At 64.9% G+C, this 112,862-nt stretch carries 115 protein-coding genes, 2 tRNA genes and 1 pseudogene (2 of these 118 running past the window's edge); 56 read left to right on the top strand and 62 right to left on the bottom strand.

The features are described from left to right. The 8 genes from ACN0RC_RS05600 to ACN0RC_RS05565 form a co-directional block, all read right to left on the bottom strand. Positions 1-646: the 5' portion of a branched-chain amino acid ABC transporter permease gene (locus tag ACN0RC_RS05600; RefSeq protein WP_417509597.1), read on the bottom strand. 470 nt of this gene lie to the left of the window's left edge; only the first 646 of its 1,116 coding nucleotides appear in the window; it begins with the start codon at positions 644-646; its stop codon lies off the left edge, out of view. Further along, positions 643-1,521: a branched-chain amino acid ABC transporter permease gene (locus ACN0RC_RS05595; RefSeq protein ID WP_417509593.1), complete on the bottom strand. Its 879-nt coding sequence runs from the start codon at positions 1,519-1,521 to the stop codon at positions 643-645. The genes ACN0RC_RS05600 and ACN0RC_RS05595 overlap by 4 nt, the downstream gene beginning before the upstream one ends. 1 nt (position 1,522) lies before the next feature. Beyond that, positions 1,523-2,221: an ABC transporter ATP-binding protein gene (locus ACN0RC_RS05590; protein WP_417509591.1), complete on the bottom strand. Its 699-nt coding sequence runs from the start codon at positions 2,219-2,221 to the stop codon at positions 1,523-1,525. 49 nt (positions 2,222-2,270) lie between these two features. Continuing rightward, the gene (locus ACN0RC_RS05585) at positions 2,271-3,032 is read right to left on the bottom strand and encodes an ABC transporter ATP-binding protein (RefSeq protein ID WP_417509589.1); all 762 of its coding nucleotides are present in this window, start codon (positions 3,030-3,032) and stop codon (positions 2,271-2,273) included. A 7-nt stretch (positions 3,033-3,039) separates the two neighbouring features. After that, on the bottom strand, positions 3,040-4,269 hold the full coding sequence (locus ACN0RC_RS05580) for an ABC transporter substrate-binding protein (protein WP_417509587.1): 1,230 nt from the start codon (positions 4,267-4,269) through the stop codon (positions 3,040-3,042). A gap of 194 nt (positions 4,270-4,463) precedes the next feature. Continuing rightward, positions 4,464-5,798, bottom strand: a complete 1,335-nt coding sequence (locus ACN0RC_RS05575) for an MmgE/PrpD family protein (protein ID WP_417509585.1) — start codon at positions 5,796-5,798, stop codon at positions 4,464-4,466. 10 nt (positions 5,799-5,808) lie between these two features. After that, entirely contained in the window at positions 5,809-7,260 is a 1,452-nt protein-coding gene (locus ACN0RC_RS05570; protein ID WP_417509584.1) for an aldehyde dehydrogenase family protein, read from the bottom strand. Continuing rightward, positions 7,257-8,015, bottom strand: a complete 759-nt coding sequence (locus ACN0RC_RS05565; RefSeq protein ID WP_417509669.1) for an SDR family NAD(P)-dependent oxidoreductase — start codon at positions 8,013-8,015, stop codon at positions 7,257-7,259. Before ACN0RC_RS05565 ends, ACN0RC_RS05570 begins: the two co-directional genes overlap by 4 nt. A 338-nt stretch (positions 8,016-8,353) precedes the next feature. Here ACN0RC_RS05565 and ACN0RC_RS05560 point away from each other — a divergent pair, with 338 nt between their 5' ends. Beyond that, positions 8,354-8,713: a hypothetical protein gene (locus ACN0RC_RS05560; RefSeq protein ID WP_417509583.1), complete on the top strand. Its 360-nt coding sequence runs from the start codon at positions 8,354-8,356 to the stop codon at positions 8,711-8,713. 316 nt (positions 8,714-9,029) lie between these two features. Here ACN0RC_RS05560 and ACN0RC_RS05555 read toward each other — a convergent pair. The 5 genes from ACN0RC_RS05555 to ACN0RC_RS05535 form a co-directional block, all read right to left on the bottom strand. Further along, positions 9,030-9,102: transfer RNA gene (locus ACN0RC_RS05555), tRNA-Ala, on the bottom strand. A gap of 28 nt (positions 9,103-9,130) precedes the next feature. After that, positions 9,131-9,204, bottom strand: a tRNA-Ile gene (locus ACN0RC_RS05550). 53 nt (positions 9,205-9,257) lie between these two features. Then, complete coding sequence (locus tag ACN0RC_RS05545; RefSeq protein ID WP_417509581.1) at positions 9,258-10,157, bottom strand: hypothetical protein; 900 nt, start codon at positions 10,155-10,157, stop codon at positions 9,258-9,260. Continuing rightward, entirely contained in the window at positions 10,154-10,849 is a 696-nt protein-coding gene (locus tag ACN0RC_RS05540; RefSeq protein WP_417509579.1) for a response regulator, read from the bottom strand. Before ACN0RC_RS05540 ends, ACN0RC_RS05545 begins: the two co-directional genes overlap by 4 nt. Next, positions 10,837-12,129, bottom strand: a complete 1,293-nt coding sequence (locus ACN0RC_RS05535) for a histidine kinase (RefSeq protein WP_417509577.1) — start codon at positions 12,127-12,129, stop codon at positions 10,837-10,839. The genes ACN0RC_RS05540 and ACN0RC_RS05535 overlap by 13 nt, the downstream gene beginning before the upstream one ends. A gap of 145 nt (positions 12,130-12,274) precedes the next feature. Here ACN0RC_RS05535 and ACN0RC_RS05530 point away from each other — a divergent pair, with 145 nt between their 5' ends. Continuing rightward, entirely contained in the window at positions 12,275-12,988 is a 714-nt protein-coding gene (locus ACN0RC_RS05530) for a VIT1/CCC1 transporter family protein (RefSeq protein ID WP_417509575.1), read from the top strand. A 63-nt stretch (positions 12,989-13,051) separates the two neighbouring features. Here ACN0RC_RS05530 and ACN0RC_RS05525 read toward each other — a convergent pair whose 3' ends face one another. The 7 genes from ACN0RC_RS05525 to dnaA all read right to left on the bottom strand — a co-directional run bounded on the left by ACN0RC_RS05525 (position 13,052) and on the right by dnaA (position 22,994). After that, a complete protein-coding gene (locus ACN0RC_RS05525; protein ID WP_417509573.1) occupies positions 13,052-13,456 on the bottom strand; it encodes a DUF3566 domain-containing protein in 405 nt (134 codons plus the stop codon). Then, the gene (gyrA, locus tag ACN0RC_RS05520; RefSeq protein WP_417509571.1) at positions 13,453-16,023 is read right to left on the bottom strand and encodes a DNA gyrase subunit A; all 2,571 of its coding nucleotides are present in this window, start codon (positions 16,021-16,023) and stop codon (positions 13,453-13,455) included. The genes ACN0RC_RS05525 and gyrA overlap by 4 nt, the downstream gene beginning before the upstream one ends. Positions 16,024-16,092: 69 nt before the next feature. Next, positions 16,093-18,150, bottom strand: a complete 2,058-nt coding sequence (gyrB, locus tag ACN0RC_RS05515) for a DNA topoisomerase (ATP-hydrolyzing) subunit B (protein WP_417509569.1) — start codon at positions 18,148-18,150, stop codon at positions 16,093-16,095. A gap of 118 nt (positions 18,151-18,268) precedes the next feature. Further along, positions 18,269-18,754: a DUF721 domain-containing protein gene (locus ACN0RC_RS05510; RefSeq protein WP_417509567.1), complete on the bottom strand. Its 486-nt coding sequence runs from the start codon at positions 18,752-18,754 to the stop codon at positions 18,269-18,271. Then, on the bottom strand, positions 18,751-19,944 hold the full coding sequence (recF, locus tag ACN0RC_RS05505; RefSeq protein ID WP_417509565.1) for a DNA replication/repair protein RecF: 1,194 nt from the start codon (positions 19,942-19,944) through the stop codon (positions 18,751-18,753). Before recF ends, ACN0RC_RS05510 begins: the two co-directional genes overlap by 4 nt. A gap of 45 nt (positions 19,945-19,989) precedes the next feature. After that, positions 19,990-21,135: a DNA polymerase III subunit beta gene (gene dnaN, locus ACN0RC_RS05500; RefSeq protein ID WP_417509563.1), complete on the bottom strand. Its 1,146-nt coding sequence runs from the start codon at positions 21,133-21,135 to the stop codon at positions 19,990-19,992. 467 nt (positions 21,136-21,602) lie between these two features. Continuing rightward, positions 21,603-22,994 (bottom strand): chromosomal replication initiator protein DnaA, encoded by a 1,392-nt coding sequence (gene dnaA, locus ACN0RC_RS05495; RefSeq protein WP_417509561.1) that lies wholly within the window; start codon positions 22,992-22,994, stop codon positions 21,603-21,605. 322 nt (positions 22,995-23,316) lie between these two features. Here dnaA and rpmH point away from each other — a divergent pair, with 322 nt between their 5' ends. The 10 genes from rpmH to ACN0RC_RS05445 all read left to right on the top strand — a co-directional run bounded on the left by rpmH (position 23,317) and on the right by ACN0RC_RS05445 (position 30,291). Next, complete coding sequence (rpmH, locus tag ACN0RC_RS05490; RefSeq protein ID WP_045278552.1) at positions 23,317-23,454, top strand: 50S ribosomal protein L34; 138 nt, start codon at positions 23,317-23,319, stop codon at positions 23,452-23,454. A 5-nt stretch (positions 23,455-23,459) separates the two neighbouring features. Beyond that, positions 23,460-23,810 (top strand): ribonuclease P protein component, encoded by a 351-nt coding sequence (gene rnpA / locus ACN0RC_RS05485; RefSeq protein ID WP_417509558.1) that lies wholly within the window; start codon positions 23,460-23,462, stop codon positions 23,808-23,810. Then, the gene (gene yidD, locus ACN0RC_RS05480) at positions 23,807-24,157 is read left to right on the top strand and encodes a membrane protein insertion efficiency factor YidD (protein ID WP_417509556.1); all 351 of its coding nucleotides are present in this window, start codon (positions 23,807-23,809) and stop codon (positions 24,155-24,157) included. The genes rnpA and yidD overlap by 4 nt, the downstream gene beginning before the upstream one ends. A 3-nt stretch (positions 24,158-24,160) precedes the next feature. After that, the gene (gene yidC / locus ACN0RC_RS05475) at positions 24,161-25,228 is read left to right on the top strand and encodes a membrane protein insertase YidC (RefSeq protein WP_417509554.1); all 1,068 of its coding nucleotides are present in this window, start codon (positions 24,161-24,163) and stop codon (positions 25,226-25,228) included. Next, positions 25,228-25,722, top strand: a complete 495-nt coding sequence (locus tag ACN0RC_RS05470; protein WP_417509552.1) for a protein jag — start codon at positions 25,228-25,230, stop codon at positions 25,720-25,722. The genes yidC and ACN0RC_RS05470 overlap by 1 nt, the downstream gene beginning before the upstream one ends. A gap of 19 nt (positions 25,723-25,741) precedes the next feature. Beyond that, positions 25,742-26,362 carry a 16S rRNA (guanine(527)-N(7))-methyltransferase RsmG gene (rsmG, locus tag ACN0RC_RS05465; RefSeq protein ID WP_417509550.1) on the top strand — a complete coding sequence of 207 codons (621 nt, stop codon included), beginning with the start codon at positions 25,742-25,744 and terminating at the stop codon, positions 26,360-26,362. Positions 26,363-26,589: 227 nt separating this feature from the next. Continuing rightward, positions 26,590-27,462: a ParA family protein gene (locus tag ACN0RC_RS05460; RefSeq protein WP_417509549.1), complete on the top strand. Its 873-nt coding sequence runs from the start codon at positions 26,590-26,592 to the stop codon at positions 27,460-27,462. After that, the gene (locus tag ACN0RC_RS05455) at positions 27,462-28,436 is read left to right on the top strand and encodes a ParB/RepB/Spo0J family partition protein (RefSeq protein ID WP_417509547.1); all 975 of its coding nucleotides are present in this window, start codon (positions 27,462-27,464) and stop codon (positions 28,434-28,436) included. The genes ACN0RC_RS05460 and ACN0RC_RS05455 overlap by 1 nt, the downstream gene beginning before the upstream one ends. A 67-nt stretch (positions 28,437-28,503) precedes the next feature. Further along, positions 28,504-29,946, top strand: coding sequence for a sugar porter family MFS transporter (locus tag ACN0RC_RS05450; RefSeq protein ID WP_417509545.1), 1,443 nt, complete (start codon positions 28,504-28,506; stop codon positions 29,944-29,946). A gap of 9 nt (positions 29,947-29,955) precedes the next feature. Continuing rightward, on the top strand, positions 29,956-30,291 hold the full coding sequence (locus tag ACN0RC_RS05445) for a tryptophan synthase subunit alpha (RefSeq protein WP_417509544.1): 336 nt from the start codon (positions 29,956-29,958) through the stop codon (positions 30,289-30,291). Positions 30,292-30,412: 121 nt separating this feature from the next. Here the strand turns inward: ACN0RC_RS05445 and trxA are convergent, their stop codons facing one another. The 3 genes from trxA to ACN0RC_RS05430 form a co-directional block, all read right to left on the bottom strand. Further along, complete coding sequence (trxA, locus tag ACN0RC_RS05440) at positions 30,413-30,766, bottom strand: thioredoxin (RefSeq protein ID WP_417509667.1); 354 nt, start codon at positions 30,764-30,766, stop codon at positions 30,413-30,415. Between the two features lie 48 nt (positions 30,767-30,814). Further along, positions 30,815-31,786 carry a thioredoxin-disulfide reductase gene (gene trxB / locus ACN0RC_RS05435; protein ID WP_417509542.1) on the bottom strand — a complete coding sequence of 324 codons (972 nt, stop codon included), beginning with the start codon at positions 31,784-31,786 and terminating at the stop codon, positions 30,815-30,817. A gap of 84 nt (positions 31,787-31,870) precedes the next feature. Continuing rightward, a complete protein-coding gene (locus ACN0RC_RS05430) occupies positions 31,871-33,967 on the bottom strand; it encodes a DUF6049 family protein (RefSeq protein WP_417509541.1) in 2,097 nt (698 codons plus the stop codon). Positions 33,968-34,065: 98 nt separating this feature from the next. Between ACN0RC_RS05430 and ACN0RC_RS05425 the strand changes: the two genes are divergently transcribed. The 4 genes from ACN0RC_RS05425 to ACN0RC_RS05410 are packed head-to-tail and all read left to right on the top strand — an operon-like array spanning position 34,066 to position 38,468. After that, on the top strand, positions 34,066-35,598 hold the full coding sequence (locus ACN0RC_RS05425; protein ID WP_417509539.1) for a class I SAM-dependent methyltransferase: 1,533 nt from the start codon (positions 34,066-34,068) through the stop codon (positions 35,596-35,598). 43 nt (positions 35,599-35,641) lie between these two features. After that, entirely contained in the window at positions 35,642-36,694 is a 1,053-nt protein-coding gene (locus tag ACN0RC_RS05420; RefSeq protein WP_417509538.1) for an LLM class flavin-dependent oxidoreductase, read from the top strand. Between the two features lie 21 nt (positions 36,695-36,715). After that, positions 36,716-37,006, top strand: coding sequence for a hypothetical protein (locus ACN0RC_RS05415; RefSeq protein ID WP_417509536.1), 291 nt, complete (start codon positions 36,716-36,718; stop codon positions 37,004-37,006). 34 nt (positions 37,007-37,040) lie between these two features. Further along, a complete protein-coding gene (locus ACN0RC_RS05410) occupies positions 37,041-38,468 on the top strand; it encodes a CCA tRNA nucleotidyltransferase (RefSeq protein WP_417509534.1) in 1,428 nt (475 codons plus the stop codon). An 89-nt stretch (positions 38,469-38,557) separates the two neighbouring features. Here the strand turns inward: ACN0RC_RS05410 and ACN0RC_RS05405 are convergent, their stop codons facing one another. Next, positions 38,558-39,664, bottom strand: a complete 1,107-nt coding sequence (locus ACN0RC_RS05405) for a hypothetical protein (protein WP_417509665.1) — start codon at positions 39,662-39,664, stop codon at positions 38,558-38,560. Between the two features lie 111 nt (positions 39,665-39,775). After that, on the bottom strand, positions 39,776-40,660 hold the full coding sequence (locus ACN0RC_RS05400; protein WP_417509532.1) for a hypothetical protein: 885 nt from the start codon (positions 40,658-40,660) through the stop codon (positions 39,776-39,778). 47 nt (positions 40,661-40,707) lie between these two features. Between ACN0RC_RS05400 and ACN0RC_RS05395 the strand changes: the two genes are divergently transcribed. The 7 genes from ACN0RC_RS05395 to dnaB all read left to right on the top strand — a co-directional run bounded on the left by ACN0RC_RS05395 (position 40,708) and on the right by dnaB (position 45,105). Continuing rightward, positions 40,708-40,914 (top strand): type II toxin-antitoxin system VapB family antitoxin, encoded by a 207-nt coding sequence (locus tag ACN0RC_RS05395; protein ID WP_417509530.1) that lies wholly within the window; start codon positions 40,708-40,710, stop codon positions 40,912-40,914. Then, a complete protein-coding gene (locus ACN0RC_RS05390; RefSeq protein ID WP_417509529.1) occupies positions 40,911-41,351 on the top strand; it encodes a PIN domain-containing protein in 441 nt (146 codons plus the stop codon). The genes ACN0RC_RS05395 and ACN0RC_RS05390 overlap by 4 nt, the downstream gene beginning before the upstream one ends. Positions 41,352-41,503: 152 nt before the next feature. Further along, complete coding sequence (gene rpsF, locus ACN0RC_RS05385; protein ID WP_417509527.1) at positions 41,504-41,872, top strand: 30S ribosomal protein S6; 369 nt, start codon at positions 41,504-41,506, stop codon at positions 41,870-41,872. Between the two features lie 5 nt (positions 41,873-41,877). Next, a complete protein-coding gene (locus ACN0RC_RS05380) occupies positions 41,878-42,387 on the top strand; it encodes a single-stranded DNA-binding protein (RefSeq protein WP_417509525.1) in 510 nt (169 codons plus the stop codon). Positions 42,388-42,472: 85 nt separating this feature from the next. Further along, positions 42,473-42,727 carry a 30S ribosomal protein S18 gene (rpsR, locus tag ACN0RC_RS05375; protein ID WP_017829850.1) on the top strand — a complete coding sequence of 85 codons (255 nt, stop codon included), beginning with the start codon at positions 42,473-42,475 and terminating at the stop codon, positions 42,725-42,727. An 11-nt stretch (positions 42,728-42,738) separates the two neighbouring features. Then, a complete protein-coding gene (gene rplI, locus ACN0RC_RS05370) occupies positions 42,739-43,191 on the top strand; it encodes a 50S ribosomal protein L9 (RefSeq protein ID WP_417509523.1) in 453 nt (150 codons plus the stop codon). A 540-nt stretch (positions 43,192-43,731) separates the two neighbouring features. Next, complete coding sequence (gene dnaB / locus ACN0RC_RS05365) at positions 43,732-45,105, top strand: replicative DNA helicase (protein WP_417509663.1); 1,374 nt, start codon at positions 43,732-43,734, stop codon at positions 45,103-45,105. A gap of 582 nt (positions 45,106-45,687) precedes the next feature. On the opposite strand, the gene ACN0RC_RS05360 is transcribed toward dnaB, so the two are convergent. From ACN0RC_RS05360 to ACN0RC_RS05310, 11 genes and pseudogenes are all read right to left on the bottom strand, one after another. Next, complete coding sequence (locus ACN0RC_RS05360) at positions 45,688-47,289, bottom strand: dynamin family protein (RefSeq protein ID WP_417509521.1); 1,602 nt, start codon at positions 47,287-47,289, stop codon at positions 45,688-45,690. A gap of 143 nt (positions 47,290-47,432) precedes the next feature. Continuing rightward, positions 47,433-49,610, bottom strand: a complete 2,178-nt coding sequence (locus ACN0RC_RS05355; protein WP_417509519.1) for a GTPase — start codon at positions 49,608-49,610, stop codon at positions 47,433-47,435. A gap of 11 nt (positions 49,611-49,621) precedes the next feature. Further along, the gene (locus ACN0RC_RS05350; RefSeq protein WP_417509518.1) at positions 49,622-50,680 is read right to left on the bottom strand and encodes a DUF3644 domain-containing protein; all 1,059 of its coding nucleotides are present in this window, start codon (positions 50,678-50,680) and stop codon (positions 49,622-49,624) included. A gap of 4 nt (positions 50,681-50,684) precedes the next feature. Then, a complete protein-coding gene (locus tag ACN0RC_RS05345) occupies positions 50,685-54,074 on the bottom strand; it encodes a DUF499 domain-containing protein (protein WP_417509516.1) in 3,390 nt (1,129 codons plus the stop codon). Between the two features lie 5 nt (positions 54,075-54,079). Beyond that, complete coding sequence (locus ACN0RC_RS05340; RefSeq protein ID WP_417509514.1) at positions 54,080-56,956, bottom strand: DUF1156 domain-containing protein; 2,877 nt, start codon at positions 56,954-56,956, stop codon at positions 54,080-54,082. Then, positions 56,953-60,552: a helicase-related protein gene (locus ACN0RC_RS05335; RefSeq protein ID WP_417509513.1), complete on the bottom strand. Its 3,600-nt coding sequence runs from the start codon at positions 60,550-60,552 to the stop codon at positions 56,953-56,955. The genes ACN0RC_RS05340 and ACN0RC_RS05335 overlap by 4 nt, the downstream gene beginning before the upstream one ends. 70 nt (positions 60,553-60,622) lie before the next feature. Beyond that, on the bottom strand, positions 60,623-60,805 hold the full coding sequence (locus ACN0RC_RS05330) for a helix-turn-helix domain-containing protein (RefSeq protein ID WP_417509511.1): 183 nt from the start codon (positions 60,803-60,805) through the stop codon (positions 60,623-60,625). Between the two features lie 48 nt (positions 60,806-60,853). Continuing rightward, positions 60,854-61,591 (bottom strand): hypothetical protein, encoded by a 738-nt coding sequence (locus tag ACN0RC_RS05325; RefSeq protein WP_417509509.1) that lies wholly within the window; start codon positions 61,589-61,591, stop codon positions 60,854-60,856. 325 nt (positions 61,592-61,916) lie between these two features. After that, positions 61,917-63,029: pseudogene (locus tag ACN0RC_RS05320) on the bottom strand (ferrochelatase); the annotation flags it as partial. After that, positions 63,026-63,523, bottom strand: a complete 498-nt coding sequence (locus ACN0RC_RS05315; RefSeq protein ID WP_417509507.1) for a pyrimidine dimer DNA glycosylase/endonuclease V — start codon at positions 63,521-63,523, stop codon at positions 63,026-63,028. The gene ACN0RC_RS05315 and the pseudogene ACN0RC_RS05320, both read right to left, overlap by 4 nt. Further along, on the bottom strand, positions 63,520-64,071 hold the full coding sequence (locus ACN0RC_RS05310) for a DUF2867 domain-containing protein (protein WP_417509661.1): 552 nt from the start codon (positions 64,069-64,071) through the stop codon (positions 63,520-63,522). Before ACN0RC_RS05310 ends, ACN0RC_RS05315 begins: the two co-directional genes overlap by 4 nt. A 72-nt stretch (positions 64,072-64,143) precedes the next feature. Here ACN0RC_RS05310 and ACN0RC_RS05305 point away from each other — a divergent pair, with 72 nt between their 5' ends. Further along, positions 64,144-64,713, top strand: a complete 570-nt coding sequence (locus ACN0RC_RS05305; protein ID WP_417509505.1) for a MarR family winged helix-turn-helix transcriptional regulator — start codon at positions 64,144-64,146, stop codon at positions 64,711-64,713. 17 nt (positions 64,714-64,730) lie between these two features. Here the strand turns inward: ACN0RC_RS05305 and ACN0RC_RS05300 are convergent, their stop codons facing one another. From ACN0RC_RS05300 to ACN0RC_RS05290, 3 genes are read right to left on the bottom strand one after another with little or no spacing between them, the layout of a single operon-like run. After that, positions 64,731-65,321 carry a DUF2238 domain-containing protein gene (locus tag ACN0RC_RS05300; protein WP_417509503.1) on the bottom strand — a complete coding sequence of 197 codons (591 nt, stop codon included), beginning with the start codon at positions 65,319-65,321 and terminating at the stop codon, positions 64,731-64,733. Next, positions 65,318-66,085, bottom strand: a complete 768-nt coding sequence (locus ACN0RC_RS05295) for a glycosyltransferase family 2 protein (RefSeq protein ID WP_417509502.1) — start codon at positions 66,083-66,085, stop codon at positions 65,318-65,320. The genes ACN0RC_RS05300 and ACN0RC_RS05295 overlap by 4 nt, the downstream gene beginning before the upstream one ends. Then, positions 66,072-66,527 (bottom strand): SRPBCC family protein, encoded by a 456-nt coding sequence (locus tag ACN0RC_RS05290; RefSeq protein ID WP_417509500.1) that lies wholly within the window; start codon positions 66,525-66,527, stop codon positions 66,072-66,074. Before ACN0RC_RS05290 ends, ACN0RC_RS05295 begins: the two co-directional genes overlap by 14 nt. Positions 66,528-66,678: 151 nt before the next feature. Between ACN0RC_RS05290 and ACN0RC_RS05285 the strand changes: the two genes are divergently transcribed. Beyond that, the gene (locus ACN0RC_RS05285; RefSeq protein ID WP_417509499.1) at positions 66,679-67,056 is read left to right on the top strand and encodes a hypothetical protein; all 378 of its coding nucleotides are present in this window, start codon (positions 66,679-66,681) and stop codon (positions 67,054-67,056) included. Between the two features lie 18 nt (positions 67,057-67,074). Here ACN0RC_RS05285 and ACN0RC_RS05280 read toward each other — a convergent pair whose 3' ends face one another. The 3 genes from ACN0RC_RS05280 to ACN0RC_RS05270 all read right to left on the bottom strand — a co-directional run bounded on the left by ACN0RC_RS05280 (position 67,075) and on the right by ACN0RC_RS05270 (position 68,967). After that, complete coding sequence (locus ACN0RC_RS05280; RefSeq protein ID WP_417509497.1) at positions 67,075-67,731, bottom strand: histidine phosphatase family protein; 657 nt, start codon at positions 67,729-67,731, stop codon at positions 67,075-67,077. A 64-nt stretch (positions 67,732-67,795) separates the two neighbouring features. Continuing rightward, a complete protein-coding gene (zapE, locus tag ACN0RC_RS05275; protein ID WP_417509494.1) occupies positions 67,796-68,743 on the bottom strand; it encodes a cell division protein ZapE in 948 nt (315 codons plus the stop codon). Continuing rightward, on the bottom strand, positions 68,740-68,967 hold the full coding sequence (locus ACN0RC_RS05270) for an RNA-binding S4 domain-containing protein (RefSeq protein ID WP_417509492.1): 228 nt from the start codon (positions 68,965-68,967) through the stop codon (positions 68,740-68,742). Before ACN0RC_RS05270 ends, zapE begins: the two co-directional genes overlap by 4 nt. A gap of 40 nt (positions 68,968-69,007) precedes the next feature. Between ACN0RC_RS05270 and ACN0RC_RS05265 the strand changes: the two genes are divergently transcribed. After that, positions 69,008-69,601 (top strand): GNAT family N-acetyltransferase, encoded by a 594-nt coding sequence (locus ACN0RC_RS05265; protein ID WP_417509490.1) that lies wholly within the window; start codon positions 69,008-69,010, stop codon positions 69,599-69,601. Between the two features lie 26 nt (positions 69,602-69,627). Here the strand turns inward: ACN0RC_RS05265 and ACN0RC_RS05260 are convergent, their stop codons facing one another. The 5 genes from ACN0RC_RS05260 to ACN0RC_RS05240 all read right to left on the bottom strand — a co-directional run bounded on the left by ACN0RC_RS05260 (position 69,628) and on the right by ACN0RC_RS05240 (position 73,529). Next, entirely contained in the window at positions 69,628-70,563 is a 936-nt protein-coding gene (locus ACN0RC_RS05260; RefSeq protein WP_417509659.1) for a J domain-containing protein, read from the bottom strand. After that, entirely contained in the window at positions 70,563-71,294 is a 732-nt protein-coding gene (pnuC, locus tag ACN0RC_RS05255; protein ID WP_417509487.1) for a nicotinamide riboside transporter PnuC, read from the bottom strand. The genes ACN0RC_RS05260 and pnuC overlap by 1 nt, the downstream gene beginning before the upstream one ends. Then, positions 71,294-72,211: a DUF808 domain-containing protein gene (locus tag ACN0RC_RS05250; protein ID WP_417509486.1), complete on the bottom strand. Its 918-nt coding sequence runs from the start codon at positions 72,209-72,211 to the stop codon at positions 71,294-71,296. The genes pnuC and ACN0RC_RS05250 overlap by 1 nt, the downstream gene beginning before the upstream one ends. A gap of 44 nt (positions 72,212-72,255) precedes the next feature. Continuing rightward, a complete protein-coding gene (locus ACN0RC_RS05245) occupies positions 72,256-73,086 on the bottom strand; it encodes an SDR family NAD(P)-dependent oxidoreductase (protein ID WP_417509484.1) in 831 nt (276 codons plus the stop codon). A 74-nt stretch (positions 73,087-73,160) separates the two neighbouring features. Then, positions 73,161-73,529 carry a cupin domain-containing protein gene (locus ACN0RC_RS05240; protein WP_417509483.1) on the bottom strand — a complete coding sequence of 123 codons (369 nt, stop codon included), beginning with the start codon at positions 73,527-73,529 and terminating at the stop codon, positions 73,161-73,163. 86 nt (positions 73,530-73,615) lie between these two features. On the opposite strand from ACN0RC_RS05240, the gene msrA reads away from it, so the two are divergent. Further along, the gene (gene msrA, locus ACN0RC_RS05235) at positions 73,616-74,149 is read left to right on the top strand and encodes a peptide-methionine (S)-S-oxide reductase MsrA (protein WP_417509481.1); all 534 of its coding nucleotides are present in this window, start codon (positions 73,616-73,618) and stop codon (positions 74,147-74,149) included. A gap of 114 nt (positions 74,150-74,263) precedes the next feature. Here the strand turns inward: msrA and ACN0RC_RS05230 are convergent, their stop codons facing one another. Further along, a complete protein-coding gene (locus ACN0RC_RS05230) occupies positions 74,264-75,313 on the bottom strand; it encodes an NAD(P)-dependent alcohol dehydrogenase (protein WP_417509479.1) in 1,050 nt (349 codons plus the stop codon). Between the two features lie 36 nt (positions 75,314-75,349). Further along, positions 75,350-76,144, bottom strand: a complete 795-nt coding sequence (locus ACN0RC_RS05225; RefSeq protein WP_417509477.1) for an alpha/beta fold hydrolase — start codon at positions 76,142-76,144, stop codon at positions 75,350-75,352. Positions 76,145-76,276: 132 nt separating this feature from the next. On the opposite strand from ACN0RC_RS05225, the gene ACN0RC_RS05220 reads away from it, so the two are divergent. Both ACN0RC_RS05220 and ACN0RC_RS05215 read left to right on the top strand, forming a co-directional pair. Beyond that, positions 76,277-76,678 (top strand): hypothetical protein, encoded by a 402-nt coding sequence (locus tag ACN0RC_RS05220; RefSeq protein ID WP_417509475.1) that lies wholly within the window; start codon positions 76,277-76,279, stop codon positions 76,676-76,678. 67 nt (positions 76,679-76,745) lie between these two features. Beyond that, positions 76,746-78,218 carry an MATE family efflux transporter gene (locus ACN0RC_RS05215; protein ID WP_417509473.1) on the top strand — a complete coding sequence of 491 codons (1,473 nt, stop codon included), beginning with the start codon at positions 76,746-76,748 and terminating at the stop codon, positions 78,216-78,218. 16 nt (positions 78,219-78,234) lie between these two features. Here the strand turns inward: ACN0RC_RS05215 and ACN0RC_RS05210 are convergent, their stop codons facing one another. Further along, positions 78,235-78,699 (bottom strand): Lrp/AsnC family transcriptional regulator, encoded by a 465-nt coding sequence (locus ACN0RC_RS05210; RefSeq protein ID WP_417509471.1) that lies wholly within the window; start codon positions 78,697-78,699, stop codon positions 78,235-78,237. Between the two features lie 113 nt (positions 78,700-78,812). On the opposite strand from ACN0RC_RS05210, the gene ACN0RC_RS05205 reads away from it, so the two are divergent. After that, positions 78,813-80,024, top strand: coding sequence for a trans-sulfuration enzyme family protein (locus ACN0RC_RS05205; protein ID WP_417509469.1), 1,212 nt, complete (start codon positions 78,813-78,815; stop codon positions 80,022-80,024). A gap of 18 nt (positions 80,025-80,042) precedes the next feature. On the opposite strand, the gene ACN0RC_RS05200 is transcribed toward ACN0RC_RS05205, so the two are convergent. Genes ACN0RC_RS05200 through ACN0RC_RS05185 form a run of 4 tightly spaced genes read right to left on the bottom strand, consistent with a single transcriptional unit; the run spans position 80,043 to position 84,439 of the window. Then, the gene (locus tag ACN0RC_RS05200) at positions 80,043-81,953 is read right to left on the bottom strand and encodes a M3 family metallopeptidase (RefSeq protein ID WP_417509467.1); all 1,911 of its coding nucleotides are present in this window, start codon (positions 81,951-81,953) and stop codon (positions 80,043-80,045) included. Next, positions 81,919-82,803, bottom strand: coding sequence for a metal ABC transporter permease (locus tag ACN0RC_RS05195; RefSeq protein ID WP_417509465.1), 885 nt, complete (start codon positions 82,801-82,803; stop codon positions 81,919-81,921). Before ACN0RC_RS05195 ends, ACN0RC_RS05200 begins: the two co-directional genes overlap by 35 nt. Then, positions 82,800-83,525, bottom strand: a complete 726-nt coding sequence (locus ACN0RC_RS05190; RefSeq protein WP_417509463.1) for a metal ABC transporter ATP-binding protein — start codon at positions 83,523-83,525, stop codon at positions 82,800-82,802. The genes ACN0RC_RS05195 and ACN0RC_RS05190 overlap by 4 nt, the downstream gene beginning before the upstream one ends. Next, the gene (locus ACN0RC_RS05185; RefSeq protein ID WP_417509462.1) at positions 83,522-84,439 is read right to left on the bottom strand and encodes a metal ABC transporter substrate-binding protein; all 918 of its coding nucleotides are present in this window, start codon (positions 84,437-84,439) and stop codon (positions 83,522-83,524) included. The genes ACN0RC_RS05190 and ACN0RC_RS05185 overlap by 4 nt, the downstream gene beginning before the upstream one ends. Before the next feature lie 196 nt (positions 84,440-84,635). Between ACN0RC_RS05185 and ACN0RC_RS05180 the strand changes: the two genes are divergently transcribed. From ACN0RC_RS05180 to ACN0RC_RS05170, 3 genes are all read left to right on the top strand, one after another. Next, complete coding sequence (locus ACN0RC_RS05180; protein ID WP_417509460.1) at positions 84,636-86,183, top strand: hypothetical protein; 1,548 nt, start codon at positions 84,636-84,638, stop codon at positions 86,181-86,183. Positions 86,184-86,268: 85 nt separating this feature from the next. Beyond that, positions 86,269-86,892, top strand: a complete 624-nt coding sequence (locus ACN0RC_RS05175) for a ClpP family protease (RefSeq protein ID WP_417509458.1) — start codon at positions 86,269-86,271, stop codon at positions 86,890-86,892. Continuing rightward, complete coding sequence (locus tag ACN0RC_RS05170; protein WP_417509456.1) at positions 86,889-87,485, top strand: ClpP family protease; 597 nt, start codon at positions 86,889-86,891, stop codon at positions 87,483-87,485. The genes ACN0RC_RS05175 and ACN0RC_RS05170 overlap by 4 nt, the downstream gene beginning before the upstream one ends. A gap of 96 nt (positions 87,486-87,581) precedes the next feature. Here the strand turns inward: ACN0RC_RS05170 and ACN0RC_RS05165 are convergent, their stop codons facing one another. Together ACN0RC_RS05165 and ACN0RC_RS05160 are read right to left on the bottom strand one after the other, a co-directional pair. Beyond that, complete coding sequence (locus ACN0RC_RS05165) at positions 87,582-87,911, bottom strand: helix-turn-helix domain-containing protein (RefSeq protein ID WP_417509454.1); 330 nt, start codon at positions 87,909-87,911, stop codon at positions 87,582-87,584. 62 nt (positions 87,912-87,973) lie between these two features. Beyond that, positions 87,974-88,945 carry an acetylxylan esterase gene (locus ACN0RC_RS05160; protein WP_417509452.1) on the bottom strand — a complete coding sequence of 324 codons (972 nt, stop codon included), beginning with the start codon at positions 88,943-88,945 and terminating at the stop codon, positions 87,974-87,976. Between the two features lie 221 nt (positions 88,946-89,166). On the opposite strand from ACN0RC_RS05160, the gene ACN0RC_RS05155 reads away from it, so the two are divergent. The 4 genes from ACN0RC_RS05155 to ACN0RC_RS05140 are packed head-to-tail and all read left to right on the top strand — an operon-like array spanning position 89,167 to position 92,516. Further along, positions 89,167-90,618 carry a cell division initiation protein gene (locus tag ACN0RC_RS05155; RefSeq protein WP_417509450.1) on the top strand — a complete coding sequence of 484 codons (1,452 nt, stop codon included), beginning with the start codon at positions 89,167-89,169 and terminating at the stop codon, positions 90,616-90,618. Between the two features lie 3 nt (positions 90,619-90,621). Beyond that, the gene (locus tag ACN0RC_RS05150; protein ID WP_417509448.1) at positions 90,622-91,446 is read left to right on the top strand and encodes a sulfurtransferase; all 825 of its coding nucleotides are present in this window, start codon (positions 90,622-90,624) and stop codon (positions 91,444-91,446) included. Positions 91,447-91,482: 36 nt separating this feature from the next. Then, a complete protein-coding gene (locus ACN0RC_RS05145; RefSeq protein ID WP_417509446.1) occupies positions 91,483-92,151 on the top strand; it encodes an acyl-CoA synthetase in 669 nt (222 codons plus the stop codon). Then, positions 92,148-92,516 carry a hypothetical protein gene (locus tag ACN0RC_RS05140; RefSeq protein WP_417509445.1) on the top strand — a complete coding sequence of 123 codons (369 nt, stop codon included), beginning with the start codon at positions 92,148-92,150 and terminating at the stop codon, positions 92,514-92,516. The genes ACN0RC_RS05145 and ACN0RC_RS05140 overlap by 4 nt, the downstream gene beginning before the upstream one ends. Here the strand turns inward: ACN0RC_RS05140 and ACN0RC_RS05135 are convergent. Genes ACN0RC_RS05135 through ACN0RC_RS05125 form a run of 3 tightly spaced genes read right to left on the bottom strand, consistent with a single transcriptional unit; the run spans position 92,513 to position 95,277 of the window. After that, positions 92,513-93,274 carry a patatin-like phospholipase family protein gene (locus tag ACN0RC_RS05135; RefSeq protein ID WP_417509443.1) on the bottom strand — a complete coding sequence of 254 codons (762 nt, stop codon included), beginning with the start codon at positions 93,272-93,274 and terminating at the stop codon, positions 92,513-92,515. The two genes, ACN0RC_RS05140 and ACN0RC_RS05135, sit on opposite strands and share 4 nt — an antisense overlap. Before the next feature lie 42 nt (positions 93,275-93,316). Continuing rightward, entirely contained in the window at positions 93,317-94,675 is a 1,359-nt protein-coding gene (purB, locus tag ACN0RC_RS05130; protein WP_417509441.1) for an adenylosuccinate lyase, read from the bottom strand. Between the two features lie 47 nt (positions 94,676-94,722). After that, positions 94,723-95,277, bottom strand: coding sequence for a low molecular weight protein-tyrosine-phosphatase (locus ACN0RC_RS05125; protein ID WP_417509439.1), 555 nt, complete (start codon positions 95,275-95,277; stop codon positions 94,723-94,725). A 115-nt stretch (positions 95,278-95,392) separates the two neighbouring features. Between ACN0RC_RS05125 and ACN0RC_RS05120 the strand changes: the two genes are divergently transcribed. Together ACN0RC_RS05120 and ACN0RC_RS05115 are read left to right on the top strand one after the other, a co-directional pair. Next, entirely contained in the window at positions 95,393-95,656 is a 264-nt protein-coding gene (locus ACN0RC_RS05120) for a hypothetical protein (protein WP_417509437.1), read from the top strand. Continuing rightward, positions 95,653-96,948 (top strand): hypothetical protein, encoded by a 1,296-nt coding sequence (locus ACN0RC_RS05115; RefSeq protein WP_417509436.1) that lies wholly within the window; start codon positions 95,653-95,655, stop codon positions 96,946-96,948. The genes ACN0RC_RS05120 and ACN0RC_RS05115 overlap by 4 nt, the downstream gene beginning before the upstream one ends. Positions 96,949-96,951: 3 nt before the next feature. On the opposite strand, the gene ACN0RC_RS05110 is transcribed toward ACN0RC_RS05115, so the two are convergent. From ACN0RC_RS05110 to ACN0RC_RS05100, 3 genes are read right to left on the bottom strand one after another with little or no spacing between them, the layout of a single operon-like run. Further along, positions 96,952-97,353, bottom strand: a complete 402-nt coding sequence (locus ACN0RC_RS05110) for a phage holin family protein (protein ID WP_417509434.1) — start codon at positions 97,351-97,353, stop codon at positions 96,952-96,954. Between the two features lie 34 nt (positions 97,354-97,387). Further along, positions 97,388-97,750 carry a type II toxin-antitoxin system death-on-curing family toxin gene (locus ACN0RC_RS05105; protein ID WP_417509432.1) on the bottom strand — a complete coding sequence of 121 codons (363 nt, stop codon included), beginning with the start codon at positions 97,748-97,750 and terminating at the stop codon, positions 97,388-97,390. Beyond that, positions 97,747-97,953: a ribbon-helix-helix protein, CopG family gene (locus tag ACN0RC_RS05100; RefSeq protein ID WP_417509431.1), complete on the bottom strand. Its 207-nt coding sequence runs from the start codon at positions 97,951-97,953 to the stop codon at positions 97,747-97,749. Before ACN0RC_RS05100 ends, ACN0RC_RS05105 begins: the two co-directional genes overlap by 4 nt. Before the next feature lie 60 nt (positions 97,954-98,013). Here ACN0RC_RS05100 and ACN0RC_RS05095 point away from each other — a divergent pair, with 60 nt between their 5' ends. From ACN0RC_RS05095 to ACN0RC_RS05015, 17 genes are all read left to right on the top strand, one after another. After that, positions 98,014-99,120: a histidinol-phosphate transaminase gene (locus ACN0RC_RS05095; RefSeq protein WP_417509429.1), complete on the top strand. Its 1,107-nt coding sequence runs from the start codon at positions 98,014-98,016 to the stop codon at positions 99,118-99,120. 21 nt (positions 99,121-99,141) lie between these two features. Then, a complete protein-coding gene (locus ACN0RC_RS05090; protein WP_417509427.1) occupies positions 99,142-100,269 on the top strand; it encodes a thiamine pyrophosphate-dependent dehydrogenase E1 component subunit alpha in 1,128 nt (375 codons plus the stop codon). Between the two features lie 11 nt (positions 100,270-100,280). Next, complete coding sequence (locus ACN0RC_RS05085; protein WP_417509657.1) at positions 100,281-101,246, top strand: alpha-ketoacid dehydrogenase subunit beta; 966 nt, start codon at positions 100,281-100,283, stop codon at positions 101,244-101,246. A gap of 40 nt (positions 101,247-101,286) precedes the next feature. Continuing rightward, positions 101,287-102,630, top strand: coding sequence for a dihydrolipoamide acetyltransferase family protein (locus ACN0RC_RS05080; RefSeq protein WP_417509425.1), 1,344 nt, complete (start codon positions 101,287-101,289; stop codon positions 102,628-102,630). 210 nt (positions 102,631-102,840) lie between these two features. Continuing rightward, positions 102,841-103,836, top strand: coding sequence for a metal ABC transporter solute-binding protein, Zn/Mn family (locus ACN0RC_RS05075; protein ID WP_417509423.1), 996 nt, complete (start codon positions 102,841-102,843; stop codon positions 103,834-103,836). Next, entirely contained in the window at positions 103,833-104,669 is an 837-nt protein-coding gene (locus ACN0RC_RS05070) for a metal ABC transporter ATP-binding protein (RefSeq protein WP_417509421.1), read from the top strand. Before ACN0RC_RS05075 ends, ACN0RC_RS05070 begins: the two co-directional genes overlap by 4 nt. After that, on the top strand, positions 104,666-105,556 hold the full coding sequence (locus ACN0RC_RS05065; RefSeq protein WP_417509419.1) for a metal ABC transporter permease: 891 nt from the start codon (positions 104,666-104,668) through the stop codon (positions 105,554-105,556). The genes ACN0RC_RS05070 and ACN0RC_RS05065 overlap by 4 nt, the downstream gene beginning before the upstream one ends. A gap of 10 nt (positions 105,557-105,566) precedes the next feature. Then, positions 105,567-105,977 (top strand): Fur family transcriptional regulator, encoded by a 411-nt coding sequence (locus tag ACN0RC_RS05060; protein ID WP_417509417.1) that lies wholly within the window; start codon positions 105,567-105,569, stop codon positions 105,975-105,977. 134 nt (positions 105,978-106,111) lie between these two features. After that, positions 106,112-107,077, top strand: a complete 966-nt coding sequence (locus tag ACN0RC_RS05055; protein ID WP_417509656.1) for a permease — start codon at positions 106,112-106,114, stop codon at positions 107,075-107,077. Beyond that, complete coding sequence (locus ACN0RC_RS05050) at positions 107,070-107,834, top strand: TIGR03943 family putative permease subunit (protein ID WP_417509415.1); 765 nt, start codon at positions 107,070-107,072, stop codon at positions 107,832-107,834. The genes ACN0RC_RS05055 and ACN0RC_RS05050 overlap by 8 nt, the downstream gene beginning before the upstream one ends. Further along, positions 107,824-109,467: an Ig-like domain-containing protein gene (locus ACN0RC_RS05045; protein WP_417509413.1), complete on the top strand. Its 1,644-nt coding sequence runs from the start codon at positions 107,824-107,826 to the stop codon at positions 109,465-109,467. The genes ACN0RC_RS05050 and ACN0RC_RS05045 overlap by 11 nt, the downstream gene beginning before the upstream one ends. A 1-nt stretch (position 109,468) precedes the next feature. Continuing rightward, positions 109,469-110,131, top strand: coding sequence for a DNA-3-methyladenine glycosylase (locus ACN0RC_RS05040; RefSeq protein WP_417509411.1), 663 nt, complete (start codon positions 109,469-109,471; stop codon positions 110,129-110,131). A 134-nt stretch (positions 110,132-110,265) separates the two neighbouring features. Further along, positions 110,266-110,502 carry a 50S ribosomal protein L28 gene (rpmB, locus tag ACN0RC_RS05035; protein WP_417509409.1) on the top strand — a complete coding sequence of 79 codons (237 nt, stop codon included), beginning with the start codon at positions 110,266-110,268 and terminating at the stop codon, positions 110,500-110,502. After that, complete coding sequence (gene rpmG, locus ACN0RC_RS05030) at positions 110,502-110,672, top strand: 50S ribosomal protein L33 (RefSeq protein ID WP_046014935.1); 171 nt, start codon at positions 110,502-110,504, stop codon at positions 110,670-110,672. The genes rpmB and rpmG overlap by 1 nt, the downstream gene beginning before the upstream one ends. A 3-nt stretch (positions 110,673-110,675) precedes the next feature. Further along, positions 110,676-110,981, top strand: coding sequence for a 30S ribosomal protein S14 (gene rpsN / locus ACN0RC_RS05025; RefSeq protein ID WP_144793638.1), 306 nt, complete (start codon positions 110,676-110,678; stop codon positions 110,979-110,981). A gap of 475 nt (positions 110,982-111,456) precedes the next feature. Then, entirely contained in the window at positions 111,457-111,744 is a 288-nt protein-coding gene (locus ACN0RC_RS05020) for an HU family DNA-binding protein (RefSeq protein WP_417509406.1), read from the top strand. A gap of 95 nt (positions 111,745-111,839) precedes the next feature. After that, positions 111,840-112,862: the 5' portion of a cytochrome c oxidase assembly protein gene (locus tag ACN0RC_RS05015; protein WP_417509404.1), read on the top strand. The gene runs 1,002 nt beyond the window's last position; the window shows 1,023 of its 2,025 coding nt (coding positions 1-1,023); it begins with the start codon at positions 111,840-111,842; its stop codon lies off the right edge, out of view.

The raw sequence follows: 112,862 nt of genomic DNA, 5'->3' as shown, positions 1-112,862 counted from the left end.
TGGAGCGGGCCGCTACCTGGTCGTCGCGACTCGCTCGCAGACGCGCCCCGGTCGACGAACGCTGGAAGAGCCAAGCAGCGAGGATCGCGATATCGACACCCACCAGCGCGATCGGCAAAGTAACGTCAACAGGGATCCCGGAGATCGTGCCGCCGCCCTTTGAGAGCACGTCCCAGTGGATGAGGACTACCTGCGAGATCATTAGGAGCGCAAGAGTGGCGACAGCTGCCGCCATGCCAGCGAGGCGAGCCAGCGGAAGCGCGACGATCCAGCCGATGACTGCCGCCACGAGGGCGGCGATCACAACCGTTGGCCAAAGTCCCGGAGCGAATGCCGACAGCCAATCTGGCAACCCGGGCACCAGGAAGGCCCGACGCACCGTCGGAATTGCGAGGATACCGCCGAGGTAAGCACCGAGCGCGATGAAGGCGGCATGCCCGAAGGAGATGACCCCAGAGTTCCCGACGAAGATGTAAAGGCCGACGACGAGCGTGATGACGATCAGTCCTTGGATGACGTCCGCGGTCAGCTTCGGCACCAGGGTAATCAAGAACGCGACGATGGTCACAACCAGGATGAGGACGACGGGCGTCCAGCTCGCGATTAGCGCGCGCCTGAATCTCGTGTTGCGTGCGTTTATGGTCACACTCGCTCCAATGCGTTCGACTTGATGAAGATCCCACCTGGCCGCACCAGGAGCACCAGGATCACGATGACGAAGAGGATCGCATCTCTGTAAACTGCGATACCCGCGGGCAGGAGCACCGTCAGCGCGACGGTGAGTCCGCCGAGCAGGAATCCGCCAGCGGCAGCTCCAGGGAGGCTACGCAGGCCGCCGAGAACCACGGCAACGAGTCCGAGCAATAGGGGTTGAACGCCCATCTCCGGGAGCACGGTGCCGCTGCGAGCCGTCAGCAGAATGCCCGTCAGCGCTGCGATCACGCCGCTGATCACGAAGGAGATGGTAACGACGCGCTGCGCGCGGACCCCGAGCAGCTGCGCCATAACGAAGTCCTCTGCGGACGCGCGGATCCACACGCCGGCTGCGGTGCTGCGGAGGAATACGGTGAGCAGCAGGAGCATCAGTAGCACGACGACGAAGGTGATGAGGTCGAGGAGTGAGACGGTGAGACCAAACAGTTCGACGCTGGCGCTCACTCCACTGCCGAAGCCGGTGCCCTTCGGCCGTGAGCCGAAGATGGCGACGGCTACCCCCTGCAACGCGAGCGAGACTCCAAAGGATGCCACCAGGAGGGTGGTCTCGTCCGCACCGCGTAGGAAAGAGAACGGCAACCACGACATCAACAGTGCGAAGAGCACTGAGACAATGACGGCTATCGGAATGGACAGGTACCAGAGGTCCGGCGAAAACAGATAGATCGTGTACGCGGCGACCATGATCAGCTCGCCCTGAGCGAGGTTCACGAGCCGGGCGACCCCGAAGGTCATAGCAAGGCCGACAGCGAGCAGGGCGTAGATGCCACCCACGGTCACCGCATCAACAAAATACTGGATGGGCATCTCAGGTCCGATCCTCAGGTGCGTCGGTCACGGTGACGTCGATGCCGAAGTATGCAGCGAGCATCTGCTGTCCGTCGTGCGTGTTATCGATGTCGGAGAGTTCGCCATTGCGCAGCAGCATCGCCCGCGACGAGATGTCGAGCGCCTGCAGGGCGCTCTGCTCAACGAGGAGGACCGACCGCTCATCATCGGCGAGTGACGAAATGAGACCCATCAGTTCCTCGACGACGATGGGGGCAAGACCCAGCGACGGCTCGTCGAGCAGCAGGACCTTCGCTCCCGTCAGCAAGGATCGGGCGAGGGCGAGCTGTTGCTGCTGTCCTCCGGAGAGGAGGCCGGCCCGGCGATCACGTGCGCTTGCGAGAGCGGGGAACCGCTCGTAGATCGCGGCGGTCTCCTGCCGGACGGCTGCCTTATCGCGACGCACAGCACCGGCGACCAACAGGTTGTCGGCGACCGTAAGGCCGGCGAAGATCCGGCGCTGCTCGGGTACGAGAGCGAGGCCACTGCGGACGATCTGGTCCGGTCGCTGCCCGAGAATTTCCGTGCCGTTCAGAAGAATACTCCCTTGGACGCGCACTTTTCCTCGCCTGATGGCACCACGCTTCTCTCCCGCAATGGTCATGAGGGCGGTCGACTTGCCAGCCCCGTTCGGCCCGACGAGGGCGAGGATCTTTCCTGCACCCAGAGTGAAGCTCACGTCTCGCACGGCATTGACTGGACCATAGGAAACCGAGAGATTTCGTACCTCAAGCATCGAGCTTCACACTCCTCGTACCCAGATAGGCCTGGATGACCTCAGGACTCTGCTGCACTTCCGCTGGCGTGCCGACGCAGATGGTCCGCCCCTCGGCGAGCACATGCACTCGATCACACAGTCGCATAACCAGGCCGACATCGTGCTCGATGATGATGACGGCGACGCCAGTGGCGTCCCGCATGGCGGCCAGGAACGAGACGAGCTCTTCACTTTCGGCGTCATTCAGACCAGCGGCGGGCTCGTCGACGGCCAGCACCTTCGGAGAGGTCGCGAGCGACCGCGCGAGCGCTGCCTTCCTCTCGAAACCGTACGGGAGGATCTCTGCACGCACATCCGCGACGGATCTCAAACCGCCGGTGCCGAGGAGCTCGTCCGCCTTGGCCCGCGCCGCGCCGGCCCGCATGCCTGAGCCGAGCGCAGCCACCTCGATGTTCTCGCGCACCGTCATTTTGCTGAAGAGCCGCCCTGCCTGGAAGGTCCGGTTGATCCCGAGCCGGACGCGCTTGTCGGGTGCCGCCCGGGTGACATCTGCGCCGCCCAGAAGGACGCTTCCCGATGTCACCCGGGTGAAGCCACTGATGACATTGACGAAGGTAGTCTTCCCCGCACCGTTGGCTCCGATGAGCCCCAGAATCTCGGCAGGATTCAGGGTCAGGTCGACATTCGAGAGTGCCGCGACCCCGGCGTAGGAAACGCTGACGTCCCGAGTCTCGAGGATGGCTTCGCTGGTGGTGGTGGGCCTCTTCGTCATTATTCGACTAGCCTTCGAGGTGGAGCTCGACCTCGCCCGCGGGTGCGAGCAACGTCACGAAGGTCGGCCACGCGTTCACGTACTCGATGAACACGAACTCGCGAAGCGGATCCGAGTGCAGCTCAGGCGAGAAGGTGACTGTTCCGAGGACCGTCTCGAACGTCCCCTTCTCATCGATCCAAGCGGAGAGTTCCAAACCGTCCGTCGTCCCTGTCGCCTCGATCGCTTCTGCCAGGATCTCCATCCCAACGTAACCCTCGAGGAAGTTCGTGCTGTCGGGGTTCGAGCCGAACGTGTCGATGTACTGCTGCACAAGCTCGTTGACCTCAGGTCGCGGGTCACCACCGGTCTCCTCCCCTTCGACATCGCCCCAGGTATGCGCCGAGGCGCTGACGAACACATTGTTGATACCGGGAAGACTCTCGGACCAGAAGCGGCCGTAGTTGGCGCTCGGCAAGAGGAGCGGGATGTCTACTCCGGCGCCGCGCAGCTGACGGACGATGGCAGCTGAAGTGGGTGGGCCGCCGGCAAGCAACACGAAATCGAGATCGGCCGTGTTGCGGATGTCGGTGATCAACGGCGCGACGTTCTCGTCCTGCATCGTGTTGATATTGGAGGTCCCGATGATGTTGATCCCGTACTCCTCGGCGGCATCCTGGAAGCCTTCGCAGACCTGGATGTTGTAGTCGAGCCAGGTATCACAGACGACGTAGGCGTTGGCGCCGAAGTTCTCCGAGGCGAAGCGCGCGTCGACATTGCCTTCGGAGTAGGTCAGCGGACCGCGAGTGTATGCAGTCTGGCCAACGCCCTCGACACCCCAAAGGGGGCTGCCTGCGCACAGTGACCAGGCGATGATGCCGGCCGAGCTCGCGGCCTGACCACCCGGTGCACCGAAGTCGTAGTTGCAGTTCTGGAACGTGACGTCGGCACCCTTGTCGATCACTTCGAGTGTCGCGGTGCGGCTGCCCTGCGGCGTCGACGTAGTGTCGGCCTCGACAATCTCGAGCATACGGCCGTGGATGCCGCCCGCCTGGTTCTGGTTGTCGACGAACAGCTTCACGCCGTTCCAAGTCGGGCTGTCGAAGGGTTGGAGCAGCCCCGACAGCCCTATGGCGCCGCCGATCACGATCGGGGCGTCCTCCGCGGCGGGCTCAGCCTCACCAGATTCCGCGCAGCCCGCGAGTGCCAGCATGGCTGCCATTGCCGTCGCTGCGGCTAGTAGTTTCGACGTTCTCATCGTTGAGCCTTCCTGTCGTTGCTATTCGTTGATGCATTGGGAAGTTGCGGCTGTACCGAGGACCGAACGATTCCGTCGGCAACTGCTTTAGCGCCTCGTGGGCTGTCTAGCCTGTGTCCTCAGGTCGTGCTCCGTACTGTCGACACTATCGTCCTTTTCGCACTTTGCCAAGAAACTGTCGACTCTTTTTCGCGCTAATCTGAAACCAACGCCATGAGGTCTGACACCGGTGCGTCTGGTTCTCCGAGAATCAGACCCGCGAGTCGGCTGACGTTGCCCGAACCGATGGACGGATTCGCGAGAGCGAAGAGTTTTGTAGTCAACTGCTCCTCCCGCACCTCGAGATCGCGCTCTGGCAAGCTCGCGTCCGCCTCGACGAAAACGCTCTCCCCAGCGCGCGGCGTGAGGCGCATCTTAGAGAAGAACGGGCGTCCGAGCATGGCCGGCTCGTACGACACAACGATCCGCTCCGCGAAGGCGGCCACATCCGGGGATTCTGCTCCGGCCTCATAGCTCGACTCGTCTGCGAGGTCCCAGCCGAGGAAAGCCATCGCCGTGGTAGCACGGAGGCTAAACTTGGCCTCCGTGCCCGTCCGTGGTTGCTCGATTCCGCAGACCGACTCGTTCTCCGGGCTGACCCAGACCTCCACTCGCGCCACGTCATCGACCCCGATTCCCGTGCGCCTCAACGCCGCGCGCGCATTCGCTACGGAGGCATGCGTTCCGGTGCACGCGGCTACAAGTTTGAACACAGTGTCGGTGATGGCCTCGTCTGATCGCAGTGGGGGCGGCCCCTGCTCCGGATCACTGAACATCGTCACGAAGCCGAGCGGACCAGTCAGGCCGTCCCGCGCCGCGGTGAATCGCTCAGCCGCGAGCATCCCGGCTAGGACGCCGGAGCTAGCGGCGCGACCGGCATGCAGCGGTTTCGCCATGGTCCCGAACATGGTTCGCAAGCCGCCGCCGAGCGTAGAGGCCAGGGCAGTAGCGGTTCGAAACTGTGCGGCGTCGAGATCGGTCAGGTGCGCAATTGCGGCTGCCGCGGCGATCGCCCCCACGCTCCCCGTCGTGTGCCATCCTTCCCTGTAATGGCGCGGGCTAATGAGTCGCCCCACCTCGGCTCCGAACTCGACCCCGGCCACAAGGGAAGTGAGGACCTGCTCAACCGATAGCACCCGGTCCTCCGCGACCGCGAGCAATGCCGGCACGATCGCGACACTCGCGTGCGTAGACATGTGTGGGTGAAGGTCGTCGAAGTCGAGGGCGTGCGCGGCAACCCCGTTGAGGAGCGCTGCGTCTTTAGTGGATCGGCGTCCCGAGTCACCCACCACGCCGGCACCACCCGCGGACAGCGCCGGGACGACGGCACGCATCGCGTGCGCCGCGTCACTGTTCGCGCCGGCAATCGCGCACGCGAACCAGTCCAGCAAACAGTGCTGTGCCGTTATAGTGGCGGCGGCGCTGAGCGTGCCCGGGTGCGTCGCTCGGGCACGCTCTGCTGCCGCCTCGAGGTGGGTCTCAGCGGACACGGCCAGCTCCTCAGGCGATCTTCATGCTGACGGTCTTGGTCTGCAGGTAGTGGTAGATCGCTTCCACACCTTTCTCACGACCGAAGCCGCTTTCCTTGAAGCCTCCGAAGGGCGCCTGGATACCTCCGGCGAAGTAGTCATTGACCGAGACCTGCCCAGCGTCGATGCTGGCGGCAACACGGTGGGCGCGGCCGAGGTCGTTAGTCCACACACCAGCGGTGAGGCCATACTTCGTGTCGTTGGCGATCCGGATAGCGTCTTCCTCCGTATTGAAGGGGATTACGCAGAGGACAGGGCCGAAAATCTCCTCTTGTGCGATCCGCATCGAGTTGTCTACACCCGTGAAGATCGTCGGGCGCACGAACTGGCCGCGATGCAGCTCCGCATTGAGGGGAAGGTCGCCACCGAGAGCGACGGACGCGCCCTCCGACACACCGAGACGCAGGTAGTCTTTCACCTTGGCGAACTGCGCGCTCGTTGTGATCGGCCCCATATCGGGGTTATCGAGCCCGTGTCCGAGGCGCACTTCCTGCTGGATCGCGACGAGTCGCTCCACCAGTTCGTCGTGCACGGATCGCTGCACAAGAAGCCGGCTGCCGGCGGCGCAGACCTGCCCCGCGTTAACGTTGATGGCCATCGCCGCCCCGGCGGCCGCCGCTTCCAAGTCCGCATCGCCGAAGACGATGTTCGGCGACTTACCTCCGAGCTCCAGGGTGACGGGGCTGAGATTCACGGCCGCCTGACGCATGACTTCTTGGCCGGTGGGTACGGACCCGGTGAAGGTAATACGGCGGACCTTGGGGTGTGCCACGAGCGCAGCGCCCGCTTCGTGCCCGAGCCCGGTGACCAGGTTCATCACGCCCGGCGGCAGTCCAGCTTCCGCGGCGATCAGCGCGAAGTGCACGCAAGCCAGCGAGGTGTCTTCGGCGGGCTTTACGACCGCAGTGTTGCCGGCGGCGAGCGCGGGGGCAACGCTTCGGGCAGCCTGCTGGAGCGCCGCGTTCCACGGAACGATGTGCGCCGTGACACCATAGGGCTCGAGGCGCGTATAGGAGTGGTGCTTGTCACCGATCGGGATGGTTTCCCCCTGCAGCTTGTCTGCCATTCCCGCGTAATACTCGAAGTAGCGCGCGGCCACCGCGATGTCCATGAGGGCACCGCTCAGCGGCTTGCCGTTATCGAGGGACTCGATCCTGGCCAGTTCCTGAGCGTTCTCTTGGAGCGCGGTCGCGACGCGCAGCATGATCCGTCCGCGCTCGACACCGGGCAGAGCCCTCCACTTGTACCACGCAGCCTCAGCGGATTGGACGGCCAAGTCGACCTCGGCTGAACCGCCGCGCTGGACGCGTGCCAACTGCTGGCCCGTGCCGGGGTCATAGGTGGTGAACCATTCGTCGACTCCGTGGACGACTTCTCCGTCGAGAACCGAACCATAGACGTCGAGCATGCCAGTCTGAGTCATGCGAGCGACCCGCCATCGACCGGGAGGTTGAGACCCGTGATCATCGCGGCCTCCGATGATGCAAGGAAGAGCGCGGCGTTGGCGATGTCCTCGGTCGTCGCCAGACGCTTCATCGGGATGCCAGACACGACCCTCTCGCGCGCGGCGTCGGGATCCGGCGCGGTTTTGGTGAACTCCGGAAGCATGGGTGTATCGGTGGCGACGGGACACACCGAGTTGACGCGAATAACGGGGGCAAACTCGATCGCGAGCGCCTTCGTCAGCATCGCGGCCGCACCCTTCGAGGACGCGTAGGCGCTGTTACCTGGACGCCCCTTGAGGCCAGACAAGGACGAGGTGATGACGATGGAGCCGCCTCCGGCCGCGCGAAAGGCCGACTCCGCCGCGCGTGCTGCCAACCAGGGACCGCGGGAATTCACGGAGAGGAGTCGATCGAAGGTCTCGGGCGAGGTTTCGCCGATGGGAGTCGCGGGCGCCGCGATCCCGGCATTCGCCCACAGGATCGTGAGCTTACCGAACTGCTTCACCGCTGCCTGGACCGCCGTGTCGTTATCGGCCTCGAGAGCGACGTCCGCAACGACAGCGATGGCCTCACCGCCCTGCTTAATGATGAGATCACGGGTCTGCTCAGCGGCCTGCTGATTGATGTCTACGACGACAACCTTGGCACCTTCGGCTGCAAAGCGAATTGCCCCAGCGCGACCCATCCCGGAGCCTCCTCCGGTAATCATGGCCACTTCGTTTTTCAGTCTCATCATGAACTCCTCCTCGAGCGACGATCGGTGCCCGGTAGCACCTCCGGAAACACTAGTAGAAGTGTCGACTGTTTACTAGCTCGTACGCCAATCTGTGCGAATGAGACGCTCTATTCTTGATAATCTGTCGACGATTTGTGAAATTTAGGGCCATTGAGTTACCGGTGTCCCCCACCGACCGGACTTAGAGTAGTCGTCGCTCGCAGCGTCCACGAGGGTGTCACGACGCCGCGTTCCGATCAACCACGCCCCAACCGGCGCCAGCATGCAGTAATACCGAGAAGGTCCCAGCCCGGCGACCTACGTCGTTCGGTCGCAGAACCGTCCTCGTTGGAGGCGTGGCAGCTCTAGCCGGCGTCGGTATCACCAAGGCAATCCAGGCCTCCCGTGAAGAATCCCGACGCAGGGATAGACCGCCCGAGTTCAACACACGGCTCACCCGGCACGACTTCATCGCCATGCCGGACCAGCTCGCCAACACGAGTCCTCGGGTCATCCGCGCCGAGACGGAAGATCTGGTCGTGACGATCTTTGTCCGGTCGAACAGCGGGCTGCCGATCTGGTCCGCTGTGCTCGACTTCAACGACTACGGTCAGCCCACAGGCAGGTACTGGATCCGCACCGACAACGACCAGTCATCGATCCCGGAGTTCATCGCCAGCTCGCTACAGGAGCAGATTCTTCAGCGCGTGAGTTGAGGACGCGATGCGCTCGTGCGCATCGGTCGTGAGCTCGCGCTCTGCCGAGCAGGAGTGTCGTCGAGTTCAGGGCGCACGAGGGCGCACCATGGTGAGCGCAATCATGAACTCCCGCGGAATTCCGGGGCACATGGGCGCACGAGAACCCATACTGACTACTACCAGGAATCACCAATTTACTACCAGGTGCTCGAAGTCTTACTTGCGTATGGTCGTGGTGGTTGCTGCACGGCTATCAAGAAAAACTGCTGATCAGACGCCTAAAAACAAAAAGACCCCGCCGAGGCGAGGTCTTCTTCACTGTCCTAAGAAACTGTGGAGCCTAGGAGATTCGAACTCCTGACATCCTGCTTGCAAAGCAGGCGCTCTACCAACTGAGCTAAGGCCCCTTGCGATATTCAATTTTAGTGTGAAACGTGGGGCTACCAGGACTTGAACCTGGGACCTCTTCATTATCAGTGAAGCGCTCTAACCGCCTGAGCTATAGCCCCGTCAACCTCCAAGACTTTACCTGAGATTTACAGAAAATCCGAATCGGCGCCGTTCAGTCTCCCGCGCGCAGGACGACACTCCCGGCCGACACCGACGCCTCGATCACGAACCGAGATTGGTTCGAAGTGTCGAGCCGGTTATCCAGCGATCCAGCGCTGACTTCCTGGTTCACCCGGTACGCGTCATCCGGCACCGTCAGATCGAGAGATCCGGCGCTGACATCGATCGACACCGAGCTCGGCGTCGTGTCGATCAGCTCGGCCACGATCTTGCCAGCGGAGACCGTGAAGTCGGCCTCGGTCACTCCGGCAAGCGTCACGTCTGCGCGTCCCGCACTGACGTCGGCATCGAGCGATTCCGCCGATCCATCGATCTTGAGCGCACCAGCACCCACCTCGATGTCGACTTCGCCGTACGCTCCGTCGATATCGAGGCTTCCCGCGCTGAGTGTGAACTCGGCATCCAGGCGCCCGTCATTCAGGCTCTCCGGCAGCGTCAAGATGACGGTCTCTTCGGAGAGCCAGTCGTCGCCGAACCAATCGATGTCGAACCACCCCCCGAATCCACGATCCGGGCTGCTGACCACGAGCTCGTCTTCATGCCGTTCCAGCTTCCAGTCGCTGCGGCCTTTGCCGTCGACCTCGAGCGTCGCCTCGTCGACATCACCGAACCGGGCGGTGACGTCGCTGCCGGCGACATCCACCCTCAGGCTTTCGACTCCGTCGACGCTGACACTCTGGCTCTGCGCACCCGTACCTCTCGGATGCGCGGCTTCGCGCAGGTCATGAGTCGCAGCGAAGGCGGCAGTTCCGCCCGCACCGAGCAGCACGACCCCGCCGAAGACCGCGAGTGCGATCGCTGTGGCGCGTCCGCCTGACCCGCGCGGCTCACGGGCCGGGGGTGTCGCGCGAACCTCGTGCCCACCCTGCAGATTCTGCTGGTCGTCGTTCATCGTCCTGATCCTGTCTGAATGTCATTTCCGGCAGGCGATCCGCCACCGGTGTTCTCGATGTGTGCGAGAGCTGCCAGCACTCGCCTGTTGCCTGATTCGTCCTGCTCGAAGCCGAGCTTCTGGAAGATCGCGGTGATGTTCTTCTCGACACTCGCGGCCGAGAGGAACAGCAGGCTCGCAATTGCCTGGTTCGATTTCCCCTCGGCGATGAGGGAGAGCACCGTGCGCTCTCGCTCGGTGAGCTGCAGCATCCGGTCATCACGATTGCGACGCGTGAGCAGCTGCGCCACGACCTCCGGGTCGAGCACTGACGCGCCCTCGGCGATCCGCTCCACCGACGCGAGGAACTCCGAGACATCTGCCACACGATCCTTCAGCAGATATCCGAGCGGCCCGCCCTGCGCAGCGATCAGATCGCTGGCGTACCGCTCCTCGACGTACTGCGAGAGCACGAGCAGCGGCAGGGAAGGATGAGTCTTGCGCAGGCCGAGCGCGGCACGGATCCCCTCATCGGTGAACGTCGGCGGGAGTCGAACGTCCAGAATGCAGAGCTCGGGGTTCGTGTTCTGCACTGTCTCGGTGATTCCCGTGGTGTCGGGAAGCGCTGCGACCACCTCGTGGCCGGCATCCTCGAGAAGTCTGACGAGGCCTTCACGCAGCAGGACGGAATCTTCACAGATCAGGATGCGCATGGCACGCTCACCTCCAGTGATGTCGGACCGCCCTGGGGGCTGTCGATGCGGATGTCTCCACCGGCAGCAAGCACTCGGTTCGAGATTCCGTCGAGACCGCCGCCCGGCTGCACCTGTGCGCCGCCCACGCCGTTGTCTTCGACGCGCGCCCACAGTGTGCCGCCGTCGCGCAGCCGCACCACCACTCGGCACTCGCTGGCGCGAGAGTGCTTGGCAGCATTGGTCAGCGACTCGGCGATCGAGAAGTAGACCGCAGCCTCGGCATCCCTGCTGCATCTCCCGTCCATGCGCACGTCCAGGTGCACGGGAATGTGCGATCTGCTGGCCAGGGCCGACAGGGCGGCATCCAGACCCCGATCATCCAGAACAGACGCGTGGATGCCGCGGGCGAGCTGTCGCAGCTCAGTGATCGCCGCTTTCGTGGAGGTGTGCGCCTCGGAGATCAGTGCCTTCGCGGCATCCGGATCGGCGTCGATCTTCTGCTGCGCGAGTCCCAGCGTCATGCCGACGGAGACGAGCCTCGGCTGAACGCCGTCGTGCAGATCGCGCTCGATTCGGGTGCGCTCGACATCTGCCGCGCGCACGGCACCCTCGCGCTGTGCGGAGGTGGTGCGCACCCGCTCGACGAGTTCGGCCTTGTGGCTGGGGATGACGAGGGAGCGTGAGATGGTGCGATCCAGCAGAGCGAGTCCGATGATGCCGGCTGCCGTAGCGAGAACGCCGAGGATGCCGAGAACGGGTGCCCACCCCGCGGTGACAAGGGTTCCGAAGGGACCGGCGACCTCATCCTGGGCGAACAGCGGAGTGAAGGCGAAGATCGCCGACCACACCATTCCCCAGAACAGTCGGATGACCAGCGCACCGAAGATGCACGCAATGGCGAAGCTGGCGACAGCCCGCCACATCCGTCCGTCAATGCTCTGGCGTCCGAGCGAACGGATCCATCCGCCGAACCCTGGAACCTGGCGGCGCCGGGGCGCAAGGTCAGGAACGTCGAGGGCGTAGAGGCCGCGCACCCGGACGATCTCGAACCAGCCGACGCCGTACAGCGCGTAGACGAGGCCGACGAGGAAGAGCAGCCCGATACCGAATGCGAAGAGCAGCCCGAGGCCGATACCGAACACGCTCGAGAGGATCCCGATGACGCCTGCGCCGATCACGCCGAGGGCCGCCAGATGCAGGACGGTCAAGAAAATACGCAGCGGGGCCGCGGCGCGCTGCGGAGCCGGTGCCGCAGCAGGCGCTGCGGCCGGTGCGGGGGGAACAGGCGGAGTGGTCATGCTTCAAACGTAGGGCGCAGGGTGCACCCCGCGACACCTAGGCAACCAGAGCATCCTCTTCGGGTTTTCCCTACCGATCGGACCCTTCGACAGGCTCAGGGATCGACGTCCGTGGTTTCCGCAGCCGATCGGCCAAGATGGGACCGTGAGCGAAACACACCCGCAGGAACCGCACGGTGCAGGCATCGGCCAGAAGCTGAACTGGCTTCGCGCCGGGGTGCTCGGCGCCAATGACGGCATCGTCTCGGTAGCATCCCTCGTCGTCGGGGTCGCCGGCGCGACCACCGACAATTCCGCGCTGCTGGTCGCCGGTACCGCCGGTCTCGTCGGCGGCGCCATCTCGATGGCTCTCGGCGAGTACGTCTCAGTGAGCAGTCAGCGCGACACCGAGCGTGCACTGATCGAGAAGGAGCGCGAAGAGCTGCGCACCATGCCAGCCGAAGAGCTCGATGAGCTCACCGGTCTCTACCGGCAGCGCGGGCTCAGCGAAGAGACCGCCCGCCAGGTCGCGATCGAACTCACCGAGCACGACGCGCTGTCGGCGCACCTCGAGGTCGAGCTCGGCATCGATCAGGACGATCTCGTCAACCCCTGGCACGCCGCACTCTCATCCGCAGTCTCCTTCACCATCGGTGCACTGCTGCCGCTGCTGGCGATACTGCTTCCGCCGGTGCAGTGGCGGGTGCCGGTGACGTTCGTCGCCGTCCTCATCGCCCTCGCTGCGACAGGAGCTGTCGCAGCCCGCGTCGGAGGCGCCTCCCCCGTGCGATCGGCCACCAGGCTGGTAATCGGAGGAGCGCTCGCGCTGATCGCCACCTGGGGGATCGGCACGCTTCTCGGAACCACCGGGATCGTCTGAGGCGTCGCCTCGACGACGAATGGCGGATGCCGAAGCATCCGCCATTCGCAAGAGGAAAGTCCGCTAGTTGGACATGAAGCCGACGAGCAGCCCGCCGGTGACCTTCACTGCGAGGTTGTAGATTCCGGCGACGACGGCGCCGAGAACCGTGAAGACGATCAGGTTCAGGATCGACACGACAGCGGCGAATGCCATCACCTGGGGTAGCCCCAGCAGCGACGCGAGCGACACCGCACCGTCCGTGATGTTGCCGACGAAGGCATCCGCCTGCGTGATGAGGTTCGTCGCCTGCAGCACGAGGTAGATGAGGAAGAACGAGACCATGGTCACGATCGCCAGCGCGACCGCAGCCAGGAACGAGAGCTTGACCGCCGACCAGAAGTCGACATAGACCAGGCGCAGACGGACCTGCTTGCCACCGGTCTTGCGTGTGGACTTCTTCGCGAGCTTGTCAGCTACTGTGCTCATTCGTCGTTACTTTCCTCGATGGTCTCAGTCGTTTCGGAGGCCGGTGCCGACTCGGGGGCGTCGTTCGCTGACTCCGCTCCCGCCTCATCTTCTTCGAGGCCTCGCTCTTCGTTGCGAGCAATCGCGAGGATCCGGTCCTTCTCAGAGGTTCGGGCGAACAGGACACCCATGGTGTCTCGACCCTTCGCTGGCACCTCGGCCACGGCAGAGCGTACCACCTTGCCGCTGGAGAGAACCACCAAGACCTCGTCGCTCTCGTCGACGATCAGACCACCGGCGAGTACGCCGCGATCGTCGTTGAGCTTGGCGACCTTGATGCCGTATCCGCCGCGGTTCTGCACGCGGTACTCCTCGACGATCGTGCGCTTGGCGTAGCCGCCGTCGGTGACGGTGAACACGAACTGGCCGGGAGTGGCAACGGATGCCGAGAGCAGACGATCCTCGCCCTTGAACTTCATTCCGGTGACGCCCGCTGTCGCGCGGCCCATCGGACGCAGTGCCGTATCGGTTGCCTGGAAGCGCACTGACATGCCCTTGCTGCTGATGAGCAGGATGTCGTCGGAGGCATCCACGATCATCGCGCTGACCAATTCGTCGTCCTCGCGGAGGCGGATGGCGATGACGCCGCCCTGACGGTTGGTGTCGTACTCGCTCAGGCGTGTCTTCTTCACCAGACCCTCACGCGTTGCCAGGACGAGGTAATCCGCGACGCCGTAATCGCGCATCGCGAGGATCTGCGCGATGCCCTCGTCGGGCTGAAGCGCCAACAGGTTCGCGACGTGCGTGCCCTTGGCATCACGGCCGGCCTCTGGCACCTCGTACGTCTTCGTGCGGTAGACGCGGCCCTTGTCGGTGAAGACGAGCAGCCAGTGGTGCGTCGTGGTGACGAAGAAGTGCTCGACGATGTCATCCGCACGCAGCTGCGCACCCTTGACACCCTTGCCGCCGCGATGCTGTGAGCGGTAGTTGTCGCTGCGTGTGCGCTTGATGTAGCCATCACGTGTGACAGTGACGACCATCTCTTCTTCGGCGATGAGGTCTTCCATCGAGACATCGCTGTCGAAGCCCTGCAGGATGTGCGTGCGACGCTCGTCACCGAAGCGGTCGACGATGCCCTCGAGCTCTTCGCGGATGATGCCGCGCTGACGCGACTCGTTGGCGATGATGTCCTTGTAGTCGGTGATCTTCGCTTCGAGCTCGGTGGCCTCGTCGACGATCTTCTGGCGCTCGAGAGCGGCAAGGCGGCGAAGCTGCATCTGCAGAATCGCATCGGCCTGGATCTCATCGATGTCGAGCAGCGTCTGAAGCCCGGCGTTCGCCTCTTGCGGTGTGGGCGAGCGGCGGATCAGTGCGATGACCTCATCGAGCGCGTCGAGCGCCTTCAGGTACGCACGCAGAATGTGCATGCGCTCTTCGGCCTTGCGCAGGCGGAAGATCGTGCGACGAACGATCACATCGATTTGGTGCGTGATCCAGTGCGAGACGAAGCCGTCCAGCGCGAGGGTGCGCGGAACACCATCGACGATCGCGAGCATGTTCGCACCGAAGTTGTCCTGCAGCTGCGTGTGCTTGTACAGGTTGTTGAGCACGACCTTCGCGACAGCATCCCGCTTGAGGACGACCACCAGACGCTGACCGGTACGGTCACTGGTCTCGTCACGGATGTCGGCGATGCCGGTGATCTTGCCGTCGCGGGCCAGGTCGCCGATCTTCACCGCGAGGTTGTCGGGGTTGACCTGATAGGGCAGCTCGGTGATGACCAGGCACGTGCGACCCTGGATCTCTTCGACACCGACGACCGCGCGCATCGTGATCGAGCCGCGACCGGTACGGTACGCCTCGTGGATTCCCTTGGAACCCAGGATCTGGGCTCCGGTGGGGAAGTCCGGTCCTGGAATGCGCCGGATCAGGCCCTCGAGGAGCTCTTCACGCGGAAGCTCGGGGTTATCCAGCGCCCAGAGCGCAGCATCCGCCACCTCACGCAGGTTGTGCGGGGGGATGTTCGTCGCCATACCCACCGCGATGCCCACCGAGCCGTTGACCAGCAGGTTGGGGAAGCGCGCCGGCAGGACAGTCGGCTCCTGGGTCTGACCGTCGTAGTTGTCCTGGAAGTCGACGGTCTCCTCTTCGATGTCGCGCACCATCTCGAGCGCGAGTGGGGCCATCTTCGTCTCGGTGTAACGCGGGGCTGCAGCGCCCATGTTTCCGGGGGAACCGAAGTTTCCCTGTCCGAGTGCGAGCGGGTAGCGCAGCGACCACGGCTGCACGAGACGGACGAGCGCGTCGTAGATGGCCGAGTCGCCGTGCGGGTGGTACTGCCCCATGACTTCACCGACGACGCGGGCGCACTTCGAGAAGGACTTGTCGGGACGGAAGCCGCCGTCGTACATGCCGAAGATCACACGGCGGTGCACGGGCTTGAGGCCATCGCGGACATCCGGCAGCGCACGACCGACGATGACGGCCATCGCGTAGTCGAGATAGCTGCGCTGCATCTCGGACTGCAGGTCGACCTGGTCGATCTTGCCGTGTTCGTGAACCGGCTCGGGGCGTTCTTCGTCAGTCATGTGTTTCTTTCATTTGCTGAACTTGTCGAAGCATCCGGCCCTTCGACAGGCTCAGGGGCCGGAAATCCGTCAGATGTCGAGGAAGCGAACGTCCTTGGCGTTGCGCTGGATGAAGCCGCGCCGAGACTCGACGTCCTCACCCATCAGCACGCTGAAGATCTCGTCCGCAGAAGCTGCGTCTTCGATGGTCACCTGGCGAAGGGTTCGCGTGGTGTGATCCATCGTGGTCTCCCACAGCTCCTTGGCGTTCATCTCACCCAGACCCTTGTAGCGCTGCACGCCGGAGTCCTTGGGAAGGCGCTTGCCGTTTTCGAGGCCGTGCTTCATCAGTGCGTCGCGCTCAGCGTCGGAATACACGTACTCGTGCGGCTGGTTCGTCCACTTCAGCCGGTACAGCGGCGGCATGGCCAGGTAAACGAAGCCCGCTTCGATAAGCCCGCGCATGTAGCGGAACAGCAGGGTCAGCAGCAGCGTCGTGATGTGCTGGCCGTCGACGTCAGCATCCGCCATCAGAACGATCTTGTGATAGCGGGCCTTCTCGATGTCGAAGTCCTCGCCGATACCCGTACCGAAGGCCTGGATCATCGCCTGGACTTCTTTATTGGCCAGCGCCTTGTCGAGGCGCGCGCGCTCGACGTTGAGGATCTTGCCTCGCAGAGCCAGGATCGCCTGCGTGTGCGGGTCGCGTCCCTGCACAGCGGAGCCGCCGGCCGAGTCACCCTCGACGAGGAAGATCTCGCTGATCGAGGGGTCCTTGCTCGTGCAGTCCTTGAGCTTGTCGGGCATGGCGGCGGACTCGAAAACGCTCTTGCGGCGAGCGGTCTCACGAGCCTTGCGGGCTGCCATTCGCGCGGTCGCCGCGTCGATCGCCTTTCGGATCACGCTCTTGGCCAGGGTGGGGTTGCGATCGAACCAGTCACCGAGCTGATCGCCGACGACCTTCTGCACGAAGGCCTTCGCTTCGGTGTTGCCGAGCTTGGTCTTCGTCTGACCCTCGAACTGCGGCTCGCCGAGCTTGATCGAGATGACAGCGGTCAGGCCCTCACGTACGTCGTCACCGGAGAGGTTGTCGTCCTTCTCCTTGAGAAGGTTGTTCGCACGGGCGTACTTGTTGACCAGGGTGGTCAGCGCAGCGCGGAAACCCTCTTCGTGCGTCCCGCCCTCATGAGTGTTGATCGTGTTCGCGTAGGTGAAGACGTTCTCGGTGTATCCGGTCGTCCACTGCATCGCCACTTCGAGCGAGATCTTTCGAGTCGTGTCTTCGGCTTCGAAATCGATGATCTCGTCGTGCACGGTTTCGGCACGACGCACGCGGTTGAGGTACTCGACGTAGTCGACAAGACCGCGCTCGTAGAAGAAGACGTCACCGCGCTGCTTGGTGACAGTGGTGCCCTCCTCTTCGATCTCATACGTGGATCCTTCGCGCTCGTCATGGAGCTCGATGCGCAGGCCCTTGTTCAGGAAGGCCATCTGCTGGAAGCGGGTGCGCAGCACGTCGTACTCGAATTCGACGGACTCGGTGAAAATCGCAGGGTCCGGCCAGAACGTGATCTCGGTACCGGTCTGGTCAGTCGGCTCGCCCTTTTCGAGCTTCTGCAACGGGGTTCCGCCGTTACCGAAGCTGTGGTGCCAGGCGAAGCCCTTCTGCTTCACCGTGACATCGAAGCGAGTGGACAGCGCGTTGACGACCGAGGAACCGACGCCGTGCAGACCCCCCGAGACCGCGTACGCCCCGCCGCCGAACTTTCCGCCGGCATGCAGGATCGTGAGCACCACCTCGACGGTCGACTTGTTCGGATCAGAAGAGTGCGGGTCCGTGGGGATGCCACGGCCGTTGTCGATCACGCGGATGCCGCCGTCGGCGAGCATCGTCACGATGATGGTGTCGGCATAACCGGCCAGCGCCTCATCAACGGAGTTGTCGACGATCTCGTACACGAGGTGGTGGAGCCCGCGAGGACCGGTCGAGCCGATGTACATGCCTGGCCGCTTGCGAACGGCCTCAAGGCCTTCGAGGATCTGGATCTGATCGGCGCCGTAGTCACCAGATGGCTTCGCCGCGGCATTCGTCGACGAGGTTTCTCCGGTTGTGGATTCAGGCTCGTCAGCAGTATTTTCAGGCGTCATCAGAGGGCATTCTCCACATCGATATCTCGAAAGCCCAGTCTACCCTCATCAGAGCGTTTCACGTCGCTGGACGCCCGTGTGTGGCCCTGAAATCGATCTGGACCCCGTTCGTGGTGTCCTACCCGTAGGTATCGCGCGGGCCCCGCCCTGGGACGGCTCTGGGACCCCATTTCCAAGAAGGAACGTCCGGGCCGATGAAGCGGAGGTTGTCGACGCCCGCCTGCGGATAACGTCTTCCGATCTCGGTGAGGATGGTCGCCCGCATGAATTGCAGGTTCTTCGCCCACGCCGTCGAATCGCACTTCACTGTCAGCATCCCGTTTTCGAGAGACACGGGTTCGGAGTGCTTTGCGGTGTCGCTTCCGGCGAGATCTGCCCACTGACGGACGAGGTCTTCCCGCGCGAGAGTGATCTCCCAGCCAGAGTCACGGCTGAGCTTGTCGAGCACAGCGCCCAGTGCACCGGGATCGCGCCCGGGGGTGAATGGAGCGTTGTCGTCGTCATCGTGGATGCGGCGCTTGCGCTTCCAGCTCTTCGAACTCGGCTTCAGTCCGCGCAGGCGCAGATAGGTTCCGATGGTCTCGGGGACTTCGGCATCGGTCACGGTGCATCCCCCTCATCGGCGTCGGTTACGCGGTCATCGCTGATCGTACCCGCGTCGATTCGCACGACATGCCGGTGCAGCGGTTCAGGAATGTCGGCTTCGACGGCAGCGGTGACAATGACCTGCTCGTATCCCGCGGTGAGACTGGCCAGTCGCTGACGACGATCAGCGTCGAGCTCGGCGAAGACGTCGTCGAGGATGAGCACCGGGTCGCCTGCCGGCGACTCGGCGCGCAGAAGCTCAGCGGATGCCAGGCGCAGAGAAAGCGCAACTGACCAGGATTCACCGTGCGAGGCATAACCCTTGACGGGAAGGTCGCGCACGCGCATCAGAAGATCATCGCGGTGCGGACCGACCAGGGTGAGACCGCGGTCGAGCTCTTGCTGCCGCTTGGCGAGAAGGGCCGCGCGGAACATCTCGGCGCCCTTCGACAGGCTCAGGGATCGGTCAGTGAGATTGAACGAACCCCCTTCACCCTCTTCGGGGTCTGCCCCGCTCACCGACAGCGCCCACTCGAGTTCAGGACTGTGATCTGCACCCGCGATCGCGGTGTACGCCGCGGCCAGCGGCTGCTGCAGGTCGGATGCCAGGCGCAGACGCGCATCGATGATCTCGGAGCCGAGCGCGATGAGCTTGTCATCCCAGACTTCGAGCGTCGTGAGCGCATCGCCCCGGATGCCGCGGGCCCTGGCGGATTTCAGCAGCGCGGTGCGCTGCTTGAGAACCCGGTCGTAGTCGGCGAGCACGCCGGCCATGCGCGGAGCGCGCTGAATCAAGAGCTGATCGGCAAATCTCCTGCGCGAAGACGGGTCGCCGCGCACGATCTGCAGGTCTTCCGGCGCGAAGAGAACGACATGCGCGTAGCGCGGGAGTTCATTCGTCTTGGACGGCGAACCGTTGATGCGCGCCTTGTTCGAACCCTGTCGATTGATCTGCACCTCGACGAGAACGCGGCGGTTGCCGACCGAGAGTCTGGCGCGGATGACAGCGTATTCATGACCGTCTCGCACCATCGGAGCATCCGACGAGACTCGATGCGAGCCGAGTGTCGCAAGGAACACGATCGCCTCGGCCAGATTCGTCTTGCCCTGACCATTTCGTCCGACGAGAACGTTCGGACCCGGAAGCAGGGCAAGATCTGCGGTCGCGTAATTGCGGAAATCAACCAGGTTCAGGTGCTCCACGATCACGGAGTCAGCCTACCTTCGAGGGCTGACAACGCGGCGCTGCGGTCGTCAGCGAAGCAGCAGGTTCGGCTGGAGCAGGTACTTGTACGAGTCGAGACCTGCCTGGTCTACCGAGGTCTGGCTCGTGATGAGCACCGGGCTCAGCTTGTTCGCGTTGTCACTGGAGGTGAACGTCACGCGGACGAAAGCGCTCTTGACCGCACTCAGCGCCTCGGTCAGGTACTGCGGGTTCAGTCCTAGCGTCACGTCATCGCCACCGCCGGCCAGGTGCGCGTCGACGGACTCGGAGGCACGAGCATGCTCGCTGCCCGAAGCATCCATCGTCACGCTGTCGGAGCTGAACGTGAACCGCAGGGGGGCTGCGCGGTCGAGAACCAGCGCAACACGGCGCACCGCTTCGATGAGATCCGCGGTGTTCACGACCGCGTAGTGGTCGGTCTGCTCGGGGAAAAGCCGGCGAACGGGCGGGAAGTTACCCTTGATCAGCAGCGACGTCACGGTCTTGTTGCCGGCGGTGAAAGCGATGATCTCGCGGTCACCTGCTCCGGAGAACGCGATCTGGATCGTGCCTGCGTGCCCGAAGGTCTTGCCGACTTCGGTCAGCGTGCGAGCCGGAACGAGCGCGGTCTGCTCGGATGCTTCGCCATCCCACGGAACATCCCGCAGTGAAACGCGATAGCGGTCTGTCGCGACCAGGCTCAGGTTCTGGCCCGAGACCTCAAGCTGCACACCAGTGAGCACAGGAGTCACGTCGTCGCGGGATGCGGCGAAACCGACCTGCGCGATCGCCGTGGCGAATTCGTCGGCGGGAACGACACCGGAGGATCCGGAAACCTCGGGAATCGATGGGTATTCCTCGACGGGCATTGCAGCCAGCATGAACCGGGCGGAGCCGCACGTCACGGAGATGCCGCCGTCTTCTTCGACAGCGATCTCGATCGGGGCGTTCGGGAGCCGGCTTGCGATGTCGGAGAGCAGACGACCGTGCACCAGGATCGTGCCCGGTGTGTCGACTGTCGCGTCGATCGTCGTGCGAGCGGATGCCTCGTAGTCGAAGGCCGAGAGCGTCAGTCCACTGTCGCCTGCCTCAATGAGAACACCAGCAAGAATCGGCTGCGGATTGCGCTGCGGCAGCAGCTTGACGACGAAGGACACAGCCTCGCTGAATACATCGCGGTTGACCTGGAACCTCACTGGCGCTCCCTCGTCGTGAATTACAAGACCTGAGGGGCGTCGGCTCACCTCAGGGGTTCCCATCGTATCCCCACAGCGCGATCGCGCCATACGCCCAAGTTTTCACATCTTCGAGGTGATCGGATGTCGACCCTAGAGAATTAACTTCTTAACATTGTTAACAGCTGTGGATACTGTGGATAACTCGGTGGATATCAATCGCGAGTAAGGAACTACACACGTGTGAGTTGTGGAATTCCTGAGGAATCCGCATGAATACGGGTCTGGTGCAGCATCCGGTCAAACCGGAGTTATCCACAGGTTCTGGAGATTCGCACACATTCGTCCCGAACTCGAGGCACATTCATCCACAAGTTATCCACATGTGCAAAGCGGCATTTTGAGGGGTGATCCCCCGGGTGTCAACCCTTCGACAGGCTCAGGGAGCGTTCGACGGCTCAGGGAGCGTTCGACGAGCTCAGGGAGCGTCAGCGGCGGCCGAGCTGCGTGGTGATCTCGGTCACCTGGTTGTAGATCGAGCGTCGTTCCTTCATGAGGTCGCTGATCTTCTTGTATGCGTACATCACCGTCGTGTGGTCGCGGTTGCCGAAGAGCTGGCCGATCTTCGGCAGAGACAGGTTCGTGCGCTCGCGGCACAGATACATTGCGATCTGACGAGCAGTGGCGATCTGCTGCGAGCGACTGGATCCGTAGAGGTCATCGACCGTGAGCTTGAAGTACCCCGCCGTCGCGGTGATGATGTCGGTCGGCGAGATGATGTTGTCTTCTGCCGTGTCGACGATGTCACGAAGAACCGTCTGCGCGAGCGAGATATCGAGCGCGGATCGGTTGAGGCTGGCGAAGGCCGAGACGCGGATGAGCGCGCCTTCGAGCTCACGGATGTTCGACGAGACGATCGTCGCGATGTACTCGAGCACTTCATCGGGAATGTGCAGCGCCTCGCTTTGCGCCTTCTTACGGAGGATCGCGATGCGAGTTTCGAGGTCAGGCGCCTGCACATCGGTGATCAGGCCCCACTCGAAGCGGCTGCGCATGCGGTCTTCGAAACCGGTGAGGTGCTTGGGCGCAACATCACTGGTGATCACGATCTGCTTGTTGTGGTCGTGCAGGGTGTTGAACGTGTGGAAGAAGGTCTCCTGCGTCTCGGCGCGACCCTGCAAGAACTGGATGTCATCGATCAGAAGGATGTCGACATCGCGGTAGCGGGCCTGGAAAGCGGAGCCGCGGTTGTTCGCGATCGAGTTGATGAAGTCGTTTGTGAACTCTTCGCTCGAGACATATCGCACCTTCACCCCGGTGTAGAGCGACTGCGCGTAATCACCGATGGCGTGCAGCAGGTGGGTCTTGCCGAGGCCGGAGTCACCGTAGATGAACAGTGGGTTGTAAGCCTTCGCTGGCGCTTCGGCGACAGCCACCGCGGCCGCGTGGGCAAAGCGGTTCGACTGTCCGATGACGAAATTATCGAAGGTGTACTTCGGATTCAGCCGTGACTCGTGGCGCAGCGGGGTCGGCAACTCGTTGCTGATGTCGGTGCGAGGTGCTTCTGGGCGACCGAAGTCGGCAACGGCGATGGGGGCCGTGGGCTGCTCGGCGAGTTCGTGATTGACGACGACGCGGAAGGAGGTGACGTCTTCTCCGAGCTGGGCGAGCGCTTCCATGATCGGCACCCGCAGGCGCTTGTTGATCTGCGCGGCGGTCAGATCATTGGGGACGTCGAGATAGAGCGTCGCGCTCATGACGCCGGCCGGAACGGCGAGGCTCAGGAACCCCTGCAGCTGCGGGGTGACGCGCTCATCCTGATCGAGGAGCTCTGTGACCTCTGCCCAGATAGGAACGTCGGGCTGGGCAGGAGAAGACATGGTGCTCCAGGCGGGTGTGGTCGGAGGAGCGGTGAAACGTGCATTCCCCCTGTGGATAACTTCGGATGCCACGGTAGTCATCCGCGCCGTTATCAGCAACCTGCCTGTGGAAAACCGGGGGTGTGTCTTGCACGCCGCGTGTGTTGAGGTTGTGGATAATTGGCATGCAGGCAGATGCACGCGCTTGCGCCCTCGCGCGGAGAATTTGCTCTCTGCGCTGTCAAGACGTACCCTTAATCGGTTGACTTATGCCCGGATCTGGGCAGTTCCCCAATGTCTCCGGTCGTACTCATCCGGTGACAGCCATTCCCGGAGTGATTCCATGACCAAGCGTACTTTCCAGCCCAACAACCGTCGTCGTGCCAAGAAGCACGGCTTCCGCGCCCGCATGCGCACTCGCGCCGGCCGCGGCATCCTTGCGGCTCGTCGTGCGAAGGGCCGCACCGAGCTCTCGGCTTAAGCCTCGTGCTCGCCCGTCCGTTCCGACTGACGCGAGGCACTGACTACAAGTCAGTCGTCCGTCGCGGTGTCCGGTGCGGGGGGGCCCGAGTCGTCACCTCGATGTTGACGACCGGTGAAGCACGTGAACCCCGGTTCGGGTTCATCATCAGCAAGCAGGTGGGTACCGCTGTGATCCGCAACACCGTGCGCCGACGGCTCAAGGCCGTGTGCGCAGAAGCGATCGCAGCGGTACCGCAGGGCACGGATGTCGTCATCCGTGCCCTTCCTGCGTCTGCAACCGCATCGTTCAGCGAGCTCAGATCAGATGTGACGCGCTGCCTCGGCAGGCTCGGCCGACAGACGGATGCCGCATGAGCGCACTGCCTTCGTATGCAATGGGGTCTGCCCACCTCCACGGCGGCGACCTCGCGCGCAGCATCCCGCTGGTCCCACGCAATCTGGTCCTCGGTTTTCTCACCGCATATCGCACCGTGATCTCGCCGATCTACGGAGATGTGTGCGCGTACTATCCGTCGTGCTCGGCTTACGCTGTAGGAGCGGTTCAGCAGCACGGCGCGATCAAGGGAGCTCTGCTCTCGGCATGGCGCATCCTGCGCTGCAACCCCTGGACCAAGGGTGGCGTCGATGACGTTCACCCCCACGACCATTTCCGATACGACCTGACCCCCCGAGGTTTCGTCGTACCTTCCCGAAAGGACTGATCAGTGGGTCTTGACCTTCTGCTCGCCTCAGCGACGCCGACACCTAACACCGGGGGCGGCGGATTCGATCTGCTCGGCACCATCCTCTGGCCGCTCAAGTGGGCGGTCGAGCTCATCCTCGTCGCCTGGCACTGGCTCTTCACCGCGGTGGGTCTGCCTACGGCGTCCGGCGTCACGTGGATCCTTTCGATCATCGGTCTCGTCATCGTCGTTCGCGCGTCGGTGTTCCCTCTCTTCGTGCGGCAGATCAAGAGCCAGCGCAAGATGATGGAGATCGCGCCGGAGATGAAGAAGATCCAGGCGAAGTACAAGGGCAAGAAGGACCAGCTCTCTCGCGAGGCCATGAGCCGCGAGACGATGGCGCTGTACAAGAAGCACGGCACCTCGCCGATGTCGAGCTGTCTGCCGCTCATCGTGCAGATGCCGATTTTCTTCGCGCTGTTCAGCGTGCTCAACGACGTCACGAAGCACGCGACCCAGGGTCTCGGTGGTGTGGGGCTGCTCAGTGCCGACCTCACCCAGGAGTTCTACGACGCCACGATCTTCGGCTCTGTTTCGCTGCACGGCACGCTCGGCCAGGCCGTCGAGACGCAGAACACCGTCGCGATCGTGCTACTGGTGATCCTCGTCGTTCTCATGATCGGTTCGCAATTCTTCACGCAGCTGCAGATCATCTCGAAGAACCTGTCGCCCGAGGCCAAGACCGGGCAGGCGTACCAGATGCAGAAGATCATGCTCTATGTGCTGCCGCTGGGCTTCATCTTCTCGGGTGTCTTCTTCCCGCTGGGTGTCGTCGTGTACTGGTTCATCTCGAACCTGTGGACCATGGCTCAGCAGTTCCTTGTCATCCGTGAGATGCCCACCCCTGGTTCTGAAGCCGCGAAGGCTCGCGAAGAGCGTCTGGCTCGCAAGGGTAAGGCGATCGACTCCTCGGGCAAAGTTGTTCCGATGGCGGCGTATGAGGCAGAACAGCAGCGGATGCTGGAAGAAGCAGAGAAGGCGAAGCAGGAGGCGTATAAGCGCCAGCAGCCTGTGAGTAAGAAGCGCGCGAAGAAGAAGGGCACGAACTGATGACCACTGACAACGTGACTGAACGCCCTGAGCAGACCGCTGACCAGCTGGAGCATGAAGGCGATGTGGCCGCGGACTTCATCGAAGAACTTCTCGACATCGCAGACATCGACGGCGATCTGAACCTCGACGTGCGACAGGGTCGTGCATACGTGTCGGTTGAATCCGAGGATGAGAGCATCTCGGTGCTCTCGAACCCCGACACCGTTCAGGCGCTGCAGGAGATCACCCGCCTTGCAGTCCAGAGCAAGACCGGTGCCTTCTCACGGTTGATCCTCGACGTGGGCGGATCACGTGACGCTCGTCGTCGTCAGCTCGAGAAGCTTGTCGACGCTGCAGTCATCAAGCTCGATGAGGGTGCATCGCAAGCATCCCTCCCCGCAATGTCGAGCTACGAGCGCAAGCTCGTGCACGATGTCGTCGCTGACCGCGACCTCGTTTCTGAGTCATACGGCGAGGGCCCGGACCGCCACACGGTCATCCGTCGTCGTTGATGTTTCACGTGAAACATTCATGACTGTTGAGGTTGAGCCCGAGGCTGCCCAGGCACTGTTCGGCGATCGCATCGAACTGGCGCGATCGTTCACTGCCGCACTTGCCGCTCAGGGCGAGGAGCGCGGCCTGATCGGCCCGCTGGAACTGCCACGCTTGTGGACGCGCCATGTGCTGAACAGTGCGATTGCCGCTCCTCTCTTCCACGGCTCTGCCGCAGACATCGGCTCAGGTGCTGGACTCCCGGGTATCGTCCTGGCAATCGCACGGCCGGATGTGTCGTGGACGTTGGTGGAGCCGATGGAGCGTCGTGTCGTCTGGCTCAATGAGCAGGTGGCTGAACTCGAGCTGCAGAACGCCACGGTGCTGAGGTCACGCGCAGAGGATGTGCCGCCAGCTCAATTCGACGTCGTGACGGCTCGTGCCGTGAGCGCGCTGCGCACTCTACTGCCCTGGACAGCGCCGCTCGTGCGCGATGGGGGAGAGCTTGTGCTCCTCAAGGGTAAGAACGCAGATGCTGAGATCACTGCAGCAGCAAAACAGATCAAGAAGTACCGACTGAGCGACGTGCGCGTCGAGGTGCTCGGCGAGGACACCCTGTCGGAGTCGACACGAGTCATTCGGGCAACCGTGCGCGGTTGATCACGCACGCGGGTAGATCGTCACGCAGTTTGCGCCACAAATGAAGAGCCGATGTTTCACGTGAAACATTCGACCGAGAATCGCTAGCTCGCAGGAGTTCTGCACAGGCTGGCTGTACTGGGATCTCCGTGTCGGAAGACCCCAGTAGAGTGGAACGCGGCCATCGAGAGGAGTGGATGTTTCACGTGAAACAATCCGAGAAGCAAGCACCGAACGATGCATTCGGGATGGATACGCCGCTCGCGAGAGAGATCGCTGATCTGTCGGCCCGTCGTCGCAATCTCGAAGACGCGAAGGTCACCTTCACTGGAGAAACCCGCATTCTCACGGTGTCGAACCAGAAGGGTGGCGTCGGTAAGACGACGACCGCCGTGAACATCGCGTCGGCGCTGGCTGCACTGGGTGCCAAGGTGATGGTGATCGATCTGGATCCCCAAGGGAACGCCTCGACCGCGCTCGGAGTTCCGCACAACGCAGAGACTCAGAGCATCTACGACGTGCTGATTAATGAGGTTCCGCTCGCTGACATCCTGCAGCAGAGCCCCGAGTCCGAAAACCTCGTCTGTGCGCCGAGCACGATTCACCTCGCCGGCGCAGAGATCGAACTCGTCTCGCAGGTGGCGAGAGAGCACCGTCTCCGCGGGGCCCTGGATCAGTATCTCGCTGAGCACCCCATTGACTTCATCATCATCGACTGCCCGCCGTCGCTCGGACTGTTGACGATCAACGCGTTCACTGCGGCAACAGAGGTCTTCATCCCCATTCAGTGCGAATATTACGCACTGGAAGGGTTGAGCCAGCTGCTGGGCAGCATCCAGATGATTCAGAAGCACCTCAATCCGGCCCTTCATCTGTCGACCATCCTGCTGACGATGTACGACGGACGTACCCGTCTCGCGCAACAGGTCGCTGATGAAGTACGCAACCACTTCCCAGAGCAGGTGCTGAACACGGTCATTCCACGTTCGGTCCGTGTCTCTGAGGCACCCAGCTTCGGCCAGACGGTGATCACCTACGACGGAGCATCCGCCGGAGCGATCGCCTATCGCGAGGCCGCTGTAGAAATCGCGTCCAAAAAGACGCAGAGCAAGGAGAACTGATGGCGAAGCGCACCGGATTGGGCCGCGGAATCGGCGCCCTTATCCCTACGAGTGACCAGGCGACTCGGCCTGTTGACGTGTTCTTCCCTGGGGCGACGATTATCGCGGATGCGGAGAAGCCGACGAGCACCGCTCCCGCGGCCGATTCTGAGCCCGATCTCGAAGTTGTTCCCGGCATTCACCTGATCCAGGTCGATCCAAACGCAATTGTCCCGAACCCGCGCCAACCGCGCACGCACTTCGATGAGAGCGAACTTGCCGAGCTCGTGCACAGTGTGCGTGAGTTCGGAGTTCTGCAGCCTGTTGTGGTTCGGAAGAACTCTGAGGGCGAGTACGAACTGATCATGGGGGAGCGGCGCACCCGCGCTGCTCGCGAGGCTGGACTCGAGATGATCCCTGCGATCGTTCGCGAGACCGATGATGAGGATCTCCTCCGTGACGCGCTCCTGGAGAACCTGCACCGATCCGAGCTGAACCCGCTGGAAGAAGCATCCGCTTATCAGCAACTCCTCGAAGATTTCGGCATCACGCAGGAGCAGTTGGCCACACGCATCGGCCGGTCGCGTCCGCAGATCAGCAACACGATCCGTCTGCTGAAGCTCCCCGTGCCCGTTCAGCAGCGCGTTGCGGCGGGCGTCCTCTCCGCCGGACACGCGCGCGCTCTGCTCTCACTCAACGATGCCGAGCAGATGCAGAAGCTCGCCGACAAGGTGGTCAACGAGGACCTCTCCGTTCGCGCGACCGAGGAGGCGGCCAAGACGCTTCCGGCCGCCGGGACGAAGAAGGTCAAGCCGCAGCCGGGTGCGCGCCGAGCGTATCTCGATGAGGTCGCCGGCAAGCTCGGAGACCGTCTGAACACCCGCGTAAAGATCACTCTGGGCGCACGAAAAGGCCAGGTCGCGATCGAATTCGCATCAATCCAGGACCTCAACCGCATTCTCAGCGATCTCGGTGAAGAACAGTACGGATCCTGACTCGATTCGGATTTGTCTCGCCCTGATGCGCGACGACTCCTAGAGTGGGCTCAAACGAGGGAGACACATGTCTGACGGAAGCCGCACAGCGGGGCGCTTCAGCGCGCGCGTTATCGGAATCAGCATCGCGGCAGCCCTGGGCGGCTTCCTGTTCGGCTTCGATACCGCGGTCATCAACGGAGCAGTGGACGCTCTGGCGGGTGCATTCGAGCTCGGACCCGGACTCCAAGGCTTCGCTGTCTCATCAGCTCTGATCGGCTGCGCCGTCGGTGCGTGGTTTGCGGGAAGTCTTGCGAACAAGCTCGGCCGTATACCCGTCATGATCATCGCGGCGATCCTCTTCCTGGTCTCCGCGATCGGATCGGGACTTGCCTTCAGCGTGGTCGACCTCATCGTGTGGCGTGTGATCGGCGGGCTCGGAGTGGGCGCGGCATCCGTCATCGCCCCGGCGTACATCGCCGAGGTCTCGCCCGCGAAAGTACGCGGCAGGCTCGGGTCTCTGCAGCAGCTCGCCATCGTCACCGGTATCTTCACCGCGCTGCTCTCGAACGCACTCCTGGCCACCATCGCCGGTGGCGCAGCGAACATCCTGTGGTTCGGCATCGACGCCTGGCGCTGGATGTTCATGGTCGAGGCGATTCCCGCGATCGTCTACGGCGTGATGGCGATCAGGCTCCCGGAATCTCCACGATTCCTGGTCGCCAGAGGCCAGATCGACAAGGCATCGCAGGTTCTCTACGACTTCACGGGTGAGAAAGACGTGAACCTCAAGATCGAAGAGATCCGTAAGACACTGAATGTCGAGCAGAAAGAGTCGCTCAAGGACCTTCGCGGTGACAGATTCGGCCTGAAACCCATCGTCTGGGTGGGCATTCTGCTGAGCGTCTTCCAGCAGTTCGTCGGCATCAACGTGATCTTCTACTACTCGACCACGCTCTGGCTCTCGGTCGGATTCGACGAATCGAGCGCCCTGATGACCTCGGTCATCACCTCGATCACGAACATCGTGGTGACGATCATCGCGATCCTTCTCGTCGACAAGGTCGGTCGACGCCCGATGCTGCTCACCGGATCGATCGGCATGGCGGTGACCCTGGGCATGATGTCGGTCGCCTTCTCGTTCGGAACTCTGCAGGACGGCAACGTCGTCCTCCCGCAGCCGTGGTCGCTGATCGCGCTGATCTGCGCGAACGGTTTTGTCGTCTTCTTCGGGGCTACCTGGGGTCCACTGGTCTGGGTGCTGCTGGGCGAGATGTTCCCGAACAGCATCCGCGCCGGCGCTCTGGCGGTCGCCGCTGCCGCTCAGTGGGTGGCGAACTTCTTCATCTCGACGACGTTCCCCGCATTCGCAGAGATCGGTCTCACCTTCGCCTACGGGTTCTACGCGTTCTTCGCGATCGTGTCGTTCTTCTTCGTGTACTTCCAAGTGCCGGAGACCAAGGGTCGAGAGCTCGAAACCATGACGGATGTGGTGAATCTGCCGCGCCGCGGAGGCAAAAAGCACGCGTAGGCTTGAGGTATGTCTGAAGCTGTTCCGCGCCGCGCGAGTCTTGAAGTCCTGCGGGCAGAAGCTTCTGACGAACGGGCGGTCCTCATTCAGGAGCGGTTGCTGAACGGCGAGGATCCATGGGAATTCATGGAGGATCTCCCCAGCGTCGACGAGCTCGTCGTCTTCTTACTGCGCGCCGAGAACATCGCGGCGAACAACGGCGTGCGGCCGAACTCGGCCCGCAATTACCGCGTCATGCGCCAGATCGCGCTGGAGTACCCCGAGTTGACGCCCGCCGTATGGCGACTCCTCGACGAGGGTGCACGGCACCGCCTCTGGGATGCGTCGATCGCTGACGCCTCGTAGCATCCGTGCGAGTTGCGAGGGGCGACGCCCCTGCACAACAAACCTGCAAAACCACGCCGAGACCACATCATTTCGATGTGGTCTCGGCGTGGTTTTGCAGGTTCGCGGGGCGCGGGCGGAATCAGCCGATGTACGCGGCGAGATCCTGCTCGAGAGCGGGCTTCGGCTTCGCACCGATGATGGTCGTCTTGACCTCGCCGCCCTGGAAGACCTTCATCGCCGGGATCGACGTGATCTGGTACTTCATCGCGAGCTCGGGGTTCTCGTCGACGTTGAGCTTCATGATGGTGATCTTGTCGGGGTGCTCAGCCTGGATCTGGTCGAGAACCGGTGCGACCATGCGACACGGTCCACACCACTCGGCCCAGAAGTCCACGAGAACGGGGCCCTCAGCCTGCAGGACGTCCTGTTCGAACGTTGCCTGGCTCGTTACCTTGGCAGTCATCTGATTCTCCTGCTTCTTATCTGTCGAAATGATTCAAGTTCTCCCTCTGCAACAGCAGAGAGGTCGATCGTGTTCCCGTCAGGCGATGACCGCAGCGGCCTCGGCTGCCGGAACCTCCACCGAGGCATCCTCAAAATCCGCAAGGTAGTGCTCAGCGTCGAGGGCAGCGACCGTTCCCGAGCCGGCAGCGGTGATGGCCTGACGGTAGGTCGGATCGATGACGTCACCCGCGGCGAAGATCCCGGGCACCGAGGTGCGCGAGGAGCGGCCGTCGACCCAGATCGTGCCCTCAGCGGTGAGCTCGAGCTTGTCGTGCACGAGGTGCGTGCGCGGGTCGTTGCCGATGGCGACGAAGACGCCGTCGAGGGCGAGTTCGCGCGAAGAACCGTCGACCGTCGACCGCAGTGTCACACCCGCGACCGAATCGCCACCGGTGATCTCGGCGACCTCGCTGTTCCAGATGAACTCGATCTTCTCGTTGGCGAAGGCGCGCTCCTGCATGATCTTCGAGGCGCGCAGCGTGTCCTTGCGGTGGATCACGTAGACCTTGGAGGCGAAGCGGGTGAGGAAGGTAGCCTCTTCCATCGCCGAGTCGCCGCCGCCGACGACAGCGATCGTCTTCTCACGGAAGAAGAAGCCGTCGCACGTGGCGCACCACGAGACGCCGTACCCGGAGAGACGCTCCTCGCCCTCGATGCCGAGCTTGCGGTAGGCCGAGCCGGTTGCGTAGATGATCGACTGCGCTTCGTGTTCTGCGCCGCTGCCGAGCACGACCTTCTTGACTGGTCCGTCCACCGAGAGCGATGTGACGTCGTCGTAGACGACCTCGGTGCCGAACTTCTCGGCCTGCTCCTGGAACTTCGTCATCAGGTCAGGACCCTGGATGCCCTCGGGGAAGCCGGGGTAGTTCTCGACATCGGTGGTGTTCATCAGCTCGCCACCGACCTCGACCGAGCTCGCAATGAGCAGGGGCTCGAGATTCGCGCGGGCCGCGTAGATGGCCGCCGTGAATCCGGCGGGGCCGGAACCGATGATGATGACCTTGCGCATGTGCTCTCTCTTCTCGCCGTTGCAGACGCTCACTGCTTCAAACCAATGGTAACCGCGTGGCATTCCCGCGCAGCGATGCGCAGGCTATGGCGCGACGGGGGTCTCGGCCGCGGCATCCGATTCTCTTGCCTTACGGCGCCGGACGACGGTGCGGATGACGCCCAGGACAAGCAGAATCGCGATGACGCCACCGAGAATGATGAGCCCGATGCTCTCCCACTCCGCGCGCACCGTCACGCTCGCAGTCTGGTCCTCACCGATGTGCACACCGGTGGGAGATGTGAGGGCGAAATGAACGTCGAGCTCGCCGCTTCCGACGCGTGCTTCGACCGGAACCTTGACTCGCGTATTGCTGGCCGGCTGCGCGGTCACCTCGGTACGCGGGCGCACGTCGAGCCGGGCATCCGATGGGCGCGAGTCGAGGATGACGTTCACCGGCCAGGGCAGATCGTTGCGCACCCAGACCGGTAGGGGAGCGGCGGAGGTGAACAGCTGGATCGGACTCGGTTGCTGCACGCCCACGGCGTTCAGCGTCGCGACGGTCGCCATCCGATGACTCGTGACGGCGGCGGGGAAGTTCGAGGCGGTGCCGACGCCGATCAGGCGCAGGATGCTCAACCTCTCCGGCGACAGCAGCACGTCGGGGTCGTCGAGGATCGACGCGAACTCTGTCAGCCGACTCTCGTCAGAGAGCAGGCCCGACAGTGCGGTGGCGCGATGATCGCCCGCCTCCCCGACGATGGTGCTGAGCGCGGGGCTTTCGGTGCGCAGATCCTGCATCGTCGTGGGCTGCGCGACCACAGAGGTCGACAGGATCGTCTCGCGCAGCGAATCAGCGGTGCGCGTCTCGTCGCGATCGAGGCCGACGAGAAGCGAAGTGCCGGCGGCATAGGTGAGCTGGGCGATCCCGGCGGTGATCTCGTTCTCGCGAGATGCGTCGTCGAGCGTCGCGGCGGCGTCGGAGAACGAGGCGGATGCCGCGGCATCCGCAGCCATCACCCGATGACCGTCGACATCGATGAGCGCGGATGCTGTAGCGGCCAGCGACGTCGACGGCAGAACTGTCGTCGCGTCGGCGGCGAGATAGGTGTCGAACGTCGACAGATCGGCGGTCTGCACGTCGCCGAGCGGCCAGAGGATTCCGCCGGTTGCGCCAGCGATCGCGGTGAGCTCTTCGTCCGTGGGGAGCTCAGGTTCGCTCGGAGTGGGGGAGGGCGAAGGGGATGCCGACGCCGAAGGCGTGGGCGCAGCTGTAGAGCTCGTCGGTGCGAAGTTCGCCGGGTCGAGATACGAGTCCAGCGTCAGCGGCTGGAGCAGGGTGGGAAGCTCAGCGCGGGCCTGCACGGTGGCATCCGCATCACCGGGCTGCAGTGCGAAGCGCTCGTTGGCGAGCGATTCGAGTCGCGTGAGCCAGGTGAGCGCGCTCGTGGGAGCCGCGGTGCCGAGCACTCGGATGGCCGCGGGAATGAGGGGGTCGATCGCCAGCACCGCGGAGGTTCCGGCCACGCCATCCAATTGCGCGGTCAGCGCACCATCAGGAGCGGTCAGCGCGGTGAGCTCATCAGAAGTGAGCAGCGCGCCATCCTTCGGAGTCGCGGTGATCGGCACGAGAACGGTGATCTGTCGCGAGGCGTCGGCGTTGACGATGAGCACGCTGCTCGCGGTGGCGTCGGATGACAGGCCTGTCGCGGACAGCGATCCCCGCAACGGGTACACACCTGCGGTGAGGTCACCCACAGCGCTTGCGGGTGCACTGACGGGCACGGTGATGTTCTCGGACTCCGGCACCGGAAGCGAGTCGTCCGTGCCGAGCGGTGTGAAACTCCCCGCCGCTTCTCCGCTGTCGAGCCACGCCGTCAGGGCCTCGGAGCTCGAGAGCGGAGTACGGTTCAGCTCGACCGTGACCCGACCGGCGGTGAGAGTCTCATCGGTGTCATTCTGCACCGACGCGACAACCGTCACGGGTGCGCCGGGCTGCACCACCCCGTGCACTCCTGCGCGCAGAGAGAGCTGGATCGTGCTGTCATCCGCCGCGTCATCCGTGTCATCTGCGGAAGCGACGGCGGCAGTGGGAGAGGAGAGATGAGGCGCAGCCACGAGACCGAAGGCGAGCGCGAAGACGACCGCGACGCGTGCGCCGCGGTGCGCGCGCTCATGTCTGCCGGTTCGGGGGCTGATCAAGTCTCTGGTCTTCCTCGGGCGCCGGGGGTGGCGGATCCGTGAGTTGTGACCTCGCAATTCTAGGTGTGCGCCTTCAGGGTTGCCTGAAGGCGCGTAGAGTGACGGCCGTGTCCGACGCGCTCCCGCCCATCCCAGATCCCGCTCTCATCTCGGCATTGGCCGCGGATCTGGACGCGGTTGACTTCCGCTCTGAACCCCTTCGGATGCTGTGGGGCGAAGAGGCCGACGACGCTCTCGGCCGCGGCGTGCGCGAGCCGCTGCTGCGCGCTGTCGATGGAGACGAGAGCGCCCTGGCAACGCTCGGGCGGCTGCTGATCCTCGGGATGCCGCAGCCGGCTGCCCTCGTCTCGTACGCGCTCCCACGGTTGGGAGTGGATGGTCTTGTCGCTCTGGGGCTCGCGCGCGTGTCGGCAGCCGACGTCGTTCCTGCGGCGCTGATCAGGCCGCAGTCCTTCGTCGATGCTGACGGCATCGGCGAGTGGTGGATCGCCAGCGATCTCGACGAGCTGGCTCTGGGTTCCGCGCTGCCTGCCGATCACGTGCTGGGGGTGGGTGGAGCATCCCGAACCCTTGCCGAACTCGTCGTTCCCGCACCCGTCTCGCGGGCGTTGGACCTCGGAACCGGCTGCGGAATCCAGGCGCTGCTGGTCGCCCGGCAAGCCGGTGAGGTCGTCGCGACGGATGTATCTGAGCGCGCCCTGGCGTTCGCGGCGCTGAACGCGCGACTGAACGGGGTGGGAAACATCACGTTCCGGCAGGGGAGCATGTTCGAGCCGGTCGCCGGCGAGGCGTTCGATCTGATCGTGTCGAATCCACCGTTCGTGATCACTCCGCGCGTGGACGGGGTCACCGCTTACGAGTATCGCGATGGAGGGCTGATCGGCGATGCGCTCGTGGAGCAGTTCGTGCGCTCGGCCGCATCGCACCTGTTGCCGGGCGGTGTTGCGCAGTTGCTGGGCAACTGGGAGTCATCCGGAGAGACCGGACTCGACCGTCTTGAATCGTGGATCGCCCCAGAGCTCGACGCGTGGGTCATCGAGCGTGAAGAACTCACTCCGCTGGGGTACGCGGAACTGTGGATCCGCGACGGCGGCACGACGCCGCGCGATGAGGCATTCGGGCGGATGCTGGAAGCCTGGCTCGACGACTTCACCGCCCGCGGAGTCACCGCCATCGGGTTCGGGTACGTGCTGCTGCGGCGCGGTCCCACTTCGACGGGCTCAGCGACCGATCGGGTGCCGATGCGTCGTTTCGAGAAGCTGTCACAGCCGCTCTCGGGCACAGGGCGGGCGCTGCGCGACGGCCTTGCCGCGCACGACCTGTTGGCTGAGGGGCTACCGCAGACTCTGGTCACGGCATCCGATGTCACCGAGGCGCGGCACTACATGCCCGGTGATGATGACCCGAGCGTGATCGAACTGCGTCAGGGCGGCGGGTTCGGGCGCACGATCTCGGTGGATTCTGCGCTCGCCGGCTTCGTCGGCGCGTGCGACGGCGAGCTGACCGTGTCGCAGATCGTCGCGGCGTTGGCTGATCTGTTCGAGGTGCCGCTCGCTGACCTGTGGGCAGAGCTCGAGCCGCGCATCCGCGACCTCGTGCGCGATGGTTTCCTGGTGCCGGAGGTTCAGTGAACGATCGGGAATGCCGCGGGTATGCATGCGGTTGCATGAAGATATGAAGGCTTTCGGATTCCTCTCGTTCGGGCATTACGCCGATGTGCCCGGTTCCGGCACGCGCACAGCCGGTGAGATGCTGCATCAGCACATCGATCTCGCGGTCGGCGCTGATGAGATCGGGGTGAACGGCTCATACCTGCGCGTGCATCACTTCGCTCGCCAGGCGGCGTCTCCGATGCCGCTGCTGGCCGCGATGGCCGCGAAGACCCAGCGCATCGAAGTCGGCACCGGTGTGATCGACATGCGCTACGAGAACCCGCTGCAGTTCGCCGAAGAGGCCGCGGCTCTCGACCTCATCGCCCGCGGCCGCATTGCGCTCGGCGTGAGCCGTGGTTCACCCGAGACCGCGCTGCGCGGCTACGAGGCGTTCGGTGACGTCGGGTCCGAGGACCCGCGCGGAGCGGATCTCGCCCGCGACAAGTTCGAGCTGTTCCTCGAGGCGATCGATGGCGCGGGCGTCGTGCAGGGGGACCCGCAGCAGGTCGGCGAGGGCCGGTACCTTGCCGTCGAGCCACGCTCCGAGACTCTGCGCGACCACATCTGGTGGGGTTCCGGCTCGCGGGTGACTGCCGAGGAGACCGGCCGCAAGGGCCTGAACCTGATGAGCTCGACGCTGCTCACCGAGGCGACCGGCGTGCCATTCCACGAGCTGCAGCGCGAGCAGATCGACATGTACCGCGCGGCCTATAAGGGTGCCGGGCACACAGGGACTCCGCGCGTCTCGGTCAGCCGCAGCGTCTTCCCATTGATCAACGACACGGACCGGGCGTACTTCGGGCTTCGCAGCGCCGAGAACGGCGACCAGATCGGCATCATCGACGGGATGCGCTCCACGTTCGGCAAGACCTACGCGGCGGAGCCCGATGTGCTGATCTCGCAGCTTCTGGCCGATGAGGCCGTGATGGCCGCTGACACGCTAATGCTCACGATCCCCACGCAGCTGGGTGTCGACTACAACCTGCACGTGCTGCAGGCATTCGCTGAGCATGTCGCACCCGCGCTCGGGTGGAAGCCCAACACCGAGGGGCCGGTTCAGGGCGACCCGGTGTAGAGCGGCCGGTACGCTTCAGCCATGAGTTACTCGCTGAACGGCAGTTCGAATGATGATCGCGTCGACCAGCTGAGGCGTCAGCACCAGCGGCAACAGACTCGCTTCTTCATCGCTTTCGCCGCGATCGAGGGCTTGGCGTTCGTCGCCACGCTGATAGTCGTCTTCGCGCTCGGTCTGGTCGACCGCGACCTGGGCATCTGGATCTTGTTGGCCATCGCGCTCATCGGCGGAGCGTTCATGAGCGTCGCCCTTCTCGCGATGCGGCGCCGGCACAGCCAGGAGATCCGCGACATCACCGGCTACCCAGGCTGAAACGGCAGGCGGATCCCCCGGTACGCTGGAACCCATGCTGAATATGGCCGAAGGGCTCGCCCGACTGCGCGAGCTCGCCGAAGGACCGGTCGTCTCGGTGGTGGCGCAGGCATTCCAGGATGCCGGGTTCGATCTCGCTGTCGTCGGCGGTCCTGTGCGCGATGCGCTGCTCGGCCGCGACGTGAACGATCTGGACTTCACGACGAACGCTTCGCCCGACGAGATCCTGAAGATCGTCACGCCCATCTCGAGCACCCAGTGGGACATCGGCCGCGCGTTCGGCACGATCGGCGCCCGCGTGCGCGGCGAGCAGGTCGAGATCACCACGTACCGCGCTGACAGCTACGACGGGGTGACCCGCAAGCCGACCGTCGAGTTCGGTGACGCGATCGAGGGTGACCTCGTGCGCCGTGACTTCCGTGTGAACGCGATGGCGCTGAAGGTTCCCGAGATCACACTCGTCGATCCGACCGGTGGCGTCGAAGACCTGGTCGCGGGAGTGCTTCGCACCCCGACCGACCCGAAGGTGAGTTTCGGAGACGATCCGCTCCGGATGCTGCGCGCGGCCCGTTTCAGCGCCCAGCTCGGCTTCTCCATCGCAGATGAGACTCTCGCGGCGATCTCGGAACTGCGTGAAACACTCAAGATCGTCAGCCCCGAGCGCATCCAGAGCGAACTGGTGCGTCTCATGCAGACCGACGACCCGGTCCGCGGCATCCGCGTTCTCGTCGACAGCGAGCTCATCGAAGAGTTCATGCCCGAAGTGAGTGCGCTGCGCCTCGAAGTCGACGAGCACCATCACCACAAGGACGTCTACGAGCACTCTCTGACCGTGCTGCAGCAGGCGATCGAGCTCGAGAAGTCGCGGCATCCGGGTGATGCCCCTGACGTTGCGCTGCGTATCGCGGCCCTGCTGCACGACATCGGCAAGCCCCGCACTCGAAAGCTCGAGTCCGGGGGAGCGGTGACGTTCCACCACCATGACGTGGTCGGCTCGCGGATGGCGCGCAAGCGCCTGCAGGCGCTGCGCTTCGATGGCGACACGACGGATGCTGTGGCGAAGCTCATCGAACTGCACCTGCGCTTCTTCGGCTATGCCGAAGGCGCGTGGACGGATGCCGCGGTCCGCCGCTACGTCCGCGACGCCGGCGACCGTCTCGAACAGCTGCATATCCTGACCCGTGCGGATGTGACCACTCGCAATCGTCGCAAGGCCCAGCGCCTGGCATCCGCCTACGACGACATCGAGTCGCGCATCGCCGACCTGCGCGAGCAGGAGGAGCTCGACTCGATCCGTCCTGACCTCGACGGCAACCAGATCCAGCAGATCCTTGGTATCGCGCCCGGTCGCGAGGTGGGTGAGGCGTACAAGTTCCTGCTCGAGCTGCGACTCGACGAGGGTGTGCTCGGCGCGGATGCTGCGGAGCAGCGCCTGCGCGAATGGTGGGCTGCGCGCGGGTAGTGCGCTCGCCGCGGCTTACGCCATTGTGGCGAGCTGCTCGAATGAGGACAAGTCCGGGGTCGAGGCCGAACATCGTCTTCATCGGGTCGTCAGCCCAGGAGCCGCGATGCGAACCACACGACCGCGAAGATCACGGCGATGACGACGGTGATCCACCGGCCACCGCGCTTGAGCCGTCGCCCTGGCAGTGCCACACCGGGCGGTGGTGTCAGCATCCCCGCCGGTGGCGCGAAGGGAAGCGCGTGCGATCCCGACCCCGGCTCGATGTGCACCGTGGGCGTATGGTTCAGCCGCTCGTCGCGCCACCTCGCCCACTGGTCGAACTTGGTGATGAGCGCTCCGACAGTGCCGAACAGCCACGCCCAGGTGTTCGGGTCGAGCGTCGAAGCCTCGCGCTTCGTGTAGAGGAACAGCCAGTCGTCGACGATCTCGACGTCGAGCTGCGCCGCATTGTCGACGAAGCGCGCCATGATGTCGGGCGTGAAGAGGTACAGGGCATCCTGCTCGTAGCCGGCCGGGCAGTACAGCGTGAAGTATCTGTCGAAGTCACCCTCGAGCGACAGTCGCTGCTCCTTCTGGAACGACGCCGGCAGGTTCGTGCCGAAGATCGCGTTGTTGCCGAGGGCGTCGAGCACGATGTTCGGCAGGGGAACGTCGAGCTTCACGGCGACGTAGCCCCACTTGTGGGTCGTCGAGTTCTTACCGGAACCCGTCGTGTACTGGTAGTTGCCGAACTCGACGAAACGGGGACTCTGCCCGCGGACGAGCTGATTCGCCTTGCGCGCGCGACCCAGGGTGAAGATCATGCCGGGCAACGGCGGATCGGAGACCTCACCGGCATACGTCATGTTGTTCGCCGCCGCGAAACGATCGAGGCGGAAGTCCACGACGCGCCGGCGACGGACGGACAACCATGCGACGATCCCGACCGTCACTCCCACGAAAGCGATGAACAGCAGCGGCAGCACGGCGATGAAGGAGTTGTAGCCGGTGAGGATCGTGACGGTGAGCACGAACATCATCGGCACGATGATGAGGACGGCGATGACTGCGACGACGATGGAGATCACGGTCGTCACACTGGTGGATCCGGTGCGTCGCGATTTCATCTCCGCGGCGAAGGCACTCACGGCTCTCGGATCGACGGGCTCGGTCAGCGCGCGAGCGTCGAAGGTCATCGGCTGCGGAGGGGGCATGCTCACCAGACCACGCTATCCCGCGATGGCAGCGCTCTGCGCGGCCGCGAGAATTGCTTTGCCGCATGAGACGGGCGTTGCCAGCACGAGTCTCGTGCGGCAAAGCAATTCTCACTGCGGGGATGCAGCAACCAGGCTCGCACCCTCAGCGAGAGGCAGGGCTTCGATCGCAGCATCCGCGCAGATCGCCTCGATCAGCGCCGCGGACCCCGCAACGATCGTCGAGTCATCGTCGATCTCGGTCGTCATGACCCATGCGCGATCAGCGGGCCACAGCAGGCTCAGCGCCTCGTCGCCCCATGGCGCCTCGTCCTGCCAGTCCGGGTTTGCGAACGTCGAAAGCGCAGCCGTGAAGAGCACGTGTGCGCGGTCGGGCAGCTCGAGACGCGGTCCCTTCGATATCTCGTCCGAGAGGATGCCGGGCTGCCAGCTCGCCCGCTGAAACGGGTTCTCAAAAGGATTGCGGATGCTCTGCCACAGCACCTGCTGATGGATCTCGTCCTCGCTGAACGCGAGAGATGCGCGTGACGGCCCGGTGCCCATGAACCCGAGCATCCCGCCCCAGCCCTCCCAGACGCCGGCGACGCACTCGTCTGGTGCGCTCGTGTGCGCAGAAAGGTGGCCGGTGAGGCGGCTCAGGATGCTGGCATCCAGCCATCCTTCGCGAGGCGCGGAGAACTCGCGCCCGTCGGTCGCGATCTGCGTATGCCAGTTGCCTTCCGGAGGGGTGCGGACCAACTGCTGCCAGGATGCTTCGGCGTACAGCGTCGTGCCGAAGGCCGCTGCTGCTTCTTTCCAGGTGGTGGGCTGGTCGACGGCATCCGCACTCTGACGCACCGAGGCGGGATGGAAAATGCGCGCATAGGCCTCGAAGCCGTGCGGCACGAAATGGTGAATCGACCAGTCGGCGTCGAGGCGATCGCGCAACCAGGTGCCGGTCGCCAGAGGGTCTGAGATCCACTGCATGCCGACCACGGTACCGGGCAGATCGCGCACGTGTCGGTATACACTAAAACGAAGCTTTAGATATCTCGGGAGATGCGATGACGAAAACCATCATTGACGTCGATGATGTCCTGCTCGAAAAGGCGATGCACTTCACTGGCGCGACGACGAAGAAAGCGGCGGTGAACGAGGCGCTCGCTCAGACCGTGAGGCGCGCCGAGGCTCTCGGCTATATCGACATGTTGCGCAGCGGAGTGGCCATCGAGCTCGATGACGCCGATGTCACCACTGACGCGCAACGATGAACCAGCTTTACCTGGTCGACAACTCTGCACTTCAGAGGATTCATCGCTCGGATGCCGTCGCTGAGGCGCTGATCGATCTGCTGGTCACCGGCCAACTGGCAAGCTGCCTTCCACAGCTGCTGGAGGAAGGATATTCCGCTCGGAACGCCGAGGAACATCGAAAGCTGATCGACGCGAGCGCGAAGGCGAAGATCTTCCTCGAGCCGGACGCCGAGATAGCGCGTCTCGCCGTTGAGCTGCAGCGACGACTGTTCACCGCGGGCAGGGGCCGAGCTGTCGGTGTGAGTGACCTGCAGATCGCAGCCACCGCGCTTCGACACACGGCGGCTGACCAGCGGGTGAGCGTGGTGCATTACGACGCTGATTTCGAGAACATTGCCGCCATTGAGCCGACCTTCTCGCACCGTTGGATCGTCCCGCGGGGTTCGGTCGATTGATCGCATTCGCGACACGCCCGGAACTGAAGTAGACTGCTCAGGTTGTCTGTCTATCGCGCTGCATTCGGCGGTACGAAAGACGGACACGTGCACACACCCTCCTGCTTTCGAGAGAGTCTCGGAAGCCGTTCAAGTCCGAAGGAGGTGGGTAAGTGACGCACCAGTACGAACTCATGGTCATTCTGAACCCTGAGGTCGACGAGCGCCAGGTTGCGCCCACGCTCGACAAGTTCCTGAAGGTCATCACCAACGATGGCGGTTCAGTGGACAACGTCGATGTCTGGGGCAAGCGCCGGCTCGCCTATGAAATCCAGAAGAAGACCGAAGGCATCTACGCCGTCGTCAACTTCACCGCTACCAGCGAGGCCACGCAGGAGCTCGACCGTCAGCTCAAGCTGAACGAGCAGATCATGCGCACCAAGGTCCTCCGTGCTGAAGAGGCACAGGCAATGGTCGCATCCGAGGCCAAGCGTTCCGAAGAGAAGGCTGCTCGCAAGGCTGCCAAGGCTGCGAAGGCCTGAGTCTCATGGCCGGCGAAACCGTCATCACCGTGGTGGGAAACCTCACGGCCGACCCTGAGCTGCGTTACACGCAGAACGGGCTGCCGGTGGCGAACTTCACCATCGCATCGACGCCGCGAACCTTCGACCGTCAGGCGAACGAGTGGAAGGACGGCGATGCGCTGTTCCTCCGTGCGTCCGTGTGGCGCGAGTTCGCAGAGCACGTGGCGGGTTCTCTGACCAAGGGCATGCGTGTTGTCGCGCAGGGCCGTCTGCGTCAGCGCTCCTACCAGGACCGCGAGGGAAACCAGCGCACGTCCATCGAGCTCGAGGTCGACGAGATCGGCCCGTCGCTGCGTTACGCGACCGCTCAGGTCACCCGTGCTGCTTCCGGCGGCGCCGGTGGCGGTGGCGGGCAGTCGCGTCCGGCTCAGCAGCAGCAGGTGTCCGAAGAGCCGTGGTCCACGCCCGGTTCTTCGACGAGCGCCGATGCCTGGAGCACTCCGGGCAGCTTCGGCGACGACACCCCGTTCTAATCACAACTTGGATCCGGTCCCTGACACTTCGACAAGCTCAGTGGTCGACGGGTACGGCATCCGCTCTTATCAATAAGGAAAAACCATGGCTGGAAAGTCGAGCGGCGACCGCCGCAAGCCGCGGAAGGGTGGCAAGCCCACCGCTCCCGCGAAGTCGATCCGGGTTGGCGTCATTGACTACAAGGATGTCGCAACCCTCCGTAAGTTCGTTTCGGAGCGTGGCAAGATCCGCGCCCGTCGTATCACCGGAGTTTCGGTGCAGGAGCAGCGTCTGATCGCCACGGCGATCAAGAACGCACGCGAAATGGCTCTCCTGCCCTACGCCGGCGCTGGCCGCTAAGGGGTGCTGACATGGCAAAGCTGATTCTCACGAATGAGGTCGCCGGGCTCGGAAGCGCCGGTGACGTTGTCGAGGTCAAGAGCGGGTACGCCCGCAACTACCTCGTCCCGCAGGGCCTGGCCACTGGCTGGACCCGTGGCGGTGCCAAGCAGGTCGAGTCGATCCAGGCTGCTCGCAAGGCACGCCAGATCCACGACCGTGAAGAGGCCGTGGCACTCAAGGACGCGATCGAGGGCCAGAAGGTCCGCCTGACGGTGAAGGCCGGCAACGGCGGACGCCTGTTCGGCTCGGTCAAGACCGAGCACGTCGCCGACGCTGTCGCGACTGCTGGCCTCGGTGCCATCGACAAGCGCAAGGTGACCATCACCTCGCCGATCAAGTCGACCGGTGACCACGAGGCGACCGTGCGTCTGCACGAAGACGTCGTGGCCGTCATCACCCTTCAGGTCGTCGCGGCCAAGTAAGTCGAAACAACCTTCCAGAGAGCCTCCGATCCTGATGGATCGGAGGCTCTCTGCTTTTCCCGCTGCTGGTCTCTGGTGGGCCGTGCCTGGAGTGTTTTGGGTGCTGACCGGCGTGTTCTCAGCCTGATGAAAATGGACGCGCCCGAGAAAATTCGGGCTTGACTTCTCCCCAGGTTGTACACATCCGCACATGGCGCGCGAAACCTTCAATCACTGATTTAAGCCGGATTTCATCCACAGCCTGGGGAAACTCTTAATCCCTGATCAGAAGCAATTAATGCGTAGTAAGTTTGTGTCCACCACAGGGTTATCCACATGCGTTCTACACAGACACTCCGAAGTTCTCCGCAATCTATCCACATAGTTATCCACAGGCCGTCTTGCATGGGGATAACCCTGCTCGTACCGTGGACACGCGACGAGATGTCTGTGGTGCGTGATTCGCTTGTCCTGATCGCGAAATTCACTCCGCTGTCGCCGGGCTTGGGGGCCGCTGATCCCTGAGCTGTCCGCATGTCAGCCGTACCCGAAGGGATCACAGTGTCGATAGCCGACATCTCGGAGGAACGCCTTGGTGGGCAGCGCAAACCCGAACGCGTACCGCCCCATGACCTCCTCGCTGAGCAGAGTGCGCTCGGCGGAATGCTGCTGTCGAAGGATGCCGTCGCCGATGTGATCGAGACGCTCAAGGGCGCCGACTTCTACATCCCCAAGCACGAGCTCATCTTCGAGGCGATCCTCTCGCTCTACTCGCATGGTGAGCCGACTGACGTCGTGGCTGTCACCGACGAGCTCATCAAGACGGGTGAGCTCGGTCGTGCAGGCGGGGCCGACTACCTGCATACGCTCACCTCGATCGTTCCGACCGCGGCGAACGCCGGGTACTACGCCGGCATCGTCGCCGAGCGTTCCATCCTGCGCCGCCTCGTGGACGCGGGCACGCGCATCGTGCAGATCGGGTACGACGGCCAGGGCGACGCGACCGACCTCGTCAACAACGCGCAGGCCGAGATCTACGCGGTCACCGGCACTCAGACCGTTGAGGACTATGTGCCCCTCACGGTCGCGGTGGATGCTGCGATGGAAGAGATCGAGGCGGCCAGTGGTCGCGACGGTTCAATGACGGGCGTGCCGACCGGCTTCAAAGAGCTTGACGAACTCACGAACGGTCTGCACGGCGGACAGATGATCGTCGTGGCGGCGAGGCCCGCCGTCGGCAAGTCGACGCTCGCGCTCGACATCGCACGTGCAGCTGCGATCGGACACAAGCAGCCGACCGTCTTCTTCTCGCTCGAGATGGGCAGGAGTGAGATCGCGATGCGTCTGCTCAGTGCAGAGGGCGCGATTCCGCTGCAGCACATGCGCAAGGGAACACTCGACCCCCGCGACTGGACCACGGTCGCCGCGACTCGCGGGCGCATAAACGACGCCCCCCTCTTCATCGACGACAGCCCCAACATGACGCTGGTCGAGATTCGTGCGAAGTGCCGCCGCCTGAAGCAGCGCGAGGGCCTGCGCATGGTCGTGATCGACTATCTGCAGCTGATGACCAGCGGCAAGCGCGTCGAGTCACGCCAGCAAGAGGTCTCGGAGTTCTCGCGTGCGCTGAAACTGCTCGCGAAGGAGCTGCAGGTTCCCGTCATCGCGCTGTCGCAGCTGAACCGTGGCTCCGAGCAGCGGCAAGACAAGAAGCCCCAGATCAGCGACCTGCGCGAGTCTGGCTCGATCGAGCAGGATGCTGACATGGTGATCCTGCTGCACCGCGACTCGGTCTACGACAAAGACGTGCGCCCCGGCGAGGCCGACCTCATCGTTGCGAAGCACCGTAACGGTCCGACCGCGACGATCAACCTCGCCTTCCAAGGCCACTACTCGCGCTTCGCGGATATGGCGCAGGGCGGCGACTTCAACTAGAGGTGTAGGGATTAGTTAGAAGTGTCCATTTCGCGGATGAAATGTCCACGTGATGTCCATATGGACATTTATGCATCCCCGCGCGGCGAGGTCGCCGCGGCGTGATCTCACTCCGAGAAGGACTTCTCGATGAGTTCCATGCCGGCGCGGACTGAAGTGACTTGGCCAAGATGCCGGCCTTCGTCGTCGATCACATCGAAGCTTCCACCGCGCCCGGGTCGCAGCTCCCCAGCCGGGGAACGTGTCGAGTTCCAATAGACAGTGTGAACTCGGGTCCGGAGACTCAGCGACGTGTGCAACCTCCCATGGGTGACTTGGCCGGGCACGCTGATCGATGCCCGGCCAGTCCTCGGCGGCTGGCTCTCGGTCGCCGGTGGCTTGCCGGGCTCTGCGTTCGAACTTGCTGAAGTGGTCCGATGCGCAATGAAAGTCGCTATCAACGCCGTTGTCAGTGCCCCTAGCACCAGACCGATTAGCACCACGATCCAGTCCCGCCCCGTGAGCTGTTGTGTGGCAACGAAGAAGAGGATGCCGAGTACGAGCGCAGCAGCGGTGAGGAAGCCGAAGAACCAACTCCACTTGCTACTCAACGTCATCTCCTTCGCCCTGTGCCGGAGCAACACCTGCACTGAGCGACAACAGACGGTCCGCTTCGGCGGCGATCGCTCGAAGCTCGCCAGCGGTCGACGTGCGGGTGCGCTCAGCGTTCAAGATCTGTTCTTGGGAGACACGGATTTCGTCGAGGAGCTTGTCTAGCGGAGGATCGATGATTGTTGCCAGCTCGTGCCGTGCGTCGGATGCGATCGTGTCTGCATGCCCCATGATTTCGGTCACGAGCGCGGAATGCTGTCGCTCGCTCTGGACCTGAGCCGCTCTCGCCTCGCGCTCGTTTTTCCAGACTTCGTACCCCGCTGTCCCTGCTGAGATGACGAAGCCACCGACCTTCGCGGCTTTGCCGATCTTGTCTGCGATCTTCAGTGCCTGCCAGGGCTTGAACTTGTAGCCGAACGTGTGGCCGACATCCTTGACCAGCGTGTGTCCGAGTGACCCGGAAGCTTGCTGCAGTCCTTCGCCGGCACCCCACCAGCCCTGTCCGCGCTTGATAAGATCACCGATCTTCTGCCAGTCCACCGCGATCGCTGCTCTTGCTGCTTGGCTACTAGTCGCGGAGGTGTCAGCACGGACTCGATCGGGAGCATCGAGTGAGACCGCTCCTGACGGTCGGAGTAAGAGGTCGAGCCGGTTGCTCTCGCCAATCTCAAGCAGCTCTTCGGATAGCGTGTCGAACTCGGAATCGGCAAGCTGGTTGATCCGTTCAGCGAACTCTGTGGCGTGACGTTCGAGAGACTCGATGAGACGAGCCTCTGCGGCTTCGAGCACCGTGCGACCCTGACCTTCGTCGTCGGGCAGCATCGACGCCGTGTCGACGAACCCTACGACATCCACGAGGCAGTCGCGCTTGAACTCGGCGTCGATCCTCGCGAAGCTCTGGTCCAGCATGAATCGCCGCTGAGAGATCGCTCGAGCCTGGGAGGCAAGCAGCGCGAGGGCAGCGCGAGAGGTGTTGTCTTGCGCGAACAGTGCCTGCGCTTCATCACACAGTTGACGGACCAGATGGAGAGGTTGACGCAGTCTGGCGAGATTGCCTCTCTCAGCACTTATCCGGTTGATTGTCGCCCGCAGATCGTCGATTCGAGACCTCTGCTTGAACGCGTCGGCGTTCTTGCCACCTTCGAGGCCGCGCATGTAGTCGACAGAGTCGACTTCGACAATGGGCAGCCTATACGTGACGGTTCCGAGCGCGTCCTGAACTGCTTGTTCTCGCACACCATCCGCTGCGGAGCGCTTGCTCGTCTGCGTGATGACGACGATCATCTGCCCATGCATCTGGAGCCCATTCGCCAGGCGCCGCAGGAAGTCGCGAGACGCATCGTCGAAGAGGTTGACGGTGACGACGAACAAGATGAAGTCAGCATTGCCAATCGCATCCATTGCGAGTTCATCGTGGCTTCGCAGGCCTGACTGCACGCCGGGAGTGTCGACGAGGACGACGGCGCCGTCCCACTCGTACTCGGTGACTTCGCCAGTTGCGATATCTGCGTCGATATCGGGCTGCACCGCACCATCGGTAAGTGCCTTGATGAGACTGGATTTTCCGCTGCTGTACTGACCGGTCAGGACCATGCGTGGCTCATTTTCTGCCTGGTCGATCGTCGCCCGGGTGAGCAATGCGGACGCTGGGCCGCCGGGCACATCTCGCAGGACGGCTCGTAGCCTCGTCACCAATACCTGCGTTTGCTCCGGCAGCTCATGGATAAGGATATTCGTCACGATGCGACTCCTTGGGTGTTCTCGCTGATGGCCATTTTGACTCCCGTGTGCGCCAACGCCAGCGACTGCCACGCTTCTCGAGCGCCGCGGGCCAGTGGATGGGTGAGTTCGACGATCACTTCTTGCTCGTTCCAGCCGTGGATCGCTACTTCACCGGCAGCCAGGTTTCGAATCAGTTGGACGGCGCTGGCAGATGGAGACGTGGACGTGGCCGTCGGTAGAACTCGCTCTGCGTCTTCGGGGAGAGGGAAGAGGACCAACTCACTGAACTCAGGTTCGGGCAGTTCCACGGCCATGCCTGCGCCCCGCCAACGAGTCGCGCGCGTGAGAGCGGATGCCGCGCGTCCCCGCCCCATAATCCGTAGAAGCTCACCAGCGATCTCGACATCGATCCGGGCGAGGATGGGTTCCAACTCTGCGGTGATGGTGTGGTTAAGGGTTCGCGCCGTCTGATCCAGCGTGTCGAGCTCCAAGGAGTGGCGTGCGGTCTCGCCCTCGACGGCCAACTGCCAGGCCGCTCGAACATCGTGGCCCGCCCGCAGGACCTGGTCACCGACCCGCACAAGAAGCGGCGACAGCTGGCTACGCACCCTCTCGCGCCGACGTTCACGGACATCGGCAGCACTTCGGAAGACCTTGTCACCGATCCAGTCGATACCGCGGTTGAGGCCGAGGATTCCAGTCAACAAGCCGATGATCGCGCCGAGGCCGAGACCGATGGCATTGCCCAGACCGGGTCCCAACGCGGTGCCCGCAATCGCGCCGATCTTCGCGCCAAGGATGGTCGTGCCGACTGTAACGGCAAATCTACCCCCGACCTTAACCAGACGGTTTCCCCAGATCGCTCCGCGACCGCCGAGATCTCTGAAGCTGCCAACGTCAATCTGGGCCCAGTCGTCAGCGACATCGATGGCGGTTCTCTTCAGATCACGTTCCAGACGGCGGCCAACGTCCGCGGCATGGGTCTCAATCTCCTCCCTGAGTGCCGCGATTTCGGTAGCCCACTCGGCGTTGATCCGCTTGTCGCTCAGGCCGACATCTACGCGTTCGATCCACCGCTCGCGACGGGCGAGAGCAGCCGTGAACGCGGCCACAAGCTCGTCGTGCGCGTCGATGACCCGACGATCGGCGCGCCGCTTGAAATTGTCACGGCTACCTCGAGCGGCGGCGGCCATCGCGGTGGCGGCCCCGACGGCCGCCGCTGCCGCGCCGGCGGCATCGAGTAGCGCACTACGAAGGAAGTCTCCAATACTCGCAGTCCTTCGCAGCTCCGCCGTTCGGTCCCTCTGCTCTTGAATCTCGGTGAGAAGACGATCAACACGGCTCGCCTGGCGCAACTCGGCTGACTCAACTGCTTCGAGCTGGCCGGCGAGCGACAGTAGCGCCGCCTGGGCATGAATGGTCACCGCAGAGACATACCGACCACCGGCGCGCGCAAGGTGGCGGACAATCGGTTTCAAGTTGCCGAGAGTGTCACCGCCAAAGATGAGCTCCGGCTCCTCCAGCAGATCGGCCCGATCCAGCTCGTCCGTGACGTCGCGGAGGCAATTGAGCGCCACCACGATTGGCTTGCCATAGTCGGCGAGCTGCTGCAGAGCGCGACCTGTTTGCTCCTGTGTAGCCTCGTTGGTCGCGACCCAGAGAATCAGGTCCGCATCGTCGATCTGGCTGAACGCCTCGAGGTAGTCTTCATCCCCATCCATGGCCCCGACACCAGGCGTGTCAACGATCTCTATGTCGTGGTTGAGGATCATCCCGGTGTGCGTCTCCCGAGTCGTTCGCTGGCCGCCCTGACCGACGCTGGTGCCATCGCCTCCGGTGAGAAACTCGAACAGTGTGCTCTTGCCAGCCATCGTGCGCCCCATCAGCACGATCCGGAACGGGCGATCCACGTCACGACCTTGCAGTTGCAGACAGGCCCGTGAGATCCGATCCGTCGCCTCCCGCAGCGGGACGACGAGGCTGGTACGCAGCTCGTGTCGCTCGGGCGACTCGAACTGCGGGGTGAGCTCATCGACCGTGCGTGCGAGGGTACGCTCCGCGGTGCGGGCGAGCTCAATCAGTTGCGTTCTCAGCGCGGCCGGCGAGGCGAGCCTTGGTTGGTCGATACCAAAGAGCTGCTGCCTCGCGCCTTCGTGGCCAGGCGCTCTCGGTTGGCTCGGGACGATGATCATCAGCGACCTCGTCAGGTCGCGGACTTCGACACGGGAGCGCGTCTGAGCAGCGACTCGAAATCCTCAGCGCGGGCAGTCGCTTCGACGATGCGATCCACGAGCTTCGGACGGTACACAAACTGCTTGAACGCGGGAGAGTAGACGCAATAGCCGTCCGACTTGGGGAGTTGCTCTTTCGAGCCGCTCTTGGCCGGGCCGATCTCCCAAGCCTTTCGTACGATGGTGAAGTCGTTGACGCCGAAGACGAACGGAATACGCGCCATCACAGCATCCGCTGCAGCCTTCGGCAACATCTCGTCCCCGTGTACGGCTTCGCGATACTTCTCGGCGACGATCACGCTGCCCTGCTGCCCTAGAAGCGCCTGCAGTTCCTCCTCACTGAGCTCGTCCTGGCGCACAAAGTTCAGCGCGAGATCTGCCTCAGTCTTCGGCCCTTTCATCGGGAGGAGCAGCAGCCGGTACGCGAACCGCTCATCGCTTCGCACCTCGTCCGCAAGGCTGCTCTGGAACTCGGTGATAAACGTGGAGACCGTTGCGGGAAGGCCCCGACGCAGGTCTCTCTGCTCCTCGTAGCGCGATGGGCTCAGAGACTGGACGAAGACGGGAAACTTCAGTTCGCTTCCGAGGGTTTCGGATGCGCCGAATCGTCGGACGAGCTCCGCCTCGAAGTTGATGATGCACGCATGAGCCTCCGCGGCAGTGGCAACAAGAATGGAGTCCTGGAACCGGTGCTCGACGTGATTGCGCAGCCCAACGAAGAATTCGACGTTCGCTCGGATCGGATCATTGTCCTTGAACTCGTGCTTGACGCACTGGCTGAGATCCCAGGTCTTCTTCGAACCATCGGGGTTGCGCTTGAAGAGGCGACGACCGCCTGACTCGCGATAGAAGATCTCTACCTTGCGCTTGATGCGGTCGGCATGGAGGAGGTTCTGCCAGGCGAGGTGGATGTGCACGATGAAATCGCTGAAGCTGCGACGATCGCCAGGTCGGTTGTAGAAGTCGATCGACACAAGCGCCTGTCGGCGCGCCTCATCGAGCGTGTATCTCCACGCAGGTGGTCGGGCCATTAGATCAGCTCTCGAAGCCCGAGCTCGGGTCGAACTTGAGCACGCGTGCGTTCTCGGAGATGGTGCGCACTTCACTCTCGTCGAAGCCGTCGCTCTTGCTGGCCTGGATGTCGATCGTGATCTCGAGCTTCGCGCCGGCGCCGGCGAGCCGATCGATGATCTCGCGAGTCACGTTTCCGATGTCTCGGGAGTATCGGTCGGGGTCGACGGTCACCGAACCGAAGTAGCGGCTCGGCCGTCGTGGCACGGCGACGTCGTCGCTGGGTTCGTGAGGCTCGTCGTCGGCGGGCTCATCGATGAGGACAAAGTCGACCGGACCAACCTGAGCACCTTCCTCGGCTGCGCGCCTGGCAGCCTCGCGGGCGGCAGCGATGCGATCGGCGGATGTCTGCTCGTCGGCCTTGTTCCAGTCGACGAGGAGTGTGCTGTCGGTCACCTGGATCGCGGTGTTGTGGGCGGGTGGCACGATCAGCCCGCGATAGCGGTCAGAGTCGGAATCCTTCGCCGTGGCGATCGCGAACTTCTCGCCGTCGACGAGGACGGAGTTCAGGGATCGCTCGATCGCGGAGTCGAGCGTCTCTCGTTGCACGAGCCGCGGCAGGTAGACGTATCGGGTGAAATAGCCCCAGAGTTCGCCGACGCTGATCTCGCCCTTGTCGCGCCACAGCTGACCAAGCTCCTGATGCAGTGTCGCGCCCAAGATCGGCGCGCCGAGCTCCGTGACGAGCTGATCGTCACGAGAGAGCTTGGCGGCCACGCGTTCGGCAAGAGATCGACCGCCCGAGTCGGGCACCTTGTCCGTGATGAGGTCGAACGGCTTGGTGGCGTCGAACTGCTCGGGGTAGACCGCCCAGACGAAGGTGTCGCGGATCCGGTCCGACACTGTGCGGTCGAGACGTATGACCCAGTCGTCGGTCTGCTTGCGCTGCTGGACCGACAGGTTCAGGCTCTCGCTCGTCGCCTGCACGCGCTTCCACGCGAGGTAGCTGCGCGCTGCGGCTTCGAGACTCTCCAGTTCGCTCTTGTCGGCCACGAGGAAGACGAGTGTATTGCGATGGACGCGCTGGCTCGCCCCCTTCGTCTCGACCGCGTCGCGCACCCACTGGTGGGCTGACGACTCAGCGCCGTCCGACTTCCGCCGCGACTGACGAGGGTGGACGATGACCAGCCGCGCGTCTTCGAGATCGGGGATGTCGGCGCTGGATGCCGGCGCGACGTGCACACGGTCGAAGACACCGCGCGACCGTTCCTCGCTGCGGAGCCGCTCGGTGATCTCGTTCCACACCGTTTCGACGTCCTCGCGGAGCCGCTCGGCGTAGTCGTTGGCCGTCTTGGTCACTGACGGCTGAGTGTCGAACCAGTAGTGGCCCTGCTCCTCGTAGAAGTACGTCGACCTCTGCGCGAGCAACTCGATCGCGCTACCGAAGTTCCCGAGAGTGTCGCCCGGGACTGCAGTGCCGAGCCACACGTACTGCTTGTCGAGCCCTTTACGCGACGCATTGATGCGCGGGGCCGCTCCCATGAAGATCGTCCGCGCGATGCGCTGCGTGACGAACCGCTGGCCCAGGTTCGGACGGTCCAGGTCGATCTGCTGCGCCATCGAACCGGGCCCGTCGATGTCGGAGTCGATGATCGGCTTCCACTGATCCTCGAGGTACTGGGTGAGGTCGGTGTTGACCGTCGTCGCCTCGAGGGGCACGTTGCCGGGGAGGATCAGCGGCGATGTGTCGTTGGAGGCCCACAACTCGTGCACGATCGACGACACAAGCTTGAGCACGCCTCGGGTGCGCTGGAAGCGCTCCAACGTCGACCAGTCCTCGTATAGCCGGTCGAGCAGTTCCGGGTGCAGCGGGTACGACGCGCGGATGCGCTGCTCATAGTCGTCGCTCGGCGTCGCGGCGTCGCGCGGGAACAGCGCAGTGTTGGTCCGATACAGGGTGACGAAGCTGCGAGCGACTGCAGAGATCGTCGTCAGGCCTTCAGCGTTCGGCGCCTGGAAGAGCCGGCGGCGAACGATCTCGAAGGACTCGTCCTTGCTCGACGGGCGCCACTGGTCGGCGACGCGGCGGATGACGTTCTGCAGGCGTTCCAGCGCGAGCTGACCGTTGGCGCCACCGATCTCGATGTCGCTTCCGCTGCCAGCCTCGCCGGTGTCGGATGCCGGGATAGAGACAACGAGCATCGCTCCAGACACCGACCGGACGACCTCGGTCAGCGACTGCGCGAACGTGAACTGTGTCTCGAACGAGCCGGACGGAAGCTCCCTGTCTGTGACGAGCTGCCGCGCGTACGCGACCCACTCGTCGATCAGGATGAGCGCCGGCGAGTACTTCGCAATCAGCGTGTGCAGCGCCTCGCCCGGGTTCGTCCCGGCGCGGTCATCCGCTGCGATCAGGTCATACGCTTCGCGGCCGCCGAGCTGCCACGCGAGCTCCCCCCAGAGGGTGCGGATTTCGGTGCCGTCGTCTTTGATGAGCGGCGACCCCGCCTTCAGGTAGGTGCCGACGAGCGCAACACGCTTGGCGCCCAAAGCAGCGAGATCGGGGTTACCGTTCTCGGCGATGAGTTCCTGCAGCTCCTGCGGGAAGTCCTTCGCAGGCGTACCGCTGAAGAGGTGGTAAAGCGCGAGCATCGAGTGGGTCTTACCACCACCGAAGTTCGTTTGCAGGTTGACGACAGGGCTCGCACCGCCGTCGCCGCTCACGCGCCGGAGCGCACGGGACAGCAGGTCTCGCAGACCCTCCGTGAGGTACGTGCGCGTGAAGAACTCGACGGGATCGCCGTACTCGGGGCTTGTCGCCTGGCCTGTGCGGACGAGGTGCAGGTCGGCGGCGAACTCGGATGCCGTGAACTCGCCGCGTGCGACGTCGTCATGGGGACGGATCACCTCACGCCATGGCCGCAAGCCCGAGCCCGGGTCGAGAGAAACAGTCGTCCGCTTGACCTGCTTGCGCGTCTGGTCCTCGAAGACGGTGCGCTGCAGATCGACGCGGAGCTTGCGGACATCCTCGGCAGAGTCGACCGCGCCGACAGCGTGGAGTAGCCGCTCAATCGTGTCGAGAGCTCGCGCCGCATCGTCGGAACTGAACGGTTCGTTGTGCGCCCAGAGATTGCGCGTCTCACGGAGCTCGGAACCGAACCCCTGCTGCGCACGCGACAGCACGTCCTTGAAGCGGTAGCCCTGCTCGGTGATCGCACGAAGCTGCACCTGCACATCGTGCTTCGTCAAGGTCCGGGCTGGCCCACCCCGACGCTGAGCATCTTCTTGTGCCCATGCGGCGGGCCAGTCCGACGTGCCGTAGGCGGCGGTCATCACCTCGTCGACGGAATCAAGCAATCCCTCCGACAGGAGGTCGAAGGCCTTTCCCACGCGGTCACGGTTGTTCATCGCCATCGAACTCAGTCCCCATCCTCATCGAAGTCGAACGCCTGCTGAACGGCCCGCGGCGAACCGGCGTGCTTCCGTGCCTGCTCGTTCACGTCACCCCAGGCGCTCACCAACCCGTTGAACAGAATCGCGTCCTTCGTGTCCCGCTTCTTCTCCGCCTCATGGAACAGCAGGAAGCCCAACTCCTTCACCGCGTCGAGACTCACTCGCGTCTGCACGAGTGGGAGCAGCCCCGCGACTTCGTCAGCACCGTGCTTCGCCATGACCGCCGCGAGGCGCACGGTCGCTTCCCAGACGCTGACGTGCTCATCGGCGCCAATATCCCATTCGTCCTCGAGCTGAGTGGGTGAGAGAAGGCGTGCCTTCCCGCCCTTCGCCTCGAAGATTCCCCCGCGCTCAAGCGCACCGATCGACGTGTCGGACGAGCGCGCCAGTTGGTCGGCGATTCCTGAGTTTTCTTGAATCCAGCCGTACTGGCGGTACCACTTGACGGCGAACCGGGTGTCCGGGTCGAAGTCGGACTCCTGCTCGCCAATCACTTCGTCGAGCGTCGAGTTGATGAGTAGCAACGCGTCTCTCACGCTCATGTCTGAGCCATCGGCCTCGCGCACACGTGAGTACCGTGAGAACACCGAGATTCCCGGGCCGATCGCCGCCTGGGCGAGATCAACTGGTGCGATGGAGCCTTGAATCAACGTTCGCAATGCCTCCGGCAACTCGGACTTCAGTTCGGCGACGAACGACCTCCGCGTGGCAGTTGGCGCGTCAGCGCTGCGAGGGCGGCAGGCGAGGACGATAGACGACGCGAGCGCATTTGCGCCGCTTGCAATCAGTCGACTCGAGGTTTCGGTTCGCATCGGCCAGGTTGCGGTGATTATCCAGCCGGCGTTGACCAATCCGTCGAGCAGAGTGTGCCAGCCAGAGGACATGGTTCCCTCTGCGTCCGACTCCTGCTGTTTATACGCGTAGTAGACCGTGAGCAATCGATCGTCGTCACCTTCGTATCCCGCTCTGATTCGTTGGAAGACCGAGTTGAAGCCGCGTATGAAGAAGGCGTCGGCTTCTCTTCCCATGCGATGCGGGTTTGCGACAAGCTCTTCTGCCTTCGGCACCAGCATGGTCGCAAACAGCGATGGATAAACGTTCTCAAGCGATCTCCGGAGCCAGATGTAGAAGAAGTCGGACAAGTCGGAGTATCCGATGTTGTCGTAGTAGGGGGGGTCGGTGGACACAACCACCCCGTTGTAATCTCGCGCAGCGGCGTCTGCAGCAACCACCGGCCCTGCCGGGACGTTGGATGCTCCGAAAGCCGGGGAGCGCAACGCCTTCTCGATTCCGCTGACGATGACCTTGAACGACCCAGAAGATGATGAAAAGGGATTTGACTCCGCGTAGTCCCAAACCATCGGGATGTTCTGCCTAGCGAAGAGCTGTCTGGGACACTGCGCGTTTGGTTCCCACCGGCAAAGAGCGTTCCCTAGGTCCGCTTGTTTGTCCAGTGCGAATGCAAGGATCGTGGCAATGGCATCCGCATATGCTTCGGCACCGTCACCGCTGCCCTCAAGTCGCTCACCGCGCGGCAGCCCGACCGCCAACCCGTCGTGCAAGACCTTTGCTCTAGCCTCCGTGACGATGTCACTGAGCGTCGTCAGTGCCACCAGCTGGCGCGGAGTGAAGAGATCGGCGAACTCTTCGAAACCGTAGATTCTGACGGTCTGGTGGCTATTTGGACTAAGGCTGTGGGGCGGGAGCGACCCAATCGGAACGGTGTTGGGACGGTCAACACTCGCTGCCGCGAGGTGCTCGGCGGTTGGCTCGAGATACAACCGCTTGCGCTCACCTTCGGCAACAACCGTGGTGAGTTGGGCCGCCATTCGACCCGCTTGTGCTTCAGAGCGCACATAGGCAAGAGGTATCGCGGTCTCGCATGCGACACACTTCGCCCCCTTCCTTCCCACGGTCCCGTCGTCCCCGGCCGTGGGGGCAGCCGCCCGGTCGTAGCTGACCGAGTACGCGACCCGCCGGCCGCCGGGGGCTGATTCGTCGCTAACGACCGTGTGCGAGAGGAAGGCTTCCTGACCTTTCCTCTTGCTAAGCCACCAGGACTTTACGAGCGGAGTCGAAATCCCACACGCAGGGCTCGGGCAAGTGATTACTCTCGCCCAGAGCCAAGCAATCACGGTGTGTTCCGTGCCGTCTGGAGCGACCGCGCGCGGGTACAGCGAACCGATCCGCTTCTCGGCTCTTTCACGCATCCAGTCGCCGTATCGTCGAACGTCCTCGGCGAAGCCATCTACTCCTGACCACCCGTTGCGGGTAGAAGCCGCGCCAGGGAACACTGGAGACAAGCCCGCGAATTTCGGCGAGATCTCGATGAGCGCCTTGTTGATAAGGACCGCGAGCGGGTTGAGATCGCTTGCATGTGCCTCGAGGCCGAGGCGCTGAGCTTCGAGCGGGATCGCACCTCCACCTGCGAATGGATCGAGAACTGCAGGAAGCTTCCCATCGTTGCTCTTGCGGATCTCCTCGCGCGCTTGTCGAAGCAGACTCTCGTTATTGCTGCTCTCCCAAAGGACGAGCTGCTCGAGCAGGGCATGGAGTCGTGCCCGCTCCGCATCCTGGGCAGCTATCGTGGGAAACTCGTTCGGATGCGATGACGGGTCGTCAACGAGCTGCGCGAACAGCACTGCTCGAGCTGCGGCGAGAGGGCGCCGTGCCCAGTATTGGTGCAGTCCCGACGGGTGGCCGTGACGAATGGACTTCTCCCGAGACGCTTCGGCGTTGATCGCCTCGAGTGGCAGCGAGACTTCGATGAGCTTTCTTCTTGGGACGTCGGTCATGTTGCTTCTCTCGCTGGCGGTGCTATGGATGTCGGGGTATTCGTTCATCGTGGCGGACCGCCCCGATCCCAGTAATCGCGCCACTCCTCGTTGTACGACCGTGTCGTTGCCGAGGGCTCGATGTGTGTGAAGGCGTCGAGGACGTAGCGGAGTCGGTCCTGCTTCTCGCCATCGGGCGACACGAGGACGAGGGCGAGTCGGTGGCGGTCGCCTTGTGTCTGGGCGAAGGTGACTTCGTTAGTTGTGATCGTGAAGGTGTCGGAGCCCGCGATGCGCCCCTTCGCTTCGATGTAGTGGATGCGTCCCTCGGCGTCGAGCGACTGGATGTCGTAGCCGGGGTTGTTACGGGGCATCTCGTGAGGGATACGCCCCAGAGCGCGCTCAGCAGTGAGGATTGCCTCGACCGCTCGGCGTTCGACGAGCTCCGTCTCGCGCGCAAAGGTTTGGGGAGCGGCATCCCTGTCGCCAGTCACCAGTTGCTGGCTCGGCACGACGAGTGCTGATCCGCGGACGACCGCGGGTAGCGCGACGAGTTGGGTACTTTCATCGAGTGCGCGGAGCCGCTTCTCGAGTCGTTCGTCGAGCTGTCGTGCTCGTTGGAGCGCTGTTTCTGCGCGGACGCGGCCGACAGTGCCGGCGCGTTCGAGAGCTTCGAGGCGGTTGTGCTCGCGGTCCCAGTGGTTGATCTCGGCGAGTAGTCGCTCCTTCACCTGCACGCGGGTGCGGTCGACGTCTACGGCGACCCGCGCGGCGAGTTCTTCCATGCGGGGCGCGAGCCCGTCACGGAATACCCACGCGCGGATGGATCGTTCGTGGTCGCTCTTCGACCACTCGTCGTCGAGAGCTGTCGCGATTGCTTCAGCCTCATCGGCATGTGGCGCGTCGTAGTCGAGGTACGGCGGCGCCGCGGCCAGTGTCACCTCGCCAGCCGTGTCGAGGACAGGGTAGTCGAAGTGGTGCGACACCGTGTCGGCATCCGGGGTGGCGTTCTGGATGCGTTGCTCGACCGCGTACAACAGCGCGGTCCGGTCGGACTGCTGTTCACGGCGGTCGACGAACACCGTCCCTCGTTTGAGCACGGGACCAAGGTCTTCGATGGTGAGCTCGATGACGGACTGCAGGAGGGGATGCCCGGGCGCGAGCAGCGCTGCCTGCGTCTGGTGCTCGGGGCGAAGGTGCGCGGTCTCGAACGTGACTCGTTCGAACCGTTCGGGTACCGGAGCCCACCGGTTGAGCCGTCGAGCGGTGTCGGTGATGCGCTGGGGTACGCGAGTGATCTCGTAGCGACCCTTTTCGCGCCGGCGGATGCGGCCGCCGAGGCGCTCGAAGGCGGGGATGAAGAACGCCGCGATGTATCCGGGCTGCAGGCGTCGCTCACGGGCCTTCTCCATGCGTCCGCGGATCTCTTCGAGATTGAGTGACGAGTACATCTCGGGGTGCAGCGCCCGTTCGGCGACCATCGTGTCGAGGCCGTGCGCGACGCTCGCGTCGATGACGCGGTCGAGCTCGGCCTTGCGTTCGGGCTCGTCGCCGTACCGGATCGCCTCGATCAGCAGTTCACGGAGCGACTTCTCTTGGAATGCATCGGTGTCGCCGAGGACGTTGAAGAGGTTGCCGTTGTACGCGATCGACATCTGATCGATCTTCGACAGCAGCCGGGTGAACACGTCCCCTTCGCGGGTGTCCTTCGCGACCATGTTCCACAGGTGGCACACCTCGCGCTGGCCTATGCGGTGGATGCGGCCGAAGCGCTGCTCGATCCGGTTCGGGTTCCACGGCAGGTCGTAGTTGACCATGAGGTGCGCACGCTGCAGGTTGAGGCCTTCACCCGCAGCATCCGTCGCCAGGAGGACGACGGTGTTGCGGTCGTAGGTGAACTGCTCACGTGCCGCTTTGCGGTCTTCGCGGCGGGTGCCACCGTGAATCGTGATGACCGACTCGGGGCGACCGAGCTGCGTTGTGATCTTCTGGCGCAGGTAGTCGAGGGTGTCTTTGTGCTCGGTGAAGATGATGATCTTGCGGGGCTCGCCCGAGTCGTCGTGGACGAGGAGCTGGTCGTCGAGGATGGTGCGCAGCTGCACCCACTTCTTGTCGTCGTCAAGCAGCCGGACGCGGCGTGCGACGCGGATGAGGTCTTCGAGGATCGCGATCTCCGCGCGGAGTTCGCCGATGGACTCGGCAGCGGTGGCGAGGTCGACGACCTCATCGACACGCGACTCGAACTGCGCGCGCTCCTCTTCAGCGACCTCTTCGTCGAGATCATCGAACTCGGCGGGGTCGAAGCTTGGCGCCGAAGCAGAGGCGTCTTCGAAGTCGAGTGCGACACGGCCGGTCGACCACTCGTCGATCGTCGCAGTCATCGAGGTGCTGTAGCGGGCCTCGTCGGTCGCACGCTGCCACTCCCGCAGACGCGTCTCGAGTCGCACCTGGCGTCGCTCGAGCGATCGGAGGATGGCTTCGGGGCTCGAGGCGAGGCGTCGCTGCAGCACGGTGAGCGCGAACCCCACGTTATTGCCGCGCTTCTTGTCCCCGGCCTGCGCGAGGCGCTCCGCCCGGCCCATCTCGGTGCGAACGTAGCCCGTCACCAGCTCGTACAGCTCACGCTCCGGGTCGCTGAGCTCGTACTCGACCGTGTACGCGCGGCGCTCGGGGAACAGTGGCTTGCCCTCGAAGGTGAGGAGCTCTTCCTTCACCATGCGCCGCATCAGACCTCGGGTGTCAGTGCGATGCACCCCGGCGCGGAACTGGCCCTCGAACCGGTCGCGATCCAGCAACGACATGAACAGCTGGAAGTCCTCTTCCTTGCCCGCGTGCGGGGTCGCGGTCATGAGGAGGAAGTTGTGCGCGGTCTCGGCGAGCAACCTGCCCAGGCGGAACCGCTTCGTCTCGTCGACCTGGCCTGCCCAGGACGAGTAGTGCGCTGACATGCGGTGCGCCTCGTCGACGACGACAGCGTCCCAGGTGACGTCGGAGAGCTGCTCGATTAGATCGTCGCTGCGGGAGAGCTGGTCCATCCGTGCGATGAGGAACGGGTGCTCGGCGAACACATTGCGGCCCTGCGCGTCGTCGACCATCTGACGGTTGAAGATCTCGAACGAGAGGTCGAACTTCTGCGACAGCTCTTCCCGCCACTGCTCCACGAGGCCCCCTGGGGCGACGATCAGCGCTCGTTCGCAGTCGGCGCGGAGGATGAGCTCCTTGAGGTAGAGGCCGGCCATGATTGTCTTGCCAGCGCCAGGGTCGTCGGCGAGCAGGAACCGCAGCGGGATCCGCGGGAGGAGTTCTTCGTAGACCGCGCGGATCTGATGCGGCAACGGATCAACATCCGAGCTGTTCACCGCCGCCATCGGATCGTAGAGCGCAGCGTACTTGATGCGCAATGCCTCGGCCGAGAGCCGGAACTCATCAGGGTCGCCGTCGAACGCGGGGGCGTTGCCCAGCTCAGCGACCAGCTCGAGCTTGCCGGCATCCGCATCGGTGATCATGCGTTCGCCGGTGCGGCCGGAGTCATCGCGGAAGAAGATCTCGACGAGCGCGTCGTCCAGCGGCGTCACGCCGACGAGCGTCACCGGCTGCCCGGGCAGGACACCGCGCAGGCGTTGACCAGCGCGCAACGATGCGAGCGTCACCGCAGGTGCGTCCACGTGGTTCCTCCCCTGGAAAATGGCAAGTCGATCAGGATACGTCAGGCCGCCGACATCGCAGCTCGGTGGGTCAGTCCGGCGATCCGGCATCCCCCCTACGCACCCAGTCGTCGACCTCGCTCGCTTGAAACTTCCACAGGCGCCCGACCTTGTGCGCCGGCATCCCCTTTTCAGAGATCCAGGCGTAGATCGTGTCTTTGGTCACGCCCAAGTGCTCAGCGATGTCGTCGGCAGAGAGCCTCGGCTCGGACATTCACGCCCCCATGCGGATCGGACCGGATTTGTCCGGGCGTATCCGATGTTAGCCGGAGCGACCGTCGAAGTCGGGCTTAGCGAGGTCGATACCGAGCCGCTTTGCGACTTCCGACAGCGGAGTGCTTGGCCCCATCGCCGTGCGGTCGCGAACGATGGCAGCAATCTCCTCTTCCTCGCGTCGTAGATCCTCGAGCCAGGCGTCGACCAGAGACATCGGGATCGGAGCAAATCCGAACGCATCAACGCCGACATGGAACTGGTGCCCGAAAGGGCCATTCTCGCGATCATGCGTATGGCCGTGCAGAAGGGGAAGCCCGCGGTTCACAGGTCGGTGGGCGACGTAGCGATCGTCGCCCTGGGTGTCTCCGGAGTACGGGTAATGAGAGGCCACAAGGCGCTGCCCGGATCTTGTTCCAGTAACTACCTCGGGAAGTATTTGCCATCCCGCTTCCTCGTACAGGGGCGTGAACCGCTCGATGGCGCGCTTGGTCTGTGTGGCGGGCGAGACACGATCGTGGTTGCCGGGCACGAGGAGCCGGCGTCCATGCAATTGCCTTGTCAGAGGCAGCGAATCCGCGATCGGCCCGAGCGCGAGATCTCCGAGGTGTAGAACCACTGCCTCAGGCCCGACGGTCTCGTTCCACCGGCGGATGAGTTCAGCGTCCATCTCCTCGACTCCTGTGAACGGACGTGCGGCAAGTTCAACGATGCGCACATGGCTGAAATGCGTGTCCGAGGTGATGAAGTCGACTTCATCGAAGTCGAACGTCGCGGGTTCAGGCATTGTTGTCCTTCTCTTGCATTTCGAATGCGCGCCAGAGGCTTCGCTCGAGGTCGCTCATGTGTTCGGCGGGCAACCCTGCCGCCTCCTCACGCAGCCGTGCCAGCTCCTGTTCGATTCGTTGCCGATTCCCGTTGCGCCACTCACGAATGCCGGGGTCGCGCAGCAGTCCCGACTCAGCGCTTCCCGCGTACTCCAGGAGTAGCTCGGCATCGATTGCGGAAGCCATGACGTCCGCATCTACGGCGCTCTTCGAACTGAGGCTCGACAGGTGCGTCACGGCATCCGAGCCTGACACGGCAATGTGATACCTCTGGATGTCGCCATACTCGCTCGTCTCGGTTCCCACGTGGGTCACCCGTACGAGGTCCACAAGCGCGTCTATGAAGTCTGGCTGCGTGCCCGGCGTCGGGGTTCGTGTGCACCATAGGCCGAGACGAGTTGCCGTTTCGCGAGCTTCGGTATCGAGATCCCACATGACCTCGATGTGGTCGCTCACGAATCCGAGCGGGACGATCAGCACGGCGGTGCGTTCTTCGAGCGCCTCGAGCGCCTCGTTGATGTCAGGCTCGAGCCAGGGCTGCGATGGAGGACCGGACCGGGACTGGTAGACGAGTTGCCATGAGATACCCGGTGCAGCCTCGGCCACGACATGCTCTGCGACAGCGAGGTGCTGTGCGGCGTAACTACCCCCTTCGACGTCGGTGAACAGGCCCGGACCAGATCGCGCGGCATCGTCGGTCGGGATGCTGTGCGTGGAGAACAGCACTTCGATGGCCGACCGGTCGTGGCCTGCTTGCATCGCCGCGGCGACACCGCTTTGCACCCCGTCGATGAACGGCTGGATGAAGCCGGGGTGCGAGAAGAACTGACGGACTTTGTCGACCTGGAGCGTGGTCTGCAGACCGCTCGCTTCGAGCGCATCGGCCCAATCCTCGCGGTACTGGCGACATGACGAGTACGAGGAGTATGCGCTCGTCGGAATCGCGATCATCGTGCGGATGCCATCCTTCGCGGCCTGCTCGAGTGCCTCATCGAGATACGGCGCCCAGTTGCGGTTACCCCAATACACGGGAAGATCGAGACCCACCTGTGCGAGCGCAGTCTGCAGAGCACGCTTGAGGTCACGGTTCTGCTCGTTGATGGGGCTGACCCCACCGAACGCACGATAGTGATGCGCGACCTCCTCGAGTCGTTCGTCCGGGATCCCCCGCCCGCGCGTGACGTTCCTGAGGAAGGGCAGCACGTCCTCCTGCCCTTCGGGACCGCCGAAGCCCGAAAGCAGCACGGCGTCGTAGCTCATCGGCTGTGTGGCATGTTCGGGTCCGCTGCGCGTCGCCTCTGTCGCTCCGGGAACGACAGACCCCTCTTCCAAGTACACGCCGGAAGCGGCGGGCGGCTTCGTATCGCGTCGGGGTACTCGATCAGGTGCGGTGCTCATGGTGATGAATCCTCCGATTCACTGGTGCGTCTCTGTTCCGAAGGTCGCTCGGTCGCGGGGTGCAGGATGACCTTCTCCCAGTCGGCGATCGGCCCGTCGATCACGACGAAGCTCGGATGCGGGTCGGGGAAGGCGAGAGTCTGCCAGCGCACCCAGACGTCCGGACTGCGAAGTTGCAGCTTGCTGCGAAGGTGCGCCCACTCGTAGGCGAGCTGACCGTCATTGAGCGGCAGTCGTACCGCAAACCCGGTGGCGCGGACCTTCTCTCTCGCGAAGTGATACCCGCGCGCATCTGCCTCGTCGGCAATTGCGTTGAGATAGTCCCCGATCGCGGCTCGGGGGTCGTCCGTGTGCTGGAACCGTCGCAGCTGGGGATGGTGGGAGTATCCCCTGCCGGGTTCAGTGATCACTGCTTGGGCGAGGAGCCCCTCGCGCCAGCATGCCGTGAGGGCCTGGCGGTCGAAGTAGCGAGGATGTATCGACCACAGTCTCATTGCGCCTTCTCGGTCGAGCGCTCAGCTTCGCGAAGGATACTGGCGGCCATTCCGGGGAAGATGATGCCGTGGAACGGCAGCAGCACCGCCCAGTACAACCGCCCGGACAGCCCCTTGGGGAAATACACCGCGCGCTGGCGGTAGCGGCTTCCCGTCTCGGTCGGCTCGACGCTCAGCTCGAGCCACGCGCGGCCGGGCAACCGCACCTCGGTCCGCAGCCGCAGCATCCGTCCGCGTTCGATGGATTCCACGCGCCACACGTCGATGACGTCCCCGCTGTTCACCCGGGATGGGTGTCGTCTCCCGCGACTCATACCGACGCCGCCGACCAGTCGATCGATCCACCCGCGCGCGGCCCATGCCAGCGGGAAGGAATGCCACCCCTTCTCTCCGCCGATCGCCTCGATCACGTCCCACACGGCGTTGGTGGATGCTGTGCTCTCCCGCTCGCGCAGATCGGTGAAGACGGTGTGACCTGACCACTCCGGGTCGCTCGGAAGCGGATCGCTGGGCGCGCCAGCCCCCTCGCTGTCGACGAGAACAACCATCTCCACTGCGGGACCCCATTTCGTTAGCTTGGCGAGAGTTCAACCTAGCATAGGAAAGAGTATGCTGTCATCGTGTCCGAATCAGAACGAAAAGCGCCGCCGGGAACAGACGTGCGCTATTTCGCGAATGATTCCGACCTCATCGATCGTGCTGAGCTTTCCGATGCTGACGTAGACCAATGCGTTGGAGTGATGGAAGCGCTGCGCGCGTGGCAAGGGGCAGCGCGAACACTCTCCGAAGCATCCAAGCGTTATATGAAGCTCAATGAGAGCGATATGCGCGCAATTCGCATGCTCATACGTGCCCAGGAGCAGCAGCAGATCGTGACGCCGAAGGACATCGCCCGAGAGGTCGGGATCTCCAGCGCATCCACGACAAAGCTGGTCGATCGCCTCCTCGCCGGTGGCCACGTCGTCCGTGTGCCGCATCCGAGCGACCGCAGAACGACCTGTATCGAAGTCACCGCGCACACAAGACTCGCCGCGCACGAAACGATCGGACGCCAGCATGCCCGACGATTCACCGCGGCCGCGTCTATGAGCCGGGAAGATCGCGATGCAGTGATCCGCTTTCTCGGGGCGCTGATCGAGGCTGACACGCCACAGGGCGTTCTCGACGAGTTTTCGAGCGCGGCCGAGTAACAGAATAGAGCTCGCACTCACGGTGCAGACCCCACAGCTGCGCTCCGAAGGAGCGGCACAAAGGCAATAATGAAGCCCGCACCTGCCGCGCCAAGGCCGCCGACGGCCATGTCGGAGATCGTGTCTTCGTACTCCACGAAGATCTCATCGCTGATGTACGTGCAGCCGAGCCATTCGATCATCTCCCAGAGGGCGCTCAGCGCCAGCCCCAACATCGTGGTGATCAGTACGGTGGCAATCATTGCCGATCTGAAATCCGGCCCCGTGATCGTCCCAGTGCGACGCAGAAGCAGACACGCCACCATTGCTAATGCCGCGGTACATGCGAAGTGCACGATCAGATCCCACCCCACGACGCGGGTGTACAGGTCGAAGACATTGCTCCATGCGGCGACGAGCAGCGTTGCACCGAAAGTGATGTCCACCCAGGCTCGGGTGCCGAGGAAACGTGGGATGAGCAGCCCAGGCAGAGCGAAGGCGAGAACCCCCGCATCCGTCAGGTCGAACCAGACTGCTGCGATGATGACACTGAGGGCGCCCAGTACACGAACTGCATCCGCGCACGCCTCGGCGACGGTCTGGGGTCGACGCAGAAAGTTCTGGATCATGGCCTCTGAGTCACTAGTCGGTACCACCTCGATGGTGGGAAATCGTGCGGCCAATGCACCAGCACAGTCCGAAAGCCGCGGTGCAGGCGGCGACGGAATGAGGTCGCGCTGCGGAACGGTCGCATGGAGATACCCATCAGCTCACCATCCATCCGGGCGACTCGATGATGTTCTCCGAGATGAAACGACAGGTCAAAATCGTCGTGCAACTCCGGGTCATGGCGGTGCACTCCAGAGCGGATCGCCTGCCAGGCTTCTCGTCGCATGGCGAAGTTCGAGCCGAACACCGGACGATGTCCCAAAGCCGGCGCTGCAGCGAGGACGTAAGCGAGCAGGTACATTCGAGACAACACCACACGCAGTAGGGGCGGTCCGTCGATGAAGTACGCGCCTCCGGTGAAAGCCGCCACATCAGAGTGATCTGCGAACGCGGCCTCGATCTGCTCAACCCACGACGCCGGTGGTACGCAGTCGGCGTCGAGCCGGAGGATCAGATCGCCCGCCGAAAGATCGTACCCGCGAGAACTCGCCGCGGGGATGCCCGGTTCCGAGCACTCAATCACCGTCGCCCCCGCCGCGTCCGCCATCTTCGCAGACTCGTCCGACGATGCGTTGTCAACCACGATGATCTCGTCAGCGAGTCGCGTCTGTAACTGAAGCGCGGTCAAGCACCCCGCCAGCGCGACGGCGTCGTCTTTGACAGGGATGACCACCGTGATTCGCATTCGTTTCGGCGGCTCTATGTGCGCGTCAGGCGTCAACATCCCCTCGCCATGCGCCCGTCTCATGACCCCGGCTTTCGATGAACTCCTTGAAGTTTTTCAGGTCCTTCTTCACCGCGTGCGAGCCGACACCGATCAGAGAGCCAGCCTTTTCGAGCAGACCCTCCGGCTCCCAGTCAAGCTGCACAGTCACGCGCGTCGATGAGTCGGTGAGCTTGTGGAACGTAACCGCTCCCGCATGATGCGTCTCTCCGCCAGTGCTGGCCCAGGCAACCCGCTCATCAGGATGCTGTTCGGTGATCTCCGCTTCGAACTCTCGATCAGCTCCGCCGACATTCACCTTCCACCGGGTATGCGTATCGTCGATCTGCGTCAGGGAGACGACTTCATCGAGAAATTCCGGGAAGCTCTCGAACTGCGTCCACTGGTTGTAGGCGATGCCGACAGGGACGTCGACGTCGATGGTCTCGATGATCTGCACCATGGCTAGCTCCTCGCTGATCGATTGAATGTGATCTCCATTCAGCTCGGAACGTGGAAATCTCTACAGGGGGTTGACCGTTCCAGAGAGGCATGCAATCGGGAGGTGCGCCCTCCAATCGCCGGTCGCCGTCTCGACCCGCTACGGTATACCCGTGATCCTTGCGCTCATCCTGACGGTGATTCTTGCCGCGCTCGCCGTGTTCCAGATTGCGCTTGCCGCGGGTGCCCCGTGGGGACGCTTCGCATGGGGAGGGCAGCACCGGGTGCTGCCACGAAAGCTGCGCGTCGGCAGCGTGATCTCGATCATCATCTACGCGCTCATCGCGTTCCTCGCCTGGGAGCGCGTCGGCGCGACCTCGGTGCTGCCCCCGGTCCTCGTGCAGGTGGCGATGTGGGTCGTCTTCGCGTACTTCGCGCTCGGCATTTTGATGAATGCGATCTCCCGCAGCAAGCCAGAGCGCTACACGATGACGCCGGTGGTCACCGTGCTCGCGGTGCTCTCGCTGTTGATTGCGATGGGGCTCGGCTGACTCACCACGGTCCGCAACTCAGTTCTGCGGCGGCTCCATCGGCAGCGTCGGCCCGTGGTTCCACGCGAGGATCGCGGGCTGCTCGCGGTCGTAGCCGAGGACCGAGACGGACCCGGCACCGAACGTGATGGATGCTCCGAACCGGGGAGCCTGCCGCAAGAAGACCGCGGCGAGGATCCGCAGATAGTGCCCATGCGCCACGAGGGCGACATCTCCTTCGACCATCGCGGGGAGCACCCGGGTGAGCACGCGGGAGGCGCGGGCCGCGACCTCTTCGACGGTCTCACCGGGAGTTTCACCGCGGACGACGCCGTGCATGAACGCCGACCAGTTGTAGCCGAGCTCGGCACGGATGTCCTTCGTGGTGCGCCCCTCATACCCGCCGTAGTCCCATTCGACCAGCAGCGGATCGATCTCGGCATCGAGTCCTGCGAGCTCGGCTGTGCGACGGGCGCGCTGCAGGGGTGAACTCAGAATGAGGCGGAAATCGTATCCGCGCACCAGCTGTCCGGCAGCGCGGGCGAGGTCTTCACCGTGCGCGGTGAGCGGAACGTCGGTGAGCCCGGTATGGCGCCCACTGCGCGACCACGCGGTCTCACCGTGACGGAGCAGAACGAGCTTGCCCTGCGGGTTCTCCGGGGCGGGGCGATCGGGCAGCTGATCGGTGGCATCCACATGGCAACCGTACCGACTCGTGAGGTGCGAGTGGGCGCGGGGTCGGGGCGCGGCGTGGAGCCGATCAGCGCCTGAGCAGCTGCAGCCTGCTCGCCATGCGGAAGGCATCCGGGCGCTCGCTGGTGCCGGCGAGAAACGCATCGAGGTCGAGCGGCGAGACGAATGTGGTCGGAACGTCGGCATCGACCAGCACGTCGACGACGTTGATGAATCGCTGCTGGGCCTGGGCGTCAGCATCCGCGAACGCGGGGACGTCCGTGATGACCCAGCGGGCGAACGACCGCGCCCACTCCAGGTATTCGATCGTCGACGTCGGAATTTCGCAGAGCTGCGCAAACGAGATCCACAGCTCGTCCGCACGAGCAGCGAGCACCGGAAACTCCCGATCATGCACTTGGACGGATGTCGCCTCACGCGCTTCGGGGAGCACGGCCGACGTTGTCCAGGACCCGCTGGCGAACCCACTCGAGTGATCATGCGCGAGCGCGCGATAGTCGATCGGTCCGTCGAGCGCGAAGGTCTCTGCGTTTGCCTTGATCAGCGCGATTCCCGGCTCGAACAGGTGGTGCCAGATGGGGTCCGGAAGCAGATCGTCCGGTGCATAGTTCGACGTCATGATCACGGTGAGGTCTTGCCGGAACACATGATCGAGCAGTCTCGTCAGCAGCCGTGCATCACCGGAGTCGTGCACGTGGAACTCGTCGAAGAACAGCACCCGGCTGCGGCCGGTGATGTCGTCGAGTGCGTGCGCGACAGCATTCTGCTCGTCTCCTTCTCGCCGAATGCGGCGGTCGTGGATGCTGCGGTGCAGCGAATCCAAGAACTCATGAAAGTGCACGCGGGTCTTGCGCGTCGTGGGAAGCGCCTCGAAGAACGTATTCGCGACCCACGACTTGCCGCGGCCTGCTGGCCCGTGGATGTAGAGGCCGCGCGCGCTCGATGAGCGCGCCGTCACACGAGAAAGCGCCTCGACCAGCGCACGCTGATCATCATCAAGGATGAAACCTGTCACGGACGGACGCGAACGGTGCGCCCCTCGACGGTCACGGTGTCGCCATCGCGCAGCTGGCGGCCGCGTCGCCGGTCGACCTCGCCATTGACCTGCACGTAGCCGTCGATGATCATCTCCTTGGCGTTGCCGCCGGAGTCGAGGAGCCCCGCGAACTTCAAGAACTGTCCGAGGCGAATGACCTCGCCCCCGATGGATACGTCTTCGATGGGGGCGGAGTTGCTCATGTCTGAATCGTACGTGAAGGCGTCGTGTCAGGATGAGGGCATGACCCACATCCGTCGATTTCGTGCGTCTGACCGCGCCGATGTCGCAGAAATCTGCCTGAAGACCGGCGACGGCGGCCAGGATGCGACGGGAATGCACGGCAGCGGCGAGTTGCTGGCCGACATCTTCGCCCTGCCGTACGTCGATCTCGAACCGGAGACCTGCTTCGTCGTCGACACCGGGGAGCGGGTCTCGGGATACATCGTCTGCGCCGCCGACACGCGTGCGTTCGTGGAGCGCTATCGCAGCGAGTGGCTGCCCGCATTCGCCGAGAAGTACCGCGATCTCGCGCCGTCAGGCATGCTCGACATCGGTCTCGATCCCGATCGCATGATCATCGAAGAACTCGACGAGTATCCCGCCCACCTGCACATCGATCTGCTCCCTGAGCTGCAGGGCCAAGGCATGGGTCGCCTTCTCATGCGCACGCTGCTCGCCGCGCTGCGCGAGCGCGGGGTGCCTGGCGTTCACCTGGGGGTGTCGCCGAGTAACACCAATGCCGTCGCTTTCTACACGAAGCTCGGCTTCCGGCCGTTGCCATCGGATGCCGGCGCGGGAAGCCTGCTCGGCATCCGCACCGACGCTGTCGTCTGAGCGTTCGAGCCTTCGTGCGTGCCAGCTCAGACGAAACGGATGGTCTGTTGCAGCCGGGTGCGCACATCGAACAGCTCGTTGCCGCCGATATCGCGCGCGCCGGGCACTCCCTGGCGCAGCACCATACTCAGCGCGCTGCGGCGCACCACCACGACGGGGGTGCCGCGCACCTTGCCGAGCGAGACGACGGCCTGGTCGAGGTCGTCATCGGGCAACACGATGATCGCCCCGCCGAAGCGCACCTTGGCGGCACGGGCGATCACGCGCATGCGGGCGAGCAGCGTGGCGATCGGCGCGCGCCCATCGACGCCGCCACCGATGATCTCGCCGCGACGGAAGCGCGCGACCTCGGCGAAGTCCTCCGACATCACGCCGTAGAGCCCCGACGGGCTGAGGATCACGTGGTCGAGCTTGTCGGCAGGGTCAGTGCTCGTCGCGACGTCGTGCCAGACGGTGAAACCCATGCCGAGATCGCTGATGGTGCTGGCAGTGGCCTCTTCAGCGAGAGCATCCGCCAGCAGGTGACGCACCTCGCGGGGCGCAGAGCGCACCAGCGCTGGGTCGTAGGGGTCTTCAAGATCAACCCCGCGACCGGCCCACTCGCGGATCAGCGTGAGATAGCGCTCGCGGCGCCATCCACCCGGATGCCCGTACACACGCGCCTTCGGCCGCGTGTCCGTGCGGGGCGCCGGGGCCCGCCATCCGCTCCAGTTCTGTTCGGTCGTGCCGGTAGCGGATGCTGTCGCAAACCCGTGGCCGCGATCGTAAGAAGCGCGCCCTTCCGGCGTGCCGATCAGCTCCCACGCCCGCTGCACCTGGATGAACGCGGCCGCATCGCCACCGGCATCCGGATGCGTCTGGCGCAAGCGCAGGCGGAACGCGCGCTTGATCTCTTCGGCAGTGGCGGTCGGTTCGATGCCGAGCACCTCGTAGGCCGAGGCAGAGAGCGGGCTGTCGAACATCACTCCCTATTCTCGCCTGCACCGCTCTCTGCGGGGGCGCCGATGCGGGGATCGGGCATGATCGTGTCGATCTGGGGCTTCGCATTCGCCTGCGCGCGCCACCAGACGAAGAAGCCGATCGCGGTGAAGACGCCGTAGAACACGTACATGAAACCGGTGGCGTAGTAGCCGGCGCTGAACAGCAGTGGCACGCCGACGACGTCGACGGCGATCCAGATCAGCCAGAACTCCGTCCACCCCTTCGCCATGCCGTAGGTGGCGAGGAGGGAGCCGACGAACGTCCAGGCATCCGCCCAGACCGGCTCGTACGAACCGAGCACGCGGAACAGGGGAGTGAGCGCGACCGTGCCGATGATGAGGACGAGAACAAGTCCGATGCGTGCACGGCCGGATGCCCAGCGCGGGGTGACCTGACCGGTGTCGGATGCTGCCTGTCGCCAGCGGATCCAGCCGTAGATCGCCACGGCGATGAACATCACCTGGCGGCCGGCCTGACCGAGCAGGCTCGGCAGCGAGTGGTCAGGGCTGACGATCGTGCCGAGGAAGACCGTGAGCAGCAGCAGGTTGCCGACGATGCCGACCGGCCACGCCCAGATCTTGCGGCGCATGCCGCCCAGAGCGCTGGCGAGACCGAAGATGTTGCCGACGACTTCGCGGATGAGGAGCGTCTGCCCGCCCGGCAGCATCCACTGCGAATTGAAGACATCGACCAGCCATCGCAGGATGTCCACTACGCGTGCACCTTGACGGGTGACTCGCCGCCTTCGCTGAACGAGGGCCTCTTGCCCAGCATCCGGCCAATCAGCAGCACGACACCGACGACGATCAACCCGACGATGAGTCCGCAGACGGCCGAGACGAACGTCTCGCCGATCCACGCGATCGCACCGCCGGCGGGAGCGAGGAAGCCGTGGATGCCGTGCAGCATGTCGCTGAAGAAGTGCAGGCCCACCTCGCCGAGGTTCGCCAGCAGCAGGTGGCCACCGACCCAGAGCATCGCGACCGTGCCGACCACGCTGATCACGCGGAAGACGGCGGGCATCGACCGAACGATCCGGGCGCCCGCGTGCCGCACCTTGCGCGACTCGTTCTTGGCCATCTTGAGCCCGATGTCATCGATCTTCACCAGCAGCGCCACGGCACCGTAGACGATCACGGTCATCAGCAGGGCGATTACCGCGAGGATCGCCAGTGTCATCCAGATGCTCATGCCCGCATCGAGATTCGACAGTGAGATGAGCATGATCTCGGTCGACAGGATCAGGTCGGTGCGGATGGCACCCCACACGAGTTTGTTCTCGTTGCGCGCGCCGCCATCTTCGTGCCCATGGTGGAAACCGAACCACTCCAAAACCTTCTCGGCGCCCTCGAAGCAGAGGTAGGTACCGCCGATGATCAGGAAGAACGGCAGCACCCACGGGGCGAAGGCGGTCAGCAGCAGCGCGATCGGGATGATGATCACGAACTTGTTCACGAGCGACCCGAGCGTGATCTTCATGACCACCGGAAGCTCGCGCGCCGGAGTGATCCCCTGCACGTACTGCGGAGTCACCGCGGCATCGTCGATCACGACACCAGCCGATTTCGCCGATGCTTTCAGCGCTGCGCTGAGGATGTCATCGACGACAGCGAGCAGACCAACCGACATGCGACCCCCTGAGAGACGTTCAGGAAAGCAAGACTACTGGCACCTCAGCCGCGCCCGGTGAAGTGATCCATCGACGAGTACACCTTGAACACGTAGCGAGCGAGGAAGTCCCACGTCTTCGTCGGAAGCACACCCCGCAGGGCCATCGAGAGTTTCACGGTCCACGGGCGCAGCACCATGGGTGTTCCACGCAGCATCCCGTTCCACGCCGCTGCCGTCGCCTTGCGAGGCGTCATGATCGGCGTCATCAGCGGACCGCGCGCGCCCTCGAACATGCCGGTCGAGATGTAGCTCGGGCAGAACGTGGTCACCTTGACGTGGTCGTGTCCGTAACCTTCGAGCTCCAGACGCACCGATTCGCTCCAGCCGATCATCGCCCATTTGGATGCCGCGTACACACTCATATTCGGATTCGCCAGCGTCCCTGCGGCGGAGGCGATGTTGAGGATGCGCTTGGGCCGGGAGGTGTCAGCGATCATGTCGGGCAGCACCTCGCGGGTCAGCCACATGGCCGCGAGCGTGTTGATGCGCATGGTCGCCTCGATATCGCGCACCGGGTCGTGCTCCCAGAACGGTGCGCCTCGCACGATACCGGCGTTGTTGATGATGACGTCGGGCGTGCCGAAGTCCGCCCGCACCCGCTCCACGCCGGCGGCGATCTCTTCGCGCTGCGAGACGTCCACGCGATAGCCGCGGACTTCGACCCCTGAGCGCGAGAGCTCGGCGGCGACAGCGGTGACAGCATCCTCATCGATGTCCCACAGCGCGACGGCCCGGGCGCGGGCGGCGACAGCGCGGCGCGCGTACAGCTCGCCCATGCCGCGTGCGCCACCGGTGATGAGGACGAGAGCGTCAGTGATCGGGTTCTCAGACATGGTCAAACGGTACGCCACGCTCGCCCGGACCCCCGAAATCTTGGCCGTCGGGACGTGCGCAGGGCGCGCGCCGGTCACCCGAGTCGAGAGCGGATGCTGAGGCCGGGCTTGCGTTGATGCACAGAGAAGTAGCGCAGGCCGTCGTCTCCTGCGACGAAGCGCCGCTGCGACCTGGCCGGCAGCCACACCATCGTGCCGGGGGAGAGCGGAAGCGGATCCACGGCGGTCTCAAGCGTCCCCGAGCCATCGAGAACCACGATCAGCACGTCCAGTTCCGGCCCGATGTGCGCCTGGATCTCATCTCCTGCCGGCAGCACGATCACGTTCGCGTCAAGGCCCCGCTCGGAAGGCTCCAGGCGCCACGCGGAACCGGCGGCAGCGGCCGACGCGGCGAACGCGTCACCGACGATACGGGGCGTGGGAGCTGTGTTCTCAGCATCCATTGGTCGTCTCCGTTCCTGAGCGTTCCTCCAGAATGGCACCCGCTCCTCGATAGTGCGTCAGACTTGAAGAGCGAAAAGGAGTGCACATGACTGACACCGGCACCATCACCCGCACACCCGGCACCGAGACGGCTGTTCTTGCCGGCGGATGCTTCTGGGGAATGGAAGACCTCATCCGCCGCCAGCCCGGCGTGCTCGACACTCGAGTCGGCTACACCGGAGGCGAGAACGCGAACGCGACCTACCGCAACCACCCCGGCCACGCCGAGGCTGTGGAGATCGTCTTCGACCCCGCCCAGACGACGTACCGCGACATCCTCGCGTTCTTCTTCCAGATCCACGACCCCTCGACGCTCGACCGTCAGGGCAACGACGTCGGATCCAGCTACCGCTCGGCCATCTTCCCGCTCAGCCCTGAGCAGGAGCAGGTCGCCCGCGACACCATCGCCGATGTGGATGCGTCAGGCCTCTGGCCAGGCCCGGCCGTCACGAAGATCGAGCCGGAGGGCCCGTTCTGGCAGGCTGAGCCCGAGCACCAGGACTACCTGCAGCGCATCCCGAACGGCTACACCTGCCACTTCCCGCGTGCCGGCTGGGTGCTTCCGAAGCGCGCCGCCTGACCCAGGTCGCACCCGCCACCCACCCGCTCAGGTCGCACCGCCCGCCCGCTCAGGTCGCAAACTATGCCGTTATGCCTCGCGCAAAGCGGCATAATTTGCGACCTGGAACGGGGGTCAGCCCTTGAGCGTGTCGATGTCGATCACGAAGCGGTAGCGGACGTCGGATGCCAGCACCCGCGCCCACGCCTCGTTGACCTGGTCGGCCGAGGTGATCTCGACCTCGGGGGCGATGCCGTGCTCAGCGCAGAAGTCGAGCATTTCCTGGGTCTCGGCGATGCCGCCGATGTTGGACCCGGCGAATGAGCGACGACCGCCGATCAGCGTTCCCGCGCTCACGGACATCGGCTCGGCCGGAGCTCCGACGTTGACGAGCGTGCCATTCAACGCGAGCAGCTTGAGGTGCGCGTCGAGATCGATCGCGGCCGAGACCGAGTTGATGATCAGGTCGAATGTGCCGCGCAGCGTGCGGAAGGTCTCTTTGTCCTCGGTCGCGTAGTAGTGATCGGCGCCGAGCTTCAGCGCGTCCTCGCGCTTCGAGTTCGAGCGCGAGAGGACGGTGACCTCGGCGCCCATGGCGTGCGCGATCTTCAGGGCCATGTGCCCGAGCCCGCCGAGTCCGATCACGGCGACCTTCTTGCCGGGACCTGCATTCCAGTGGCGCAGCGGCGAGTACGTGGTGATGCCGGCGCACAGCAGGGGAGCGGCCTTCTCATAGGGGATCGCCTCCGGCACGCGCAGCACGAAGTGCTCGGTGACGACGACCGAGGTGGCGTATCCGCCCTGCGTGATCGTGCCATCGACGTCCTTCGCGCCGTAGGTGCCGATGGCGCCGTTCAGGCAGTACTGCTCTTCGCCCGCCGCGCAGTTCGTGCACTCGCCGCAGGAGTTCACGAGGCATCCGACCCCGACGCGGTCGCCGACGGCGAACTTGGTGACGTCGGATCCGACTTCGGCCACGGTGCCGACGATCTCGTGACCGACGGTCAGCGGGTACTGCTGCGGGCCCCAATCGCCCTGCACCGTGTGGATATCGGAGTGGCAGATGCCCGCCCAGCGGATGTCGATCCGCACATCCTTCGCCCCGACATCGCGGCGTTCGATGGTGCCCGTGAAGAGCGGGTCGGTGGCGGACGACGCAACGATGGCAGGAATCGAAATAGGCATGATCAAGATCGTAGACCGGATGCCGCGCACAGGGCGCTACGCGAGGAACTCCAGCGCCGCATCCTTGAATGCGCGTGCACCGGGCGCGTTGAAGTGGTGCCGGTCGGGGATCGTGAAGAACGTGCCCTGGGGGGCGGCATCCGCCAGTGCGCGTGAGCCCTCGATAACGGCATCCTGCGACCCTGTCGCGAACAGGATCGGCTGGGTCGGGGCCTTGGCCGGGTCGGGGCCGATCGTGCGCTGCTCGCGCATGCCCTCGGCCAGCGCGAGCAGCGCGCGAAGGTCGTTGCCGTGCACACGTTCGGTGAGCGCGATGTAGTTCTGGGTCGTGCGATCGCGCACGGGTGTGCCGTCGTCGATGTACGCGCGCACCTGATCGAGATCCAGACGGGTGAGCGGGATGCCTTCGGGCACGCCGCCGAGCACGGCCCTGCTGATCTTCTGAGGAAGATCCCGTACGACCTCCCACCCCACGAACGCGCCGAGCGAGTATCCGATGTAGAACGCGTCCTCGACGAGGTAGACGTCCATGACGTTCTCGACGTCGGCGGCGAGGGTGCTCACGGCGTACGCCTCAGGCTCGTGCGGCTTGTCGCTGAGGCCGTGTCCGCGCTGATCGATCGCGAGCACACGGTATCCGGCGCGGGTGAGCATGCGGACCCACCCGGTCTGCACCCAGTTATCGCGCGCGCTCGAGGCGAAGCCGTGCACGAGAACGACGACCGGGGCGTCGAGATCGCCCCAGGTGTACGTCGCAAGGCGCGTGCCGTCGGCGGCATAGACGCGCTGCGGTTCCGGCATCTGGGTCAGGTCAGCAAGGAGGGCAGCCACCCCTCCATCATGCTCCTCCGCGCGGGGCGGCGCTCCTATCGGACCCGTTTCAATAACATCATCCTTGCGATGGATGCGGATGTCTGCGGTACTGCGTAGCTTTATGAATACGGAGGCGACCGGGGGGTCAGAATGTCAACGATCGGTGTCACCCAAGATCTGACGGGGTTCTTCCTGTCGGCGGGGATCGTCGGTGCAGCAATCGCAGTCCTCTGCGCGCTCATCGCACTCATTGCTCTCGCGCTGGGTGCTGCCGGAGTCACTGGTGGTGCCGCGGCAGTCTGGATCGGCGGAGCCCTGCTGAGCCTGACGTCGGGCTTCTCGGGGCAGTGGCTCCCCGCGATCATCGCTGGTGGCGCGCTGTTGGCAGCGCTCACGCTGGGCGGGGTTGCCCGGGTCGTGGTGCGCGCGCTGCAGAACAGGCCCGTCGTGGCATCCGAGGCACCTGCTGTTGCGGCCCCTGCCGTGACGACCATTGCGCAGCCGGCACGCCAGCTGGGCGTGCGTACAGTGACACCCGAATCGATTCGATAGACTTCTCGCTTGCCGGTTCGCCGACATCCTGATCTCTTCGTCCTTCGTTCCGGAAGTCCTCCCCCGCATGGCCACCTCCCTCACCACGGGCCGCCCCTGGCGTGTCATCCTCGCGTTCTCTGTTCCGCTGCTCATCGGCAACGTCGTGCAGCAGCTGTATCAGGTCGTCGATACGATCGTCGTCGGCCGCGAGCTGGGCGTGAATTCGCTCGCAGCCGTCGGTGCGACGGGCTCGCTGCTGTTCCTCCTGCTCGGGTTCGCCTGGGGTATGACCAGTGGCTTTGCGATTCCGACTGCGCAGGCCTTCGGCGCCAAGGACCACGCGTCCGTGCGGCGTTCGGTCGCCACGGGCACGGTGCTGTCGGCTATCGCGAGCATCCTGATCACGATCGCAGGGCCGCTGCTGGCTGGCCCCGTTCTCGTGCTCATGCAGACGCCGCCCGAACTCCTCGCCGAAGCAACTCTCTTCACGCAGGTGAGCTTCCTCGGTGGCGGGGCGACGATGTTCTTCAACTACCTCGCTGCGATCATCCGTGCCATCGGCGACTCCAAGACGCCGCTGGTGTTCCTCACGATCGCGTGTGCGCTGAACGTCGTGCTCGTCGTCGTGCTGGTGGGGCCCGTGGGCTGGGGCGTTGCTGGCGCCGCACTGGCGACGGTTGTCGCGCAGGCCGTCTCTGTGCTGCTGTGCCTCGATTACATTCGGCGTCGCATTCCGGTTCTGCATGTTCGCCGCGAGGACTGGAAGATCACCGGTGACGACGTCGCCGACCACCTTCGGCTCGGACTGCCGATGGGCTTCCAGGCCTCGATCATCGCGATCGGAACCCTGGTCGTTCAGGTGGCGCTCAACGTGCTCGGTGCCGACGCCGTCGCGGCGTACACCACGGCATCCCGTGTCGACAGCCTCGCCACCGCTCTGCTCGCGTCCCTCGGTCTCGCGGTCTCGATGTACGTGGCGCAGAACTTCGGCGGACGCCGGCCCGACCGCATCCGTGCCGGAGTGAAGCAGGCGACCTGGATGGCCATCATTGCCTCGGTCATCCTCGGTGTCGTGCTCATCGCGTTCGGTACGAACCTCGTGCGACTCTTCGTCGGCGAGGGGGCGGATGAGGTCGTCGAGCTCGCCCACCTCATGCTCATCATCAACGGATCGGCCTACGCGCTGCTGGGGACGCTGTTCGTGCTGCGCGGCGCACTGCAGGGCCTCGGCCAGGCGATGATCCCCACGGTGACGGGGGTCGTCGAACTCTTCATGCGTGTGGGAGCCGCCGTCGTGCTCGGCGGTCTGCTCGGCTTCGGCGGCGTCGCGCTGAGCAACCCGCTCGCGTGGGTCGGCGCGGTCGTGATCCTCATTCCGGCGTATGTGCGCGCGCATCGCGCTCTGGCGAAGATGCCCGTCGAGCCGGACGAGCCGACGCTGACCACTCCGATCGCGCTCGTCGGTCCCGACAACAGCTCGCTGAACGTGGATGCTGTGGTCACGCAGCCCGTCTCTGTCGTCATGCAGAAGCGGTGGAAGAAGCTGCTGCGCCGCTGAGCTGACCAGCCCCGGGTCAGCCGAGCGCGCCTCGGCCGTCGCGGAGCTCGAAGACCAGCTGGGTCTCGGTGCCGCGCACGACCGGATGCACCGTGATGTGTTCGAGCACGATGTCGCGGAGGGCCGCGGCATCCTTGACCGCCACATGCACGAGGAAGTCATCGACGCCCGCGACGTGGAACACCTGCAGCACCTGCGGTGTCGCGACGAGCGCATCGAAGAGGGCATTCACTTTGTCTCCGGTGTGGTTCGCCAGGCGCACCTTGATGATCGCCTCGAGCGGGAAGCCCAGCGCCGCGTGGTCGAGCCGGATGCGGGAGTCGCGGATGATTCCGCGATCGCGCAGGCTCCGCACGCGGTGGGCGCATGTGGATTCCGCCAGACCCAGCTGCTGCGCGAGCGCCTTATTGGTGAGGTCGGCGCGTGCGCTGAGGGCGGCGAGGACTCTCAGGTCGAGTTCGTCGAGTGGGGAATTCGCCAATTCGACCACCTCCAGGGTGCTCAATTCTTGCGGAAAAATGCGAGAACTGTTCATCAGACGATGGATGCTGTCGGATTCTCCTATTCTGCTTGGGATTCCGGCAATGTGGAAGCATGAGTGACCAGTTCTTGCATCCTGACACCGTCGCGGTCCACAGCGGACGCGGTGACCTGACCGACCTCGGCGTCCACGCCCTGCCGATCGACCTGTCGACGACGAACCCGCTCCCCGACGTCGAGCGCGGCGGTGACTCCTATGAGGCGATGGCGACCGGTGGGCGACCGCCTGAGGACGGCAGCATGGTCTACGCCCGACTGTGGAACCCGACGGTCGGCCGTTTCGAAGATGCTCTCGCCGAGATGGAGCACGCCGAAGCATCCGTCGCGTTCTCCTCCGGAATGGCGGCGATGACCGCGGTGATCCTCGCGATGACATCGGCCACGGGCAAGCGGCACGTGGTCGCCGTCCGTCCGCTGTACGGCGGGACTGATCACCTGCTCGGCTCTGGCCTGCTCGGCACCGAGACGACCTTCTGCCACGCCTCGGAGGTGGGGATCAGCATCCGCCCCGACACCGGACTCGTCGTCATGGAGACGCCGGCGAACCCGACGCTCGAACTCGTCGACATCGCGGCGGTCGTCCGCGCGGCGGGAGACATTCCGGTCGTGGTCGACAACACCTTCGCAACCCCCATCCTGCAGAACCCGCTCGACCACGGAGCGGCGATGTCACTGCACAGCGCGACGAAGTACCTCGGCGGGCATGGCGACGTGATCGCTGGTGTCGTGGCCTGCAGCGAAGAGACCGCCGAGGCGCTGCGCCGGGTGCGTGCGATCACCGGGGGAGTGCTGCATCCGCTCGGCGCCTACCTGCTGCACCGTGGGCTCACGACTCTGCCGGTACGGATGGCGCGCCAGCAGGAGAACGCGCAGGCGCTCGTGCAGTGGCTGATCGATCAGCCAGGCGTCGACGAGGTCTTCTTCCCCGGACTCGACGGCGACCCCGAGGGGATCCTCGAGCGGCAGATGCACGGCACGGGTGCGATGATCGCGATCCGGATGCGGGGCGGCTACGCGGCCGCGAGTGCTGTCGCAGGGGCGGTGACGCTCTTCACGCATGCGGTCTCGCTCGGCGGCGTGGACTCGCTCATCCAGCATCCTGCCGCCCTCACGCACCGGCCGGTGCCAGCAGATGCCAGGCCGGATGCTGATGTGCTGAGACTCTCGGTCGGTCTGGAGCACGTCGGCGACCTGATCGCCGATCTCGCGCAGGCCTTCGCGACGGTTGTGGACTCCGAAGAGGCAGCTCGCGCGGCTGTTTCCTGACGGGGCGCGGCGGCCGCGTCAGCTCCCGGCGAGCCACTCGCCGAAGGCGTCGAACGAGTACTCGCGTCCGAGGAATGCGGCGACCAGGTCGGCGGCATCCGCTGATCCTCCGCGCGCGAGCACCTCGTCGCGGTAGCGTCCTGCGACGTCGGCGGCGAACAGATCCGCAGGGTCGAATGCGCTGAACATGTCCTTCGCGATCACCAGGCTCCACATGTACGTGTAGTACGCCGAGCTGTAGCCGGTGAGGTGTCCGAACCCCGACTGGAAGTGTGTGTCGTCCAGCGGAGCGATGACCGAGTACTGGCGGGAGAGCTCGGCGATCGCGGCATCGTGATCGTCCGGACGCTCCTGGTGCAGCCAGTACGAGACGGCGGAGTAGAAGATCTGCGTTCTCGCCCAGCGGCCCCGATCGGAGTCCGCAGCCTCATGCATGCGAGCGACGAGGTCGGCGGGGATCGGTTCGCCCGCGGCATCCACGGCGAAGGTACGGAGGATGTCCGCATCCCACGCCCATTCCTCGAGCATCTGCGAGGGGGCCTCGACGAAGTCCCATTCGGTGGCGACGCCCGAGAAGCGCACCCACTTCTGATCGCCGCCGAGCACATGGTGCAGCAGGTGACCGAACTCGTGGAACAGGGTCGTGACCTGCTCGTGCTCCATCAGTCCGCGCGGAAAGTTGCACACCAGCACGCCCTCGGGCAGCTGCGTGCCGCGCACACCCCGCACCAAGTCGAACTGCGCGGCGTGCTTGTACTTGCCCTCGCGCGGATGCAGATCGAGATGGATGCGTCCTATGCGCTCGCCGCCCTGCAGCACGTCGTATGTCGTGACATCGTCTGCCCAGGTCGACGCATCCACCGCGAGGTACTCGAGGCCGAACAGGCGGCCGGTCACCGACAGCAGCCCCTCGCGCACCCGAGAGAAGTCGAAGTACTCGCGCACTGCCTGAGCGTCGACGTCGTACTGCTCGCGGCGGATGAGCTCGCCGTAGTAGTCCGAGTCCGCACTGGTGATCTCGGTGAACGACGGGTCGTCCTGCTGTGCGCGGGCGAGGAGCGCATCGGCATCGGCCTGTGCACGATCAGCCGAGAGTTCGGCGATGCGGTCGATGAACTCGGCGATCGCGCCACCCGTGCCGATCATCTTCACTTCGGCGTCGTAGTCGGGCCAGGAGCTGTATCCGAGCAGACCCGCCTGCTCGGCGCGCAGGTCGAGCAGCTCGTGCAGCAGTGCGTCGTTGGCAGGCCATCCGCGGGAGTTGTACGCACGGGAGATCTCTTCGCGGGCGGCGCGATCGTGCGCATACGCGCGGAACGGCCGGAAGTCCGGATAGTCGGTCGTGATCTCGACGAGTCCGTCGTCGCCCGCGGGGTGCGATGCGCGGAAATCGTCCGGCAGACCGTCGAGACGCTCGGGAGCAATACGGATGCTGCGCACATCGTCGCGGACGTGGCGCGAGAACTCCTGCTCGATCACGGTGATGCGGGCTGCGATCTCGGACAGGCGGGCACGAGTGTCATCGTCTTGGTCCACGCCGCCGCGGCGGAAGTCCCGCAGCGTGCGATCGAGCAGACGGGCGGAGTCGGCGTCGAGGGCGGATGCATCGACGTCCGCCAGCACAGCGTAGAGCTCGCGATCCTGGTCGCGTTCCGTGACGAAGGATGCCGCGTTCTGCATCCGATCTTCCGCGATCTCGCGCACCACAGCGTCGGGGTGCACCTCAGAGAACAGCTCAGTCATGCTCGCGGCGTTCATGACCGCGGTGTCGCCGATGTTCCAGAGCTCAAGGGTCTCGAGCGGGGTGTGCGCAGAGCCATCCTTCAGCTGCGCGACGACATCGCGCGCGGTGCTCAGCGCGGTATCGGCGCGCTCGGCGACGAACGCCGCCCAGTCAGAGGCGGGCAGGACGAGAGGTTCGAGGGCCATCGATCCAGCGTATGCGCTGCCAGAGTCGCCAGAGCACCCCCTGGCGCGGCGCGAACAGGTAGACGAGCGCGAACACGCACCCCTGCACGACGACTACGAGTCCGCCGGATGCCGCATCGACCCAGTAGCTGAGATAGATCCCGACCACGCTGCACACCGCTGACATGACGGGAGCGATCACCAGCATCCGCCCGAACCGGTCGGTCAGCAGGTACGCCGTCGCCCCGGGGATGATCAGCATCGCCACCACGAGCACCACGCCCACCACCTGCAGTGCGACCACGGCGGTCAGCGCGAGCACGCCGAGCAGCAGCGCGCCCAGGAACCGCGGCGACAGCCCGATCGCGAAAGCGTGCGTCGGATCGAAGGCGTACAGCGTCAGGTCACGGCGCTTGATGACGAGCACCGCGAACGCGACGGCGGCGAGTACGCAGATCTGCACGAGGTCAGCATCCGAGACGCCGAGGATGTTGCCGAAGATGATGTGATTCAGATCGGTCTGGCTCGGCGTCACCGAGATCATCACCAGCCCGAGCGCGAACAGGGTCGAGAAGACGATGCCGATTGCGGCATCCTCTTTCACTCTGCTCGTCCCGCGGATCAGTCCCATCAGTCCCACCGCGAGGAACCCGAACACCAGCGCCCCGAGCGCGAACGGTGCACCGAACACGTACGCGAGAACCACGCCGGGCAGCACCGCGTGCGAGACGGCATCGCCCATCAGCGACCACCCGACCAGCACCAGCCAGCACGACAGCAGCGCACACACGACCGCCGCGATCACGGTCGTCACCAGCGCGCGCACCATGAAGTCGTACTGCAGAGGTTCGAGGATCCAGTCGAGAATCATGCGGCGTCCTCCGGAGACTCCAACCCGAACGCCCGCGCGAGATTTGCGGGCTCGAGCGCCTCGGTCACCGATCCGTGGAACAGCGCTCGCCGCAGCAGCAGCACTGCCTCATCCGCAAGAGCAGGCAGCGCGTGCAGGTCGTGCGTCGACACCAGCACTGTGCTGCCGGATGCCGCGAGCTCGCGCAGCAGCCGCACGATCGTCGCCTCGCTGCGCTTGTCGACGCCCGCGAACGGCTCGTCCAGCAGCAGAATCTCGGACCCCTGGGCGATGCCGCGGGCGACGAAGGCGCGTTTGCGCTGCCCGCCCGAGAGCTGTCCGATCTGCCGATCGGCGAGGTCGGTGAGCTCGACGCGTTCGAGAGCTTCTTCGACGGCATCACGATCTGCAGGCCGCGCTCGCCGCAGGAATCCCTGCCGTCCGTACCGCCCCATCATCACCACGTCGCGCACTGACACTGGAAACGCCCAGTCCACGTCTTCGCTCTGCGGCACGTACCCGATGAGGCCGCGCTTCCGGGCGGATGCCGGGTCGCCGCCATCGATCGAGACGACACCGGATGCGGGCCGCACCAGCCCCAGGATCGTCTTGAACAGCGTCGACTTGCCCGAGCCGTTCATGCCGATGAGTCCGGTGACGCGCGCGGATTCGACGCGCAGCGATACGTCATCGAGCGCGACTACCTCGCCGTAGCGCACGGTGACGCCTGTGACCTCGATCATGGCGTCGTCCCCGTCAGCCCGGCGACGATCACGTCGGCATCGTGGCGGAGAAGATCGAGATAGGTCGGCACGGGGCCATCGGAGGTCGACAGCGAGTCGACGTACAGGACTCCGCCGAACTTCGCACCGGATGCCTCGACCACCTGCTGCATCGCGCGATCTGACACCGTCGACTCGCAGAACACGGCGCGAACCTCGTTGTCCTTCACGAACTCGATGGTCGCGGCGATCTGGCGGGGCGTCGCCTGCTGCTCGGCGTTGACGGGCCAGATGTACGCCTCCGCGAGCCCGGCATCACGAGCGAGATACGAGAACGCTCCTTCGCACGTGACCAGCGCGCGTTCGTTCGCCGGCAGCTGCGCCAGCGCATCGACCAGGTCGTCCTGCACCCGCTGAAGCTCCTGCTTGTACCCCTCGGCGTTGGCGGCGAAATCGGCGGCGTGGGTGGGGTCGAGGTCGGCGAACGCCTTCGCCATGTTGTCGACATAGCGCTGCACGTTCAGCGGACTCATCCACGCGTGCGGATTGGGTTTGCCGGCGTACGCATCTGCCGTGACGTCGAGAACGTCGATGCCCTCTGAGACGACGACGTGCGGCACGTGCACGGAGTCGACGAACTGTGCGAACCAGGCCTCGAGGTTCAGCCCGTTATCGAGGATCAGCTGGGCGCTGGCCGCCTGACGCACGTCTCCCGGCGTGGGCTCGTAGCCGTGGATCTCGGCCCCGGGCTTGGTGATCGACTCGACCCGCAGGTGCTCGCCGGCGACGTTCTGGGCGATATCAGCCAGCACCGTGAAGGTCGTCAGCACGACCGGACGATCGTCCGGTGCGTCGGTCGGCGGACCGGAGCATCCGGACAGCGCGAGAGCGCTCAGCGCGAGGAGCGCGAGCACACGACGGGCATTTTTAGGCACACCGAAAACCTACCTTTTAGGTGCACCGAAAACAACAGACGCCCACCGCGTGCAGAAACGCATTTGTGGACGGTCAACAAGAAACCAAGTACCGACCCTTGTGAAACTTAGTTCCGGATGGCAAAGCACGGAGGCTTTCCACAGCCCGCCCATACGATCACCAGTGGCAACGACGCCACTGATCCCTGGAGCCTCAATGACGAGTTCTACGCCTCACGTGCACGGCAATGGCCTGCGCATCACTGTCATCATCCTCGCCGTGCTTCTCGCCGTGATGGTGGCGCTCTTCTTCATGACGACCGGAAAGATCGCCGCCGGTGCGGCTGACCTGTCCGATGGAACCGTGACCGCACATGAGGGCTCGAGCACCCTCGCCGCGGGTGCGAAGGACCTCTCTGCGGGTGCGGGCAAGCTCGCAGCGGGCACGGACGACCTCGCTGCCGGCGCTTCCAGCGCACACGCCGGTTCGAAGAAGCTCGCCGCCGGTGCGCTCAGCGCCTCGACCGGCGCGGCCACGCTTGCCGCCGGTGCAGACACGCTCGCCGCCGGTGCCGCGAGCGCTCAGGATGGCGCCGGCCGGCTCAGCTCCGGTGCTCAGACCGCGCTGACGGGCGCGCAGGACCTCACCGCCGGTGCGCAGAAGTTGGATGCTGGCGCTCAGACCGCCGTTACGGGCGCACAGTCGCTGTCGAGCGGAGCACAGCAGGTGGATGCGGGAGCCCAGCAGGTTCTCGGCGGCGTGACCAGTCTCGCGGCGGGTGTCGCAGGGGCGCACCAGGTCGCCGGTCAGGTGCTCGCGGGAGCCGACAAGCTGAGTGCTGGTCTCTCTGCTGCCGTCAGCCCGCAGCTGCAGGGGCTCGCTGACGCTGGCCCCACGATCTCGGTTGTCGCCGCTGAGCTGCCGCAGAACTCGCAGAGCCTCGCGGATGAGCTGGCAGCGCTCGCCGCATCTTCTCCAGGAGACGCGGCGCTGCAGAAGCTGGCAACCCTTGCCGCCGGTGTCGATGCGCAGGTCGACGGCATCGCCGGTGCCGCTGCCGCAGCGCCAGCACTCGCGAAGGGCACGATCGTTGCCGCAACAGGCGCACAGGAGCTCGCAGCTGGAGCAGGCGCGCTGGTCAATGGCAACGCCGCTGCCGGATGGCCGGGCACTGTCGCACTGGTCGACGCGAAGCAGGGCGCTCCGGCGCTCGTGCAGGGCGCGACAGCACTCCAGGCCGGCACCTCTCAGCTCTCCACCGGTGCGCAGCAGCTCGCCACGGGTCTTCAGCCGCTGAAGGCCGGCACCTCTGACCTCACCGCGGGCGCAAGCCGCCTCTCGGGTGGTCTTGCGACACTGTCCGAGGGTGCGAGCTCGCTGTACGACGGATCTGCACGACTGAACTCCGGCGCCACGACCCTGAACAGCGGCGCGGCCTCGCTCGCCGAGGGCACGGCCACCCTGCAGACGGGCGCTGCTGACCTGAACACCGGCATCGGCGCTCTCTCCGAAGGCGCGACGACGATCGCCAGCGGATCCAGCGACCTCGCCGAAGGCGGCGGACGACTCGAGGCCGGCGCCGCCGACCTCGCTGCGGGCAACGGTCAGATCGCCGACGGATCGGGCACTCTCGCCACTGCGACCGCACAGGCTGCGCCGTCGATGCTGCCCTGGATGCTCGGCGCAGTGCTGATCGGCCTGATCGCCATCGGCTTCTGGGTCGGTCACCGGGTCAGCCACCGCCGTACGCTCGCGATCGCGTAGGGCTCCGCAGACGAATCCGCTCACGGCAGATCGGCCGTGAGCGGATTCGCGCTCTCTGCCTGCGGATGCCGCCCAGGGTGGAGGCATGAGCGAAGAAACTCCCATCCCGCATTTCGGTCCTGAAGTCAGACGAGCACTCTTCCACGAACGCGTGATCGTGCTCGACGGCGCACTCGACGACGACAACGGCACGCTGCTGATGACGCAGCTCCTCACTCTCTCGGCAGAGGATCCGGCATCCGACATCGCGCTGTGGATCCACTCGCCGGGCGGTTCCGTCCCGTCGATGCTCGCAATCCGCGACATCATGAAGCTGATCCCCAACGACGTCGCAACCCTCGCCCTCGGCATGGCGGCCAGCGCCGGGCAGTTCCTGCTCTCCGGCGGCACGCAGGGCAAGCGACGCGCCCTCCCGCACGCCCGGGTCCTCATGCACCAGGGGTCAGCGGGGATCGGCGGATCTGCCGGCGAGCTCGAGACGCAGGCCGATGATCTTCGGCATACGCGCGACATGGTGCTCGGCCTTATCTCCGATGACACCGGACAAGCGGCGGAGCGCATCTTCGAAGACTCGCTGCACGACCGCTGGTACACCGCGGCACAAGCACAGGAGTACGGATTCATCGACGAGATCGTCGACGACTTCGCACAGATCTTGCCGCCGCGCAGGGCCCGAGTCGGCCTCGGAGCGGAAGGGTCGAAGTCATGAGCAGCTATACGATCCCGAACGTCATCGCGCAGCATCCGCGGGGTGAGCGCGTCATGGATGTGTACTCGCACCTGCTCGCAGAACGCGTGATCTACCTCGGCACCGGCATCGACGCGGGGGTCGCGAACGCGCTGATCGCGCAGCTGCTGCATCTTGATTCAGACAGTCCAGACACCGGCATCCAGTTCTACATCAACAGTGAGGGCGGCGACCCGGGGGCGGCGCTGGCGATCTACGACACGATGCAGCACATCCGCCCTGCCGTTGCGACGACCGTGATCGGACAGGCGATCGGCCCGGCGGCCCTGCTCGCCGCGGCCGGCGCACCCGGTCAGCGCGCGGCTCTCGCGCACGCGCGCATCGTGCTGCATCAGCCGGCCGGACAGTCGCGCGGAGCGATCCCCGACCTGATCCTCGCCGCCGATGAGGTGGTGCGGGTGCGTTCGGATCTGGAGTCCACCCTCGCACGCCACACCGGCCGGACCGTCGAAGCGCTGCGCGCAGACACCGATCGGGATCGCGTGTTCACGGTATCCGCAGCGCTCGCCTACGGACTGATCGACACCGTGCTGGGGGAGCGGACGGCGGAGTAGTTCGCGCAGACACCCGTCAGCCCGGATCACAGATGCCAGCCGAAATCCCGGATCTGGGCTGGCATCTGTGATCTGGACTGACGGGTGTGCAGAGACTCACGCCGCGAGGGCGAAGGCGCCGCGCGTGCTGACCGGGGCGGCTGTCGCCGTCGTCGAGCGCAGCTCCTCGGCCACGCTGCTGGTGAGTTCGATGAGCGTGGTCTCCAGGGCGCCGGCGATGGCAGCGATCATCTCGCTGGAGGGCTCTTTGAGTCCGCGCTCGACCTCAGAGAGATACTGCGGCGAGACTCCGGCCTTGGCCGCCGTCTCACCAAGGGTCTCTTCGTGATCGTGACGCAGGCGACGCAACTGGTCGCCGAGCATTTCGCGCCACAGCGGTTCAGGGCGGCGAGGTGCGGGACGAGGGAACGCGAGGATGTCAGCCATGGTTCACGGTAACGCCGAGATCCGCGCGTGCGACAGCCGTTCTGCTCAGAGCAGAAACGCGCTCAGTCGGCGAGCTGCTCTGCGAGGAATGCCGCCTGCTTCTCCCAGTGCAGTCCCTGGCCGCCTTCGTGCTCGTTGAAGGGATACTCGACGACCTCGGATGATCCGCCCCAACGGTTGTGCGCAGCGTACACCGTCGAGGGCGGGCAGATCGGGTCGAGCAGGGCGACCGAGAACAGTGCGGGGGCGGTGGCGCGCCTGGCGAAGTTCACGCCGTCGAAGTACGACAACGTCTTGAAGACGTCTGTCACCGCTTCGCGGTGCACGGCGAGATACCGCACGATCTCCTGGTACGGATCGCACCCAGTCATGCCCACCGCACGCTCGAAGTGGCACAGGAAGGGCACTTCGGGCATCGCCGCGGCAAGGCCGGTGGCAAGTCCCGCCGCCGCGATCGCGATGCCGCCGCCCTGGCTTCCGCCGCAGATGGCGACGCGGGCGGAGTCGACGCGCTCGAGCGAGCGGATCGCGTCGATGGCGAGCACAGCATCGGTGAACACCCGGCGGTAGTAGTAGCCGTGCGGGTCTTCGATTCCGCGGGTCATGTAACCCGGCCCTGCGGGTCCTGACCCGTGCGGATCGGCGGTGGTGCCGCCGGCGCCCCAGCCGCTTCCCTGGCCCCGGGTGTCCATGAGGAAATATGCGTAACCCGACACGGCCCACCCGAGACGCTCGTGCGGAAGACCCCGCCCGCCTCCGTAACCGATGTACTCGACGACGGCGGGCAGCGGCTCATCGGCACCCGCCGGCAGCAGCAGCCATCCGCCGATGGGATCTCCGCCGAATCCGCTGAAGGTGACGTCGTACACCTCTACGGTCTGCAGGGGCGAGTCGATGCGCCGCAACTGGATCGGCTGCGCGAGTGCACGTGATTCCGTGAGCGTCTGCTCCCAGAAATCATCGAAGTCAGCGGGCTCGGCCACTTCGGGGCGGTACGTGCGCAGCTCATCTACGGGCAAGTCGAAACGCGGCATTGCGGAGTCCTTCACTCGGGGGTCGCCCGGCAGTTTATCTGTGCACGCGGCCCTGCGTGATCTCGTCGGACGGTTCCCGCGGGGCAGTGCACTCGTTAGGCTTGTCGGCGAGCTCCGAGTCTCGTTTCTCCTCACAAATCCGCAGCCCCATCTCCTCCTGTTCCGACCTGGTTCGGCACCGCGGAGATCGTGCGGACGCACAGTTCCGAAAGGTGGAACCCATGACCGATTCCGGCGAGAACCGCACAACCCAGGATGGGGATTTCTTCGATCAGCTCGCGCAGGGGCAGTCCCGCGAGCAGGATAGCTTCACGGTCGGGTTCCGCGGATACGACCGAGGTGAAGTGGATGCTGCCGTCGCAGGACTTCGCATGCAGGTGCAGCGCGTGGAGAACGAGCTCGCTGACGCTCGGTCTGGCGTGAGCCGCGATGTCGAGTCAGTGCGCGAAGAACTCGAGGCGGCACGCGCGGAGAACGAGCAGCTCGCCGCGGAGCGTGATGCGCGGATCGCAGAGATCGAGCAGCAGCAGGCGGAGAGGATCGCCACGGCTCATGCCGAGGAAGTCGAGCGCATCGCCGCACTCGAGGCTGATCTCGCCGCCGCCCGTGCGCAGGTCGAGGAGGCCGAGCAGCAGATCACGGCACTCTCGAACGAACTTGTAGATGCGCCTCGGAGCGATGAGGACACCTCGGGGTCCCGTCTGCAGTTCGAGGCCGTTCTGCGGGTGGCGGAGGAGCAGGCCACCGTCCTCATCGAGAACGCCGCAGTACAGGCCGAGCGCCTGCTGCAGGCTGCGCGTGAGGAGATCGATGGTCGCCGTGCCGAGCTCGCCGCCGAGGTCGACCGCGTCAGCACGCAGGCCCAGCACGATGCCGATCAGGTGCGCCTGCGCATCGACACCGAGTACACCGCGCACGAGGCGGGCATCGAGCGCGAGGCGGCCCACGCCGCGGAGAAGGTCAATCAGGCCGAGCAGGAGGCGGCGACCATTCGCACCGAGGCCGAGAAGGGCGCCGCTGCGCTGCGCTCGATGGTCACTCGCGAGACGACGCAGCAGCGGTCGGATGCTGAGCGCGAAGTCCGCGAGATGAACGCCCGCGTCCTCGAGTTCGAAGAGACCCTGACCCGCCGTCAGGATGATGCGCAGCAGGAATTCCTGTTGCTGCACAACCAGGCGGTCGCACACGCGGAGCGCATCACGACCGACGCGAACGAGCAGGTCGCGTCGTCGCTCGAGCACTCGAAGCGGATCTCCGCGAAGGCCGACGATTATGAGCGGCTGATGCGCTCGCAGTCGCAGGCCATCGAGGCTGATGCGCAGATGCGCGCACGCGAGACCCTCGACCGGGCGCGCCAGAAGGCGCAGAAGATCGTCAGCACCGTCATCGGTCACACCACCGATGTGCTGCGCGATGCGGAGGACCGCACCCGTCAGCTGCGCTGGCAGCAGCAGCAGCTGAACAGCTTCATGGCCGAGGTGCGCGAGCTGATCCGCCCAGACGGCGTGCTCGGCGCGGATGCTGCCGAAGACGGCGATACGGATGACGCCGATGACGTGGACGTGCTCGAAGAGGGCGACGAGATCATCGAGTTGGCCCCGGATGAGGACGACGACGATGAAGACGACCAGGATGAAGAAGAAGAAGACGACGACGAGGACGACGAGGACTGATCCATGACCAATCTGGTGACCGCTACCGAACTGGCTGACCTGATCGCTGCGGAAGCCGTGCGCGTCCTCGACGTGCGGTGGCAGCTGGGCAGGACAGACGGTCGCCGGGAGTATCTGACAGGTCACATCCCCGGTGCGGTGTTCGTCGATGTGGAGAAGGATCTGTCGCGATCCGGCGATCCGGCTGAAGGACGGCATCCGCTTCCCTCGACCGAACAGGTCCAAGAGGCCGCGCGACGTTGGGGTCTCGATGACGGCGATGCCGTCGTCGTGTACGACGACGCCAGCGGAATCTCCGCCGCTCGAGCCTGGTGGCTGCTGTCGCACGGAGGCGTTGACGTGCGCGTGCTGGATGGCGGCTGGGCCGCGTGGAAGGCGGCAGGCGGTGACGCCGAGAGCGGATCGGCGGAGTACACCCCCGGCATGATCACTCTGACCGATGTCTCGGGCGACAGCCTGACGATCGACGAGGCGGCAGCCTTCCCCGAGCACGGGGTGCTGCTCGACGTTCGCGCAGCAGAGAGGTTCCGCGGCGAGGTCGAGCCGATGGATCCGATCGCAGGTCACATCCCTGGCGCGGTGAACCTGCCGACCACTGTGCACATCGGTGAAGACGGCACGCTGCGCGGCGCGGATGAGCTGCGCGCGAACTTCGCGGCCGTCGGCGTCAACGGCGACACCCCGGTTGCGACCTACTGCGGTTCAGGGCTCACCGCTGCGCACACGGCACTGGTGCTCGCGGAGGCAGGAATCGACGCGAAGATCTTCCACGGCTCGTGGAGCGCGTGGTCGAATACCCCGGGTCGTCCCATAGCTACGGGCGCGTAGACTGGAGTGATCACCCCGGAAGACCGAGGATCCGTCATGTCTGCCCCTGCTCGCACGTTCTCCGTGCGCCACATTCAGTTGCTGCGCGCACTGTTCGCTGCGGCATCCGCACTCATGATCACGTTCTCCTCCGATCACTCGGCCGCCGTCGGCTTCGCCGTGTTCGGTGGGTTCGCGGCCGCCAGCGGGTTCCTCCTGATCGTCGGGGCTTGGATTGTTGCATCCGCCGGCAATCGCTGGCCGTACATCCTGCTCGCCGTCATCGACCTCCTCGCGGCGATGGCCAGCAGCGTCCCGACCTGGCGCACCGACGGTGCATTCTTCATCGTCGTGATCGTCTGGGCGGCAGCATCCGGCCTCGTCGAGCTGATCGCGGGTCTTCGCGGTCGTCGTACAGACCCGACCTCGAAAGACGCCATCACGATCGGCGCGCTGGGTCTCGTGCTCGCGGTCGTGCTCGTGTTCATCCCGTCCGACTACGCACTGCAGTACTCGGTCGAGGGGGCGGGAGCGCTGACGCTCTCTGGAATCATCCTCGCGGTCGGCATGTTCGGCGGATACACCGCGATCGTCGCGGTCTTCCTCGCGATCGCCGGCTTCTCGCCGAATCGTCCCTCGTCATCGGGTGTGGCATCTGCGACAGACGGGGATGCTGATTCCACCGCATCCGCGAGCAAATCGGTCGAATCGGGAGGCACCGCGTGAGCGAGAAGAAGTCGACACGTCGAGAGCTGCTGCGTCCGCTGCATCTGCTCGGCATTGCGCTGGGAACCGGGCTCTTCGCCGCGATCGTGACGTTCATCTCGACCGGCGCATTCACGGCGCGCGTGAACAGCGCGATCGCGGGCGGAACCTACACCGGTCTCACCCCGCTCATGCTGGGACTCGTCGTCGGTGGGGGCGCATTCATCGTGACGCTGCTCGTCATGTCGATGCTGATCCTCGCGGTCGACCCGCGCGAGTATGAGAAAGAGACGCTCGAGCGTCCCGTGCTCTACGACGAAGAGTCCGACGAAGTGTCCGGCGACGACCAGACCGGCCCCACCACCGGTTCTGCACCGACGTCCTAGAGCACAGTCTCGGCAGCATCCAAGGCGACGTTCGCAGCTCGCCTGCCCTCATCGATCAGGCGACTGACGTCACGCATCGTCCACTGAGCCATCCGCTCCATCTCGGGTTGGATCAGGATGACGTTCGGGTCGCGAGCAAGGTCAGCGGTCTGCGTGATCGTGCGCATCATGCGGACGTTCTCCCACTTCGCATGCAGATGCACGACGATCACACGCTCGGCACCGAGCTCTTTCGCGGCCGCGTGCGGAACGTTGTCGATCATGCCGCCATCAGCGAGCAGCCGGCCATCTGACCGCACAGGTGGAAGGAGCCCTGGGACGGCGATCGTTGCGCGCAGCGCCGTACTCAGCGGGCCCTTGCTGAGCGTCACGGCGCGACGCGTGCGCAGGTCTGTGGCGACGGCTCCGAAGCGGCGAGGGAGCTCCTCGATGAGCGGGTCGTGGCCGAGGAGTCCGTGGATCGCGTCGGTAGTGATGGCGGTGTCCAGCAGTCCCCAGCGCGGCCGCAGGGTCCACTTCGCGATCCTGTTCCAACGGAACCGGCGCGTGATGTCTTCGATAGCCGCGCCGTCCAGACCCGCAGCGTACGCCGATCCGACGAGGGCGCCGGAGCTCGTGCCGGTCACGATACCCGGACGGATGCCGCGCTCCTCGAGAACGAGGAGCACCCCCGCGTGCGCGGCGCCGAAGGCACCGCCGCCGCTCAGCGTCACGGCAAGCGTCGCGTCATCGCCGTTCGGCTGCGCATCTGTGGGCACGAGGTGACCGTACCACCGACTCGCTGCGGCGCAGCGGTCGCGCTACTTCGCGAGTCGCTCGGCGATACCGGTGTAGCTTGCGGGCGTGAGTGCGAGCAGGCGCTGCTTGGCGGCGTCGCCGATCTCGAGACCCCCGACGAACTCCGCCAGCTCTGCGGCGCCGACGCGGTGTCCGCGAGTGAGTTCCTTCAGCAGCGCGTAAGGGTCGCTGATCGTCGAACGGCCAGCGACGACCTCTGCGCGGATGACGGTCTGGATGGCTTCGGCGAGGACCTCCCAGTTGTGATCGAGGTCGTCGAGCAGAACCTCGCGCGCGAGCGAGATCTCGCCCAGGCCGCGGCGCAGGTTGTCGAGCGCGAGCAGCGAGTGCCCGAACGCGACCCCGATGTTGCGCTGCGTCGTCGAATCGGTGAGGTCGCGCTGCATGCGGCTGGTGACCAGCGTCTGCGAGAGCGAGCCGAGCAGGGCCGCCGACAGCTCGAGGTTCGCCTCGGCGTTCTCGAAGCGGATCGGGTTGATCTTGTGCGGCATCGTCGACGATCCGGTCGCACCGGCGACGGGGATCTGCGTGAAGTAACCGATCGAGATGTACGTCCAGATGTCGGTCGCGAGGTTGTGCAGGATGCCGCCGGCGTGACGCATCCGGTCGTAGAGCTCGACCTGCCAGTCGTGCGATTCGATCTGGGTGGTCAGGATGTTGAAGCCCAGACCCAGTCCCTCGACGTACTCGCGGGCGATGGTGGGCCAGTCGGCGTCGGGGTCGGCTGCGAGGTGCGCCGACCAGGTGCCGGTCGCGCCGGAGAACTTCGCCAGGTAGTCGGATGCCGCGATCTGGGCGCGTACGCGCTCCAGACGCCATGCGAAGACGGCGAGCTCCTTGCCCATGGTCGAGGGCGTCGCGGGCTGTCCGTGCGTGCGGGAGAGCATCGCGGCATCCGCCTGCTCAACGGCCGACTCGCGGAGCTTGGCGATCACGGCATCCAAGCCGGGGAGCCAGACGTTCTCGACCGCGCGCTTGACGGTCAGTGCGTAAGAGACCGAGTTGACGTCTTCACTCGTGCACGCGAAGTGGGTGAGTTCGGCGATCGAGTCGAGCCCGAGGGCCTGGAGCCGGTCGCGCACCAGGTACTCGACAGCCTTGACATCGTGACGGGTGACGGCCTCTTTCTCGGCCAGCCAGTCGATCTCGGCCTGGCCGAAGTCGCGGTAGAGGCCGCGCAGGCGCTCCTTGTCAGCATCCGCCATGGGAGAGGTCTCGAACAGCGAGCGATCGGTGAGCGCGATGAGCCACTCGACTTCGACCTCGACGCGAGCGCGATTCAGGCCTGCCTCAGAGAGGTAGTCACCCAGAGGGGCGACCGTGGCGCGGTAACGGCCATCGAGGGGGCTCAGGGGCTGCACGGGGAAAGCGTTCGGGGTAGTCAGGGGAGTCCTCCTGATCGGGCCCCTCAGTTCTGGGGCGACGTGTACTGCGATGGCGTCGTGCGGGGCTGAGCGCGCAGCCCACGATTGCTGCGCAGCGCGGGTTCGAGCTGACGGAACAGGCCTCGGCTCGCCGTCTCAATCATAGCCAGCACCGAATCGAACGTTGCGGTGTCAGCGTAGTAAGGGTCGGGGACATCGAGGCTCTCGGCCGCGCGATCGTAGGCGAGCAGAAGGGTGACCTTGCCCTCCTGATCTTCGTCGCGCGCCCACTGGCGCAGGATGCGCTCATGGGTGCGGTCGAGTGCGACGATCAGGTCGTTGTCGGTGAAGGATGCCGCGGTGAACGGTTTCGCGCGGTGGTGGGAGCCGTCGTATCCGCGGCGTTCGAGTGCTTCGATGGTGCGCACGTCCGCACGCTCTCCCACGTGCCACTCACTCGTGCCGGCGCTGGTCGAGACGATGTGCGACCCGAGGCCCTGATGTTCGGCGAGGTCGCGGAAGACCACCTCGGCCATGGGCGAGCGGCAGATGTTTCCCGTGCATACGAAGAGGACGCGGAAGGGATCCGTCGGGGACACCCCTCCATTGTGCAGGTCGCCGACTCGTTCTGCACAGCGATTGTTCGGCGGAGAGTTCGCACGGTTCGCGGGTTCTCGGTGTTCGGGCGGTGCCTCGGCGGATCATCCTTGCCTCATGTGGAATTTCATCGCGGCCGCCGCTCCTGCCTCTGATGCCCTGTTCGCCTGTTATTCAGCACAGCGAGCGCTGCGCGACGCGATCGCCGCACACGAAGAGGCAGCGGCGGCACTCGTTCCGCTCATCGCCGACAGCGAATGGCACGCGAAGGGAGTGATGGCACTGCACGAGCTCCTTATCGACCTCAGAGCCCGAACCGCAGGAGAAGCCCTGGAGCTCGAGAATCGCCTGTACGAGGTGCAGGCGCTGGTGGCGTCATGAGCGACGAGATCGAGGTCACGCACGGAGGTGCGATCGCCGTCGATCCCGATGCGCTTCGCGGTGTCGCCGATGCGCTCGTCGCGCTCGCGCCGAGATTCGCGGATGCCGCAGCCGCAGCCCGTCGCGCGCACGGATGCCTCTTGTCTGTGCCCGGCGCCTCCGCCGCGATCGACAGCACGGCGCTGTGGGGGAGTGCGGACCGTGCGGACGCTCTGCAGGTGGAGTGCCAGACCGCGGGAGAGGGCACCGCGCTGATGGCCGATGCGTATGAACTCGTCGAGCGCAGGGTCGAGCTCGATGCGCTCGCCATCCAGGGCACGGCGCCGTCTGATGCTCTCCTGGATCGCATCGCAGAGCTCGAAGCATCAGACCCGCGGGTGAGCGAGATGCGAGTGTGGCTGCTGGCCGGGTGGCAGGAGCGACGCTTCGAGGGACTCGACGACCAGTATGAGCTGGAGTGGAAGGGCGTCGGCACGGGCCTCGACACGGGAGTGCTGTTCGCGATGTCGGCGATGCTGGGCGCGGCAGGCATCGGGCGATTGCTGCCCGGCGCGCGTCTGAGCGGAGATGGCGGGCCCGTCTCGCTCACGCCCGTGCGGTCTGCATCGCCGATCGGGCCCCCGAACACGATCGCCGAGGGACTCAGACGGCTCCCGGACGCTGCTGGCGCCCAGATCAAAGTCGAGAAGTATGCGATGCCCGACGGATCACGGAAGTTCGTGCTCTACGAAAAGGGAACGCAATCGGGCGGATACGGCGGAAAGAATCCCTTCGACCTGAAGTCGAACATCGAGTTGTACACCGGCCAGGAGTCCGCCTCATACGCGGCGACGGTCGAGGCGTTGAGAGAGTCGGGCGCCCAGGCCGGCGATGAAGTGCATGTCTACGCCCACTCTCAGGGCGCGATGAATTCGGCGTACCTGTCATCGCAGGGCGAGTTCGACGTGACGGTGCAGGTGACTGCGGGGAGCCCGGTGCATCCGACCGTCAGCGATCACCAGCTGCTGATCGAACTGCGCCACACCGATGACATCGTCAGCAGTCTCGCCGGTGGTGGGGTGCCCGCGGGGACCGGCTCTCCTGACAGCATGGTCGTCACCCGGGTCGGCGATGCGACGCGAGAACTGCATGATCTCTGGGCCCACACGCACTTCGAGGAGCAGTACATCGAGACCGCAGAGCTGCTCGAAGCATCCGCGGATGTGCGCCTTGAGGCATGGCGCGACAAGATGCGGGAGCTGAACGACGCCGTCTCGATCGAGTCGACGGAATACGTCGCGAAACGGGAGTGAGGGTCAGTCGCGACGCTTGTTCTTCTGCGGGCGCAGGATGCCGCCGAACACGGCGTTGATGATCGCGATGATGATCGCCGCGAGCACGCCCCACCAGAACGATCCGAGCGTCAGACCCCAGCCGAAGCCCGACGTGATCCAGGCGGTCAGCCACAGCAGGAAGCCGTTGATGATCAAGCCGATCAGACCGAGAGTGAGGATGTACAGCGGGAACGCGATGATCTTGATGACCGTGCCGATGATCGTGTTCACGAGCGCGAAGATCGCGCCGACCGCCAGCAGGGTCAGCACGAACTGCAACATCTCGCCGGGAGGGAACGCAGTGATGTCGACCTGCAGTGCAGGGATCAGCGTCACGACCCATAGGGCGAACGCGTTGATGACGACTCGGATGATGAAGCGCATAGTGATTTCAGTCTCGCACGGCCGATGTCGGATGTCAGCGAATGTGCGTGCGGAACGCTTCGGCGATCTCGTCGAGTGTTGCCTTGCTCTGCGCAGTGCGGAGCACGAGCTCGAACGCCGTGTTGGTGCTCATGTCGATCACCACACCGTTCAGTTCGAGAAATGTCAGCGTGATGACCCAGGAGAAGCGCTTGTTGCCGTCGAAGAGCGGGTGATTCTGGCTCAACGACGAGAGGAGGGCCGCAGCCTTAACTTCGAGCTCCGGGTACGCCTCGGTGCCGAACATGGAGCTCGACGGTCGCGCGAGTGCAGACGACAGTAACCCGATGTCGCGCACATGAAGACCGAGCGCGTCAAGCACACCGACGGCATGCGGGAGCTCGACATAGACCGTCATGCGTCTTCGAGCTTCTTCAGCAGCTCGGAGTACCGGTCAGCTACGTTGAGTGCGATACCCACCGCCTGCTCGGTCGTCACTTCCTCACGAAGGAACCGGTCAGCCGCCTGGATCAAGAGCGCGTGCTTCGATGTGTGCCGGCGAGCTGCGAGCTCGCCGAGCTGCTGGTCGATCTCCTCAGGGAGTCGTACATTCATGGCCATACCAAAATGGTACCATCGCAACCTCGCTGCCGCCAGACCCATCGCTCGTAGACTGAGCCCGTGACCGAGCCGATCCTTCCCCGCATTCGTCCTGAGATCGCCGCCCTCGCGCCGTACCGTCAGGGCACGCAGGCGGGCCCTGACGCGTTCAAGCTCTCCAGCAACGAGAACCCGTTCGAGCCGCTCCCGTCGGTCATCGAAGCGCTCGAGAGCACGACTCCGATCAACCGGTACCCGGATGCATCCGCCACGCGCCTGCGCGAACGCCTCGCCGCCCGCTACGGCGTCGAGCTCGACGAGGTGCATGTCGCCAGCGGCAGCGTCGCCATCCTGTACCAGCTCGTGCAGGCCGCAGCATCCGTCGGCGACGAGGTCGTCTACGCTTGGCGCTCGTTCGAGGCGTACCCGGGACTCGTGCTCGTCTCGGGAGCGACGGGGGTGCAGGTGCCGCTCATCGAGTCGGACGACCTCGACCTCACCGGACGCCACGACCTCGACGCCATGGCGGATGCCGTCACCGACCGCACCCGCGCGATCATCGTCTGCACGCCGAACAATCCCACCGGTCCCATCATCACCAGCACCGAGTTCGCCGCCTTCGTGAAGCGCGTCCCCGCCGACGTGCTGATCATTCTCGATGAGGCATACGCCGAGTTCGTCGCCGTCGAAGGCGCCGTCGACGGCCTCGGGGAGCGGGTCTTCGAGAAGCATCCGAACGTCGTCGTGCTGCGCACCTTCTCCAAGGCGTACGGGCTCGCCGGTCTTCGCGTCGGCTACGCGATCGGGCACTCGAAGGTGCTCGATGCGGCTCGTGCCACCGGTGTCCCGCTTTCGGTGACCTCCGCAGCCGAGACCGGAGCCATCGCGAGTCTCGATGCCGAAGCCGAGCTGCTGCAGCGGGTCGCAGTGATCGTGGAGCGGCGCACCACCCTCGTCGCGGCGCTCCGCGCACAGGGATGGGCGGTGCCGGACAGCCAGTCGAACTTCGTGTGGCTGCCCACGGGTGAGCGCACCGTTGAGATCGCTGCGGCCTTCCATGCCGCCGACATCGTCGTGAGGGCGTTCGCTGGCGATGGCATCCGTATATCCGTCGGCGAGCATGAATCCGTGGAGAAGGTCCTACAGGTTGCGCAATCCGTTGTGGCACCCCTCCAGCAAGAGAACTGAGAGAGCGGCTAGCGTAGAACGGTGACTTCGTCAGAGACCGAATTCGTCCGCGTCCTGGAGGCGGATGGCACTTACGCCCCCAATGCCGCCGCAGAGCAGTATCTGCCGCTGATCGAAGCGATCAGTGACGCGGAGCTCGAGCAGTTCTATCGCGACATGGTCGCCATCCGCGCCATTGACAACCAGGCGACCAACCTGCAGCGACAGGGCCAGCTGGCCCTCTGGCCCCCGAGCCGCGGGCAGGAAGCCGCTCAGGTCGGTTCCGCGCGAGCCGCGCGCGCGCAGGACACCATCTTCCCCTCGTACCGGGAGCACGCAGTCACCCGCATCCGCGGCGTCGATCCGCTCGGCATCATCAAGCTCATGCGCGGCGTCTCGCACGGCGGCTGGGATCCCACCGACCCGGCCAACGGCAACACGCGCCTCTACACTCTGGTGCTCGGGTCGCAGACCCTGCACGCCACCGGGTACGCGATGGGGCTCGCCTTCGATGGTCGCAGCGGCACCGGCGACCCCGAGCGCGATGAGGCTGTCATCGTCTACTACGGCGACGGCGCCTCCAGCCAGGGCGATGTGCACGAGGCCATGGTGTTCGCCGCCAGCTACCAGGCGCCCACCGTGTTCTTCCTGCAGAACAACCAGTGGGCGATCTCCGTCCCTGTCGCGACCCAGACCAGGGCTCCATTCGCGCAGCGCAGCGCCGGCTACGGCATCCCGAGTGTTCGTGTCGACGGCAACGACGTGCTCGCAAGCTATGCCGTCTCGCGTATTGCGCTGGACGAGGCGCGCGCAGGCGGTGGCCCGCGCGCGATCGAGGCAGAGACCTACCGGCTCGGCGCGCACACGACCAGCGACGATCCCTCGAAGTACCGCACGGCCAACGAGGAACAGTCATGGGAGAAGCGCGATCCGATCACGCGCATGCGCGCATTCCTCGAGAACAAGGGCGCGTCGGCATCCTTCTTCGATGACGTGGATGCCGAGGGCGCCGCGGCAGCCGACGACCTGCGCGTGCGCACTCTCGAACTCGGACCGCCCCCGGTGAACACGATCTTCGATCACGTGTACAGCGATCCGCATCCGCTCATGGATGAGCAGCGCGCATGGCGCGAGCAGTACGAGGCTTCGTTCGAAGGGGGAGCGCAGTGACTCTCGAGACCATGCCGCTTGCCAAAGCGCTCAACGCCGGCATGCGCGCCGCGATGGAGAACGACCCGAAGGTCCTGCTCATGGGCGAGGACATCGGAAAGCTCGGCGGTGTCTTCCGCATCACCGAGCACCTGCAGCGCGACTTCGGCGAGAGGCGCGTCCTCGACACCCCGCTCGCCGAGTCGGGCATCGTCGGAACCGCGATCGGCCTCGCCATGGCAGGATTCCGCCCGGTGTGCGAGATCCAGTTCGACGGCTTCGTCTTCCCCGCCTTCGATCAGATCACCTCGCAGCTCGCGAAGCTCACCAACCGGCACGAGGGCGCGGTGTCGATGCCGATCGTGATTCGGATTCCGTACGGCGGACACATCGGCGCCATCGAGCACCACCAGGAGAGCCCAGAGGCGTACTTCGCGCACACTCCGGGTCTGCGCGTGGTCTCGCCGTCGACGCCGAACGACGCGTACTGGATGATTCAAGAAGCGATCGCCTCGAACGACCCGGTCATCTTCCTCGAGCCCAAGAGCAAATACTGGCAGAAGGGCGAGGTCGATCTCGAGCAGTCGGCCGTGCCGCTGCACACCTCGCGCGTGGTCCGCACCGGAACCGATATCACTCTCGCAGGTCACGGGGCGATGGTGACGACGCTGCTGCAGGCGGCCGCCCTCGCCGAGGGCGAGGGAACCAGCTGCGAGGTCGTCGATGTGCGCTCGCTGTCGCCGGTCGATTACGGCCCCATCCTCGATTCGGCGCGCAAGACCGGTCGCATGGTCTACGCGCAAGAGGCTCCGGCCCACATCAGCGTCGGCAGTGAGATCGCCGCGACCGTGATGGAGCGCGCCTTCTACGCGCTGGAGGCTCCCGTGCTGCGGGTGTCGGGCTACGACGCCCCCTTCCCCCCGGCGAACCTCGAGGGAACCTTCTTGCCGGATGCCGACCGCATTCTCGAGGCCGTCGACCGGTCGATGGCCTACTGATTCCCACCCCGCTCCCTGAGCCTGTCGAAGGGCACCACCCATGAGCACGCAGAACTTCACCCTCCCGGACGTCGGAGAGGGACTCACCGAGGCGGAGATCGTCACGTGGAAGGTCGCCCCCGGCGACACGGTCGCGATCAATGACGTGATCGTCGAGATCGAGACCGCGAAGTCGCTCGTCGAGCTCCCGTCTCCCTATGCGGGTGTCGTCGGCGAGCTGCTCGTGGCCGAGGGCGCGACCGTCGAGGTCGGCACCCCGATCATCAGCTTCGCATCGGATGCCGCGGCCGCTGCGCCTTCGGCCCCTGCAACCCCGGCGGCAGAAGAAGCAGGCGGAGCAGTGCTCGTCGGCTACGGAACCGGTGCCGGTGCGACCTCTCGTCGCACGCGCCCCGCCGTGCGACCGGTGCGCTCCTCGGTCGGCGTGATCGCGAAGCCCCCGATCCGCAAGCTCGCGCGCGACCTCGGTGTTGACCTCTCGACGGTCACCGCGACCGGCGCCGACGGCGAGGTCACCCGCGATGACGTCATGAAGCACGCGTCGCAGGCGAGCGTCTTCCGCAACATCGAGACTCCCGAGTGGGGTGCGGTGCGCGAAGAGATCGTGCCGGCACCGGCGAATGCGCCGGGCGGCCTTGCGCGCGGAATCGCGCCCACGCCGCGGCCGGTCGGGGCGGATGCTGAGCGCACCGAGTCGATCCCCGTCAAGGGCGTGCGCAAGGTCAGCGCTTCGGCGATGGTGCAGAGCGCCTACTCCGCACCGCACGTGACGGTGTGGAAAGAGGTCGACGCCACCCGCACGATGGAGCTCGTCAAGCGGCTGAAGTCGTCGCCGGACTACGCCGACATCCGTGTCTCACCGCTTCTGATCGTGGCTCGTGCGGTGATCTGGGCTGTGCGCCGCAACCCGATGGTGAACGCTGCCTGGGTCGAGACCGAGGATGGCGCCGAGATCGCCGTGCGCCACTACGTGAACCTCGGAATCGCGGCGGCGACTCCGCGCGGACTGCTCGTTCCGAACATCAAGGATGCGCAGGAGCTGAGCATGAAGGACCTCGCCCGCGCGCTGAACCGACTCACGCTCACGGCTCGCGATGGCAAGACGGCTCCGGCGGATCAGCAGGGCGGCACGTTCACGATCACCAACATCGGTGTGTTCGGGATGGATGCGGGCACCCCGATCATCAACCCGGGTGAAGCGGGAATCCTCGCCATGGGCACGATCACGCAGAAGCCGTGGGTCGTCGACGGCGAGGTGCGCCCCCGCTACGTCACGACGGTCGCAGGATCCTTCGACCACCGCGTCGTCGACGGCGACGGCATGAGCCGCTTCATCGCCGACGTCGCCAGCATCCTGGAAGAGCCGGCACTGCTCGTCGACTGAGCCCGCTCCCGCCCGCGCCGCCTCCCTCGGCTCGTGAGAATCGCTTTGCCCGGTGAGAATCGCTTTGCCCGGTGAGAATCGCGTTCGCAACGCGATTTTCGTCGCGCACGGCAATTCTCGCGGCAGGTGAGAGGCGGATGCTGCGGCACGTGTCCGCCCGTCCGTGAGTCCGTGGTGAGAATGATTCTCATTAGCGTGTAATATCAGAGCATGCAGAAATTCAACGCCGCCGCGATCCTCGCCGCATCCGTGCTCGTTCTCGCCGGATGCTCCGGCACAACGAGCGACAGCGTTGACGACGGACTCATCCACGTCACTGCCAGCACGAACGTGTACGGATCGCTCGTCGAGCAGATCGGCGGCGACCGGGTCGACGTCACCACGATCATCGACTCGACAGCTCAGGACCCGCACTCCTACGAGGCCACTGCGCGCGATCGCCTGGCCGTGCAGGGTGCCGATCTGGTCGCCCGGAACGGCGGCGGGTACGACGCGTTCATCGACACGCTGCTCGACGGATCCGACGCACACGTCTTCACGGCGGTCGAGTTCTCGCACGACTACCCCGGCAACGCCGGACACGACGGCGAAGCGGACGAGCACGCCGACGAGCACGCCGAAGGCGAAGAAGGCCACGACCACGCCGACGAGGGCGACCACGAGGGCCACGATCACATCGAGGGCTTCAACGAGCACGTCTGGTTCGACCCGCACACGATGATCCACGTCGTCGAGGGGCTGGCTGAAGAGCTCGGCGAACTCGAGCCCGAGGGTGCTGCCGACTTCACCGCCGCGGCCGATGAGATCATCGCCGACCTCGAAACGGCCGAGGCCGAGCTCGAAACGATCAAGGCCGATGCACACGGTGCGGGAGCGTTCATCACCGAACCGCTGCCCGGCTACATCGCGGCATCCGCTGGTCTCAGCGATCTCGCCCCGGAAGGCTTCGCGGCAGCAGTGGAAGAGGGGCGTGACGTCCCGCCCGCCACGATCCTTGAGTCTCTCAAGATCATCGAGAGCGGCGACGTGAAGGTCGTACTCACCAATGCGCAGACCGGCGGCGGCGAAACCGAGCGCATCGAGGATGCCGCGAAGACCGCTGGCATCCCGATCGTGGCGTTCACGGAGCTGCTCGAGGACGGATCGTCGTACTCTGAGTGGATGCACGACGCGATTCAGAGCCTCGCCGACGCGCTCCGTTCGTGAGTGCGGTCGCTCGTCAGGCGCAAAGGGCGAGCGCAGCTCCGGTCCTCGAGATCAGCGGCGCTGCCCTCCAGCGGGGCGACCGCGAGCTGTGGTCCGGCCTGGATCTGACGGTCGAACCCGGCGAATTCATCGCTGTGCTCGGGCCCTCCGGGTCGGGGAAGACGACTCTGATGCGGGCGATTCTGGGTCTGCAGCCGCTCAGCAGCGGCAGCATCCGGGTTGCGGGCCAGCCGGTGCATCGGGGAAATCCGCGCATCGGCTACATTCCGCAGCAGCGTCCGCTCCCGCCCGACACGAGCATGCGCGCGCGCGATGTCGTAGCTCTCGGCGTCAGCGGAACGAGGTTCGGATTCCCGATTCCACGCCGTGGCGACCGGGCCAGAGTCGATGCCCTCCTCGAAGGCGTGGGCGCATCCCACTTCGCAGAGCGCCCGGTGGGTCTGCTCTCCGGAGGCGAGCAGCAGCGGCTGCGAGTCGGACAAGCGCTCGCCGATGAGCCCACCCTTCTGCTGTGCGATGAGCCGCTGTCGAACCTCGACCTGGCCAACCAGGTCGGGATCACCGAGATCATCGATCGACAGCGCAAAGACCGAGATGCCGCAGTGCTCTTCGTCACCCATGACATCAACCCGATCCTCGGTCGAGTCGACCGCATCCTGTACATCGCCGGCGGGCGCTTCGTGCTCGGGACGCCCGACGAGGTGCTGCAGAGCCGCGTGCTCACCGACCTTTACGGAACCCCGGTGTTCGTACTGCGCGCCGGTGACCGGCTGGTCGTCGTCGGCGCTCCGGACACCACGCCGCACCACGACCACGACGAGGACGACGCATGATCGTGCCGCTGCTGGACTGGAGCGACGTCTTCTCATTCCAGGACTACGGCGCCCTCGTCGCGCTGCTCGCGAACTCGATCATCGCCGGCGCGGTGCTCGGCGTCGTCGGCGGTCTGATCGGCGTCTTCGTCATGCAGCGCGATCTCGCGTTCGCCGTGCACGGGGTCAGCGAACTCTCCTTCGCCGGTGCCGCAGCAGCGCTGCTGTTCGGTGGCAGCGTCGTGGCGGGATCCCTCGGCGGCGCCCTGGTCGCGGCGATCCTCATCGGCATCCTCGGATCCAAGGCGCGCGACCGCAACTCGATCGTCGGCGTTCTCATGCCGTTCGGCCTCGGTCTCGGCATCCTGTTCCTCTCGCTCTACGACGGCCGAAGCGCGAACCGCTTCAGCCTGCTCACCGGGCAGATCGTGTCGGTCTCGAGTCCGGACCTCGGCTGGCTGATCGGGATCAGCGTGGTCGTGCTGCTGGGACTGCTGCTGATGTGGAACCCGCTGCGATTCGACTCCCTCGACCCGATCGCGGCGTCGGCGCGCGGCATCCCGACCAGGCTCGTGAGCCTGACGTTCATGGTGCTGCTCGGACTCATCGTCGCCGTCAGCGTGCACATCATCGGCGCGCTGTTGGTGATGGCGCTGCTGGTGACGCCAGCGGCCGCCGCCATGCGGGTGACCGCAGGACCTTTGGCGGTTCCGCTGCTGGCAGCGCTGTTCGGGTTCGTCTCTGCGGTCGGGGGCATCCTGCTCGCGCTCGCCGGCACGCTGCCGGTGAGCCCGTACATCACCACGATCTCGTTCCTCATCTACGTCGGATGCTGGATCGCTCAGCGCATCCGCGGACGAGTGCGGCGCCGCGCTGCTCCCAGGACCGCCACAACGCTTCCGGCCTAGAATCAAGGGCATGGCTCAGCGGAACACCTGGCAGCGCGAACGCGTGCGCGAAGCACTCGCCGACGCGCGCGGTTTCGTGAGCGCACAGGGGCTGCACGCCACTCTTCGCGAAGAGAACACCGGCATCGGCCTGGCCACGGTCTACCGAGCACTGTCGGGCCTCGCGGCCGCCGGCGACGCCGACTCGTTGCAGAGCCCCGAGGGCGAGGCGCTCTACCGCGCATGCACGAGTGAGGGTCACCATCATCACCTGATCTGCCGATCCTGCGGGCTGACTGTCGAGATCGAAGCGAAGGACGTCGAAGCCTGGGCGAAACGCACCGCGGCCCTGCACGGTTTCACAGACGCAGAGCACGTCGTCGACATCTTCGGGTTGTGCACGCCGTGCGCCAATGAGCGCGCAGCCGAAGGCCAGGCGTGAGCAGCCGCACGTCGACGCGGCCGCACCCTTCGACAGGCTCAGGGCGCAGGACAGGCTCAGGGAACGGGCGCAGGACAGGCTCAGGGAACGGGCGCAGGACAGGCTCAGAGAACGGGCGCAGGCGCTCGCCATGGATCGGTGTCGCGATCGGCGCGGCAGTCGTCGCCGCGCTCTTCTTGATCGACTGGTTCGTCCCGGCCCTGTTCCAGGACGCACTGCCCGACCGCGCGCAGGATGGCCTGACCCTTGCGCTCAGCGTCCTCATCGAGGCGCTGCCGTTCGTCGTGCTGGGCGTCGTGCTCTCGATCGTCGTGCAGGTCTGGCTGCCGCCGGATCTCATCCATCGCTGGCTTCCGAGAGCCGGCTGGGCCAGGCGCGCCGTCCTCTCGCTGCTCGGGATGCTGATCCCGGTCTGCGAGTGCGGAAACGTGCCCTTCGCGCGCGGACTCATGATGCGCGGTCTCGCACCCGCCGAGGCGATGACCTTTCTCATCGCCGCGCCCATCGTGAACCCCATCGTCATCATCACCACGCATGCCGCGTTCGGCTTCGACGGCGGCATCCTCATTGCCCGCCTCGTCGGCGGATACCTGATCGCCAACCTCATCGGCTGGATCTACAGCCTTCAGTCCAACCCTGACGCGATGCTCACCCGCCGATTCACGCAGACGTGCGAGCGCGTCACGCACGAGCACGGCACGCCGACTCGTCGCAGTCTCACGCAGTTCCTCATCGAGCTGCGCGCGGTCATGCCCGCTCTCGTGATCGGGTCGGCGCTCGCCGGAGCAGTGCAGGTGCTCGTGCCGCGCGACATGCTCCTGGCGATCGGCTCGAACCCCGTGCTGTCGATCGTCGCGATGATCCTGTTGGCGATGACGGTCGCGATCTGCTCCAACGTCGATGCGTTCTTCGCGCTGTCGTTCGCGTCGACGTTCTCGTCGGGCGCACTGATCGCGTTCCTGCTGGTCGGGCCCCTCGTCGACATCAAGATGCTCGCTCTGCTGCGCACCACCTTCACCGCGCGCACGCTGGTCGGAGTGGTCGCGGTCGTGGTGATGAGCGCCTTCGCGATCGGGATCGGGGTGAACGTCTTTGGCTGATTCCTCGTCGCGCGCACGCGCCCTCGGCATTCGCTGGCTCGGCGTGGGCCTTGCCACCGTTCTCGCCGTCGTCACGATCGGTCTCGCCGTGACAGGCCGGCTCACCCTCTTCATCGCGCCGGAGTCGATCTGGTTCGCGTGCGCAGGCGCTGTCGTCGTGCTCCTCGGCGCGATCTGGTCGTTCGCGCTGCCGCTCGGCGCAGAGTCGGAGCACGACCACGACCACGGGATCGACGAAGACGAGACCCCTCGCCGCCGCACGCTCACCCTCATCGGCACGGCGTCTGCAGGAGTCGTCGCCACGGCGGTCGTCGTCGGTGCGCTCGTTCTGCCACCCGCGTCGCTCTCGGTCGATCTCGCCATGTCGCGAGCGGATGCTGGCGGCACCCTCTTCGCCGGCGCAGACACCCCTCAGCTCGGCGTTGCTGACACCACCACTTTCGGGGTGGGCGAGTGGTCGAGCGTCTTCGCGACCGCGTCGCGGCCCGAGGCCTACGACGGCGCTCCCGTCACGCTCGTCGGTTTCGTCACTCCCGGCGAATCGGATGCCGTGAATCTCACCCGCATGGTCATCACGCACTGCGTGATCGACGCCCAGCCTGCGGCTGTGCCGGTGACGATCGATGCGGCCGAGTACGGCACCGGACAGTGGCTCGAGGTCACTGGCACGGTCAAGGCGGATGCTGACGGCTCGCTGCGCGTGCTGCCCGAGTCAGTGGTCGCGATCGATGAGCCCGGGGATCCCTATGAGTACTGAGGACCAGGCGCCCCAGCCGCCGCGGAGCCGCGCCGAAGCCCGCGCCGCGCGCGAGTCCGCAGAGCGTGAAGCCGCAGAGCGCGAGGCTGCAGAGCGTGAAGCCGCGGCGACGCGGGGTGCCCCGCCGATCCCGGTCGCACCCGAGAGCGACACGATCCGGCTTCCTCCGGTCATTCAGCCGGTCGCTCAGCGCGCACCCGACGCTTCGACAGGCTCAGCGACCGACGTATCGACAGGCTCGCCGACCGACGCGTCGCCCCCCGGGCCCAAGAGCCGCCGTTTCCTCTACACGATCCTCGGTGTCGTCGGAGTGCTGATCCTCGTGACCGGGGTGCTCGGCGCGATCAGTCTGTTCCAGGGTCCGCGCATCAGCCAGGTGCAGGTCGACGCTGCCGAAGCGATTCAGGTCTCGGGCAGCCGGGTCATCCTCACTGCGAACCAGTCGCTGGGCGCGATCGACGAGTCGCAGGTCACCGTGGATCCCGCCGTCCCGTTCACCGTGGATGCCACCGGACGCAGCGTCGGCATCCGCTTCACCGTCCCGCTCGATGACTCGACGAAATACACCGTGAAGGTCGCCGATGTGACCAGCAGCGGCGGGGGCCCAGCATCCGATCTTCAGACGTCGTTCACGACGCCGGCGTCTCAGATCTTCCTGCTCAATCGCTCCGAGGACGACGACTCGATCTTCCGCACGGATCTCACCGGCGAGAGGGCCGTGCCGGTCTTCGCCCACCCGCGCATCAATGACTACCGGGCGACCGCGAATCAGCTCGTCGTCGCCGTCGAGGATGACGACGGCTCGCGCATTCTCGTCATGGATCACAAGGGCGAGAACGTGCACGAGCTCACCCTTCCCGGGGATGGATTCGTGAGCACGGTGCAGGTATCCGACCGCGGCGGCCTGGTCGGCTACACGTATTCGGATCGCACGATCACCGCCGACAGCGGACGCGCGAGTGTGCTCGTCACGCAGCCGATCAGCGGCGAGGGCGAGCCGCAGATCGTCGAGGTCGGCGATGAAGAGGCGAGCATCGCGTCGTGGCAGTTCGTGCCCGACTCCGCAGCGGTGCTGTTCATCGATTTCGCCGGCACCCTCTCGCTGGATGACCGCTCCGGCGACGCCGGCGCGCAGAACATGGGGATGGCCTCGCAGCTGCTCGGTATTTCGCGCGGCACGTACACCGCCATCGTCAGCCGCGCCGATCAGAGCATCATCGAGCTGGATCTCGCTGACGGTACCGAGACTCCGCTTGCGGCATCCGACCCCGACTTCGGGCCCTCGAAGACGATCACTCCGTTCCCCGGCGGCACTCTGCGCCACATCGTCGCGCGCGACGAGAGCGGACTGCCGACCGGTCAGGCGATCATTCGCGTGGACGACGACGGCAGCGCAGAACCGGTGCTCGAGGTCGAGTCCGGCAGCGCGATCCTGCAGGCGTGCCCGTCACCGAGCGGACAGTACGCCGCGGTGACCGTTGCCCCGAAGCTCGTCGAGAACCCGTACGACAATATGCTCGTGCCCCTTCCGAAGAATCTCGAGACGCACCTGCTCGACCTGCGCACCGGTGAGGAGCTCGTCGCGCTCACCGGATTCGACGTGTCGTGGTGCCAGATCGCGCCGGCCTTCTGAGATGACGCTCATCCGTGCGACCAGGTCGGATCTCGAGCACCTTCCGCTCGAGATCGCACCGCAGCTGCTCGGCGCTCAGCTGCGCACGACGGTGGACGGCGCACCGGTCTGGCTGCGCATCACCGAGACCGAGGCCTATCACGGGCGGGGAACCGGCGATGTGCCAGACCCCGGATCGCACGCGCGCATGGGACCCACCGCCCGCAACGCCACGATGTGGGGGGAGCCCGGTCACCTCTACGTCTACCTCAGCCACGGCATCCACTCGTGCGTGAACGTCGTCTGCGGTCCCGAAGGAACCGCGGGCGGGGTACTCCTGCGCGCGGGTGAAGTGATCTGCGGGGCGGATGCCGCGGCATCCCGATCCGGCAGATCAGGACGCGATCTGGCGCGAGGTCCTGGGCGGCTCGGCCAGGTGATGGGCCTGCGGTATGCGCTGCACGACGGGATCGATTTCGTCGACGGGACGCTCCTGAACGGTGCCGCAGCACAGCTGTGGTGGGACGATGAACCTGTCGAGGTGGCATCCGGACCGCGAGTCGGTGTCGCGGGCATCGCGGGGACGGATGCTTTCCCCTGGCGCTTCTGGATCGCCGGCGACCGAACGGTCTCGCCGTTCCGCTGGGGGCGCGGTGCAGCAGACGCACAGGCCATGCTAAACTGACTCCTTGTCTGTGCACACTCCTGTGCGCAGTTCGTGTGTTGCTTGGTCCTCTCACTTGTTGAAAGGGCTGCGGCGCGCAGACAAGGGATCTTGGGTGAGACCGTCCGGTCTCACGGTAATGAAGGAGTAATCACATGGCAGCAGTGTGCCAGGTGACAGGAGCTGTTCCCGGCTTCGGTCACAACATCTCGCACTCGCACCGCCGGACGAAGCGTCGCTTCGACCCGAACGTGCAGAAGAAGACGTACTACGTGCCCTCGCTCGGCCGTAAGATCACGCTCAACGTGTCCGCCAAGGGCATCAAGGTGATCGACGTTCGTGGCATCGAGAAGGTTGTCGCAGACCTCAAGGCGAAGGGTGTGAAGCTCTAATGGCCAAGAAGGCTCAGGACGTTCGTCCCATCATCAAGCTCCGTTCGACGGCGGGCACCGGTTACACGTACGTGACCAAGAAGAACCGTCGCAACACCCCCGACCGTCTCGTGCTCAAGAAGTACGACCCGGTTGTCCGCAAGCACGTCGAATTCCGAGAGGAGCGTTGATCCATGGCTAAGAAGAGCAAGATCGCTCGTAACGAGCAGCGCAAGGTCATCGTCGAGCGCTACGCCGAGCGTCGCCTCGAGCTGAAGAAGACCCTCGTCGACCCGAACGCTACCGACGAGGCTCGCGAAGCCGCTCGCGTCGGCCTGCAGAAGCTTCCGCGCAACGCATCGCCGGTGCGCGTGCGTTCGCGTGACGCCATCGACGGACGCCCCCGTGGCATGCTGACCAAGTTCGGCATCTCGCGCGTGCGCTTCCGCGACATGGCTCACCGTGGCGAGCTGCCCGGTGTGACCAAGTCGAGCTGGTAAGACTTTCACGGGCTCGCTGAGCCTGTCGAAGCGGGGCGAGGATCTTCGGATCCTCGCCCCTTTTGCGTGCCCGGCATCCGCTCTGCTCCGCGGCATCCGCTCTGCGCTCCCGGCATCCGCTCTGCGCCCCCGGCATCCGCTCTGCGCCCCGCGGCATCCGCTCTGCGCCCCCGGCATCCGCTCTGCGCCCCCCGGCATCCGCTCTGCTCGGGGAGGTGGCGCACTTGGTCGCTTCCGGCGCGAAAAGGCGACCACATGCGACCCCTCCCGGATGCCGGTGCACCCCCGGGAACCGCCGCGAATCCTGTGACGAAAGTGGCCAAAGTGACCCGACACGCCTAGAAAAACACCAAAACCCGCGAAATGACGCGGAAATACGGGTCACGGTTGGTACATTCAAGGCGGTCACTCGACCAGGAGCACCTGCTCCGACCACAACGACAATGCGACGGGAACCTCGTCGCTGGAGGATGACATGGCTGACAAGTCCATCACCAAGACCGAGCTCGTCGCGAGCATTGCTTCTGCCACTGGCCAGAGCCAGGCCACCGTCTCGGGCGTCCTCGACTCCCTCTTCGCCACGGTTTCGGACGCAGTTGCCAAGGGCAGCAAGGTCTCGATCCCGGGCTGGATCGCTTTCGAGCAGGTCGACACCGCTGCCCGCACCGGCCGCAACCCGCAGACCGGCGCAGAGATCAAGATCCCTGCTGGCAAGCGCGTCAAGGTCACCGCTGGCTCCAAGCTCAAGGCAGCCGTCAAGTAAGTCCGCTTACTTCTCGAAGCTTATGAAGGCCGTCCCGGTTGGGGCGGCCTTCATGCGTGGTGCCGCAGCAGTGCCCGCGAGCTTAGGCTTGAAGGGTGAGCTCTCCCGGCCAAGGCACCATTCCCGCATCGTCGTATCGTGCGGCCGGAGTCCTGATCCTCGTCGCATCCTCCGCGGTCGCTGTGGTCGCAGCTCTGCTGTTCGGCGGAGGGGCTGCACCCCTGCTGATCGGTGACCCCGGCGACGTCATCCGCTGGAGCCTGCCGATCGCGCGGTTGGTGAACAACCTCAGCGCCGCACTCATGATCGGCCCGATGGTTCTCGCTCTGTTCGCACTCCGCGCGGGGGAGAAGCCGTTCGAAACGGCGATGGACACCGCATCCCTCGGCGCCGCCCTCTTCACGATCTCTGCCGGTGCCACCGGCTTTCTCACCTTCCTCGCGGCGTTCACCCCTGAACTCAGCCTCGGGCAGCAGTTCGGCTCGGATCTGGGGCGCTTCCTCCTCGCCCTCCCTCTCGGTCAGGCCTGGCTGATCACCACGGTCATGGGCGCGATCGTCACGATCCTCGCGTTCGCGTGGCGCAGCTGGCTTCCGACGCTGATCACCGCCGTCATCGCGCTCGCTGCCCTTCTGCCGATGGCGACGCAGGGTCACTCGGGCGAGCTGTCCGGTCACGTCATCGCGGTGAACTCGATCCTGCTGCACACCGTCGGCGCTGCGGTGTGGCTCGGTGGACTCATGCTCCTGGTCGTGCTGCACCTCACCAAGGGCGTCGACGCCGTGTCGCTCGTGCGCCGCTACTCGAGCCTCGCCATTGCCGCCTTCTTCGTCGTCGCCGTCTCGGGCGTCGTCCGGTCGACCGTCGGCCTCGGCAGCTGGGACGCGCTCTGGAGTCCCTATGGCCTCATCATCATCGCCAAGGTGGTGCTGCTGTGCGGCATGGGCCTGCTCGGCGCCTGGTACCGCGCCCGCCTCATTCCGCGCATGGACGCGTCGCGCACGGCTGGCGAGAGCGCTTCGCGCTGGTTCTGGATGCTGGTGCTCTGCGAAGTCGCGCTCATGGGTCTCGCATCGGGCGCCGCCGCTGCGCTTGCGCGCACGCCCCCGCCGACGGGT

The sequence above is a fragment of the Microbacterium sp. genome (genome assembly GCF_048259935.1).
GTDB lineage: Bacteria > Actinomycetota > Actinomycetes > Actinomycetales > Microbacteriaceae > Microbacterium.
This window is presented reverse-complemented; position numbering and strand designations above follow the sequence as displayed.

Coding starts and splice junctions, on each gene's coding strand:
- ACN0RC_RS05595 (WP_417509593.1), bottom strand. CDS start 1,521: ATGCCCATCCAGTATTTTGTTGATGCGGTGACCGTGGGTGGCATCTAC.
- ACN0RC_RS05585 (WP_417509589.1), bottom strand. CDS start 3,032: ATGACGAAGAGGCCCACCACCACCAGCGAAGCCATCCTCGAGACTCGG.
- ACN0RC_RS05580 (WP_417509587.1), bottom strand. CDS start 4,269: ATGAGAACGTCGAAACTACTAGCCGCAGCGACGGCAATGGCAGCCATG.
- ACN0RC_RS05570 (WP_417509584.1), bottom strand. CDS start 7,260: ATGACTCAGACTGGCATGCTCGACGTCTATGGTTCGGTTCTCGACGGA.
- ACN0RC_RS05565 (WP_417509669.1), bottom strand. CDS start 8,015: ATGAGACTGAAAAACGAAGTGGCCATGATTACCGGAGGAGGCTCCGGG.
- ACN0RC_RS05545 (WP_417509581.1), bottom strand. CDS start 10,157: ATGAACGACGACCAGCAGAATCTGCAGGGTGGGCACGAGGTTCGCGCG.
- ACN0RC_RS05540 (WP_417509579.1), bottom strand. CDS start 10,849: ATGCGCATCCTGATCTGTGAAGATTCCGTCCTGCTGCGTGAAGGCCTC.
- ACN0RC_RS05535 (WP_417509577.1), bottom strand. CDS start 12,129: ATGACCACTCCGCCTGTTCCCCCCGCACCGGCCGCAGCGCCTGCTGCG.
- ACN0RC_RS05525 (WP_417509573.1), bottom strand. CDS start 13,456: ATGAGCACAGTAGCTGACAAGCTCGCGAAGAAGTCCACACGCAAGACC.
- gyrA (WP_417509571.1), bottom strand. CDS start 16,023: ATGACTGACGAAGAACGCCCCGAGCCGGTTCACGAACACGGCAAGATC.
- gyrB (WP_417509569.1), bottom strand. CDS start 18,150: ATGACGCCTGAAAATACTGCTGACGAGCCTGAATCCACAACCGGAGAA.
- dnaA (WP_417509561.1), bottom strand. CDS start 22,994: ATGTCTTCTCCTGCCCAGCCCGACGTTCCTATCTGGGCAGAGGTCACA.
- rpmH (WP_045278552.1), top strand. CDS start 23,317: ATGACCAAGCGTACTTTCCAGCCCAACAACCGTCGTCGTGCCAAGAAG.
- yidD (WP_417509556.1), top strand. CDS start 23,807: ATGAGCGCACTGCCTTCGTATGCAATGGGGTCTGCCCACCTCCACGGC.
- ACN0RC_RS05470 (WP_417509552.1), top strand. CDS start 25,228: ATGACCACTGACAACGTGACTGAACGCCCTGAGCAGACCGCTGACCAG.
- rsmG (WP_417509550.1), top strand. CDS start 25,742: ATGACTGTTGAGGTTGAGCCCGAGGCTGCCCAGGCACTGTTCGGCGAT.
- ACN0RC_RS05460 (WP_417509549.1), top strand. CDS start 26,590: ATGGATACGCCGCTCGCGAGAGAGATCGCTGATCTGTCGGCCCGTCGT.
- ACN0RC_RS05455 (WP_417509547.1), top strand. CDS start 27,462: ATGGCGAAGCGCACCGGATTGGGCCGCGGAATCGGCGCCCTTATCCCT.
- ACN0RC_RS05450 (WP_417509545.1), top strand. CDS start 28,504: ATGTCTGACGGAAGCCGCACAGCGGGGCGCTTCAGCGCGCGCGTTATC.
- ACN0RC_RS05445 (WP_417509544.1), top strand. CDS start 29,956: ATGTCTGAAGCTGTTCCGCGCCGCGCGAGTCTTGAAGTCCTGCGGGCA.
- trxB (WP_417509542.1), bottom strand. CDS start 31,786: ATGCGCAAGGTCATCATCATCGGTTCCGGCCCCGCCGGATTCACGGCG.
- ACN0RC_RS05420 (WP_417509538.1), top strand. CDS start 35,642: ATGAAGGCTTTCGGATTCCTCTCGTTCGGGCATTACGCCGATGTGCCC.
- ACN0RC_RS05415 (WP_417509536.1), top strand. CDS start 36,716: ATGAGTTACTCGCTGAACGGCAGTTCGAATGATGATCGCGTCGACCAG.
- ACN0RC_RS05410 (WP_417509534.1), top strand. CDS start 37,041: ATGCTGAATATGGCCGAAGGGCTCGCCCGACTGCGCGAGCTCGCCGAA.
- ACN0RC_RS05405 (WP_417509665.1), bottom strand. CDS start 39,664: ATGCCCCCTCCGCAGCCGATGACCTTCGACGCTCGCGCGCTGACCGAG.
- ACN0RC_RS05395 (WP_417509530.1), top strand. CDS start 40,708: ATGACGAAAACCATCATTGACGTCGATGATGTCCTGCTCGAAAAGGCG.
- ACN0RC_RS05390 (WP_417509529.1), top strand. CDS start 40,911: ATGAACCAGCTTTACCTGGTCGACAACTCTGCACTTCAGAGGATTCAT.
- ACN0RC_RS05380 (WP_417509525.1), top strand. CDS start 41,878: ATGGCCGGCGAAACCGTCATCACCGTGGTGGGAAACCTCACGGCCGAC.
- rpsR (WP_017829850.1), top strand. CDS start 42,473: ATGGCTGGAAAGTCGAGCGGCGACCGCCGCAAGCCGCGGAAGGGTGGC.
- rplI (WP_417509523.1), top strand. CDS start 42,739: ATGGCAAAGCTGATTCTCACGAATGAGGTCGCCGGGCTCGGAAGCGCC.
- ACN0RC_RS05360 (WP_417509521.1), bottom strand. CDS start 47,289: ATGGTCCTGACCGGTCAGTACAGCAGCGGAAAATCCAGTCTCATCAAG.
- ACN0RC_RS05355 (WP_417509519.1), bottom strand. CDS start 49,610: ATGATCATCGTCCCGAGCCAACCGAGAGCGCCTGGCCACGAAGGCGCG.
- ACN0RC_RS05350 (WP_417509518.1), bottom strand. CDS start 50,680: ATGGCCCGACCACCTGCGTGGAGATACACGCTCGATGAGGCGCGCCGA.
- ACN0RC_RS05345 (WP_417509516.1), bottom strand. CDS start 54,074: ATGGCGATGAACAACCGTGACCGCGTGGGAAAGGCCTTCGACCTCCTG.
- ACN0RC_RS05340 (WP_417509514.1), bottom strand. CDS start 56,956: ATGAACGAATACCCCGACATCCATAGCACCGCCAGCGAGAGAAGCAAC.
- ACN0RC_RS05330 (WP_417509511.1), bottom strand. CDS start 60,805: ATGTCCGAGCCGAGGCTCTCTGCCGACGACATCGCTGAGCACTTGGGC.
- ACN0RC_RS05325 (WP_417509509.1), bottom strand. CDS start 61,591: ATGCCTGAACCCGCGACGTTCGACTTCGATGAAGTCGACTTCATCACC.
- ACN0RC_RS05315 (WP_417509507.1), bottom strand. CDS start 63,523: ATGAGACTGTGGTCGATACATCCTCGCTACTTCGACCGCCAGGCCCTC.
- ACN0RC_RS05310 (WP_417509661.1), bottom strand. CDS start 64,071: ATGGTTGTTCTCGTCGACAGCGAGGGGGCTGGCGCGCCCAGCGATCCG.
- ACN0RC_RS05300 (WP_417509503.1), bottom strand. CDS start 65,321: ATGATCCAGAACTTTCTGCGTCGACCCCAGACCGTCGCCGAGGCGTGC.
- ACN0RC_RS05295 (WP_417509502.1), bottom strand. CDS start 66,085: ATGTTGACGCCTGACGCGCACATAGAGCCGCCGAAACGAATGCGAATC.
- ACN0RC_RS05290 (WP_417509500.1), bottom strand. CDS start 66,527: ATGGTGCAGATCATCGAGACCATCGACGTCGACGTCCCTGTCGGCATC.
- ACN0RC_RS05270 (WP_417509492.1), bottom strand. CDS start 68,967: ATGAGCAACTCCGCCCCCATCGAAGACGTATCCATCGGGGGCGAGGTC.
- ACN0RC_RS05265 (WP_417509490.1), top strand. CDS start 69,008: ATGACCCACATCCGTCGATTTCGTGCGTCTGACCGCGCCGATGTCGCA.
- ACN0RC_RS05260 (WP_417509659.1), bottom strand. CDS start 70,563: ATGTTCGACAGCCCGCTCTCTGCCTCGGCCTACGAGGTGCTCGGCATC.
- ACN0RC_RS05250 (WP_417509486.1), bottom strand. CDS start 72,211: ATGTCGGTTGGTCTGCTCGCTGTCGTCGATGACATCCTCAGCGCAGCG.
- ACN0RC_RS05245 (WP_417509484.1), bottom strand. CDS start 73,086: ATGTCTGAGAACCCGATCACTGACGCTCTCGTCCTCATCACCGGTGGC.
- ACN0RC_RS05240 (WP_417509483.1), bottom strand. CDS start 73,529: ATGGATGCTGAGAACACAGCTCCCACGCCCCGTATCGTCGGTGACGCG.
- msrA (WP_417509481.1), top strand. CDS start 73,616: ATGACTGACACCGGCACCATCACCCGCACACCCGGCACCGAGACGGCT.
- ACN0RC_RS05230 (WP_417509479.1), bottom strand. CDS start 75,313: ATGCCTATTTCGATTCCTGCCATCGTTGCGTCGTCCGCCACCGACCCG.
- ACN0RC_RS05220 (WP_417509475.1), top strand. CDS start 76,277: ATGTCAACGATCGGTGTCACCCAAGATCTGACGGGGTTCTTCCTGTCG.
- ACN0RC_RS05215 (WP_417509473.1), top strand. CDS start 76,746: ATGGCCACCTCCCTCACCACGGGCCGCCCCTGGCGTGTCATCCTCGCG.
- ACN0RC_RS05205 (WP_417509469.1), top strand. CDS start 78,813: ATGAGTGACCAGTTCTTGCATCCTGACACCGTCGCGGTCCACAGCGGA.
- ACN0RC_RS05200 (WP_417509467.1), bottom strand. CDS start 81,953: ATGGCCCTCGAACCTCTCGTCCTGCCCGCCTCTGACTGGGCGGCGTTC.
- ACN0RC_RS05195 (WP_417509465.1), bottom strand. CDS start 82,803: ATGATTCTCGACTGGATCCTCGAACCTCTGCAGTACGACTTCATGGTG.
- ACN0RC_RS05190 (WP_417509463.1), bottom strand. CDS start 83,525: ATGATCGAGGTCACAGGCGTCACCGTGCGCTACGGCGAGGTAGTCGCG.
- ACN0RC_RS05180 (WP_417509460.1), top strand. CDS start 84,636: ATGACGAGTTCTACGCCTCACGTGCACGGCAATGGCCTGCGCATCACT.
- ACN0RC_RS05175 (WP_417509458.1), top strand. CDS start 86,269: ATGAGCGAAGAAACTCCCATCCCGCATTTCGGTCCTGAAGTCAGACGA.
- ACN0RC_RS05170 (WP_417509456.1), top strand. CDS start 86,889: ATGAGCAGCTATACGATCCCGAACGTCATCGCGCAGCATCCGCGGGGT.
- ACN0RC_RS05165 (WP_417509454.1), bottom strand. CDS start 87,911: ATGGCTGACATCCTCGCGTTCCCTCGTCCCGCACCTCGCCGCCCTGAA.
- ACN0RC_RS05160 (WP_417509452.1), bottom strand. CDS start 88,945: ATGCCGCGTTTCGACTTGCCCGTAGATGAGCTGCGCACGTACCGCCCC.
- ACN0RC_RS05155 (WP_417509450.1), top strand. CDS start 89,167: ATGACCGATTCCGGCGAGAACCGCACAACCCAGGATGGGGATTTCTTC.
- ACN0RC_RS05150 (WP_417509448.1), top strand. CDS start 90,622: ATGACCAATCTGGTGACCGCTACCGAACTGGCTGACCTGATCGCTGCG.
- ACN0RC_RS05145 (WP_417509446.1), top strand. CDS start 91,483: ATGTCTGCCCCTGCTCGCACGTTCTCCGTGCGCCACATTCAGTTGCTG.
- ACN0RC_RS05120 (WP_417509437.1), top strand. CDS start 95,393: ATGTGGAATTTCATCGCGGCCGCCGCTCCTGCCTCTGATGCCCTGTTC.
- ACN0RC_RS05115 (WP_417509436.1), top strand. CDS start 95,653: ATGAGCGACGAGATCGAGGTCACGCACGGAGGTGCGATCGCCGTCGAT.
- ACN0RC_RS05110 (WP_417509434.1), bottom strand. CDS start 97,353: ATGCGCTTCATCATCCGAGTCGTCATCAACGCGTTCGCCCTATGGGTC.
- ACN0RC_RS05105 (WP_417509432.1), bottom strand. CDS start 97,750: ATGACGGTCTATGTCGAGCTCCCGCATGCCGTCGGTGTGCTTGACGCG.
- ACN0RC_RS05100 (WP_417509431.1), bottom strand. CDS start 97,953: ATGGCCATGAATGTACGACTCCCTGAGGAGATCGACCAGCAGCTCGGC.
- ACN0RC_RS05085 (WP_417509657.1), top strand. CDS start 100,281: ATGCCGCTTGCCAAAGCGCTCAACGCCGGCATGCGCGCCGCGATGGAG.
- ACN0RC_RS05080 (WP_417509425.1), top strand. CDS start 101,287: ATGAGCACGCAGAACTTCACCCTCCCGGACGTCGGAGAGGGACTCACC.
- ACN0RC_RS05075 (WP_417509423.1), top strand. CDS start 102,841: ATGCAGAAATTCAACGCCGCCGCGATCCTCGCCGCATCCGTGCTCGTT.
- ACN0RC_RS05065 (WP_417509419.1), top strand. CDS start 104,666: ATGATCGTGCCGCTGCTGGACTGGAGCGACGTCTTCTCATTCCAGGAC.
- ACN0RC_RS05060 (WP_417509417.1), top strand. CDS start 105,567: ATGGCTCAGCGGAACACCTGGCAGCGCGAACGCGTGCGCGAAGCACTC.
- ACN0RC_RS05045 (WP_417509413.1), top strand. CDS start 107,824: ATGAGTACTGAGGACCAGGCGCCCCAGCCGCCGCGGAGCCGCGCCGAA.
- ACN0RC_RS05040 (WP_417509411.1), top strand. CDS start 109,469: ATGACGCTCATCCGTGCGACCAGGTCGGATCTCGAGCACCTTCCGCTC.
- rpmB (WP_417509409.1), top strand. CDS start 110,266: ATGGCAGCAGTGTGCCAGGTGACAGGAGCTGTTCCCGGCTTCGGTCAC.
- rpmG (WP_046014935.1), top strand. CDS start 110,502: ATGGCCAAGAAGGCTCAGGACGTTCGTCCCATCATCAAGCTCCGTTCG.
- rpsN (WP_144793638.1), top strand. CDS start 110,676: ATGGCTAAGAAGAGCAAGATCGCTCGTAACGAGCAGCGCAAGGTCATC.
- ACN0RC_RS05020 (WP_417509406.1), top strand. CDS start 111,457: ATGGCTGACAAGTCCATCACCAAGACCGAGCTCGTCGCGAGCATTGCT.